Source organism: Arthrobacter sp. NPDC056691, assembly GCF_042791415.1.
Lineage (GTDB): Bacteria > Actinomycetota > Actinomycetes > Actinomycetales > Micrococcaceae > Arthrobacter.
In genome coordinates, this window is record NZ_JBHTXX010000005.1 from 112,156 (window position 1) to 209,282 (window position 97,127).

Annotated in this window: 87 protein-coding genes, 1 tRNA gene and 2 pseudogenes (1 of these 90 running past the window's edge); 63 read left to right on the forward strand and 27 right to left on the reverse strand. The window is 66.9% G+C overall.

The window, feature by feature from the left end; genetic code table 11:
- The 3 genes from treZ to ACFRAU_RS06615 form a co-directional block, all read left to right on the forward strand.
- On the forward strand, positions 1-366 hold the end of the coding sequence (gene treZ / locus ACFRAU_RS06605) for a malto-oligosyltrehalose trehalohydrolase (protein WP_377999247.1). It extends 1,443 nt beyond the left edge of the window; the window shows 366 of its 1,809 coding nt (coding positions 1,444-1,809); its start codon lies beyond the left edge, outside the window; it ends in the stop codon at positions 364-366.
- Positions 367-464: 98 nt separating this feature from the next.
- Positions 465-1,505, forward strand: a complete 1,041-nt coding sequence (mgrA, locus tag ACFRAU_RS06610) for an L-glyceraldehyde 3-phosphate reductase (protein ID WP_377999248.1) — start codon at positions 465-467, stop codon at positions 1,503-1,505.
- A gap of 178 nt (positions 1,506-1,683) precedes the next feature.
- Positions 1,684-2,769, forward strand: a complete 1,086-nt coding sequence (locus tag ACFRAU_RS06615) for an inositol-3-phosphate synthase (RefSeq protein WP_377999249.1) — start codon at positions 1,684-1,686, stop codon at positions 2,767-2,769.
- A 173-nt stretch (positions 2,770-2,942) separates the two neighbouring features.
- On the opposite strand, the gene ACFRAU_RS06620 is transcribed toward ACFRAU_RS06615, so the two are convergent.
- Positions 2,943-3,566, reverse strand: a complete 624-nt coding sequence (locus ACFRAU_RS06620) for a MerR family transcriptional regulator (protein ID WP_377999250.1) — start codon at positions 3,564-3,566, stop codon at positions 2,943-2,945.
- Positions 3,567-3,663: 97 nt separating this feature from the next.
- Here ACFRAU_RS06620 and ACFRAU_RS06625 point away from each other — a divergent pair, with 97 nt between their 5' ends.
- Positions 3,664-4,197 (forward strand): DUF2306 domain-containing protein, encoded by a 534-nt coding sequence (locus ACFRAU_RS06625; RefSeq protein WP_377999251.1) that lies wholly within the window; start codon positions 3,664-3,666, stop codon positions 4,195-4,197.
- A 567-nt stretch (positions 4,198-4,764) separates the two neighbouring features.
- Positions 4,765-5,313: a DUF559 domain-containing protein gene (locus tag ACFRAU_RS06630; protein WP_377999252.1), complete on the forward strand. Its 549-nt coding sequence runs from the start codon at positions 4,765-4,767 to the stop codon at positions 5,311-5,313.
- Positions 5,314-5,449: 136 nt separating this feature from the next.
- Here the strand turns inward: ACFRAU_RS06630 and ACFRAU_RS06635 are convergent, their stop codons facing one another.
- The 3 genes from ACFRAU_RS06635 to ACFRAU_RS06645 form a co-directional block, all read right to left on the reverse strand.
- Entirely contained in the window at positions 5,450-7,162 is a 1,713-nt protein-coding gene (locus ACFRAU_RS06635; RefSeq protein WP_377999253.1) for a formate--tetrahydrofolate ligase, read from the reverse strand.
- Positions 7,163-7,183: 21 nt separating this feature from the next.
- Complete coding sequence (gene mshA / locus ACFRAU_RS06640) at positions 7,184-8,461, reverse strand: D-inositol-3-phosphate glycosyltransferase (RefSeq protein WP_377999254.1); 1,278 nt, start codon at positions 8,459-8,461, stop codon at positions 7,184-7,186.
- Positions 8,462-8,676: 215 nt separating this feature from the next.
- Positions 8,677-10,137: a 6-phospho-beta-glucosidase gene (locus ACFRAU_RS06645; protein WP_377999255.1), complete on the reverse strand. Its 1,461-nt coding sequence runs from the start codon at positions 10,135-10,137 to the stop codon at positions 8,677-8,679.
- A gap of 125 nt (positions 10,138-10,262) precedes the next feature.
- Between ACFRAU_RS06645 and ACFRAU_RS06650 the strand changes: the two genes are divergently transcribed.
- The 6 genes and pseudogenes from ACFRAU_RS06650 (at position 10,263) to tsaD (ending at position 16,085) form a co-directional block, all read left to right on the forward strand.
- Positions 10,263-11,354, forward strand: a complete 1,092-nt coding sequence (locus tag ACFRAU_RS06650; protein WP_377994376.1) for a carbohydrate kinase family protein — start codon at positions 10,263-10,265, stop codon at positions 11,352-11,354.
- 256 nt (positions 11,355-11,610) lie between these two features.
- Complete coding sequence (gene alr, locus ACFRAU_RS06655; RefSeq protein WP_377999256.1) at positions 11,611-12,894, forward strand: alanine racemase; 1,284 nt, start codon at positions 11,611-11,613, stop codon at positions 12,892-12,894.
- The gene (gene tsaE, locus ACFRAU_RS06660; RefSeq protein ID WP_377999257.1) at positions 12,891-13,532 is read left to right on the forward strand and encodes a tRNA (adenosine(37)-N6)-threonylcarbamoyltransferase complex ATPase subunit type 1 TsaE; all 642 of its coding nucleotides are present in this window, start codon (positions 12,891-12,893) and stop codon (positions 13,530-13,532) included. Before alr ends, tsaE begins: the two co-directional genes overlap by 4 nt.
- Entirely contained in the window at positions 13,532-14,203 is a 672-nt protein-coding gene (tsaB, locus tag ACFRAU_RS06665) for a tRNA (adenosine(37)-N6)-threonylcarbamoyltransferase complex dimerization subunit type 1 TsaB (protein WP_377999258.1), read from the forward strand. The genes tsaE and tsaB overlap by 1 nt, the downstream gene beginning before the upstream one ends.
- 119 nt (positions 14,204-14,322) lie before the next feature.
- Positions 14,323-14,742, forward strand: a pseudogene (rimI, locus tag ACFRAU_RS06670) (ribosomal protein S18-alanine N-acetyltransferase); the annotation flags it as partial.
- A 158-nt stretch (positions 14,743-14,900) separates the two neighbouring features.
- A complete protein-coding gene (tsaD, locus tag ACFRAU_RS06675) occupies positions 14,901-16,085 on the forward strand; it encodes a tRNA (adenosine(37)-N6)-threonylcarbamoyltransferase complex transferase subunit TsaD (RefSeq protein WP_377994380.1) in 1,185 nt (394 codons plus the stop codon).
- Between the two features lie 17 nt (positions 16,086-16,102).
- Here the strand turns inward: tsaD and ACFRAU_RS06680 are convergent, their stop codons facing one another.
- On the reverse strand, positions 16,103-17,254 hold the full coding sequence (locus tag ACFRAU_RS06680; RefSeq protein ID WP_377999259.1) for a glutamate--cysteine ligase: 1,152 nt from the start codon (positions 17,252-17,254) through the stop codon (positions 16,103-16,105).
- A gap of 337 nt (positions 17,255-17,591) precedes the next feature.
- Between ACFRAU_RS06680 and ACFRAU_RS06685 the strand changes: the two genes are divergently transcribed.
- Together ACFRAU_RS06685 and ACFRAU_RS06690 are read left to right on the forward strand one after the other, a co-directional pair.
- The gene (locus ACFRAU_RS06685) at positions 17,592-19,157 is read left to right on the forward strand and encodes a glycoside hydrolase family 3 N-terminal domain-containing protein (RefSeq protein WP_377999260.1); all 1,566 of its coding nucleotides are present in this window, start codon (positions 17,592-17,594) and stop codon (positions 19,155-19,157) included.
- Between the two features lie 46 nt (positions 19,158-19,203).
- A complete protein-coding gene (locus ACFRAU_RS06690) occupies positions 19,204-20,031 on the forward strand; it encodes a shikimate 5-dehydrogenase (protein WP_377999261.1) in 828 nt (275 codons plus the stop codon).
- Between the two features lie 13 nt (positions 20,032-20,044).
- Here ACFRAU_RS06690 and ACFRAU_RS06695 read toward each other — a convergent pair whose 3' ends face one another.
- Positions 20,045-21,271 carry an SAM-dependent methyltransferase gene (locus ACFRAU_RS06695; RefSeq protein WP_377999262.1) on the reverse strand — a complete coding sequence of 409 codons (1,227 nt, stop codon included), beginning with the start codon at positions 21,269-21,271 and terminating at the stop codon, positions 20,045-20,047.
- 55 nt (positions 21,272-21,326) lie between these two features.
- Between ACFRAU_RS06695 and ACFRAU_RS06700 the strand changes: the two genes are divergently transcribed.
- The 6 genes from ACFRAU_RS06700 to ACFRAU_RS06725 all read left to right on the forward strand — a co-directional run bounded on the left by ACFRAU_RS06700 (position 21,327) and on the right by ACFRAU_RS06725 (position 29,914).
- Positions 21,327-21,743: a hypothetical protein gene (locus tag ACFRAU_RS06700; RefSeq protein ID WP_377999263.1), complete on the forward strand. Its 417-nt coding sequence runs from the start codon at positions 21,327-21,329 to the stop codon at positions 21,741-21,743.
- A 217-nt stretch (positions 21,744-21,960) separates the two neighbouring features.
- The gene (groES, locus tag ACFRAU_RS06705) at positions 21,961-22,254 is read left to right on the forward strand and encodes a co-chaperone GroES (RefSeq protein ID WP_003805290.1); all 294 of its coding nucleotides are present in this window, start codon (positions 21,961-21,963) and stop codon (positions 22,252-22,254) included.
- Positions 22,255-22,340: 86 nt separating this feature from the next.
- Positions 22,341-23,951: a chaperonin GroEL gene (groL, locus tag ACFRAU_RS06710; RefSeq protein ID WP_377994386.1), complete on the forward strand. Its 1,611-nt coding sequence runs from the start codon at positions 22,341-22,343 to the stop codon at positions 23,949-23,951.
- 220 nt (positions 23,952-24,171) lie between these two features.
- Positions 24,172-26,241 (forward strand): acyltransferase family protein, encoded by a 2,070-nt coding sequence (locus tag ACFRAU_RS06715; protein ID WP_377999294.1) that lies wholly within the window; start codon positions 24,172-24,174, stop codon positions 26,239-26,241.
- 216 nt (positions 26,242-26,457) lie between these two features.
- Positions 26,458-27,969, forward strand: coding sequence for an IMP dehydrogenase (gene guaB / locus ACFRAU_RS06720; protein ID WP_377994387.1), 1,512 nt, complete (start codon positions 26,458-26,460; stop codon positions 27,967-27,969).
- A gap of 85 nt (positions 27,970-28,054) precedes the next feature.
- Positions 28,055-29,914, forward strand: coding sequence for an ABC transporter ATP-binding protein (locus ACFRAU_RS06725; RefSeq protein ID WP_377999264.1), 1,860 nt, complete (start codon positions 28,055-28,057; stop codon positions 29,912-29,914).
- A 75-nt stretch (positions 29,915-29,989) separates the two neighbouring features.
- Here the strand turns inward: ACFRAU_RS06725 and ACFRAU_RS06730 are convergent, their stop codons facing one another.
- Complete coding sequence (locus tag ACFRAU_RS06730) at positions 29,990-30,262, reverse strand: hypothetical protein (protein WP_377999265.1); 273 nt, start codon at positions 30,260-30,262, stop codon at positions 29,990-29,992.
- A 91-nt stretch (positions 30,263-30,353) separates the two neighbouring features.
- Here ACFRAU_RS06730 and ACFRAU_RS06735 point away from each other — a divergent pair, with 91 nt between their 5' ends.
- The 8 genes from ACFRAU_RS06735 (at position 30,354) to ACFRAU_RS06770 (ending at position 41,610) form a co-directional block, all read left to right on the forward strand.
- On the forward strand, positions 30,354-31,490 hold the full coding sequence (locus ACFRAU_RS06735; RefSeq protein ID WP_377994390.1) for a GuaB3 family IMP dehydrogenase-related protein: 1,137 nt from the start codon (positions 30,354-30,356) through the stop codon (positions 31,488-31,490).
- A 96-nt stretch (positions 31,491-31,586) separates the two neighbouring features.
- The gene (locus ACFRAU_RS06740; RefSeq protein ID WP_377999266.1) at positions 31,587-33,338 is read left to right on the forward strand and encodes a glycerol-3-phosphate dehydrogenase/oxidase; all 1,752 of its coding nucleotides are present in this window, start codon (positions 31,587-31,589) and stop codon (positions 33,336-33,338) included.
- Positions 33,339-33,388: 50 nt separating this feature from the next.
- A complete protein-coding gene (locus tag ACFRAU_RS06745) occupies positions 33,389-33,877 on the forward strand; it encodes a PTS sugar transporter subunit IIA (protein WP_377994392.1) in 489 nt (162 codons plus the stop codon).
- Positions 33,878-34,008: 131 nt separating this feature from the next.
- On the forward strand, positions 34,009-34,842 hold the full coding sequence (locus ACFRAU_RS06750; RefSeq protein WP_377994393.1) for an SURF1 family protein: 834 nt from the start codon (positions 34,009-34,011) through the stop codon (positions 34,840-34,842).
- Positions 34,839-35,339 carry a DUF3817 domain-containing protein gene (locus tag ACFRAU_RS06755; RefSeq protein ID WP_377999267.1) on the forward strand — a complete coding sequence of 167 codons (501 nt, stop codon included), beginning with the start codon at positions 34,839-34,841 and terminating at the stop codon, positions 35,337-35,339. The genes ACFRAU_RS06750 and ACFRAU_RS06755 overlap by 4 nt, the downstream gene beginning before the upstream one ends.
- Before the next feature lie 71 nt (positions 35,340-35,410).
- Positions 35,411-37,000: a glutamine-hydrolyzing GMP synthase gene (gene guaA / locus ACFRAU_RS06760; RefSeq protein ID WP_377994394.1), complete on the forward strand. Its 1,590-nt coding sequence runs from the start codon at positions 35,411-35,413 to the stop codon at positions 36,998-37,000.
- Positions 37,001-37,159: 159 nt separating this feature from the next.
- Positions 37,160-41,362 carry an AAA family ATPase gene (locus ACFRAU_RS06765; RefSeq protein ID WP_377999268.1) on the forward strand — a complete coding sequence of 1,401 codons (4,203 nt, stop codon included), beginning with the start codon at positions 37,160-37,162 and terminating at the stop codon, positions 41,360-41,362.
- A complete protein-coding gene (locus tag ACFRAU_RS06770) occupies positions 41,359-41,610 on the forward strand; it encodes a hypothetical protein (RefSeq protein WP_377999269.1) in 252 nt (83 codons plus the stop codon). The genes ACFRAU_RS06765 and ACFRAU_RS06770 overlap by 4 nt, the downstream gene beginning before the upstream one ends.
- Positions 41,611-41,775: 165 nt before the next feature.
- On the opposite strand, the gene cpaB is transcribed toward ACFRAU_RS06770, so the two are convergent.
- From cpaB to ACFRAU_RS06785, 3 genes are all read right to left on the reverse strand, one after another.
- Positions 41,776-42,522 carry a Flp pilus assembly protein CpaB gene (gene cpaB / locus ACFRAU_RS06775; RefSeq protein ID WP_377999270.1) on the reverse strand — a complete coding sequence of 249 codons (747 nt, stop codon included), beginning with the start codon at positions 42,520-42,522 and terminating at the stop codon, positions 41,776-41,778.
- Positions 42,523-42,760: 238 nt separating this feature from the next.
- The gene (locus tag ACFRAU_RS06780) at positions 42,761-43,039 is read right to left on the reverse strand and encodes an FmdB family zinc ribbon protein (RefSeq protein ID WP_377999271.1); all 279 of its coding nucleotides are present in this window, start codon (positions 43,037-43,039) and stop codon (positions 42,761-42,763) included.
- Positions 43,040-43,187: 148 nt separating this feature from the next.
- Positions 43,188-43,799 carry a 5-formyltetrahydrofolate cyclo-ligase gene (locus ACFRAU_RS06785; RefSeq protein WP_377994399.1) on the reverse strand — a complete coding sequence of 204 codons (612 nt, stop codon included), beginning with the start codon at positions 43,797-43,799 and terminating at the stop codon, positions 43,188-43,190.
- Between the two features lie 88 nt (positions 43,800-43,887).
- Between ACFRAU_RS06785 and galU the strand changes: the two genes are divergently transcribed.
- The 6 genes and pseudogenes from galU (at position 43,888) to ACFRAU_RS06815 (ending at position 47,477) form a co-directional block, all read left to right on the forward strand.
- Positions 43,888-44,793, forward strand: a complete 906-nt coding sequence (galU, locus tag ACFRAU_RS06790; RefSeq protein WP_377994400.1) for a UTP--glucose-1-phosphate uridylyltransferase GalU — start codon at positions 43,888-43,890, stop codon at positions 44,791-44,793.
- 6 nt (positions 44,794-44,799) lie between these two features.
- On the forward strand, positions 44,800-45,420 hold the full coding sequence (locus tag ACFRAU_RS06795; protein ID WP_377994401.1) for a GNAT family N-acetyltransferase: 621 nt from the start codon (positions 44,800-44,802) through the stop codon (positions 45,418-45,420).
- Positions 45,421-45,547: 127 nt separating this feature from the next.
- Complete coding sequence (locus ACFRAU_RS06800; RefSeq protein WP_377999272.1) at positions 45,548-46,525, forward strand: hypothetical protein; 978 nt, start codon at positions 45,548-45,550, stop codon at positions 46,523-46,525.
- 84 nt (positions 46,526-46,609) lie between these two features.
- Positions 46,610-46,843: pseudogene (locus ACFRAU_RS06805) on the forward strand (NmrA family transcriptional regulator); the annotation flags it as partial.
- Positions 46,844-46,976: 133 nt separating this feature from the next.
- Positions 46,977-47,360, forward strand: coding sequence for a hypothetical protein (locus ACFRAU_RS06810; protein ID WP_377999296.1), 384 nt, complete (start codon positions 46,977-46,979; stop codon positions 47,358-47,360).
- A gap of 44 nt (positions 47,361-47,404) precedes the next feature.
- Positions 47,405-47,477: transfer RNA gene (locus ACFRAU_RS06815), tRNA-Ala, on the forward strand.
- A 70-nt stretch (positions 47,478-47,547) separates the two neighbouring features.
- On the opposite strand, the gene ACFRAU_RS06820 is transcribed toward ACFRAU_RS06815, so the two are convergent.
- From ACFRAU_RS06820 to ACFRAU_RS06845, 6 genes are all read right to left on the reverse strand, one after another.
- Entirely contained in the window at positions 47,548-47,949 is a 402-nt protein-coding gene (locus ACFRAU_RS06820) for an Hpt domain-containing protein (protein WP_377999273.1), read from the reverse strand.
- A gap of 540 nt (positions 47,950-48,489) precedes the next feature.
- A complete protein-coding gene (locus ACFRAU_RS06825) occupies positions 48,490-48,831 on the reverse strand; it encodes a hypothetical protein (protein WP_377994405.1) in 342 nt (113 codons plus the stop codon).
- 75 nt (positions 48,832-48,906) lie between these two features.
- Positions 48,907-49,413, reverse strand: coding sequence for an AFG1/ZapE family ATPase (gene zapE / locus ACFRAU_RS06830; RefSeq protein WP_377999274.1), 507 nt, complete (start codon positions 49,411-49,413; stop codon positions 48,907-48,909).
- The gene (gene corA, locus ACFRAU_RS06835; protein WP_377999275.1) at positions 49,413-50,408 is read right to left on the reverse strand and encodes a magnesium/cobalt transporter CorA; all 996 of its coding nucleotides are present in this window, start codon (positions 50,406-50,408) and stop codon (positions 49,413-49,415) included. The genes zapE and corA overlap by 1 nt, the downstream gene beginning before the upstream one ends.
- Before the next feature lie 42 nt (positions 50,409-50,450).
- Complete coding sequence (locus tag ACFRAU_RS06840) at positions 50,451-50,876, reverse strand: DUF1761 domain-containing protein (RefSeq protein ID WP_377999276.1); 426 nt, start codon at positions 50,874-50,876, stop codon at positions 50,451-50,453.
- Between the two features lie 9 nt (positions 50,877-50,885).
- Complete coding sequence (locus ACFRAU_RS06845; RefSeq protein ID WP_377999277.1) at positions 50,886-51,416, reverse strand: Lrp/AsnC family transcriptional regulator; 531 nt, start codon at positions 51,414-51,416, stop codon at positions 50,886-50,888.
- A 174-nt stretch (positions 51,417-51,590) separates the two neighbouring features.
- On the opposite strand from ACFRAU_RS06845, the gene ACFRAU_RS06850 reads away from it, so the two are divergent.
- The 3 genes from ACFRAU_RS06850 (at position 51,591) to ACFRAU_RS06860 (ending at position 53,895) form a co-directional block, all read left to right on the forward strand.
- Positions 51,591-52,826 carry an MFS transporter gene (locus ACFRAU_RS06850; RefSeq protein WP_377999278.1) on the forward strand — a complete coding sequence of 412 codons (1,236 nt, stop codon included), beginning with the start codon at positions 51,591-51,593 and terminating at the stop codon, positions 52,824-52,826.
- Between the two features lie 116 nt (positions 52,827-52,942).
- Positions 52,943-53,662 (forward strand): ArsR/SmtB family transcription factor, encoded by a 720-nt coding sequence (locus tag ACFRAU_RS06855; RefSeq protein WP_377999279.1) that lies wholly within the window; start codon positions 52,943-52,945, stop codon positions 53,660-53,662.
- Entirely contained in the window at positions 53,659-53,895 is a 237-nt protein-coding gene (locus ACFRAU_RS06860) for a 2-nitropropane dioxygenase (RefSeq protein ID WP_377999280.1), read from the forward strand. Before ACFRAU_RS06855 ends, ACFRAU_RS06860 begins: the two co-directional genes overlap by 4 nt.
- A 76-nt stretch (positions 53,896-53,971) precedes the next feature.
- Here the strand turns inward: ACFRAU_RS06860 and ACFRAU_RS06865 are convergent, their stop codons facing one another.
- Entirely contained in the window at positions 53,972-54,481 is a 510-nt protein-coding gene (locus ACFRAU_RS06865; RefSeq protein WP_377994413.1) for an Lrp/AsnC family transcriptional regulator, read from the reverse strand.
- A gap of 118 nt (positions 54,482-54,599) precedes the next feature.
- The gene (locus ACFRAU_RS06870) at positions 54,600-55,919 is read right to left on the reverse strand and encodes an MFS transporter (protein WP_377999281.1); all 1,320 of its coding nucleotides are present in this window, start codon (positions 55,917-55,919) and stop codon (positions 54,600-54,602) included.
- Positions 55,920-56,010: 91 nt separating this feature from the next.
- On the opposite strand from ACFRAU_RS06870, the gene ACFRAU_RS06875 reads away from it, so the two are divergent.
- Positions 56,011-56,997: a LysR family transcriptional regulator gene (locus ACFRAU_RS06875; RefSeq protein WP_377999282.1), complete on the forward strand. Its 987-nt coding sequence runs from the start codon at positions 56,011-56,013 to the stop codon at positions 56,995-56,997.
- Between the two features lie 111 nt (positions 56,998-57,108).
- Here ACFRAU_RS06875 and ACFRAU_RS06880 read toward each other — a convergent pair whose 3' ends face one another.
- The gene (locus tag ACFRAU_RS06880) at positions 57,109-58,140 is read right to left on the reverse strand and encodes a nitronate monooxygenase (RefSeq protein ID WP_377994416.1); all 1,032 of its coding nucleotides are present in this window, start codon (positions 58,138-58,140) and stop codon (positions 57,109-57,111) included.
- A 90-nt stretch (positions 58,141-58,230) separates the two neighbouring features.
- Here ACFRAU_RS06880 and ACFRAU_RS06885 point away from each other — a divergent pair, with 90 nt between their 5' ends.
- Positions 58,231-59,163: an N-acetylglucosamine kinase gene (locus ACFRAU_RS06885; protein WP_377994446.1), complete on the forward strand. Its 933-nt coding sequence runs from the start codon at positions 58,231-58,233 to the stop codon at positions 59,161-59,163.
- Between the two features lie 99 nt (positions 59,164-59,262).
- Here ACFRAU_RS06885 and ACFRAU_RS06890 read toward each other — a convergent pair whose 3' ends face one another.
- Positions 59,263-60,291 (reverse strand): pirin family protein, encoded by a 1,029-nt coding sequence (locus ACFRAU_RS06890; protein WP_377999283.1) that lies wholly within the window; start codon positions 60,289-60,291, stop codon positions 59,263-59,265.
- Between the two features lie 56 nt (positions 60,292-60,347).
- Between ACFRAU_RS06890 and ACFRAU_RS06895 the strand changes: the two genes are divergently transcribed.
- The 8 genes from ACFRAU_RS06895 to ACFRAU_RS06930 all read left to right on the forward strand — a co-directional run bounded on the left by ACFRAU_RS06895 (position 60,348) and on the right by ACFRAU_RS06930 (position 68,317).
- Entirely contained in the window at positions 60,348-60,800 is a 453-nt protein-coding gene (locus tag ACFRAU_RS06895) for an NUDIX hydrolase (RefSeq protein ID WP_377994418.1), read from the forward strand.
- A 414-nt stretch (positions 60,801-61,214) separates the two neighbouring features.
- On the forward strand, positions 61,215-62,276 hold the full coding sequence (gene rsgA, locus ACFRAU_RS06900) for a ribosome small subunit-dependent GTPase A (protein WP_377999284.1): 1,062 nt from the start codon (positions 61,215-61,217) through the stop codon (positions 62,274-62,276).
- Positions 62,277-62,544: 268 nt separating this feature from the next.
- A complete protein-coding gene (locus tag ACFRAU_RS06905) occupies positions 62,545-63,633 on the forward strand; it encodes an ABC transporter ATP-binding protein (protein WP_377994419.1) in 1,089 nt (362 codons plus the stop codon).
- On the forward strand, positions 63,633-64,346 hold the full coding sequence (locus tag ACFRAU_RS06910) for an ABC transporter permease (protein WP_377994420.1): 714 nt from the start codon (positions 63,633-63,635) through the stop codon (positions 64,344-64,346). Before ACFRAU_RS06905 ends, ACFRAU_RS06910 begins: the two co-directional genes overlap by 1 nt.
- A complete protein-coding gene (locus ACFRAU_RS06915) occupies positions 64,343-65,086 on the forward strand; it encodes an ABC transporter permease (protein ID WP_377999285.1) in 744 nt (247 codons plus the stop codon). Before ACFRAU_RS06910 ends, ACFRAU_RS06915 begins: the two co-directional genes overlap by 4 nt.
- Positions 65,083-66,042: an ABC transporter substrate-binding protein gene (locus ACFRAU_RS06920; RefSeq protein WP_377994422.1), complete on the forward strand. Its 960-nt coding sequence runs from the start codon at positions 65,083-65,085 to the stop codon at positions 66,040-66,042. Before ACFRAU_RS06915 ends, ACFRAU_RS06920 begins: the two co-directional genes overlap by 4 nt.
- A gap of 164 nt (positions 66,043-66,206) precedes the next feature.
- Positions 66,207-67,427: a pyridoxal phosphate-dependent aminotransferase gene (locus ACFRAU_RS06925; RefSeq protein ID WP_111905289.1), complete on the forward strand. Its 1,221-nt coding sequence runs from the start codon at positions 66,207-66,209 to the stop codon at positions 67,425-67,427.
- Positions 67,428-67,462: 35 nt separating this feature from the next.
- Positions 67,463-68,317, forward strand: coding sequence for a PPK2 family polyphosphate kinase (locus ACFRAU_RS06930; RefSeq protein ID WP_377994423.1), 855 nt, complete (start codon positions 67,463-67,465; stop codon positions 68,315-68,317).
- 34 nt (positions 68,318-68,351) lie between these two features.
- Here the strand turns inward: ACFRAU_RS06930 and ACFRAU_RS06935 are convergent, their stop codons facing one another.
- The gene (locus ACFRAU_RS06935) at positions 68,352-68,627 is read right to left on the reverse strand and encodes an exodeoxyribonuclease VII small subunit (protein ID WP_377994424.1); all 276 of its coding nucleotides are present in this window, start codon (positions 68,625-68,627) and stop codon (positions 68,352-68,354) included.
- A 68-nt stretch (positions 68,628-68,695) separates the two neighbouring features.
- Positions 68,696-69,979: an exodeoxyribonuclease VII large subunit gene (xseA, locus tag ACFRAU_RS06940; RefSeq protein ID WP_377994425.1), complete on the reverse strand. Its 1,284-nt coding sequence runs from the start codon at positions 69,977-69,979 to the stop codon at positions 68,696-68,698.
- A 225-nt stretch (positions 69,980-70,204) separates the two neighbouring features.
- Between xseA and ACFRAU_RS06945 the strand changes: the two genes are divergently transcribed.
- A complete protein-coding gene (locus tag ACFRAU_RS06945; RefSeq protein ID WP_377994426.1) occupies positions 70,205-71,053 on the forward strand; it encodes a hypothetical protein in 849 nt (282 codons plus the stop codon).
- Between the two features lie 40 nt (positions 71,054-71,093).
- A complete protein-coding gene (locus ACFRAU_RS06950; RefSeq protein ID WP_377994427.1) occupies positions 71,094-72,170 on the forward strand; it encodes a 4-hydroxy-3-methylbut-2-enyl diphosphate reductase in 1,077 nt (358 codons plus the stop codon).
- 273 nt (positions 72,171-72,443) lie between these two features.
- Here the strand turns inward: ACFRAU_RS06950 and ACFRAU_RS06955 are convergent, their stop codons facing one another.
- The gene (locus ACFRAU_RS06955) at positions 72,444-73,679 is read right to left on the reverse strand and encodes a DNA recombination protein RmuC (RefSeq protein WP_377994428.1); all 1,236 of its coding nucleotides are present in this window, start codon (positions 73,677-73,679) and stop codon (positions 72,444-72,446) included.
- Between the two features lie 143 nt (positions 73,680-73,822).
- Between ACFRAU_RS06955 and ychF the strand changes: the two genes are divergently transcribed.
- From ychF to ACFRAU_RS06975, 4 genes are all read left to right on the forward strand, one after another.
- Positions 73,823-74,908: a redox-regulated ATPase YchF gene (gene ychF / locus ACFRAU_RS06960; protein WP_377994429.1), complete on the forward strand. Its 1,086-nt coding sequence runs from the start codon at positions 73,823-73,825 to the stop codon at positions 74,906-74,908.
- A 326-nt stretch (positions 74,909-75,234) separates the two neighbouring features.
- Complete coding sequence (locus ACFRAU_RS06965) at positions 75,235-77,013, forward strand: ABC transporter family substrate-binding protein (protein WP_377994430.1); 1,779 nt, start codon at positions 75,235-75,237, stop codon at positions 77,011-77,013.
- Between the two features lie 178 nt (positions 77,014-77,191).
- Complete coding sequence (locus tag ACFRAU_RS06970; protein WP_377994431.1) at positions 77,192-78,733, forward strand: ABC transporter permease; 1,542 nt, start codon at positions 77,192-77,194, stop codon at positions 78,731-78,733.
- Entirely contained in the window at positions 78,730-79,863 is a 1,134-nt protein-coding gene (locus tag ACFRAU_RS06975; RefSeq protein ID WP_377999286.1) for an ABC transporter permease, read from the forward strand. The genes ACFRAU_RS06970 and ACFRAU_RS06975 overlap by 4 nt, the downstream gene beginning before the upstream one ends.
- A 43-nt stretch (positions 79,864-79,906) precedes the next feature.
- On the opposite strand, the gene ACFRAU_RS06980 is transcribed toward ACFRAU_RS06975, so the two are convergent.
- Positions 79,907-80,536, reverse strand: a complete 630-nt coding sequence (locus ACFRAU_RS06980) for a PH domain-containing protein (RefSeq protein ID WP_377994433.1) — start codon at positions 80,534-80,536, stop codon at positions 79,907-79,909.
- Positions 80,537-80,615: 79 nt separating this feature from the next.
- Between ACFRAU_RS06980 and ACFRAU_RS06985 the strand changes: the two genes are divergently transcribed.
- The 5 genes from ACFRAU_RS06985 (at position 80,616) to ACFRAU_RS07005 (ending at position 88,183) form a co-directional block, all read left to right on the forward strand.
- The gene (locus ACFRAU_RS06985) at positions 80,616-82,490 is read left to right on the forward strand and encodes an ABC transporter ATP-binding protein (RefSeq protein WP_377994434.1); all 1,875 of its coding nucleotides are present in this window, start codon (positions 80,616-80,618) and stop codon (positions 82,488-82,490) included.
- Positions 82,491-82,754: 264 nt separating this feature from the next.
- The gene (locus tag ACFRAU_RS06990; protein ID WP_377994435.1) at positions 82,755-84,440 is read left to right on the forward strand and encodes an ABC transporter substrate-binding protein; all 1,686 of its coding nucleotides are present in this window, start codon (positions 82,755-82,757) and stop codon (positions 84,438-84,440) included.
- A gap of 128 nt (positions 84,441-84,568) precedes the next feature.
- Positions 84,569-85,498: an ABC transporter permease gene (locus ACFRAU_RS06995; protein WP_377994436.1), complete on the forward strand. Its 930-nt coding sequence runs from the start codon at positions 84,569-84,571 to the stop codon at positions 85,496-85,498.
- Positions 85,488-86,438 carry an ABC transporter permease gene (locus ACFRAU_RS07000; protein WP_377994438.1) on the forward strand — a complete coding sequence of 317 codons (951 nt, stop codon included), beginning with the start codon at positions 85,488-85,490 and terminating at the stop codon, positions 86,436-86,438. The genes ACFRAU_RS06995 and ACFRAU_RS07000 overlap by 11 nt, the downstream gene beginning before the upstream one ends.
- An 11-nt stretch (positions 86,439-86,449) precedes the next feature.
- On the forward strand, positions 86,450-88,183 hold the full coding sequence (locus ACFRAU_RS07005) for a dipeptide ABC transporter ATP-binding protein (protein WP_377994440.1): 1,734 nt from the start codon (positions 86,450-86,452) through the stop codon (positions 88,181-88,183).
- An 85-nt stretch (positions 88,184-88,268) separates the two neighbouring features.
- On the opposite strand, the gene ACFRAU_RS07010 is transcribed toward ACFRAU_RS07005, so the two are convergent.
- Positions 88,269-89,117: an SGNH/GDSL hydrolase family protein gene (locus ACFRAU_RS07010; RefSeq protein ID WP_377999287.1), complete on the reverse strand. Its 849-nt coding sequence runs from the start codon at positions 89,115-89,117 to the stop codon at positions 88,269-88,271.
- A 273-nt stretch (positions 89,118-89,390) separates the two neighbouring features.
- Here ACFRAU_RS07010 and typA point away from each other — a divergent pair, with 273 nt between their 5' ends.
- Positions 89,391-91,319, forward strand: coding sequence for a translational GTPase TypA (gene typA / locus ACFRAU_RS07015; RefSeq protein ID WP_377994442.1), 1,929 nt, complete (start codon positions 89,391-89,393; stop codon positions 91,317-91,319).
- Between the two features lie 28 nt (positions 91,320-91,347).
- The gene (locus ACFRAU_RS07020; protein ID WP_377999288.1) at positions 91,348-91,716 is read left to right on the forward strand and encodes a hypothetical protein; all 369 of its coding nucleotides are present in this window, start codon (positions 91,348-91,350) and stop codon (positions 91,714-91,716) included.
- Between the two features lie 14 nt (positions 91,717-91,730).
- Here the strand turns inward: ACFRAU_RS07020 and ACFRAU_RS07025 are convergent, their stop codons facing one another.
- Positions 91,731-92,240, reverse strand: a complete 510-nt coding sequence (locus ACFRAU_RS07025; RefSeq protein WP_377998179.1) for a helix-turn-helix domain-containing protein — start codon at positions 92,238-92,240, stop codon at positions 91,731-91,733.
- Between the two features lie 62 nt (positions 92,241-92,302).
- On the opposite strand from ACFRAU_RS07025, the gene ACFRAU_RS07030 reads away from it, so the two are divergent.
- Entirely contained in the window at positions 92,303-93,616 is a 1,314-nt protein-coding gene (locus ACFRAU_RS07030; RefSeq protein ID WP_377999289.1) for an MFS transporter, read from the forward strand.
- Here the strand turns inward: ACFRAU_RS07030 and ACFRAU_RS07035 are convergent.
- Positions 93,602-93,844, reverse strand: a complete 243-nt coding sequence (locus ACFRAU_RS07035) for a hypothetical protein (protein WP_377999290.1) — start codon at positions 93,842-93,844, stop codon at positions 93,602-93,604. The genes ACFRAU_RS07030 and ACFRAU_RS07035 overlap by 15 nt on opposite strands.
- A 155-nt stretch (positions 93,845-93,999) precedes the next feature.
- Here ACFRAU_RS07035 and fdxA point away from each other — a divergent pair, with 155 nt between their 5' ends.
- The 3 genes from fdxA (at position 94,000) to ACFRAU_RS07050 (ending at position 97,089) form a co-directional block, all read left to right on the forward strand.
- Positions 94,000-94,326, forward strand: a complete 327-nt coding sequence (gene fdxA, locus ACFRAU_RS07040) for a ferredoxin (RefSeq protein WP_026265673.1) — start codon at positions 94,000-94,002, stop codon at positions 94,324-94,326.
- Positions 94,327-94,338: 12 nt separating this feature from the next.
- Positions 94,339-95,478, forward strand: a complete 1,140-nt coding sequence (gene dapC / locus ACFRAU_RS07045) for a succinyldiaminopimelate transaminase (RefSeq protein ID WP_377999291.1) — start codon at positions 94,339-94,341, stop codon at positions 95,476-95,478.
- 309 nt (positions 95,479-95,787) lie between these two features.
- Positions 95,788-97,089 carry a citrate synthase gene (locus ACFRAU_RS07050; RefSeq protein WP_377998183.1) on the forward strand — a complete coding sequence of 434 codons (1,302 nt, stop codon included), beginning with the start codon at positions 95,788-95,790 and terminating at the stop codon, positions 97,087-97,089.
- The last annotated feature ends 38 nt before the right edge of the window (positions 97,090-97,127 follow it).

The window sequence follows — 97,127 nt, forward strand, 5'->3', positions numbered from 1 at the left end:
CCCGCCGTCGTGCCTGATCCGCAGGATCCGGAGACGTTCCGGAGGTCCAAGCTGAACTGGGCGGAAGCCTCCGCCGGCCACCACGCGCGGCTGCTGGAGCTGTACCGTTCGCTCACCGCGCTGCGCCGCTCCACGCCGGACCTCACCAAGCTCGGCTTCGAGGACACGCACGTGGAGTTCGACGAGGACGCCCGCTGGCTGCGGTTCCGGCGCGGCGGCGTGCAGGTACTGCTCAACTTCTCCGGGCAGCCGGTGAGCCTGGCGGGTGCGGGGCCGGCCCTGCTGCTGGCCACCGACGACGCCGTGCGGCTGGAAGGGGAACGTGTGGAGCTCGGGCCGCTGAGTGCCGCCGTCGTCAGCGACTGACTGCCTTTCCCGACGCGTTCCGGGGCGGCGTCCACCATCGGTGACCGGATGGTGGACGCCCGCCCCGCTGCAGGGGCGCGGCTGGCAGGATGGAACGTATGACTTATGTGGCCTCGGACACCCGCTATGACACCATGCCGTACCGCCGCGTCGGACGCAGCGGCCTGAAACTGCCCGCCATCTCGCTGGGCCTGTGGCACAACTTCGGCGACGACAAGCGCTTCGACGAACAGCGCGCCATCCTGCGCCGCGCCTTTGACCTTGGCGTCAACCACTTCGACCTGGCCAACAACTACGGCCCGCCGGACGGCTCCGCGGAGACCAACTTCGGCCGGCACCTGCAGGACGACTTCAAGCCGTACCGCGACGAGCTGGTCATCTCCACCAAGGCCGGCTACTACATGTGGCCCGGCCCGTACGGCGAGTGGGGCTCCCGGAAGTACCTGATTTCCAGCCTGGACCAGTCGCTGCAGCGGATGGGCCTGGACTACGTGGACATCTTCTACAGCCACCGCCCGGACCCGGAGACGCCGCTGGAGGAGACCATGGGCGCGCTCGATTACGCGGTCCGCTCCGGCAAGGCCCTGTACGCGGGCATCTCCTCCTACACCCCGGAGCAGACACTCGAGGCAGCCCGCATCCTGAAGGAACTCGGCACGCCCCTGCTCATCCACCAGCCCAGTTACTCCATGCTGAACCGCTGGACCGAGAACGGCTCGCCCAACCTCTACGAGGCGCTGGAGCAGGTGGGCGCCGGCTCCATCGCGTTCTCCCCGCTGGCCCAGGGCATGCTGACTGACCGCTACCTCAACGGCGTCCCGGCGGATTCCCGCGCCGCCAAGGCGAGGTTCCTGTCCGAATCGGCCCTGACCGAGGACAAGCTGGACAGGGTCCGCGGGCTGAACGCCATCGCCGCTGGCCGCGGACAGTCGCTGGCACAGATGGCCATCGCCTGGATCCTCCGCGACCAGCCCAAGGGCTCCCCGGTGACCTCTGCGCTCGTCGGCGCGTCCAGCGTCAGGCAGCTCGAGGACACCCTTTCCGCCATCAACAACCTGGAGTTCAGCGCCGAGGAGCTGACGGCGATCGACGAGTTCGCCGTCGAATCCGACATCAACCTCTGGGCGCAGCGGGTCTGACACCCCGCTGCAAGACCGACACGCAATCAAGCGGCCGGGGACGGCGGGAACAAAGCAGGCCCCGGCAGCGTTTGGTTAGACTGATAAGCGCGCCGCGTGGCGCGGTGCCCGTCAGACGCCGTCGTACAGCAAGGTACAGACGCGCAGGGCACATGAAGTTTGTTCTCAAAGGAGTTCCGTGTCTTCAAATCCGATTCGTGTAGCTATCGTCGGCGTGGGTAACTGTGCCGCTTCGCTGGTTCAGGGTGTTCATTACTACCGGGATGCCGACCCCAAGGCCACGATTCCGGGTCTGATGCACGTCGAGTTCGGCAAGTACCACGTCAACGACGTCCAGTTCGTGGCCGCTTTCGATGTCGACGGCAAGAAGGTCGGCGTCGACCTCGCCGATGCGATCCTGGCCAGCGAGAACAACACGATCAAGCTCGCCGAGGTCCCGCCGACCGGTGTTACTGTCCAGCGCGGCCACACCCTGGACGGCCTGGGCCGGTACTACCTGGAGACCATCGAACAATCCACCGAGGAACCTGTCGACGTGGTCCAGGCCTTGAAGGACGCCCAGGTGGACGTTATGGTCTGCTACCTGCCGGTGGGGTCCCAGGAAGCCGCAGAGTTCTACGCCCAGGCCGCGATCGACGCGGGCGTGGCCTTCGTGAACGCGCTGCCGGTATTCATCGCCGGCACCAAGGAATGGGCCGACAAGTTCACCGCCGCCGGTGTGCCGATTGTGGGCGATGACATCAAGAGCCAGATCGGCGCCACCATTACCCACCGCGTGATGGCGAAGCTGTTCGAAGACCGCGGCGTCACGCTGGACCGCACGTACCAGCTGAACGTGGGCGGCAACATGGACTTCAAGAACATGCTGGAGCGCGACCGGCTTGAGTCGAAGAAGATCTCCAAAACCCAGGCCGTGACCTCCAACGTGGAGGCCGAGCTCGCCGCGAAGGACGTCCACATCGGCCCGTCCGACTACGTGCAGTGGCTTGACGACCGCAAGTGGGCCTTCGTCCGCCTGGAAGGCCGCAACTTCGGCGACGCGCCGGTGTCCCTCGAATACAAGCTCGAGGTCTGGGACTCGCCGAACTCCGCGGGTGTGATCATCGACGCGATCCGTGCGGCGAAGATCGGCCTGGACCGCGGCACCGGTGGCCCGCTGGTCTCCGCATCCAGCTACTTCATGAAGTCCCCGCCGGAGCAGTTCAACGACGACCTTGCCCGCGAAAAGGTTGAGGCCTTCATCCGCGGCGACCTCGACCGCTAACCCTTCCGGACGCGCTCTCACTTCCTGCGGGTTTGGACCGGACGCTTCCTCACCTCTTGCGGGTTTTAACGCGATCCTTCCTCAGATCCCGTCGGGTTTAGGCGGACGCTTCCTCACGTCTCGTCCGGACTGACGCGATGCTCCCTCACCTTCGAGTGGGGGAGCACCGCTGTTTAAGCGTCCTTTTCGTAGCGCCGAATCGCGTGGCTCGCCTGTGCGAGTGCCAGCAGCTTCAGGACCAGCTGGCTGTGCAGGTGCATGCCCACGGCCGCCGTCATGATCAGCTGGTTGACGTCCTCCGGTGCCGTCGTGGCCGAAATATTCACTGCGGCAATCGCGTCCACCGCCTGGCTGTAGGCGTCGAGCAGTTCGGCTGTGACGGGTACGCCGAGGCTTTCCATCAGGACCAGCTGGGCATTGAGGGCGTTCCTGGCGTCGCTCGGCACGTCCGGCCAGTTCCGGAAACGGACGACGGCGTCACCCGCCGGCGTCCGCAGGTCGCCGTGCGCCGTACTCACGTCGTCGAGGCCCAGGACTGTGCGCTGGACCGCGGCCAAAAGCTCAAGGCGGGGTGCGCCGCCGTCGGCCATTCTGAGCAGGGAACCGATTTGGGCGATTTGCAGGCCGACCACGCGCCGCAGCGCCTGGATCAGTGCCAGCCTGCTCACATGATGCTCGGAATACTCGGCCCGCGTGGCATGAACCGACTGGCCCGCGGGCAGCAACCCTTCGCGGAGGTAGAACTTGATGCTGGCGGGGGAGACTCCCGTCCGCTCGCTGAGCTCCTTCAGCTGCATGCCCGCTCCGTTCCTCGGCGGGGCAGCCCTTTGGATAGCTGCCGCCGCGCTGGCTATCTTGATGTACACGACTGGATAGTGCTCCTATCCTAGATGCATGGAGCCTTGGAATGTACTGCTTGCCAGCCACGTCATTGCCGCACTCTTTGTCCTCGCCATCGGCCCGGTCCAGATCCTTCGCCGCCGGCGGGACCGCACCCACCGCACTATGGGATACCTGTGGGTCGCTGCCATGTACTACGTGTGCTTCAGCAGCTTCTGGATCGTCAGCGACGGGCATTTCAGCTGGCTTCACGGGCTTTCGGCGTTCACGATCGTGACCGTCACGCTCGGGCTCATCAGCGCGGTCCGGCGGAACATCCCGGCGCACCGGGGGAATATGATCGGCAGCTACATTGGTATAGCCGTGGCGTTCGCTTTCGCAGTCTCGGCGCCGGGTCGTGCGATTCCGCGCCTCCTGGCCGCGGACGCTTCGACGGCCGTGTACGTGACCGCATTGGTGGCGCTCAGCGTCGCCGTCGTCTTCTTTTCGCTTCGACGCGGCGAGGGCCGGCGATCCGAGGACCCGAGGCGAAAGCAGGACCAGTCCGTGGCTGCAACTTCCGCAGGACCCGCCGCCGGCCCAAAGTAGAGGCTGACCAACGCTTCCTCACGTCTCGTCGCTTCACCGCTGACGCTTCCTCACGTCTCGTCGCCTCACCGCTGACGCTTCCTCACGTCTCGTCGCCGGATCTCGCTGCCTGTGGATAACTTCTGCGGGGTAGGTCGATTTCGAGCAAGAATGCCGTATGCATATACGAACAGATCTTCCTGCCAGCTTGGTCTCTGCCCCCTTCACGCTGGGGTCTGCGAAGGCTTCCGGAATTCCACCCGACAGGCTGCGACGGGCCGACGTCGCGCATGTAAGTCGTGAACTGTACCGCCCGGCCGGCTGGAGCTTCGAGCTTGAGGCGGCGTCCCGGGCACTGTCTGCGGCATCCCCCGGAGCATGGATATCGCACGTCACAGCCGCACGGATTCGGAGTCAAATCCTGCCGCCGTGGCTGGCGGATTCGACCGAGTTGCATTTGAGCAAACCCCATTCGCTGCCGGAGGTGCGGCGAAGAGGGGTGACCGGGCATTCGGTGTTGGCATTCGAGGATGAGATCGAAACCGTCGGCGCATCCGTGTCAGCACGAGGTCCCGCACCTGGCTCGACATGGCGAGGCGGCTGTCGGAGCGCGAACTGGTCTGCATGGGCGACCAGCTCATCCGCGTTCCCAGGGCAGTTTTCGAAGACCGCACGCTGCCGTTCGACACGCTTGACGGCCTGCGTGCCCTCGTGGGCCGCCATCCGAATCTTCAGGGTGTGGTCCGGGCGCGGGCCGCGATCGAGAGGATGCGGGTGGGAGCTGACTCGGCGCCGGAGTCGCTGCTGCGCCTCGCGATGGAGGACGCAGGCCTACCGGAGCCTCAGCTGCAGGTGCCCCTGAGAGAGCACGACGCCGTCGGGCCGTCTGCAGATCTCGGTTACAGGCAGCGTCGGATTGCCATACAGTACGACGGCGAACACCACCTTCACGAGGGCCAGATCCTCAGCGACAGGCGGCGGAACAAAGCATTCGAGGCTGCTGGATGGGCCGTGGTGGTGTTCGGCAAGAAGGACTTGGCTGACGGCTTCGATCGGGCCATCCGGCAGATCAAGCGGGCGATGCGCACGAACCCGCTGGACCATCCTCAAGCGTCCGGATTTGCCGATGCGGTGTGAGGAAGGGTCGGTGCAAACCCGGCGGGAGGTGAGGAAGGGTTTGGGGTGGGGCGGCGGGAGGTGAGGAAGGGTTTGGGTTGACGCGGCGGGAGGTGAGGAAGGGTCGGTGCAAACCCGGCGGGGGGTGGGGAAGGGGCTAGAAGAGGCCGACGGGATTGCCGTCGTCGTCCACGTCCATCCGCATTGCCGCCGGAACGGCCGGGAGGCCGGGCATGGTCATTACTGCTCCGGTCAGGGCCACGATGAAGCCCGCCCCGGTCTTGGGAATGAGGTCGCGCACATGGATGGTGAACCCCTTGGGCGCCCCCAGCCGCGAGGCGTCGTCCGTGAATGAGTACTGCGTTTTCGCCATACAGACCGGCAGCCCGGACCAGCCGTTCTTCTCGATGTCCGCCAGCCGGCGCAATGCAGGCACAGAAAAGTCCACGCCGTCGGCGCCGTAAATTTCCTGGACGATGGTGCGGATCTTGTCCTCCACCGACATGTCCAGCGGGTAGAGATGCCGGAACGACGACGGCCCGTTCACCACGGCGGCGACCTTGGCAGCCAGCTCATCCCCGCCGTCGCCGCCCCCGCCCCGTCCCCAGATGTCCGCCACCGAGGCCTGGATGCCCTCGCCTGCGCACCAGCCGATCAGCCAGTCGAGCTCCTCCTGGGTGTCGGAGGGAAACTTGTTGATCGCCACCACTGGCGTCACGCCGAACCGCTCCACATTCCGGACATGCCGGCGCAGGTTCACAACGCCCGCCGCCACAGCCTCCACGTTGGGCGCGTTCAGCCGGTCTTTGGGAATCCCGCCCTGCATCTTGAGTGCGCGAACGGTTGCCACCACCACGACGGCGGCCGGCGCCACATCAGCGATCCGCGCCTTAATATCCATGAACTTTTCCGCGCCGAGGTCGGCCCCGAATCCCGCCTCCGTCACCACGATGTCAGCGAGCCTCCGGGCGGTCTGCGTGGCGATTAGCGAGTTGCAGCCGTGGGCAATGTTCGCGAACGGCCCGCCATGGACCAATGCGGGGGTACCGGCGATGGTCTGGACGAGGTTCGGCTTGATCGCGTCCTTAAGCAGCATCGTCAGCGCGCCCTGCACGCCCAGGTCCGCAACGGTAACCGGCGCCCGGTCATAGGTGTAGCCGAAAGTGATCCGGCCCAGCCGGTCCCGCAGGTCGGCGATGTCAGTCGCGAGGCAAAAGACAGCCATGATTTCGGATGCGACGGTGATGTCGAAGCCGTCCTGGCGGGGGACGCCCTGCGTAGGCCCGCCCAGACCAATGACCACCTCGCGGAGGGAGCGGTCATTCATGTCCAGCACCCGCTTGAACGTCATGCGGCGCGGGTCGATGTTCAGTTCGTTGCCCTGGTAGATGTGGTTGTCCACGAGGGCCATCAGGGCATTATTGGCGGATGTCACTGCATGGAAGTCGCCGGTGAAATGCAGGTTGATTTCGTCCATGGGCAGCACCTGGGACAGCCCGCCGCCCGTGGCTCCGCCCTTCATGCCGAGGATGGGGCCGAGCGAGGGCTCGCGCAGCGCGACCATCACCTTATGGCCTGCCCGGGCCAGCGAGTCCGCCAGTCCCACCGTTGTGGTTGATTTTCCTTCCCCGGCCGGCGTTGGCGACATCGCCGAAACCAGGACCACTTTTCCGGCGGGTGCGGGCGCTGACAGCTTGGCGGGGTCGATCTTGGCCTTGTAGCGGCCGTAGAGCTCCACGGCCCCGGCATCGATGCCGGCAGCCGCGGCGATTTCCTCGATGGGCCGCAGCACCGCCCTGCGGGCAATGTCCAGGTCGCTCAGGGGAGTGCTGCTCTGGCCGGTACCGCTCAGGGGAGTGCTGTCAGACATCGGTGTCCTTTCCGGATGGGTTTAGCCCGTGAGCTGTGCCCCGTAGACGGCGGCCATGGGGTGGCTGGAGGCATATTCGTCGACGGCGGCGTGGTAGCTGTCGAGGGTGATGGCGGCCGTCCGTTGCCAGCCGGAGTTTGCTGCGTGGATGGCGGCGGCGGTGCCCATGTTGTGGCGGGTGTCGGGGTCATCGTGGAGTGCTTCGAGTGCGTCGGCCCAGTCGGCGGCGTGGTGTCCGTCCACGAGGAGGCCCGTGCGGCCATGGCTGACGGCACGGGTGAGTCCGCCGACGCGGGTGGCGAGGACGGGGGTGCCGCAGGCTTGGGCCTCAAGGGCGACCAGGCCGAAAGATTCGCTGAAGGAGGGCATGACGACGACGTCGGCGGCCCGGAACCAGCCGGCAAGTTCGGGTGCGCTGACTGGCGGGTGGTGGGTGACGACGTCGTCGAGTCCGGCGGCGCTGACGAGGGTATTGAGGTTGAAGTCCTTGGCGCCGCTCAGCGCTCCGAGGATGGTGAGTTTGAGGTCGATGTCGGGGCGGCGGCGACGAAGCAGGGCGGCGGCCTTGAGTAGGATCTGCGGGCCTTTGAGGCGCTGGATCCGGCCGGCAAAGAGCAGGTGAAAGGTGCCGGGGGCGATGCCGTGGCCGGCGCGGGACAGGGCGCGGAACGCGGGGGTGAAGACCGAGAGGTTCACGCCGGGGGGTGCGACGTCGATGTGGTCGAAGTCGGCGCCGTAGTGGGAGACAAGCTCGGCGGCTTCGGCGGTGGTGTTGGCAATGAGGCGGGTGGCGCCGTCGACGATGTGGTGTTCGCCGTCTTCGCGGCGGCGGGGTTCGGGCTGTTCGCCGGAGTGCAGGAGGAGGTTCTTGACTTTGGCCATGGTGTGCATGGTGTGCACCAGCGGGACGTTCCACAGTGCCGACAGGTCAAGGCCGGCGACGCCGGAGACCCAGTAGTGGGAGTGGATGAGGTCGTAACGGCCGTGGGGCTGCTGGGCGCGGATGCGCTCGATTTCGGCGACCATGCTGTGCAGCAGTTCGGGAAGTTCTTCTTTGGGGAGTCTGCGGGGCGGCCCGGCCATGACGTTGTGCACGCAGACGCCGGGGTCGGGATGTTCGACGGCGGGCTGGCCGGCGGCCGTGGAACGGGTGAAGATCTCCACTTCGATGCCGGTTTCGGCCAGGGCGGAGGCGAGGCCGCGGATGTAGACGTTCATGCCGCCGGCGTCCCCGGAACCGGGCTGTTCCATGGGGGAGGTATGCAGCGACAGGAAAGCCACTCGTTTGATCACGGACATGGCCCTCCCTCCTCTCCGGACTGCTAGAACTGCGTCGGGTAAAACACTACTCCTCAACGGTCAGCGGAACGGTGGTGCTGCAACTGCTGCCGACGTGGCGTCCCACACGCCAAGCGGGGCGTCCACCGGTTTTAGCACGCTCCTGCTAAAACCCGCACGGCCCTGCTAATACCAGCCCCGGCTTGCCTCGCGCCCACGCCCCCTCGCCAGCCTCGTCACCGCCGCCACAGCGCGGCCAGCTCCGGAAACGCGGCCTCGTAGCCCGTAAGCAACGCGCCAGCCAGCTCCGCGGAACCGACCAGCGGGTGTTCGGCGAAGGCCGCCAGTGCCGCATCGCGGTCCCCAGTGGACGCAGCACGGACGGTGAGCCGCTCCACCTTCTTGACCTGCTGCAGGAGGCCCAGCTGCGGTTCGGCGGGCCTGTCCTGCGGGATCGGCACCACCCCGTCAGGCGTGACCGTGCAGGGAACTTCGACGACGGCGTCCGCCGGCAGCCCGGGAATCGCGGCCTGGGAGCCGCCCGCCCCCGCGGGGGACTGGGCGGGGGACTGCCCGGTGGAGTTCGGTGTGTTGAGGATCAGCTCCGCCCCGGCGCCCACACCGTCGACGCCGGCCCCTCCGGCCAGCGCCCGCATCACCGCCAGCGCCACCTGCTCGTAGCCGCCGCCGGCAAGGTCCTCGGGGTTCCGCGCCTCGCCGCCGGCCCTGGCCTCGGCCAGATACCCCTCCTCGCGGGACCGCCGGGCGGCCTCCCACAAGCCGTACGCGTCCCCGCCGGCAGCCGCCAGCCGCGGATACAGCTCAGCCTGCTGGCCGTGGATCGACTCGCCGCGCGTCTTCACCATGGCGCGCATGCCGGCCGCCGCGCGCGCCATCTCGTAGTAGTAGAACAGGTATTCGTTCGGCAGCAGCCCGAGCTCGCGCAGGAAAGCCTGCGGAAACAGCCGGCCCTCCTCAAATCCGGCCAGGGCTCCGGCATCGGCCAGCAGCCCGGGAAGGACATCCCGCCCGCCGCTCTCCAGCCGGTACAGCCAACCGAGGTGGTTCAGCCCGTAGTAGCCCACGCCGTCGAGCTTTCCTCCCGGCAAGTGCACGCCGGCCGCCCTGGCGGCGCGGTGCACCAGGGCGCTCGCGGAGTCACAGATGCCGATCACCTTCCTGCCCAGCACGGGAACCAGCGCCTCGGTGACCATCCCCGCCGGGTTGGTGAAGTTGACCAGCCACGCGTCCGGGCAGTGCGTCCGCATGCTCTCTGCGAGCTCCAACATGGCCGGGATGGACCGCAGCGCGTAGGAGATGCCGCCCGCGCCGGTGGTTTCCTGCCCCAGCAGCCCGACCTCCCGGGCCACCCGTTCGTCGGCAACCCGGCCGGCCGTGCCGCCCGGGCGGATGGCGGCGAACACGACATCGGTGCCATTGAGTGCCTGGGGCAGGGACGTCGTGGACGTCACCGCTGGCGGACGCCCGGAAGAACGTACGACGGCGGAACTTCCGTCCGCCGCACCGCTCACCTCCGAGGACATGGACCGCAGCACGGCCTCGATGGCGGCCAGGCGGCCGCCGTCGACGTCGAACAGCACCACTTCGCTGACCATGCCTGAAGAGGGTCCGGAACACAAGGCACGGTAAACAAGGGGAACCCGGAATCCGCCGCCGCCGGCGATCATGAGCCGCATGGCAGGAGTCTATGCGCAGTAGCCCACGAAGCGGCCGGAATTGCGGCGAGGGAGCCACCCGGACGCGTCCTGACCCCCAGATCGCGGGGTTTCAACGCCAAGGTACAGAGCGTAATGTGCCGAACATGGAGGCGAATCCCGCACGCCGTTTCGACCCGCTCTCGGCCGTCCGCAGACAGTCGGCCGGAGAGTTCGATCTGCTGCTGGCCGGGACCGTTTTTCAGGACATCATCTTCACCGGGCTGCCGCACGCGCCCGAGCCCGGAACGGAAATCTGGAGCGAGGGAATGGGCAGCTGCCCGGGCGGCGTGGCCAACCAGGCCATCGCGGCAGCGCGCCTTGGCTTGCGGACGGGTTTGGCGGCTGCCTTCGGGGACGACGGCTACGGCGACTACAACTGGAAAATTCTGGACCGGCAGGAGCACGTGGACCTCTCCCTGTCCCGCCGGGTCCCGGGCTGGCACTCCCCGGTGACCGTATCCCTGAGCGTGAACCACGACCGCTCGATGGTCACACACGGGCACCCGGCGCCGGTAAGCGCCTCCGAGCTGATCGGGGAGCCGCCCTGCGCGCTGGCTGCCGTGGCGGACCTCGGCCATGAACTGGAGCCGTGGGCGCTCGCGGCGCACAGGGACGGGGTGAAGCTGTTCGGCGACGTCGGCTGGGATCCCACCGGTGAATGGGCGCACGCACGGCTCGCGAACCTGCAGTACTTCCACGCCTTCATGCCCAACCAGCGCGAGGCCATGGCCTTCACCGGCAAGGACGATCCGTGGGCTGCGCTGTACTCCCTGGCGGACCGGGTCCCGGTGGCGGTGGTGACCTTGGGGGCGCAGGGAGCAGTGGCCGTGGACTCGGAAACCGGCGAGGAGGAATGGGTGCCGTCGCTGCCGGTCGCCGCCTACGATCCGACCGGTGCCGGGGACTGCTTCGGGGCCGCATTCATCGTCGGGAGCCTGGCGGGGTGGCCCCTCAGCGACCGCCTTCGTTTCGCCAACCTCTGCGCCGCGCTGGCAGTGCAGGAAGTGGGCGGTTCCCTCGCGGCGCCCGGGTGGGGAGATATTGCCGACTGGTGGAAGCGCGCCAACGCCCGGCCCGAACGCCGCGGCAGCCAGTGGCTGCGCCGCTACTCCTTCCTCGCCGACATCGTCCGCGACGTTCCGCAGGAGGCCCAGCGGCGCGCTGCCGCCACCATCGCGCACCTCTCGGACGCCTGAGCAGGCCCCGGGAGGCAAGGCACCGGCCGCCCGGCCACTGCGACGCGCAATTGGCCCGGCGACGCGCAACCTGCCCTGCGACGCGCAACATGCTCTGCGACGCGTGGCCTGCCCTGCGACGCGCAATTGGCCCGGCGACGCGCACATTCCCGTGTCCTCCGGCCGCATGCGCATCGCCGGGAACTTTCCGCGTCGCCGGAGCGCCCGGGAACACGGCAATTATTCGGCCGGAGGCGCCAGCACTAGAATCAGTAGGGTGATTTATCCAGCAGCAACAGGTGACCGCCCGGCAGTAGCGGGCTCGGCCGGTACGTTCCACGGTTCCGCCCGGACGGCCCATGAGCGTTCCGCAGTGATCGACCTTGAGGCCATCCGGCACAACGTCCGCCGGATCGCCGCGGCCGCGGAGCCGGCCAAGGTCATGGCAGTCGTCAAGGCCGACGCCTACGGACACGGCGCAGTGCCGGTGGCCCGTGCGGCCCTCGAGGCAGGCGCCAGCTGGCTGGGCGTGGCGCACATCTCCGAGGCGCTGGCCCTGCGCGCCGCAGGCATCGAAGTCCCGCTGCTCGCCTGGCTGCACACCCCGGAAAGCAACTTCGGCGCGGCGGTGGCTGCCGGCGTCGATATCGGGTGCTCCGGCTGGGAGCTGGAACAGATCGTGGCCGCCGCCCGGGAACAGGAACGGCCGGCACGTGTTCATCTTAAAGTCGACACCGGACTTGGCCGCAACGGCGCCACCGTCGAGGTGTGGGACCGTCTGGTGGGTGAAGCCGTGGACTACCAGGACCAGGGGCTGCTGCGCGTAGTGGGCATCTTCTCCCACCTTGCCGTGGCCGACGAACCCGAGCGCCCCGAAACCGACGACCAGCTCGCCGCGTTCCGCGAAGTCCTGGCCATTGCCGAGGATGCCGGCGTGGACCCCGAGGTCCGCCATCTGGCCAACACCCCGGCCACGCTGTCCCGGCCCGACACGCACTTCGACCTGGTCCGCGCGGGGCTGGGAATCTACGGCCTCTCGCCCTTCGAGGGGCAGACTTCCGCGGAACTGGGCCTCCGCCCCGCGATGACCCTGCGAACTGTCGTGTCCCACTGCAAGGACGTACATTCCGGCCAGGGCGTTTCCTACGGCTTCAATTACCACACCTCCGGCGAGAGCACGCTGGGGCTTATTCCGCTGGGCTACGCCGACGGCGTTCCCCGCGTCGCCACCGGCGGCCCCGTCCGCGTGGAGGGCGTCACCTACCCCGTGGTGGGACGGATCGCGATGGACCAGATGGTGATCGACCTCGGCCCTCTCGATGTGAGCCGGGGTGGCCGCAGCGTCCTCGGAGCAGAGGCGGTCCTCTTCGGCGACGGAGCCGACGGCGGCCCCACGGCCGATGACTGGGCCCGCGCCGCCGGCACCAACAATTACGAGATCGTCACCCGCATCAGCCCCCGCGTGCCCCGCACCTACATCAACGAGTCGCCGGTCAACGAGTCGCCCGTCGGCGAAGTGCCGGCCAGCGGATCGCCCGTCGCCGAATCGCCGGCGCCGTGAGCGTCCCGGAGGCCGGCAGCGATCCGCTGTGGGTCCAGACCCTGACGGTTACGACGGCGGACCAGACCCACGCGCTCGGCGCGGCTCTGGCGGAGGTGCTCCGGGCGGGGGACCTCCTGGTGCTCACCGGCGAACTGGGCGCCGGCAAGACCACCTTCACCCAAGGCCTGGGCGAGGGCCTGGGTGTCCGCGAGGGCATCATTTCGCCGACCTTCGTGCTGGTGCGCATCCACCCGAACCTCCCCGACGGCCGGCGTCCCGGCGGGCCGGACCTGGTGCACGTGGACGCGTACCGGCTGGGATCGGCGTCGGAAATCGACGATATTGACCTGGAGAACACCCTGGACTCCGCCGTGACCGTGGTGGAGTGGGGCCGGGACCGCGTGGAGCACCTCACCGAGAGCCGGCTCGAGGTGGAACTGCACCGCCAGCTGGGCGGCGCCGGCGTCGTGCCCCATCACGCCGGTCACGGTTCAACCGAACCCGGCACGGCGCCCGGTCCGGCGGCGTCGGGCACTGAAGCGCCGGTCTTGGACTTCGAGTCGGAGGACGACGACGAGCCCCGTACCATCATCATCCGCGGCTTCGGGCCGCGCTGGGCCGAGCAGCCCGTTCTGGCCGCGGAAGGAATCTCCTGATGCTCATACTCGCCATCGACACCTCAGCCGTGGCCAGCGCCGCGCTGGTATCTGACGACGCTCTGGAAGGCGTGGTGGGCAGCTTTTCCACCGAGGACACGAGAAGCCACGCCGAAGTCCTGGCGCCCGGAATCGAGCGGCTGCTGGCAGACGCCGGAGTAACCGGAGCAGACATTGACGCGATCGTTGTGGGCGTTGGTCCCGGTCCGTTCACCGGGCTCCGGTCCGGCATTGCGACGGCGCGTACCCTGGCCTTCGTCTGGAACACGCCGCTGCACGGCATGATGAGCCTCGACGCCGTCGCCCTCGAGGTGGCCGAGTCCACCGAAGCGCCGGCCGAATTCCTTGTGGCCACGGACGCCCGGCGCAAAGAGGTCTACTGGGCGCGCTACACCCTGGCCGCGGGCCAGCTGCCGAAGCTCACGGACGGTCCGCACGTGAGCTTCGCCGCTAACCTTCCCGACCTGCCCGCCTACGGCGCGGGCGCAGGGCTGTACCCCGACGACGTGCGTGCGGATCCGGACTTCAGCACCGAGCAGCCGGACGCACTGTACCTGGGCCAGTTTGCGCTGGCGAGGCTGGCAGCCGGCGGGGAACTCCTTGACTCCACGCCGCTCTACCTCCGCGAATCCGACGCCCAGGTCCCCGGCCCCCGGAAGCGTGCCCTGTGAACCTGCTGCCCGAATCATCCGGCAACCCGGGACCCGGCAACCCCACTCCCGGGATTCAAACACCCGGTGAAGCGCCTGTCCTGCCCCGCCAATTAGCCTCGGGCGTGACCGTCCGTGACATGCTTCCCGGCGACATCCCGGCCGTCCACGAGCTGGAGGTCCGGCTGTTCCCGGTGGACGCGTGGCCGCTGCAGATGTTCCGGGACGAACTGCTTCAGCCGGAAACCCGCAGATACCTAGTGGCTGAAGCACCGGACGGCATCGTCGGCTATGCGGGGCTCATGTGCGTGGAACCGATCGCCGACGTCCAGACCATCGCCGTCGTTCCCGAGTTCGAGGGCAAGGGCATCGGCACGGCGCTCCTCACCGACCTGATCACCGAGGGGCGGCGCCGCGGTGCAGCGGACATCCTCCTCGAGGTCCGTGCCGACAACCCGCGCGCCCAGCAGCTGTACGTCCGCTTTGGCTTCGAGCAGATCCACGTGCGGAAGCGGTACTACCGCGACGGCGTCGACGCCCTGATCATGCGGCTTCAGCTGGAGGACGTGCTCGGTGTGCACACTGACGTCGTGCACAGTGACACCGTGCACGAGGCCTCAGTGCACCCGGACACCCTGCACGACGCCGGTCCCCAGCCCCTGCAGACTGACGAAGCCGGCAGCGCCGGCGAAACCGCGCCGACGGAGGCAGACCAGAAATGAACCGCTCGCAGCCGCTAGTTCTCGGCATTGAGTCATCGTGCGATGAAACGGGTGTCGGCATCGTCCGCGGCACCGACCTCCTGACCAACACGGTGTCCTCCTCCATGGAGGAGCACGTCCGGTTTGGCGGCGTCATCCCGGAAATCGCCTCGCGCGCCCACCTGGATGCCTTCGTTCCTGCCCTGCAGGCGGCCCTGGCTGAGGCGGATGTGACCCTGGACGAGATCGACGCCATTGCAGTGACGTCCGGTCCGGGGCTGGCCGGAGCACTGATGGTCGGCGTGTGCGCCGCGAAGGCGCTCGCCGTTGCCACGGGCAAACCGCTCTATGCCATCAACCACCTGGTGGCCCACGTGGGCGTCGGCCTGCTGAACTCCCGCCCCGGCGTCGGAACGGGCCCCGGCGGCGGCGCGGACAAGCCGGTCCTGCCAGAGAACCCCATCCTGCCCGAGAACCTCGGCGCCCTGCTGGTCTCCGGCGGCCACACCGAGATCCTGCGCATCCGGAGCATTACCGACGACGTCGAGCTGCTCGGCTCCACCATCGACGACGCCGCTGGCGAGGCCTATGACAAGGTCGCCAGGATCCTGGGCCTCGGCTACCCCGGCGGCCCGGCCATTGACCGGCTGGCGCGCGAAGGCAACGCCAAAGCCATCCGGTTCCCGCGCGGACTCACGCAGCCCAAATACATGGGTACCGCGGAGGAGCCCGGCCGGCACCGCTACGACTGGTCCTTCAGCGGACTGAAGACCGCGGTGGCGCGGTGCGTGGAGCAGTTCGAAGCCGCGGGCGAACCGGTGCCGGTGGCGGACATCGCGGCAGCCTTCCAGGAGGCTGTGGTGGATGTCATTACCTCCAAGGCCGTCCTGGCCTGCCGGGAGCGTGGCATCACCGACGTGCTGCTGGGCGGGGGAGTGGCCGCCAATTCGCGGCTGCGGCAACTGACCGAACAGCGCTGCTCAGCCGCCGGCATTACGTTGCACGTTCCGCCGCTGGACCTGTGCACGGACAACGGCGCGATGGTGGCGGCGCTCGGCGCGCAGCTGGTCATGGCGGGCATCGAACCCAGCGGCATAGACTTCGCGCCGGACTCGTCCATGCCGGTGACAACGGTGTCGGCGCCAAGTGGGTCGCAGATCAAGGCGTTCTCGGCGCTGGGAACGCCCTCAACTGCTACTTAGTTGGGCCACGCGCAAACTCAGGCGGTGGGGCCGTTCCGCATCTGCTTCACGAGGTCCAGGACCACGGCCTGCAGGTTGCCGTGGTTCTCGGCGGCCACGCGGCGCTGGCGCTGGTACCCCGCGCCGCGGCTGATGATCTTTTCGACGTCGGCCAGCTCATCCGGGCAGCCCAGCTTCGCGGCGATGGGTTCGAGCCGGTTGAGCGTTTCCAGCAGGTGGTCGGTGACGAGCTGCTCGTTGCCCTCGGCGTCGAGGATGATGATCGCGTCCATGCCGTAGCGGGCGGCCCGCCACTTGTTCTCCTGGACGTGCCACGGCGGCATGGTGGGGATGCTGCCGCCGGCGTCCAGAATGTCGGAGAATTCGTGCACCAGGCACTGCGTCAGGGCCGCCACGGCGCCCACTTCCTCGAGTGTGGCCAGGCCGTCGCAAATGCGCATCTCAATGGTTCCGAGGGCCGGAACCGGGCGGATGTCCCAGCGGATCTCCGAGATCGTGTCGATCACGCCGGTGGTAAACATGTCCTGGACGTAGGACTCGTATTCTTCCCAGCTGGCGAACTGGAAGGGAAGTCCCGCCGTCGGCAGCTGCTGGAACATGAGCGCCCGCTGCGAGGCGTAGCCGGTGTCCTCGCCGCCCCAGAACGGGCTGGACGCGGACAGGGCCTGGAAATGCGGGAAGTAGTTGACCAGGCCGTCCAGCACGGGGAGGACCTTGCTGCGCCGGTCCAGGCCAACGTGGACGTGCACCCCGTAGATCACCATCTGCCGGCCCCACCACTGCGTGCGGTCGATCAGCTTCGCGTAGCGTTCCTTGTCCGTGACCGGCTGCAGCTGCGGCGGGCTGAACGGGTGGCTCCCGGCGCAGAACACTTCAACGCCCATCGGGTCCGTGACTTCACGAACGGCGGCCAGCGAACGGGCGAGGTCTTCCTTGGCTTCCGCGGCGGTCTCGCAGATGCCGGTCACCAGCTCGACGGTATTGAGCAGCAGCTCCTGCTTGATGTGCGGGTGCTCGTCATCCTCGTTCAGCTCGGGATGCCGTGCCACGACCCCGCGCAGCACGTCGTTGGCTACCGACGACAGTTCGCCGGTCTGCGCATCCACCAGCGCGAGTTCCCATTCCACACCAAGAGTTGATTGCCTGGATGAAGCGAAATCAATCTTCATGTGTTCCTCGCTGTGTGCTGGCTGATGCCGAATGGACCGGGTGCCGTCCGTTCCTGACGAACGGCTGGCAGGGGGAACGGTCTTCCAAGTCTAGTGCAGGGGTAGCATCGAGGTGATGGCTTGGCTATACAGGGCGCGTGAGAGTCTTCACAAAACCAGCCGCCCCACTTCCCCGCAAAAACATTCCGGCATTGCGTCCGCGCGGACCGCACCTGTCGCATCTGCGGCAGCGCTTGCGGCGCTGTTCGCCATGGCGTCGTGCACGGTGCCGCCGTCACCTGGGCCGGAACAACGCACGACGACGGCGCCCGCGGCTTCCGCTTCCGGCTCACCGACGGTGCCCCAGACGGATGCATCCAGCCCGGCCCCGTCCGCGGCGAAGCCCGCGCCGAGGGAAACCGCGGCGCTGGGCTGGGGCCCGCAGCAGCGGGACGCCGACGCTGCCGCCGCGGCGGTGGCGAAGATGACCCTCGAGGAGAAGGCCGGGCAGGTGCTCCTGCCCTTCTACACCGGCCTCGACCACGAAGCCCAGGCAGCGACCATCGAACGACTTCACCTTGCCGGTTCGATGATCATGGCCGACAACGTGCCGGGAACCGCCACCGGCCTGGTGGACGTCCCGGGGCTGGCCGGCGTGACGCGCCGGCTGGACAAGGCCGCCCGCTCCGGTGGCCGCACCTGGCCCGGCCTGATCGGCGTCGACCAGGAAGGCGGGGCAGTGAGCCGCGTCGGCGCACCGCTGACGCGCTGGCCCACGCCGATGAGCTACGGCGCGGCCGGCAGCGTGCCCCTGGCCGCCGAGGCCGGCACAGGCCTCGCGGCAGAACTCGCGCCGCTGGGCTTCACCGTGGACTTCGCGCCCGCGGCCGACGTCACGATGGGACCGGCCGATCCCACCATCGGTGCCCGTTCCATGTCAGCTGACGCCCGTGCCGCGGCATCGCTGAGTGCCGGCTTCGCCAGGGGCATGCTGGCAGGCGGCGTGCTGCCCACCGTTAAGCACTTTCCCGGGCACGGCTCGGTGACCGCCGATTCCCACAAGGGCCTCCCGGTCCAGAACGCCAGCCTCGCGCAGCTGAAGGCGCGGGACTGGAAGCCGTTCCAGTCCGCGGTCAAGGCGGGTGCGCCCATGATCATGACCGGACACATCGCCGCGCGGGCACTGGATCCGGGCGTGCCCGCGTCCCTCTCGAAGGCAACCTACAGGGCGCTCCGCGGCCTGGGCTTCAAGGGCGTGGCCGTCACGGACGGGCTGAACATGGGCGCGGTGGCCGGCCGCTACCCCCTCGGTTCAGCGGCGCCCGCCGCGCTGGCGGCCGGCGCGGACCTGCTGCTGATGCCGGCGGACGCAGCCGCCGCCCATGCCGCCGTCGTCCGTGCGGTCACGGAGGGAAAGCTCCCGCCGGCGCGGCTCGAGGACGCGGCCCGCCGGGTGGTCACCATGATGATCTGGCGCGGAAGGACAGCCCAGCCTAAGCCCGCCGCGGCGCCGGGAAGCGGCGAAGCGCTGTCCGCCAGGATTTCGGCCCGCGCCATCACGGTGGTGGCCGGCCTGTGCAAGGGCGCTTCCGTGCGCGGCAGCGTGCGCGTGGAAGGGGGCACGCCCGTGGACCGGGCCCGTTTTGCCGCTGCGGCCAAGGAGGCGGGGATCACCCTGGGCACGACGGGGCCGCTGGTCAGCCTGATCAGCTACGGCGCCGGCCCCACGAAGGGCGACGTTGCGGTGGCCCTGGACGCGCCCTGGCCCCTGGCGCAGTCCGTCGCGCCCACGAAGATCGCCCTCTACGGCCGAACGCCCGGAGCATACAAGGCGCTGCTGGCCGTCCTGGCAGGCAAGGCCACCGCCCCCGGAAAGCTGCCGGCCGCCGTCGGACCCTACCGGCCCGGCACCGGCTGCCGATAGCAGCGGGCTGCACGTAACAAAGGCAGTGCCGCCGTTTAATGGAGGGGTGCCGATTCTGAATAAAGACATGACCCTGTGCATCTCCCTCTCGGCCCGGCCGAGCAACAACGGGACCCGCTTCCACAACCATCTGTACGACCAGCTGGGCCTGAACTGGATCTACAAGGCCTTCGCGCCCACCGACCTGGCCCAGGCGATCGCGGGCGTCCGCGGCCTGGGGATCCGGGGCTGCGCCGTCTCCATGCCCTACAAGGAGGACGTGATCGCCCTGGTGGACGCCATGGACCCGTCCGCCAAGGCGATCGACTCCGTCAACACCATCGTCAACGACGGCGGGCGCCTGACCGCGTACAACACGGACTACACCGCGATCGAGCAGCTGCTGCAGCGGAACGCCGTGCCTGTGGAGTCGTCGGTGCTGCTCAAGGGCGCCGGAGGCATGGCCAAGGCCACCGCCGCAGCCCTGCGCGACGCGGGCTTCAAGGACGTCACCGTCATCGCCCGCAACGAGGCAACCGGCCGGGCGCTCGCCGATCTCTACGGCTTTGCGTGGCGCGCGGAGCTCGGCACCGGCCCGGACGCCACCGCGGACATGATCATCAACGTCACCCCGGTGGGAATGGCCGGCGGACCGGAAGCCGACGCGCTGTCCTTCCCCGCCGAAACCATCGGGGCCGCCAAGATTGTGTTCGACGTCGTGGCGCTGCCCGCTGAAACGCCGCTCATCAAGGCGGGGCGGGACGCCGGCAAGCAGGTCATCACCGGCGCCGAGGTGGCCACCATCCAGGCATTGGAGCAGTTTGTGTTGTATACGGGCATCCGCCCCACGGACCAGCAGGTCCGGGACGCCGAGGCGTTCGTGCGGGCCCAGTAGTTACACGGGCCAGTTACACGGGCTCCACGGAGACAGCCACTCTTTCTTCCCCGATCCGGGTGAGGACCAGGGTGGCTGTCTTCTTGCCCGCCTTGCCTGCGCCCTTGCCCCCGGGGAGCAGCTGCTTGCGCAGCTCCTCCGGGGTGACGGACGTGCCGCGCTTCTTGATGTCCAGCACGCCGATGCCGTTTTCCCGGACCCAGGCTTTGAGGGCCTTGACGTTGTAGGGCATGACCTCCACTACCCGGTAAGCCCTCGCAAACGGAGTGTCCAGCAGCTCCGGGGCACATATGTAGGCGATGTGCTCGTCCACGAGGTGGCCGCCCAGGTCGAGGGCCAGATCGGCCACGAGCCCGGCCCGGATGACGGCGCCGTCCGGCTCGTACAGGAAACCTTCCACCGGGCCCACGGCGGCCACCGGTCCGGCGTCGAACTCCTCCCCGCTGGTGAGTTCCGCCGCGCCCTCCGGCCCGATCACCAAGGCCGCCCGGCGGATCCCGGGACGGGCCACGGCGTTGAACCACAGCGTGACTTCCGTGACGTCGCCGCCCACCGAGACCCATTGGGCCTCGCAGCCGGCGGGCACCGACTCGTGCGGCATGCCCGGCCCCATTTTGACGCCGACGGCGCGCCCCGCGGCAGCCAGCGACTCCACGAAGGACAGCGGGGGAGAGAACGCCTCGGGGTCCCAGATCCGCTTGGTGCCGGACGTGGTGGTGGTGCGCCGGGCAGGGTCCAGCCAGACGCCGGCCCCGTCCTCCAGCGCCACGGACGTCGCATCCGAATGGACCACCCTGGCGTGCGGAAAGGGAATGAGGTTGATCGTGGCGCAGGCGGCGGTGGTCTCGTCCACTTCCACGGCGGTCACGGCGATGTCCAGCGACGCGAGGGCCATGGCGTCCGCGCCGAGGCCGCAGCCCAGGTCGGCAACGTGGCGGACGCCCGCCTGGGCAAAGCGCTGGGCGTGCCGGGCCGCCACGTTGAGCCGGGTGGCCTGCTCCAGGCCGGCCTGGGTGAAGAGCATCTGCCGGGCAAATTCGCCGAACTTGGCCTCTGCCCTGGTCCGGAGCCGCGACTGCGTCAGGACGGCGGACACGAGTTCGGGGGAGTGGCCGGCCTTGCGGAGGCTTGAGCTGAGGGTGAAAGAATCATCCTCGCGGTAGGGTCCGAGCGAGGCCAGCAGCTCCCATCCTTCTTCTGTGAGGAGCGGGGCGATCTGGTCCTGCGGTGCTTCAGACATGGGATCAAGCCTAGTGGAGCGGCCGCCCCAAACTCTTCCCGATAGGGTGGTCTGAATGGAATCCAGCGAAACGCCCAGCTCAGGTCAGTCCGACTCCGGCCAGCCCGAAAGCACCAGCCCTGGTCCGGCGCAGCATAGCCGCCTGGTCCGGTGCGCACGCCCGGCGCTGATCGTCGGAGCGGTGGTCGCGGTCGTCTGCCTGGTCCTGCTGGTGATCATCTTCCTGCTGGACTCCTTCAATGCCACCGTCTACTCGGTGGGCGGCAAGAACATCAGCGACGCCACCGAGGAGGCCCGGCAGATCCGGGACCTCTACCTGGGCGCGCGTGTTGGCGGCGTTGTGGTGCTCATCGTCTCGGCAGTGGCCGCGGCGGCGGCCGCCGTCGTGCTTGTCCGCGAACAGCGGAAGGCGGGGGACGAGGACGCCGACGGCGGCGAGGACCTGGGGTTCGACGACCTCGCCGGGCGCTGAACGAAGGTCCGCGCGGGTTACGGCGGATGAAATTCTGGCACTCACCTTGACCGAGTGCTAACCCCTTACATAGAGTCATCATTAGCACTCTCCCTAGGAGGGTGCTAACACACGAAGAGCTGCCAGCCTGGCTGCTGCCGGCACCGCGACGACGGTCTGCCGCCACGGCGCAACAGTTTTTACTGTCCATGAATTTTGACGAAAAGGAGAGGTCCGAGTGTCGGTCTCTATTAAGCCTCTTGAGGATCGTATTGTTGTCCGCCCGCTCGAAGCCGAGCAGACCACGGCTTCCGGCCTGGTAATCCCGGACTCCGCCCAGGAGAAGCCGCAGGAAGGCGAAGTTGTTGCAGTAGGCCCCGGTCGCTTCGAAGACGGCAACCGCGTACCGGTCGACGTAGCTGTTGGCGACGTCGTCATCTACTCCAAGTACGGCGGAACCGAAGTCAAGACCGGCGGCACCGAGTACCTCGTGCTCTCCGCCCGCGACGTTCTGGCGATCGTCGTAAAGTAACTCTCTTGGACCCCCGTGCCGCTGTCCGCGTCTGAATTCATTCCGACCGGGCGGCTGCACGGGGTTCTGTCTTGAAAGGACAAACCATGGCAAAGCAGCTTGCGTTCAACGACGCTGCCCGCCGGTCGCTCGAAGCCGGCATTGACAAGCTCGCCAACACGGTCAAGGTGACGCTTGGTCCCCGCGGCCGCAACGTCGTGCTGGACAAGAAGTGGGGCGCACCCACCATCACCAACGACGGCGTGACCATCGCCCGGGAAGTCGAGCTCGACGACCCGTACGAGAACCTTGGCGCCCAGCTGGCCAAGGAAGTCGCCACCAAGACGAACGACGTCGCCGGTGACGGTACCACCACCGCAACCGTGCTCGCCCAGGCACTGGTCAAGGAAGGCCTGCGCAACGTTGCTGCCGGCGCCGCCCCGGGCCAGATCAAGCGCGGCATCGAGGTCTCTGTCGAGGCCATCGCAGCCCGCCTGCTGGAGAACGCCCGTCCCGTCGAGGGCAGCCAGGTGGCCAACGTTGCCGCCATCTCCGCCCAGAGCGACGAGGTGGGCGAGCTGCTCGCCGAGGCATTCGGCAAGGTGGGCAAGGATGGTGTGATCACCATCGAGGAATCCTCCACCACGCAGACCGAGTTGGCTCTGACCGAGGGCATGCAGTTCGACAAGGGCTACCTGTCCCCGTACTTCATCACCGACACCGAGCGCCAGGAAGCCGTCCTCGAGGACGCCCTCATCCTGATCAACCAGGGCAAGATCTCCTCGGTGCAGGAATTCCTGCCGCTGCTGGAGAAGGCGCTGCAGAGCTCCAAGCCGCTGTTCATCATCGCCGAGGACGTCGACGGCGAGGCCCTGTCCACGCTGATCGTCAACCGCATCCGCGGCACCCTGAACGTGGTTGCCGTCAAGGCTCCGGGCTTCGGCGACCGCCGCAAGGCCATGCTGCAGGACATCGCGACGCTGACCGGCGCCCAGGTTGTGTCCCCGGAACTGGGCCTGAGCCTGGACTCCGTGGGCCTCGAGGTGCTGGGTACCGCCCGCCGCATCACGGTGACCAAGGACAACACCACCATCGTCGACGGCGCAGGTTCGGCCGAGGACGTATCGGCACGTGTTGCCCAGCTGCGCGCCGAGCTGACCCGCACCGACTCCGACTGGGACAAGGAAAAGCTGCAGGAACGCCTGGCCAAGCTGGCCGGCGGCATCGGCGTGATCAAGGTCGGCGCAGCCACCGAGGTTGAGCTGAAGGAAAAGAAGCACCGCATCGAAGATGCAGTGTCCTCCACCCGCGCCGCCCTCGAAGAAGGCATCGTGGCCGGTGGCGGTTCCGCCCTGATCCACGCGCTGAAGGCACTCGATGAGGACCCGGCTGTCACGGCACTCGAAGGCGACGCGGCTGCTGCCGTCGGCATCGTCCGCCGTGCACTGGTCCAGCCGCTGCGCTGGATCGCCCAGAACGCCGGCCACGACGGCTACGTCGTAGCCGCCCGGGTTGCCGAGCAGGACAACAACCACGGCTTCAACGCCAAGTCCGGCGAATACGAGGACCTGATCGCGGCGGGCGTCATTGACCCCGTCAAGGTCACCCGTGCCGCCCTGCGCAACGCGGCTTCCATCGCCGCGCTGGTGCTCACCACCGAAACCCTCGTGGCTGAAAAGCCCGCCGAGGAAGACGAGCACGCAGGCCACAGCCACTAGGCTGCAGCCCGCCCTCGCGGTGTCACAAGGAGGCCCGTCCAGCTGCTGCTGGCCGGGCCTCCTTTTGCGCTTCCAGAAGCGTTTTCCCAGCTGAGACGCCGGTCACACCCCGTGCGTTGGATTCGTCTGGAATGTCACGAAACGGTAACATGGGTACTTTGTGTTGCCGTTTGAGGGGTTATCTGTGCCAGAAGCGAGATCGACGGACCCGCTGAAAAGCATGCCGCGCGAGGAGCCGGCGGGAAAAGAGAGCCATGAGCCGAGGGCTGCCCGCCTGAAGGCCAAGCCGGGCTACCGGCCCGAGGTCCAGGGCCTTCGCGCCCTGGCGGTGCTCATGGTGGTCACGTACCACGTGTGGCTTGGCCGGGTTTCCGGCGGCGTGGACATCTTCCTCCTCATTTCGGCGTTCCTGCTGACCATGTCCTTCGTCCGCAAGGTGGAGAAGGGCACGCCGCTGCGCCTCGTGAGCCATTGGCTGCACCTCTTCAAGCGGCTGATCCCGGCAGCCGTCGTCGTGATTCTGGGTGTGCTGGCCGGAACCTGGCTGGTGCTGCCGCAGAGCCGCTGGCCCGACGTCCTCAATGAGGCCTGGGCATCCCTCCTCTACGGGCAGAACTGGCTGCTGGCCAACACGGCCGTGGACTACTACGCACAGGACCACTCCGGAGCCAGCCCGCTCCAGCACTTCTGGTCGTTGTCCATCCAGGGGCAGGTCTTCATCCTCTGGCCCCTCATCTTCGCCGGCTCCGCCCTGGTGTGGCGGCTGCTGCGGCGCCGCCGGGAGGTCAGCTACCGGACTGTCCTGATGGTTGCCTTCGGCGGCATCTTCATCGCTTCCCTGGTGTTCTCGATCGACCAGACGTCCAGCAACCAGGCCTATGCCTACTTCGATACGCGGACCCGGCTGTGGGAGTTCGCACTGGGATCGCTGCTGGCACTGGCACTGCCCTACCTGAAACCGGGCAAGGCGCTGCGCGTTGTCCTGGGCTGGGCCGGTCTCGCCGCAATGATCTCCTGCGGCCTGGTGCTCACCGTGGACAGGTCCTTCCCGGGCTTCATCGCGCTGTGGCCCACCCTGGCCGCGGCCGCCATCATCGTCGCGGGGCAAAGCGGCAGCCGATTCGGCGTGGACCGGATCCTGTGCTCAAAGCCGCTGGTGGCCCTGGGCGACAACTCCTATGCCCTGTACCTCTGGCACTGGCCGGTCCTGGTCCTTTCTTTGGCCGCCACCGGTATCGCCAAGCCCAACCTCGTTCAGGGCCTCGTCATCGTGGGCTGCTCCGTGGTGCTGGCCGTCCTGACCACCCGCTTCGTCGAAAAGCCGCTGCGCGAATGGCACTGGCCGCAACTGCGGGCCTGGCGCACCGCCGTCGTGATTGTTGCCTGCGGCGCCCTGCTGGCCGGGCCGGTCGCGGTGTGGCAGACGCGGCTGAACGCCGAAGAGGCCGCAGCGGCGGCGCAGCCGCGCGAGCTGACTCCCGGTGCCGCCGCGCTGGCGCCGGAAAACGCCGGCAAGCCGACGCCGGAAGCCACCGTGATCCCGGCCCCGGCCGCCATGAAAAACGAGTGGGCGGACATCGACGGGCTGTGCACCGACGACAACGTCCCCAGCGACCCGCTGCTCAACGGCTGCCTGCAGAACAGCAAGCCGGACCAGGTCACCAAGCGGATCGTGGTGCTGGGTGACTCCCACGCGCAGCAGTACATGGCCGCGCTCGGCCCCATCGCCCGCGACCACGGCTGGGAGGTGATCACCCTCCTGAAGGGGAACTGCCGGTACGGGGCTGAATCCGCGGAGCGCGACGCCGACTGCAACGCCTTCAACAAGGCCAGCGCCGCATACGTGATGGAGCACAAACCGGACGCGGTGTTCACTGTGGCATCCCTCACGCACAAGGAAGCCCCGTTCGAAACCGAGGTGCCCGGCTACCTGGAGGGCATCAGGCAGTTCACCGACGCCGGGATCGACGTGGTGGGCGTCCGGGACAACCCCCGCTTCGCCATCAACATGCCCGAATGCGTCCAGAAGTACGGCACCGACGCGCCGGAGTGCAACCCGCCGCTGGGTGAAGCCCTCGCCGCCAAATCGCCGCTGGACGCGTACCGGGGCAAGGTGGACGGACTGCACCTGATGGACATGAGCGACTTCATCTGCGCGGGCGGCATCTGCCCGGCCGTGGTGGGCAACGTCTACGTCTACAAGGACGACAACCACCTCACCAAGACCTACGTCCAGTCCATGATTCCGATGTTCGAGAAACGGCTCCTGGCCGCCACGGGGTGGAAGTAACCAGCTCCTGGTAGTGCCCTTGCTCACAATGCCGGCGCGGAATATGGGGATCGCCGCCAAGGTTCTAGTATTAATTCAATTCCTCCAGAAGCACCCCCCGGCCCCGCTTTAACCAGCACAGGGCCAACCCTGCACAGGCCAGTCCCGTAATGACGGGCTGGTCATCGGCTGCAACCCCTACCCGTGAACCTGTAAACCAAGGTAAGAGGCGCACTCATGACCCAGCCCGAGCACGACCCCTTCGGCTTCATCGGCCTGACCTACGACGACGTCCTGCTGCTTCCCGGCCACACCGACGTGATCCCCTCCGAGGCCGACACGTCGTCCCGGATCTCCAAGCGCATCAGCGTGCAGACGCCGCTGCTTTCCGCGGCCATGGACACCGTCACCGAGTCCCGCATGGCCATCGCCATGGCACGCCAGGGCGGCCTAGGCGTCGTCCACCGCAACCTCGCGATCGACGACCAGGCGGACCAGGTGGACCGCGTCAAGCGCAGCGAGTCCGGCATGATCACCAACCCGCTCACCATCGGCCCCGAAGCCACGCTGCAGGAACTCGACGAGCTGTGCGCCCGCTACCGAGTGTCCGGCCTTCCCGTGGTCGACGACGGCAACCGCCTCCTCGGCATCGTCACCAACCGCGATACCCGCTTTGTGCCGGAATCGGACTTCCCGATCCGCCTGGTCAGTGACGTCATGACCAAGATGCCCCTGGTCACCGGCCACGTCGGCATCAGCCGCGAGGAAGCCTCGCACAAGCTGGCCACCAACAAGATCGAAAAGCTCCCGCTGGTGGATGACCAGGGCCGCCTGAAGGGCCTCATCACCACCAAGGACTTCACCAAGGCCGAGCAGTACCCCCTGGCCACCAAGGACGATGAGGGGCGGCTGCGCGTCGGCGCCGCCATCGGCTTCTTCGGTGACGGCTGGGAACGCGCCATGAAGCTGATCGACGCCGGCGTTGACGCCCTCTTCGTCGACACCGCCAACGGCCACTCGCAGGGTGTGCTGGACATGATCCGGCGCCTGAAGTCCGATCCCGTTGCGGCGCACGTGGACATCATCGGCGGCCAGGCCGCCACCCGCGAAGGCGCCCAGGCGCTGATCGACGCCGGTGCCGACGGCATCAAGGTGGGCGTCGGCCCGGGCTCCATCTGCACCACCCGCGTGGTGGCCGGCGTGGGCGTTCCACAGATCACCGCCATCTACGAGTCGGCCAAGGCGGCCATTCCCGCCGGCGTTCCGCTGATCGCCGACGGCGGCCTGCAGTACTCGGGCGACATCGGCAAGGCGCTGGTTGCCGGCGCCGACACCGTGATGCTCGGTTCCCTGCTGGCCGGCTGCGACGAGTCCCCGGGTGAGCTCATCTTCGTCAACGGCAAGCAGTTCAAGAGCTACCGCGGCATGGGCTCCCTCGGCGCCATGCAGTCGCGCGGCAAGAACACGTCCTACTCGAAGGACCGCTACTTCCAGGCCGACGTCTCCGGCGATGACAAGCTCATCCCCGAGGGCATCGAAGGCCGCGTGGCCTACCGCGGCCCGCTGGCATCGGTGGCTTACCAGCTGGTCGGCGGCCTCCGCCAGACCATGTTCTACACCGGTGCCCCGACCGTTGCTGAACTGAAGGCCCGCGGAAAGTTCGTCCGGATCACCCCGGCCGGCCTGAAGGAATCGCACCCGCACGACATCCAGATGACCGTCGAGGCACCGAACTACGGTTCACGCTAGAAGCGGGTCGCGCCGGCGGGCCGCTGGATTTTTCCCGGCGGCCCGCCGTCGTCTCCGGTCACACCTGCGGGATTAGGCTGGAGCCATGTCCCAACCACGCCATCCCGCTGAACTGAGCCCCAAAAGGGAACCCCAGCGGCGGCTGGCACTGAAGCCCTACGCCCGCGCCGTGGCCCAGGTCCTCCGCGTCAGTTTCCGCGCCTCGCCGGGTGCCGTGCTCATGAAGGTGGCCGGCTCCCTGATCTCCGCGGTGTTGCCGCTGGTCACCACCTACTTCGCCGGCCTGACCACCACTGCGCTGGCGGCCGCCTACAGCGGAAACTCCGACGCCGGGCAGAAGGCCATCGTCTACGTCGTCATCACCGCCGCGCTGGGCCTGTTCTGGGGCGCGTTCGGCAGCCTGGACCGCTACATCCAGCAGGTCATGAGCTTCAGGGTGGGGGCCATCGTGGGCGACCTGATGTACGAGCGGTTCCTTGCGCTGGACTTCTGGCGGTACGACGACAAGGAAACGGTAGACCTCTACGATCGCGCCAAGCGGTTCTCCGACTCTTATGCCAGGGTCCTGGACCGGATCGCGGCCATCTTCACGCAGCTGGTCTCGGTGATCCTGGCCATTGGCGCGCTGCTGCTGGTGAGCTGGTGGATCGCCGTGATCGTGCTGGTCGCGATCGTCCCCAGCGTCTACCTGCAGTTCAAGCTGTCCCGCGAGCAGATCGCGCACTGGAACACGCAGGTGGATTCGCGGCGGCAGCGGCGGATGATCGAGACCAACCTGCTCCGCCCGCAGCACATCGCCGAGATGCGCCTGTACGGGATCGTCCGGTACCTCATGGAACTGCGCTCCCGGCTCCGGGACGCCGACGAGAAGCGCCGGCTGGATTTCCAGAAGAGGTACATCCCCAAGCAGCTGGCCGCCGACGCGCTGCAGTATGCCGCCGAGGTTGTCTCGCTCATCTGGGTGGTGGGCCAGATCATCGCCCGCGCCCAGCCGGTTGGACAGTTCCTCTACGTCCAGCAGATCGTCAGCCGCGCATTGTCCACGGCGAACAACCTGGTCTCCTCGCTCAGCTCCATCGACGAGGACCTCGCCAACCTCAAGGACTACGAGCTGTTCATGGCGCTGCCCGTGCATTCCAACCACGCACCGCCGCTGCCCGAGGCCCCCAAGACGGTTGAGCTGCGCGACATCCGCTTCACCTACACAGGCAGTGACATCGAGGTGATCCGTGGCATCAGCATGACGATCCGAGAAGGCCAGCACATCGCCATCGTGGGGGAGAACGGCGCCGGAAAGTCCACGCTGATCCGCATCCTGGCAGGGCTGTACCGCCCGGATTCCGGCCAGGTGATGCTCGACGGCGTGGACCTCGCCGCCGTCGACGTCACCTCCTGGCACCGCCACCTGGCGGTGCTGAGCCAGGAGTTCCTCAAGTACGAGTTCGCCACGGCCGCTGAAAACATCCTGTTCGGCGACGTCGATTCACCCCGCGACGACGAACGGATCGGCCGTGCGGCCTCGGACGCCGAGGCGCTGGAATTCATCAACAAGCTGCCCAACGGCCTGGACAACCACGTCAGCAACTGGATGGAGGATCCGCGGGGCCGGAAGGGGAGCGGACTGAGCGGCGGGCAGTGGCAGCGTCTGGCCATGGCGCGGAACTTCTACCGGAACGCCGCCTTCATGGTCATGGACGAGCCCACCTCCGCCATCGACGCGCTGGCAGAGCACCGCATCTTCACCCGGCTGTTCGCCGAACGCAGCAGCACCATCATCGCCATCAGCCACCGGCTGGCCACGATCGAGAAGGCTGACATCGTGTACATGCTGGAGGACGGCCGCATCGTGGAGCAGGGCACGCACCGGGAACTGGTGGCACTTCGCGGCCGCTACTTCCGGATGTTCGAGTCGCAGCTCAGCGTCGAGGAGGCCGGCGGGATCTGAGCTCCCGTTCCCGGCAGTGCCGGACGTCCGGGCTCCCGGGCTGGCAACGGCGGCCGGCGGGCTGACGGCAGCCAGTCAACGGGTGTGCACGGCAAGCGGCCGGGGCACCGTCCGCAGGAGTGCGCCCAGGAGGGCCCTGCCGCCGGTGGCTGCCCGGATCACCAGTGGACCGGCGTCGACCGTCAACGATTTTCCTGCCGCCACGGCGGACACCTCCACGAAGCGGACCTCCTCGAAGCGGTAGGTGGTGGCAATGAACGACTCCTGCCAGATCCCCACCACGGCGCGCAGCCCGGAAGCGGTTCCGATGCCTGCGATGTGCCCGTCGAAGACCCAGCGTTTGCCCATCCGGCCACTGTAGTCAACGCCTCTGTCGCCGGGGCATGCCTCCCGGTGTCCCGGTCCTCAGACAGGTGTTCGGCTGGGATAACCTAGAGCAGTGACTTACGAGATTGAGATTGGCCGTGGCAAGCGTGGGCGTCGTGCCTACTCCCTGGATGACATTGCGATCGTCCCCAACCGTCGCACCCGTGACCCCAAGGACGTCTCCGTCTCGTGGCAGATCGATGCCTACAAGTTCGACATGCCGGTCATCGCGGCTCCCATGGACTCGGCCATGTCGCCGGCGACGGCCATCGCTCTCGGCAAGCTCGGAGGCCTGGGCGTCCTGGACCTCGAGGGACTCTGGACCCGGTACGAGGACCCGCAGCCCGTGCTGGACGAGATCGGCGCGCTTGCGGACGAAACCAACAGCCCGGCCGTCACGCGCAGGATGCAGGAGCTCTACCAGGCACCCATCCAGCCCGAGCTGATCACGTCCCGGTTGGCCGAAATCCGCGCCGCCGGCATCACCGTGGCCGGCTCGCTGACCCCGCAGCGCACCCAGGAACACTACAAGACCGTGGTGGCTGCCGGCGTCGATATCTTTGTGATCCGGGGAACCACGGTTTCTGCCGAGCACGTCTCGAAGGACCACGAACCGCTCAACCTCAAGCAGTTCATCTACGAGCTCGACGTTCCGGTCATCGTGGGCGGCGCCGCGGGCTACACGCCCGCCCTGCACCTGATGCGCACCGGCGCGGCCGGCGTCCTGGTCGGTTTCGGCGGCGGTGCCACCACCACCACGCGCCGGGCACTGGGCATCCATTCGCCCATGGCCTCCGCCATCTCCGACGTCGCCGCTGCCCGCCGCGACTACATGGACGAGTCCGGCGGACGCTACGTCCACGTGATCGCCGACGGCGGGATGGGCACCTCGGGTGACATCGTCAAGGCCATCGCCATGGGCGCGGACGCCGTCATGCTCGGCACCGCCCTCGCCCGGGCGGAGGAAGCCCCCGGAAAGGGCTGGCACTGGGGCCAGGAAGCCCACCACCTGGAGCTGCCCCGCGGCGACAGGGTGAACATCGGAACTGTTGGTCCGCTCGAAGAGGTGCTCTTCGGGCCGGGCCACCACACCAACGGGACCTCCAACCTGATCGGCGCACTCCGCCGCTCCATGGCCACCACCGGGTACTCGGACCTCAAGGAGTTCCAGCGCGTCGACGTCGTGGTTTCGCCCTACGCCGGAAACTGAGCTGCGGCGCCGGCAACGCAGTCCGCACCCTGCCCATCGGCAGACGATCGAAGTACTCTGGTGAACTACAACGTTCGATGAGGATGGAGGCCTGTCATGACCGGTTTCGGTGATCGTCCGGCGGCGACCAGGGGCGCGTTGGGGCCCGAGGCGAGGGAGGCCGCGCTTGCGGCGCTGAAGGCTTCGGCGGAGCCGGGCAAGGAACTGGACATCCTCATAGTCGGCGGCGGCATCGTCGGCACCGGCGTGGCCCTGGACGCGGTGACCCGCGGCCTGAGCGTCGGCATCGTGGAAGCCAGCGACTGGGCCGCCGGGACGTCGTCGAGGTCCTCCAAGCTCATCCACGGCGGCCTCCGTTACCTGGAAATGCTCGACTTCGCACTCGTGAAGGAAGCGCTCCAGGAACGGGGGCTGCTGCTTTCCGAGCTGGCGCCGCACCTTGCCCGGCCGGTGCCGTTCCTGTACCCGCTGAACAAACGCTTCGTCGAGCGGCCGTACATCGGCGCGGGCATCGCGCTGTATGACGTCATGTCCATTTCCGGCGGCCACAAGCGCGGCGTGCCGTTCCACAAGCACCTCTCGCGCCGGGGCACCCTGCGCGCCGCCCCGAGCCTAAAGGACGACGCCTTCGTCGGCTCGATCCGCTATTACGACGGCCAGGTGGACGACGCGAAGTATGTGGCCAACCTGGTCCGCACCGCCGCCTACTACGGTGCACACGCGGTCAACCAGACCGCCGTCGTCGACTTCCTGCGCGAGGGCGAGCGGGTGGTGGGCGCCAAAGTGGTCAACCGCGAGGACAACTCCAGCTTCAACATCCGCGCCAAGCAGGTCATCAACGCCACAGGGGTCTGGACCGACGAGACCCAGGCCATGGTCACCGAGCGCGGCCAGCTGAAGGTGCGCGCATCCAAGGGCATCCACCTGGTGGTGCCGCGGGACCGCTTCCAGTCAACAGTCGGGCTGATCCTGCGGACCGAGAAGTCCGTGCTGTTCGTCATCCCGTGGGGGCGGCACTGGATCATCGGCACCACGGACACCGACTGGCACCTGGACAAGGCACACCCCGCGGCGTCCAGCAAGGACATCGACTACCTCCTGGAACACGTCAACAAGGTCCTGAAACGGCCCCTTACCCGGGAAGACGTGGAGGGTGTGTATGCCGGGCTCCGGCCGCTGCTGGCCGGGGAAAGCGACTCCACAGCCAAGCTCTCCCGCGAGCACGTTGTGGCCCATCCGGTGCCCGGACTCGTTGTGGTGGCAGGCGGCAAGTGGACCACCTACCGCGTCATGGCCAAGGACGCCGTGGACGAGGCCGTCCGCAGCATGGACGAGCGGGTGCCGCCGAGCTGCACCGAGACCATCCCGCTGCTGGGGGCCAGCGGGTTCAAGGCTGCCTGGAACCGCCGCAACCGGACAGCCGAGGAATCCGGAGTGCACGTGGCGCGCGTGGAGCACCTGCTGAACCGCTACGGATCCATGACCTCGGAGGTGCTGGCAATCATCCAGGACCGGCCCGAACTGGCCGAGCCGCTGCCCGGCGCCGACGACTACCTGCAGGCCGAAGCGGTCTACGCCGCAACCCATGAGGGCGCCCGGCACGTGCACGACGTCCTGACCCGGCGCACCCGGATTTCCATCGAGGCGTGGGACCGCGGTGTGTCTGCCGTCCCGGTAGTCGCTAAGCTTATGGGAGAAATTCTTGGCTGGAGCGATGCGCAGCGGGAAAGCGAAATCAAGCATTACCTTGCGCGGGTGGAAGCCGAACGGCTGAGCCAGCAGCAGCCCGATGACGAGTCGGCGGATGCTGCCCGGCTGGGTGCGGAGGATATCGTCCCGCTGCGCTGAGCTCGCGACCTGCCGCCGGACAGGCCCCGGCACCACTGAAGGGACACCACTTGGCGGAACCACTGGACCGTTACGACGCGGAACTCACCACACCGGACATGGTGATCCTTGAAATGGATGCCGAGGACAAGGTGGACGCGGCCAGCCAGCTGGCCCGGACGCTGTTCGACGCCGGCCGCGTCTCAGACCTCGAGGGCTTCCTGGGGCACGTCAACGCCCGGGAACACCAGCTGGCCACCGGCCTGCCCGGGGGAGTGGGACTGCCGCACGCCCGCAGCGAATTCGTCTCCGAGACCTCAATCGCCGTCGGGATTACCAAGTACGGCAAGGCCCTCGACTTTGGCGCCGCCGACGGTCCTGCCACCGTGGTGCTGCTGATCGCCACGCCCGCGAGCTCGTTCTCCGACCACCTTGAAGTGCTTGCCACCCTGGCGCGGTCCCTGTCCAAGGAGTCCTTCCGGGAATCGCTGCGCCGGGCCTACGATGCCGAGGTCATCGCCGAGCTCATCAATTCCAGCCTGGTGTTCTTCGACCACTGAGCGCGAACGTACAGTTGAGGCCCTTCGAATCGCGCGAACGTACAGTTGAGCCCCGTCGCCGGGGGCCTCAACTGTACGTTCGCGCTACCCGCGGTTCGTTGTTCTACACGCGGACGAAGTAACGTTAAGGGGTGTGGAAAACAGCCCTCCAGCCCCGATGGATCGCAGGCCTGGTCTTTGCGATCGCCGTTTCGGGTGTCTTTGTGCTCCTGAGTCAATGGCAGTTCGGCCGTTCCACGCAGCCTGAAGTGCCCGTCAACCCCACCACGGAGCAGGTCCAGGCCCTGACGAAAACCCTGCAACCCGGAGACTTCTTCCGTGGCTCGGTGGCGGACCAGATGGTCACGGCGTCCGGCACCTACGATCCGGCCAGGCAGGTCCTGATCCCGGGCCGTCTCAAGGACGGCAAGAGCGGCTACTGGGTGGTCACGGCCTTCGCCGTGTCCGATGCCCCAGTGCTCCAAGGCGCGGCAGCCTCACCCAAAACCTACATACCGGTGGCCCGCGGCTGGATCGCTGCTCCCGCCGACGCCAGCGCCCCGCCGTCGGGCATCATCCGGCTGACCGGACGGCTGCTGCCGTCCGAGGCCCCAGTTCCCAACACGGCCCCCGAACCGGGACAGGCGACGGCCGTCTCGGTGGCCGAACTCATCAACGACTGGAACGTCAGCAGCTACCCGGCCTTCGTTTCCGCCACGGCGGAAAAATCAGGAACGGCCGACGTCGGTGCTGCCGCCGGCAGCGGACTCGAGCCGCTCAGCATTGCCGCGCAGCCGCCGGCCGCGAAGGTCAACTGGCTGAACCTGTTCTACTCCGTGGAGTGGATCGTTTTCGCCGGCTTCGCGCTCTTCATCTGGTGGCGGCTGGTCAAGGACGACTACCGCAGAAGCCTCGAGGACGCCGAGGATTACGACGGACCAGAACCTACCCAACCCAACGAGATCCAACAAAAGGTACAGCCATGATCGAACCCAAGCCGGCCATCCAGCCCTCCAACCCGACCGGGGCGGCAAAGAAGCGACGCTTTGGCGGCACCGAGGCGCAGATCCGCTCTGCCCTGAAGTTCTATAAGGTCATGGCTTACCTCACGGGTGCCATGCTGCTGCTGCTGTGCGCGGAGCTGGTTGCCCGCTACGGCTTCGGCCAGTACCTCTTCGCCGGCGGAACGGACGCCCTGACCGGCCAGCCGTTCGGCTTCGGATTCGCCCAGGCGGAACCGAAAGGTGTCCTCGGCGGGTTCAACGTGTCCGTCACCGTGCTCATCGTCCACGGCTGGATGTACGTGGTGTACCTGATGTCCAACTTCCGGCTGTGGACGCTGATGCGCTGGCCGTTCGCCAAGATGATCCTGCTGGCACTCGGCGGCGTGGTGCCGTTCCTGTCCTTCATTGTGGAGAAGAAGTTCCACGCCGAGGTGGAGTCCGAGCTTGCGGCCAACCCGCAGGCCGCCAGCCGCTACTGATTTGCGTTCCGTGCATCACAGCGGGGCCGCTCAAGATGCGTCGGGGCAAGCCTGCAAAGTAGGCTAGTACGGTGACTACTCCCACTGCATCCCAAACTTCCCAGAAGCCGGTGCTGGTTGTTGACTACGGTGCCCAGTACGCGCAGCTGATTGCCCGCCGCGTCCGGGAAGCGAATGTGTATTCGGAAGTGGTTCCGCATACCTACAGCACTGAGCAGCTCCTGGCCAAGAACCCTGCCGCCATCATCCTGTCCGGCGGACCCGCCAGCGTCTACGCCGACGGCGCCCCGAGCGTCGGTGCCGACCTTTTCGAGGCCGGCGTTCCGGTCTTCGGCATCTGCTACGGCTTCCAGGCCATGGCCAACGCCCTCGGCGGCAAGGTGGACAAGACCGGCCTGCGGGAGTACGGCTCCACGCAGACCACCATCCTCGGCGAAGGCCGCTCCGTCCTCGAGGGAATGCCGCAGCACCAGAACACCTGGATGAGCCACGGTGACTCCGTCCACGCGGCTCCCGAGGGCTTCGAGGTGCTGGCCACCACTGCCGGCGCTGAGGTTGCCGCGTTCGCCAACGAGGAGAAGAGCCTGTACGGCGTGCAGTGGCACCCCGAGGTGAAGCACTCGGCCTACGGCCAGCAGGTGCTGGAGAACTTCCTGTTCAAGGGCGCCAAGCTGGAACAGAACTGGACCACAGGCAACATCCTTGAAGAGCAGGTGGAGCGCATCCGCCAGCAGATCGGCGATGCCCGGGTCATCTGTGGCCTCTCCGGCGGCGTGGATTCGGCCGTTGCGGCAGCGCTCGTCCAGCGCGCCGTCGGCGACCAGCTGACCTGTGTCTTCGTCGACCACGGGCTGCTGCGCGAAGGCGAGGCCGAGCAGGTGGAGCGCGACTTCGTCGCCGCCACCGGCGTGAACCTTTACGTGGCCAACGAGCAGGAGCGCTTCCAGGCCGCGCTGACCGGCGTCAGCGATCCCGAAACCAAGCGCAAGATCATCGGCCGCGAATTCATCCGGGCCTTCGAGGAGGCCGAGCGCGCCATCATCGCCGACGCCGCCGCACACGGCGAAAAGATCAAGTTCCTCGTGCAGGGCACCCTGTACCCGGACGTCGTCGAATCCGGCGGCGGCGAGGGCGCAGCGAACATCAAGAGCCACCACAACGTGGGCGGCCTGCCGGAGGACCTGGAGTTCGAGCTCGTCGAACCCCTGCGCGCCCTGTTCAAGGACGAGGTGCGTGCCGTGGGCGCCCAGCTCGGCCTGCCCCAGGAGATCGTCGGCCGCCAGCCGTTCCCCGGCCCCGGCCTCGGAATCCGCATCGTCGGTGAAGTCACCAAGGAACGCCTGGACCTGCTGCGCAAGGCAGACGCCATCGCCCGCGCCGAACTGACCGCTGCCGGACTCGACAACGACGTCTGGCAGATGCCCGTGGTGCTGCTAGCGGACGTCCGGAGCGTCGGCGTCCAGGGCGACGGCCGCACCTACGGCCACCCGATTGTGCTGCGCCCCGTCTCCTCCGAGGACGCCATGACGGCCGACTGGTCACGGCTTCCCTACGACCTGCTGGCCCGGATTTCCAACCGGATCACCAACGAGGTCGACGGCGTCAACCGCGTGGTGCTCGACGTCACCAGCAAGCCGCCGGGAACCATCGAGTGGGAATAGCGTTGTAAGAATGGCCGGTCTCCGCAGGGAGGCCGGCCATTTTGCATTCCCGGGTATCGCATCCGGCATGGCGGGCAACGGTGCGAAATGCGCCGCAACTTGGGCCGACCCAGTGTTGCGGTCTCTCAACCGCGGCGGTTTCCGGCTACGCTCGAAACTATGCCCGTATGGTCCAAGGCGTCACGCGCAAGCGCAGAAAAGAAGGCAGTAGTGTCAGTAGGTCAGGTCGACTCCGAGGGTTCGGAGGAGCTCAGGAAGTGGCTGTCCGGGCTCAAGCCCGTTACAGGGGCAGACACCATGCTGCGCTTCACCAAGACGCCCGAGGGTTCCATCGACCTCACGCACGCGCACCCTTCGGGCCTGGCGCAGCTCATGGCCGGGCGCCGGACTCGGCTCTCCACGCTGATCCGTGACCAGCAGCAGTACGTCGTGGCCGCCCGGGCCTGCCGGAACCTGCGCTCGAAGATTTTCGAACTGGCCAATGACCGCGGCATCGAGGCCGGGTACTTTTCGGCCGGCACCGTGGTGTGGACCTCCGCCGTCGGCGGCAAACCGCAGCGCGTCTCGGCCCCGGTGATGCTGACTGCCATGTCGCTCACGATCCGCCCCGGCGAAGACGACTACGAACTCCAGCTCACGGAGCAGGCGCGCATCAACCCCGCCCTGATCCGTCACCTCAAGACCGTGCACGGGATCGTGTTCGACGTCAACGCGGTGACACGGATGGCGTACAGCACCGCGCGGTTCGACCCCCTGCCCGTGCTGGACCGGATCAGCACCCTGGTCAAGCCGATCCACGGCGCCGACGTGGAGCACAACCTGCTGGTCTCGAGCTTCGCGGACCTTTCCGGGAACCTCGACGATCCGTGGATTAATGGTCGGAACACACTGGTGGCCTCGCTGGCCAAGGCCGCATCGGGTGAAGTCATCGACGTGCCCGCGCTCGAGCCCGGACGTTTTCCCAGTGTTGACGAGCGGGACCCGGCCGAAGAGCTGCTCCTCCTCGACGCCGACGCCGACCAGCAGTATGTGGTCGACGCCGTCCGTGCCGGGGACTCGCTGGTGGTAAGCAGCCCGCCCGGCACGGGCCAGACACAGACGGCCATCAACACCATCGGTGCGCTCGTGGACGAAGGCAAGACCGTCCTGGTGGTGGGGGACCGGCGTGCCAGCCTCAACGAAGTGGCCGGACGCCTCGAAAACCTGGGCCTGGACTCCATCCTTTTCCAGCTGTCCGGAAACGCAACGCCACAGCAGCTCAAGGGCCAGCTGGTGCGCGCCATCGTGCGCAACGAGAAGGCCCAGGAACCGCAGCTCGGCAGCCTGCACAAGACCCTCACCGAGCACCGCCATGCGCTTCTGGACCACGTTGCGTCGCTGCACAACGTGCGGCAGCGGTGGGGCTGCTCGCCGTACCAGGCCATGCAGTCGCTCGCGGAGCTGACGTCCATCCAGCCCGCCCCGGCCACCACCGTCCGCCTGAAGCGCAGCGTCCTGGACAGCATCCGGGACCGCGAGGAACTCGCCGGCCGGCTGAAGCGCGCGGCCGAACTCGGTGCGTTCAGCAGGGCATCGACCACCAGCCCCTGGCACGGCGCGCGGCTGGTGACGCGCAAGGAAACCGAGGAAGCCCAGGAGCTGGCACGTGCGGTGGCGAAGAAGCTGCCGCTGCTGCAGGAGCGGATGAACGAGGTGGCCAGCCACGCCGAAATTCGCCTGGGCACCACGTTTGCCGAATGGGGCTCCCAGCTCAAGCTCCTGGTGGCCGTCCGCGAAAGCCTGGACAAGTTCACCCCGGACATTTTCGACCGGCCCGTGACTGACCTGATTTCCGCGACGGCGTCCTCGTCCTGGCGCAGGGAGCGCGGCATCGACATGGCCTCCATGCAGCGGTCCCGCCTGCGCCGGGTGGCCAAAGAGTACGTCCGTCCGGGCGTGCACATTGCCGATCTTCACAGTTCGCTGGTGCTGGTTCAGGAACAGCGTGCCCAGTGGGCCGGGTACGCCACCACACAGCGGCACCCGGCGGTGCCGTCCGGCCTGGCGGAGATCAGCATCATGCACCGCGGACTGACCCGCGAGATGAAGATGCTGGGCGAGGCACTGCGGCATACGGCTGCAGGCGGCTCGCTCGAAAACATTCCGTACCCGGAGCTCATGGAGCGCCTGGAACGGCTGGTCTCGGACACGCAGACGCTGCAGACCCTGCCCGAGCGCACGCTTCTCATCGAGAACATGCGCGAGCACGGGCTGGGGGAGCTGCTGGCGGACCTCTCGGAGCGCGAGGTCGGTGCCGGGTCCGTCGCCGCCGAGCTTGACCTGGCCTGGTGGCAGTCGGCGCTCGAAGCGATGATCAGCGGTGACGACTACCTGGCCATGTCCGACGGCGACGCGCTGCGCCAGCTGGAGGCGGAGTACCGGCTCGCCGACAACGCCCATATCGCCAGCGGCGGCGGGCGGCTGCGGTGGAAGCTGGCCGAGCGCTGGCGCGCGGGCATTGAGGAGCATGCCCGCCAGGCGGACCTGCTCCGGAGCCTGCTCAAGGACGGGCGGGTCACACTGGCCGCGCTGACGGCGCAGGCACCCGGGCTCGTCCCCATGCTGGTGCCTGTCTGGTCGGTCAGTCCGTACCTCATGACCGGACTCCTGCCTGCCGAGCAGAAGTTCGACGCCGTGGTGATCCTCGACGCGGAGGCGACGTCGCTGCAGGCGGTCCTCCCCGCCGTCGCCCGTGCCCGGCAGGTGATCGCCTTCGGCGACGACAAGATCGCCAGCCCGCGCACCTTTACCGTTGCGGTGGAGCGGCTCGCTGCCGGCGAGCAGTCGCACCAGAGCGTCGAAAGCGCGTTCACGGCACTTTCTGCGGTACTGCCGACAGCGCCGCTGCGCTCCGTTTACCGCGCGGTGGACGAGGACCTGGTGCTGCAGCTGAGCAAGAACTTCTACGACGGCGGCCTCCGCCGCCTCCCCGAGGGCCAGTCGGCCACGGGGCTGGATCGTGCGCTGACGGTGGAGTACCTGCCCGACGGCACGGGCCTGCCCAGCGCGGACCACGAGGGCGTCGAATCGGTGGTGGCCGAGGTGAACCGGGTGGTTGAACTCGTGTTCGAACACGCCCGGCTCCGGCCCCGGACCTCGCTGGCGGTGGTGACTGCCAGCCTCCGGCACGCGGCACGCATCGGCGAGTCCATCCGGCTGCAGCTGCCCAACCATCCGTCGCTCTCCGGATTCTTCACGGCAGGTGATGAATCCTTCCGGGTGGTGGACCTGGAGCGTGCCCAGGGGCTGGTCCGCGACCGCGTGATCTTCTCGCCGGGTTACGGGCGGACACCGCACGGCCGCGCCCTGCACAGCTTCGGCCCGCTGTCCGCCGAAGGCGGCCGGGCCAAGTTTGCCCTGGCCATGACCCGGGCCCGGCAGTCGCTGCATGTCCTGACGTGTTTCAAACCGGAGGACCTTGACCGGACGCGGCTGGCCCACGGTGCCGTCGACCTTTTCGAACTTCTGGACCGGGAGATCTCCGGCAACACCGACCTGGGGACCCCAGCTTCGCGGGCAGCGGCAAGCGAACAGGCGCTGGGAGCCGATCCGCTGGTGGCCGACCTCGGCGACCGGCTGCGTGCCCGCGGTGCCCGCGTCTGGCACCAGTACGACGGTGCCATCGACGTGGTGGCCGCAGCCGATCCGCTCAGCACCATGGGCCAGGACGAAGCCGACATTCCACGGCCGGTCGCCATTGAATCTGACGGCACCGAGCAATACCGCCAGATGACAGTCCGGGAACGCAGCCGGCTGCGCCCCCAGTTGCTTGAGCGGCTCGGCTGGCGGTACATGCCGCTGTGGACCATCGAGGTGTTCACCGATCCCTCGGCCTGCGCCGACAGGATTGGCGGATACCTGGGGCTTGAGAAGCCTGCTCCGCCGGGGCGCTCCGGTGGGTCGCCGGGATTCTTCCTGGATGACGACGTCAGCACCCTCGCGGTGGACGACTTCGAGTCCGAACCGGGGGACGAAGCCGGGTACGGGAACCTGGATGACCTCTTCGGTGACGACCCGGGCGTGGACGGCGCCGAGAGCGGCCGGGACGCATCTCGCCGGGACGCAGCGGAGGCGGTCCCGGAGCACCAGGTCTCGTTGGATGCGGACAAAACCGACATCCATCAGACAGAGGCTGGCCAGCGGGACACTGATCAGGCAGAGGCGGATCAGGAGGACACCGATCAGGGAGACACTGATCGGGCATACCCTGGCCGAACGGACCAGGGGGCCTCTGGTTCCGGCGCGCCCGACGCCGGCGGAGGCTTCGGATCTGAGGCTGGCGCGGACGGGCTGGCCACGGAACGGAAGGAGGGCCCGCTGTGACATCAGACGGCGGGGCCGAACGCGAAGACGGGGCCGAACGCGAAGCCGAGGCCGAACGCAAAAACGTGCAGGCAGCGGCACCGGGGAAGTCCGCAAAGGGCCGCCGCGCCAAAGCCGGCGGGCAGGAGCGGACAGGGGTGGTCCCCAAGACGGCGGCCGAGGACGACCCGCGCACCTGGGGCGACGCAGAATCCGGCAACGACCACGACGCGTGGCTGAAGGAGCAGAGGCCCCCGCACTGGGGCTGAGCAGCCCGGCAAACACGCCGAGGATCCGCAAAGGCCAGAGGATTGGCAAAGCCCCGAGGATTGGCAAAGCGCAGGGGATTCGCAGAGCCCCGAGGATTGGCAAAGCGCAGGGGATTCGCAGAGCCCCGAGGACTTGCCCGGGGCACGGAACCCGCACGGGCTCGCTCACCGGGCACCGGATCCCACCAGGACGAAAAACAGTTTTCCCTGGGTTGACGCGCCCGCCAAGGCACTGGCCTGCGCAGGAGTGGCGGCCACTACCAGCAGCCCGTCCGAGTCCCCGGCAGCAAGCCACTGGCCGCCCTGGCCTTCCTGGCCGGAGGTCCACAGGACAGGCACGGACTTGGCCAGTACCTTCGACGCTGACGCCTGCTCATAGCCGTTGCCGCTTGTCATGACCACGTTCACAAGTTGTCCGGGGGATACCAGTTGGATGGATGACGGATCCGCCATCCGCAGCGGCACCGCAGCGGATCCGGGCGGCGCTCCCGTCAGCAGGCCTGGCCCCACCAGTTGCGCATCGGTGAGGAGTTGGCCCTGGCGAAGCGGCCCTGCCAGTTGCTTGCCGTCCACTCCGCTGCTGTCGTCAAAACTCCCGTCCGGCACCATGGCGGGCGGGACGCTGACGGTCCTGACATCGCTGCCCGTCAGGTTCGCCCCGGCCGGAAGGTCCCGGGCAGCGGCCAGGACACCCACGGTCTGGGCGGGGGCAGGAGTCAGCTGGTGGACGGCGATCCCCGCGGCCGCGCAAAGGAGGAGTGCCACGGCAAGGCGGCGGTTACGGTTCAGCCACCCCGCGAAGCGCCGTCCGCGCGGGCGCGGACGGACGGCAGAACCGGGCAATGCGTTGCGGCGCCCGGGACGAGCGGCCGGGCGGGATGCCCTTGCGGGGAAGATTCCGGTAGCTGGCATGCCGCCACGCTACGGGCCGTCCGTTGGGCCGCGACAGGTGCGGGCAGCCGTATGTGGAAAAAGTAGCGCCTCCACAGCCCGCCGGGAGACTGGCCCGAGCGCGAACAGAGAGTTAGGCACCTGCACGCACGAAGGGACACGCAAGCCCCGGGTTACCCGACTAAAGCAAAGAGCCCGGCCCGGTAAACCCGGCCGGACTCTTTTGAGTTTGAAGGCGGCAGGTGCCGCGGGAACCCGATTAGCTCGCGGCTGCAGCTGCCGGGGCAGCGGATGAAGCAGAGGATGCGGGAGCGGCCGGGGCTGACGCAGCGGGGGAGGGCGAGACGGCGCTTCCCTTGGAATCGCGCGAATCCGTCCGGTAGAAACCGGAACCCTTGAAGACCACGCCCACGCTGTTGAACTTCTTGCGCAGCGTGCCCTGGCACTCGGGGCAGGACGTCAGAGTGCTGTCGGTGAACGACTGCACGATGTCAAAGGCATGGCTGCAATCCTTGCAGGCATAGGCATACGTGGGCACTGTAGATCCTCCTCTTGGACAAACGACAGGTCCCGTGCTGCCTGGCTTCGTTTCCCGGTTTCTCCTTGACGGATCACCGCGGCGGAAATGACTCCATTAGCAGTCGCAGGGCCTGAGTGCCAATTCTAGCACCCCGCCCCGGGCGAGGTCACGCGAAGGCTACCAGCCCGGAGGGCATGAGCACTGCCTCGACGGGGCGGTCGAAGTCTTCAGCCGGGATGGTCTGGGCTGGCAGGAGTTCGGTGTCGTAGATGATGGCTGCCTTCGGAAGGTGCAGGCCGCCGGCGTTGGCCGCGGCCAGGAACTTGTCGTAGTAGCCGCCGCCCTGTCCGATTCGGTTGCCGCTGCGGTCAACGGCCGTTGCCGGCATGAACATCCCGGCCGCAGTCCGCACCGCGTCCAGTCCGTGTCGCTCACCGTCCGGTTCCTGAATGGGCGCGTACCTGCTGCGGATGAACTCGCTCTCCGGGGTCCAGAAGACCCAGCTGAGCTCCCGGTCCGGTTCGCACACCGGGAGCAGGATGCTGTGACCCGCCTCATGCAGCGCGTGCAGCAGCGGGAGGGTTGGCGGTTCGAAGTCAACGCCGAGGTAAGCGGTGAACGTGGCCCGTTTGCCGGCAGCGATGGCCTCGGCCCAGGGCAGGCCATGGGTTGCGATGCCGTCGCCGGCATTTGCGAGGTCCGTTGCTGTCATCGTGGCCCGGATTTGCCGGTGCCGCGAACGGATCCCGTCCTTCGACGGCATGGTCCCTGTTGGCATGGATGTCATCCTTTGTCGCAGCGGCAGGCGGGCGGGCCGCTGCCGGAAGCATTTACCGTATGAATGTTCCCTCGGATAGATTAGACCAGTGACTTCCACTAATTGTTCAGTCCGCAAGGCCGTAATCCCCGCTGCTGGGCTCGGCACCAGGTTCCTGCCTGCCACCAAGGCCATGCCCAAGGAGATGCTGCCGGTGGTTGACAAGCCGGCCATCCAGTACGTCGTCGAGGAGGCCGTCAAGGTGGGCCTGAGCGACGTCCTGATGATCACCGGACGCAACAAGCGCGCGCTCGAGGACCACTTCGACCGCGTCCCGGCCCTGGAAGCGACGCTGGAGGCCAAGGGGGACACCGCCAAGCTGGAATCGATCCAGGCCGCGAGCAACCTGGGCGACATCCACTATGTCCGCCAGGGTGACCCCAAGGGCCTTGGCCACGCGGTGCTGCGCGCCCGCCAGCACGTGGGTTACGAGCCGTTCGCCGTCCTCCTCGGTGATGACCTCATCGATGCCCGCGACGAGCTCCTCAGCACCATGATCGACGTGCAGGCCAAAACCGGCGGTTCCGTGGTGGCCCTCATCGAGGTGGAGCCGTCCCAGATCAGCGCCTACGGCTGTGCTGATATCTCCGAGATTGAGGGCGAAGGCTTCGTCAGGATCAACAAGCTGGTGGAGAAGCCGGACGTGGACGAGGCGCCCTCCAACCTGGCTGTCATTGGCCGCTATGTGCTCCACCCTGACGTGTTCGATGTGCTGGAAAAGACCGAGCCCGGCCGTGGCGGCGAGATCCAGCTGACCGACGCCCTGCAGGAGCTGGCCAGCAGGGACGGTGAAGGCGGCGGCGTGTACGGCGTGGTTTTCCGCGGCCGCCGCTACGACACCGGGGACAAGCTCAGCTACCTCAAGGCCTGCGTGGAACTCGCCATCGACAGCGAAGACCTCGGACCTGGTCTGCGTGAGTGGCTGCCGGAAATTGCCGCCCGTCTGTCCAAGTAACCATTCATGAGGGTCAGCCACATCTGGCCGGTCACGCTGGAGTGCGGGGACCTTGTCCTGCGGCCCATCAGGTACAGGGACCGGAAGGAATGGACTGAGGTCCGTTCCCGCAACAGCGACTGGCTGGCGCCCTGGGAGGCCTCGAATCCGATCGCTGGCGGGGCTCTGCCCGATTACCGGCAGATGGTCCGGTCCCTGAACACCCAGGCTGCCCAGGCCACGGCACTGCCCTTCGTGATCGCCGAGTGGACACCCGGACACCGTGACCCCGTCATCGTGGGGCAGTTGACTGTCTCCTCCATTGTGTGGGGATCGGCCATGATGGCGACCCTCGGCTACTGGGTGGACCAGGACCGCGCCGGGCATGGGATTGCCCCGACAGCCGTGGCCATGGCAACCGACCACTGTTTCCGGACCCTTGGCCTGCACCGGATGGAAATCAACATCCGTCCCGAAAACGGTCCAAGCCTGCGCGTCGTGGAAAAGCTCGGCTTCAGGGACGAGGGCTACCGCCCGCGGTTCCTGCACATCAACGGGGAATGGGCGGACCACCGTTCCTTCGCACTGACTTCAGAGGAAATTCCGGAAGGCCTCCTGAGCCGCTGGCTGCGGGTCAGGCCCGCCTGACCCCTGACCGACAGAGCCGCTGGTCAGAGCCGGGTTTCCGCATATAAGTCCATTGAATTGAAGCTGGGCCGCGACACACCGAGACGAATGCCACAAGAGCCCCGACATTCCTCATACGGTTTTGTGTGTGGACTTCCCCCTTAGCAGCTCAGTCATCCTTGTGGCTGCAGTTGCGCTCTGGATCGTTTGGGTTGCCCCTTACATGCTCCGCAACGGCCGGCATCAGTTCCAGACTGCCGGTGACCTGACGCTGGACAGCGTCGACGCCGAAACTGCAAACCCGCAAGCCGGGACGGTCGTGTATATGGCCGCCCAGCAGGAGAATCGCATGGACACCAGGAAGAGCAGCGAACCAGCAACAGGCCTCACCCCGGCTTCGTCCGGCACCAGGCCTGCCGCCGATGGGACCGGTGCCTTTCGGATCCGCTACGGACGGACGGCCATCGCGTTCGTTGGGCTGTTGTCCGTCATGACGGCCATCGTGGCCGGAGTCCTGCGGCTCTTTGGGCTCGGCAACCCCTGGGTTCCGGCCGTGGCGTTCCTGACCGGCGCTGCCGCCGTCGTGGTTTTGCGACGGCTCGCCGTCCGTGACCGCCGCAGGAAAGTCAGCGCCGCCTTCAGGGCGGCCATGGGCGCACCCGCCGGCCGGGAGTCCGCCGCCGAGCGCCCCGCGGAGGCGGCACCCGCCGCGGAGCCGGTGAAGCCCCGCGAAATCGCGCTCTTCGATGCCGAGGCAGAAACCAAGAAGCCCAAGCCTCTAACGGCAGTCGAACTCCGCGAGGCGGCCCTGGCAGTCGCCCTTGCGGCCGGCGACGAAAGCGCCGCAGTCCCGGTACAGGGCCCGGCGGCCCAGCCCGAATCCAGCTGGGACCCGGTGGAAGTTCCCAAGCCCACCTACGTCGAAGCGGCCAAGGCCGAGCGTCCGGCACCCGAGCCGCTGGCGCTGCCCGAGGCTCCCAAGTCCGTGGGCAAGCCCTCACTCAAGCAGGGTCCGGCCGCCGCACCTCCCGCCGCCTCCCCGAATGCCGCGCCCGCCAAGCCGCTGACCAAGGCCCAGAGCGCGCTGAGCAACCTTGACGACGTCCTGCAGCGCCGCCGCGCGTAGCCGGACGCCGGTGCGGCACCAGGCGCCACAGTAGTGGCCCGGATCTGCGTTGCCGGCGGCACCGGCGAGGCGGGCCGCGAAGTGGTGCGCCAGGCACTTGACCAGGGGCACGCCGTCGCCGCTCTGAGCCGGAACCCGCCGCTCCCGGGTGCCCGGGAGTATTACGACGGCGCCGCTTACTTCCGCGCGGACGTCACCACCGGAAAAGGGGTGCCGGAAGCGCTGGCGGGCGCCGACGTCGTCGTCGATTGCCTCGAGGCGCGGACCGGCAAAGCACTGAGGCATTATGCGGCCGGCGGGGCAGTGCTGCTGGGCGAAGCCGCGGCGGCGGGTGTTGCCCGCGCCGTACAGCTGTCCATCGTCAACTGCGACCCAAAGCACCCTTGCCTATTACCGGTCAAAAGCGGACAAGGAGCGCGTGTAAGCACGAGCCGCGCTGGACACCCGCACTGTGCGGGCCACGCAGTTCCACAGCCTGTTGGCGGGGATTTTCGGCGCGGGGGCCCGCGTTGGCCTCGTGCCGGCGATCAAAGGGGCACGGTTCCAGACGATCTCGCCGGCGGATGCGGCGTCGGCCCTGCTGGAAGCCGCACTGGGAGCGCCGTCCGGCGGCCCCCACGCGCCACAGACAGTCGGAGGGCCGGAAGTCCTGGGCATGGGATCGCTGGCCGGCACCTGGAAGCGGATAACCGGCGCCAGGGGCATCGCGATCGAACTTCCGCTGCCCGGATCGACGGGCAGGTTCCTGCGTGAAGGAAAGAACCTGGCGCCTGAACAGCGCTACGGAGACACGACATTTGAGGCCTGGTTGGCAAACCGGCCAGAAAATTTGTAGCCTAGGGAAACCGGCGTTGGTGTTCCTCAGGGACACGGCGCCACGGGGTTATAGCTCAGTTGGTAGAGCGCTTCGTTCGCATCGAAGAGGTCAGGGGTTCGAATCCCCTTAGCTCCACAGTTTCACCCCGGTCTGCGGACCGGGGTGTTTCCTTTTTGGCTCGGAGAACAAACTACGCGGCTGCAGCTCATGTGCCCGAAGAACCGTGTCCCTTGGGCGGCAGGTGGCCGCGCCGGGACGCTTCGCGGACTACCAGCCGGATGTTGGCGAACAGCACTGCCTTCACTGCTGTCATGTCCGGGTGGTGCCCGTGCTTCAGCGCACTCTCAAGGCTGCTGCAATATGCCTCAAGGCGCTGCGCGCCGGCCATCCCCGAGCTGACTCTCAGGCTGATGATGGCCTCCAGGGTCGTCTCCATATCGCCTCGGGTGAGGCCCTTGAAGATCTTGGCCGCCCGCACGGGAAGCATCACCAGATACTCCTCCATGAACTTCTGCGCTGCGTCCTCCCCGGCTTCGTCCGTGAGGTCCTGCAGCGCACGGTCATCCAGTACCGGAAGGTTCTGGGCCGCGTCCGGGTCCTCCGCCATGCAGCCACCTCATCCAGTTGTCCACGCCATCCTGCGATTCTCAATGAAATGGTCCGGGACGCAGCTCAAGAACCTGACACTGTCGTCGCAGGTTCGGATCAAGAGTTGGCCAGCTTTCATCCGAGGAGCCGCAGCTGGGCGTCGCCGGGTCCCGGCTGCCAGCGGTCCTCCATGTCCGGCTGTGTCAGTTAGTTGTCCGCCGGGTCCGGAGTACATGGGGGGAATGCGTTCCGGACCCGGCAGTCTGAAGCTACGGTTCGCGGCTACCTTTGCTTCAGGGACAGGAACAGTCTGCGGCCTGCACGCTATGAAACGCCGGAGCTACCTGAGAGTCAGGCGTCGCTTTTACCCCCTGTTTGAGGGGTTTGATGCGGCATACCCAAGATTTTCCTAAGCCCGGGTCGCTGGCTTCCGTCTCAGGAAAGCGTGGCGGATTCGCCTCCGCGTCGGTGCGTGGGTGGCCGTGTTTTGCCAACGCGAAAGGCGTCCACGGGCGGGAAGGTACCCTGCCCGTGGACGCCAGGCGTGTAAAGGTGCGGGCTACTGGCCGCCGCAGAATTTGCTGTAGGTGCTGCCGGCCTGCTCATAGCCGGCCTTCAGCTCGGTGAGCTTCGCCTCGTCAGGGGTTTCCTTGGCGGACTCGTCCGTGTATTCCAGGATGGCATGCAGCGCGGGCTGCAGCTCGTCCGAGGACACTGCCTCGATGGGGCGGATCTGGTTGGCCAGGCGGGTCATGCCGGTCTTGCCCACGGAGTTCGTGGGGTTCGAGACAACCGTCCGGATCCGGTCGCAGGTTTGTGCGGTGGTGAGCTGCGGCGCAGCGCAGGCGGAAGCGGAGAGGATGAACCCGGCGGCAAGCAGGGCAGTGGTGAGTTTCTTCATGTTTCCCTCAATAGTTGATGTCAATCGATTGTAAGCAGACGCAACCGGCTCAGGTCGGCCGGGTTACGGCTGGTGCTAGCAGCCGCCGGACTGCTCATCCGCCAACTGTTCGTCCGATTCGATCCGGCGAAGCTTCGAGAGCCGCTCTTCTATTCGTGACATGACGGGGGCCAGTTCCTCAGGAGCGCGGCACTCCGGCCCGCCAAAGGGGCTGCCAAGAAGCCCCGGGGCGATGAGGAACGGAGTGATGTCCTGCCCGTGGAGGACGTCCAGCACAGCCAGGAACCGCTGCCAGTCAGCCGGGCCGGCCCCGCCTTCTGCTGAAGGTGCGGGTATGCCGTCCACCACCCAGGCGTTGAACCGCTCCGCCAGCAGAAGATAGTCCGACGTCGACCGTGCCCTGCCGCACAGCTCGGCAAAACTCGCCCACAGCATGTCCGGGCCGGCGCCTTTGACTGACAGCGGACCGGTGGGCAGGGCCAGGACGTCCCGCTGGGAAGGGGAAGGGCTGAAGAGCCCGCAGGCACCCAGCTGCCGTTCCGTGCCGGGCGTGATGACCAGTCCCCGGTGAAATCCTGCCACTAGAGCCAGCCCTTCCGCTTGAAGATGAGATACATCAGAGCGGCTGTGCCAATCATCAGCAGGATCGCCATGGGATAGCCGTAGGCCCAGTGGAGCTCCGGCATGTGGTCAAAGTTCATGCCGTACACGCCGGCCACGAAGGACGGTGCGAAGAAGATCGCAGCCCAGGACGAAATCTTCTTTACCTGTTCGTTCTGCTGCGCGCCGGCCTCGTTTTGCCGGTTGGCCGTGAGCGTGCCGTCCAGGGTCAGTGCGTTCTGCAGGAGGTCACGGAACGAATCGGCCCGCGAAATCACCCGCTCCACGTGGTCCTCCACATCGCGAAGATTGTGCTGGAGGTCGGCGCCGGCAGCGAAGTCGTCGAACCCCCGGTTGAGCTGCTGCATCATGGCCGGCAGGGGGTGGATAGCCCGCTGGAACTGGATGACCTCGCGGGCGAGTTCATAGATGCGGCGGGACACCGTCGAGTCCCCGGAGAACAGCTGGTCCTCGATTTCGTCGATGTCGTTCTCCAGCCCGGCCACCACCGGAGCGTAGTCGTCCACCACCTGGTCCAGCAGCCCGTACAGCACTGCCGGCGGTCCGTGGCGGAGGAGGTCCGGCCGGGACTCCAGGCGGCGGCGTACCTGTCCGACGCCGGACATCTCGGCATGCCGGACCGTCACCACGAAGTTCTTGCCAACGAAGATATGGAGCTCTCCGAATTCCACGGTTTCGGTGTCATCGCGGTACCGGGCCGGCCTCAGAACAGTGAACAGGCTGTCCCCGTAGCGCTCCAGCTTTGGCCGCTGATGGGCCGAGATGGCGTCCTCGACGGCGAGGTCGTGCAGGCCAAACTCCTCGGCGACGGCGGCCATCTCGGCTTTCGAGGGCCGGTACAGGCCGATCCAGGCCATCCCGCCGTGGCTGCCAAGCGTTTCAAACGTCTGTTCCAGGTTTTCGGGCTCCGCGGTGCGGACCCCGTCGACGTAGACGGCGTTATCGATGATGGTCACGTGTGCAGGTCTCCGTCTGTTGGGTCAGGACATCGCGTTGGGTCAGGACATTGCGCCGATGATGACTCCGGCGGCCGTCACAGCGAGGACATCGTGGCCGGAATCGATCAGCGTCACCGCGGCAGGACGTCCGGCGAAGCCGTTGTGGATCAAATGGCCACCCACGCGAAACACCACCGCCAGAACAAATGCGAACCATCCGCCGGCCAGCGCGGTGTCGAGCCCGAGCTTGCTGATCAGCACTGCAAGGAGGACGGCTGTCAGGACTGCGGCTGCCATCATGGGAACCCAGACTCCGGCGCCGCCCTCGGACTTCCTGAGGTCATCTTCCGTTTTGCCCACGGCTTCCATCCACCGCTTGCCGAGCACGGCGGGCAGGTACCAGACGAAGCCGATGGCCATGCTCGCGATGAAGGCAAGAAGCACCGCAAGCCAGTTGATCTGAAAGAAGTAAGAGAGCCAATCCATCCTCGCATCCTATTCCGGCCGGGCCGGCGCAGGCGCCGGAGCCGACTGAGCACCTGACGCTGAAACACCTGCCGACTGAACGAGCCGGCTGATCAGCGGCTCGGTCCGGTAAGGGATGTGCGTGTGGAGGGCAAGCACAGTCTCGGTGCGGATCACGCCCTTGATGCGCAGGATCGAACGCAGCGCACCCTGGAGATTTTGCGTATCGGTGGCCACTACCCGGCACCAGACGTCGCCCCTGCCGGAGATCTCGTGCACTTCGAGGACCTGGGGAATCAGCCGCAAAGCCGCGATCACGCCGTCGAGCTCCCGGTGGGTTACTTCAATCGTCACAAAGGCGACGACGTCGTAACCCACCGCTTCGAGGTCGATCTCGCGGCCGCCGTCGTGCAGGATGCCGGAGCGCAGCATCCGGCGCACGCGTGACTGGGCGGTGTTCCGCGCGATGCCGAGTTTGTCGCTCAGCTCGCCGATCTGGACGCGGGGGTCGCGGATCAGTTCGAGCAGGATCTTCAGATCCGTGGGGTCCAAGATGTTCAAATCGTCACTCCGGTTCATGAATCCGGCCAAAGATTGATGGTTTTGCTCAATATTCCCACAAAATGACGCACTGGGTACGCACTCTTGCCGCATTCTTTAGGTACCAAGATTCCATCCGCGCGTGCAGCCCCCATAAGGGGCAGGTTCCGCGGACACACAGGCAAGGGCACGGGCATGACCGTCTTTAGCGAACTTCGAATGCGTCCGGCGACGGCCACCCGCTGGGGCTGGGATGCGTCCACCACCTCACGGCTGGCCATGGCCGGCGTCGTCATTTTCACGCTCCTGGTGGGAGCCAACCTGGCGACTCCGCTGTATCCGCTGCTGCAGGTGCGGCTGGGCATCAGTTCCCTGGGCATCACCGTCGCGTTCGCTGCCTACGTCCTGGCGCTCGTGGCCACGCTCATGCTTGCCGGGCACTGGTCCGACCACATCGGGCGCCGTGCGGCGCTCCTCCTTGCCGTGCTGACGGGGCTCGCGGGCGGGCTGGTCTTTGCGGGGGCAGACAGTCTTGCCGGGCTGTGCGGCGGCCGGGCGCTCCAAGGCGTTGCCGTCGCCCTGGCAACGGGCGCAAGCTCGGCGGCACTGCGTGAGCTGCTGCCGGAACGCCCGGAGTGGGCCTCCCGTTTCACCCTGCTGGCCTCGGCCGGGGGCGTGGCAGCGGGCCCCGCGATCGGCGGGATCCTGTCCCTTCTGCCCGGGTCCACCACGACGCCGTACCTCGTCCATTCGCTCGTTCTGGCAGCCCTGCTGGTCCCGCTGTACCTGCTCCGCGCCCGGCCCGCCATCAAGCCTGCTGCCGGCCCCCGCCCGCTGAAGGCCTTGGCGCCGCGCCGGCCAACAGTGTCCCGCGAGGCCCGGGGCGCATTCTGGCTGGCGGCGGCCGTCGGCTTCCTCAGCTTTGCCGTATTCGGCTTCTGCCTTTCCCTCGCACCCGGCTACTTCGCGAAAGTCCTCAGCACCGACTCCCGGCCACTGATTGGCCTGCTGGCCGGGCTCACCCTGGGGTCGTCCGCCCTGAGCCAGTTGGTTGCCGTCCGGAGCAGGTTCGCTGTGCCGGCAGGGTTGGCTGTGCTCGGCGGCGCCGTGGCGCTCATTGGGGCCGCGGCTGCGGCCGGCAACCCGTGGCTGCTGGTGGCGGCGAGCGTTGCCGCAGGCGCCGGCCAGGGCATCGCCTTCCGGACCGTCTTCAATGACCTGGCCGGCAAGGTGGAGGCGTCCCGGCATGCACAGATCATCAGCACGGTCTACGTGATCACCTATCTCGGAAGCGCCGTCCCGGTGATGGGGCTGGGGCTCGCGACGGCGGCCTATGGGCTCGACGCGGCCGTCGCCGGATTCGTGACAGCCTGCGCCTGCGCGGCGGCGCTGCTGGCCGCGATTACCTGGCGCCGGAGCCTCCGCCGGTAGCAGCGGCTGGTGGCCTGCCGCCGTCGTAAATCAGGGTTCTTGCAAAGGAACGATTGCAAAGAACTGATTGCAAAATAATCGTTGCAAAGGAATCTTTGCAAGAGTAGCCTTGGCGTATGGCCATCAAGCCCAGCACCGAAGCCCCCGCCGTACAGGAACTGCCGTACCCCGTCCGTAAGGTGGATCCGGCCTCCCTCAAGGCCCTTGCGCACCCGTTGCGCGTCCAGATCCTGGAGATGCTGTCCCGGTACGGCGCGCAGACGGCATGCAGCCTCGGCGAGCTGCTGGGGGAGTCCAGCGGTTCCACGAGCTACCACCTGCGCCAGCTGGCCAAGCACGACTTCGTCCGGGAAGTAGAGGGCAAGGGCACGGCACGGGAGCGGTGGTGGGAACGGCCGCGCGGCGCCATCGAGGTATCGTCACCTGAACTTGCAAGTTCCCCCGCCACCCAGGAGGCATCCCGGCTGGTCAACCGCGAATTCGAACTGCGCAGGCAGGCCGTGCTCGCCGACTTCATGGCGCACGGGGCGGACACCCTGGACCGCGACTGGCTGGAAGCCGCCACCGTCAGTACCGCCAACGTGCGGATGAACGAGGAGCAGCTGGGCGCGTACACGCGGGCCATGGAGGCCTACTCCTACCGGCTGCTGGAGGAGATCCGCGGCGAGGGGGACCAGCAGGGCGCCCGGCCGGTCCAGATCCACTTCAACGCCTTCCCCATCCTCGGTGTCCCCGCATCAGCAGGCACCCGCGGCCAGCGCAAAGCGCAGGACACCGCCGATGCGGAGTCGATCAGTACAAAACAGTCAACGAGTCCCGAAAGGAAAGAGCCATGAGTGCTCTATCGGTCAACCAATCCGTCCTCGGCTACCGCCGTGCCTCTCTCTTGGAAGCTGTGGCCGTCCGAGTCGGTGCCGGCCTGGTGGAATGGGCGGAGCGGCGGCGGGTTATTCCGGAGGAAACCGTGCGGCAACAGCGGAACGCCGCACGGCGCCGCGACGAGCTAGCCCTTCTCCGCGGCGACCTTCTAGGTGCAGCCCACTCGGGCCTGCTGCTTCCCCGCCGTTAAGTAGGCCGGAGGGTCGTCCCGGTGCCACCCCAGTCCTCTCGCCGGGTCAGTCCTTTGGCCGGATCCTCTTGCCGGGTCAGTCCTGGTCGGGCAGCGGCCCGTGGTTGCCCGGCATGTGCTCGAACACCAGTGTGGTCTCTGTGTGGCCCACCACGGGGTCAGTGGCGAGGTTGTCCAGAACCCAGTCCCGAAGGTCCTCGGTGGTGGCGACGGCGATGTGCAACAGATAGTCGACCGAGCCCGACGTGTGGAACGTCGACAGCACGGCGGGCAGCTTGGGGACGCGGGAGGTGAAGCGGTCGATCTGCTCCCGGTCGTGGGCGCGCAGCCGGACAGCGATCAGGGCCTGCACCGACCGCCCGATCGCGGAAAGGCTCAGCTTCGCCTCAAATCCCTGGATGATGCCCCGGTCTGAGAGTGCGCGGGTCCGCATGAGGGCGGTGGAGGGGGCGATGCCCACCAGTTCCGCCAGTTGCTTGTTGGATATCCGGGCATCGTCCACCAGGGCCGCCAGCAGCCGCTCATCGATGGCGTCGAGCGGCTCGTGCCCCGCCGCCGGCCGAATATTCTTCGGGTTGCTGCTCACGAATCCTCCTGAAGTGTTCTCCGTTCATCTTAGCGGCGCGAATCTGGCCAAGACATTCACGGGCAGGCTTCACTTCCGAACATCTGCAGGTTTCCCGCGCCGTTCGGCGGCGAATAATTCAGGAATGCTGCAGGCTCGCCTCGTCCTGCGGGCGCTGCCGCCGTTGGCGCCCGGAGGCGGGATGCACGACGGCGGTGATCACCGCCGTCGCACACCCCAGGATGATGACGGCGGTGGCCAGCGCCGGCCAGCCGAGCGACTGGAACACCAGCCCACCTGCCCAGCCCAGGATGCTGGAACCCAGGTAATACGCGAGGTTGTACAGCGATGCCGCCTGTGCCCGGCCGGTCTGGGCGATGGCTCCCGTCCAGCCCGCGCCGACGCTGTGGGCGGCGAAGAAGCCGCCGGTGAAAATGATGAGGCCGGCCAGTATCAGCGCCAGCACCTGGGTAAGGGTGAGGGCCAGGCCTGCCGCCATCACCGCAATTCCGGCAAGCAGCACTGTCCGCCGGCCGAAGCGCTGCGTCAGGGCTCCGGCCCAGCGTGAGGTCGCCGTGCCTGACAGATAGGCCAGGAAGATGAGGCTGATGAGCGTGGCGGGAAGGCTGAACGGTTCGCCGGAAAGCCGGAACCCGAGATAGTTGTAGACAGCTACGAAGCCGCCCATCAGCAGGAAGGCCTGCACGTACAGTGCCAGCAGCCGCGGATTGGCCAGATGCCCTGACAGTGTCCTGGCCGCGCCGCGCAGGCCTATGCCGCGGGCCGGGCTGAAGCCCCGGGCCTTGGGAATGAGGACCAGGAAGAGCACGGCGGCCACCGTGGCCAGGACGGAGACGGCGAGCGCGGCGGCGCGCCATCCCCACAGTTCCCCTGCCGGTCCGGCCACGAGCCTGCCGGCCAGGCCGCCCAGGGTGGTGCCGGCGACGTAGCTGCCCGCGGCCACGGCAGCATGCGCCCGGTCGATCTCCTCGTTGAGGTAGGCAATGGCGATGGCAGGGATGCCGCCGAGGGCCATGCCCTCCAGCATCCGGAGGCCCAGCAGGACGGGGAAGGACGTGGCCAGCGGCACCAGCAGCCCCAAGGCCGTGGCCAGGCAGATTCCCCAGGTCATCGCTTTCACCCTCCCGATCCGGTCTGCGAGGAACGACCAGGGGATGACGGTGACGGCGAGGCCCACGGTGGCCAGCGAAATGGTGAGCGCGGCTTCCGCGGCGCTCACCCGAAGCTCGGCGGCCATGACGGGGAGCACTGCCTGGGTGGAATAGAGCTGCGCGAAGGTGGCCACGCCGGCGAACGCAAGGCCAGCCAGGATCCTCCCGTAGGCCTGGGAGCCCTTCCGGTGCCCGTTCCACTCGGCCCCCGCCTTGGCAGCGGCACCGGCCGGTAGCCGGGACTGGCGCGGCGGGGTTCCGGGGGCGTGCTTGCGCGGCGTTGGCATGCCTTCAGCGTAGATCTAGGCTGTTCTAGTATCCAATGCATGATTCATCGACTATTCATGCTGTATCGGATTGATTGACGGAGGAAAAACCGTGGATATCCAGCACAGGCAGCTCGTGCAGCTGCTGCCGATCCTGCCCCTGCTGGCAGAGCTCGGGCGGACCCAACACATCACCGAAACCGCAGAGCTGCTGGGCGTTCCGCAGTCGACCGTTAGCCGAGCGCTGGCGCGTGCCAGCGCCGTGGTGGGGACCGATCTGCTGGTCCGGGACGGCAGGGGAGTGCGGCTCACTCCAGCCGCCACGACGCTGCTGCCTTATGTGGAGTCGGCGCTCGCCGAGTTCCGCGCCGGCCTGGACCTTGTACGGCACCAATCGGAGGTGGTGCGCGGCCGGATCGCCGTCACCTTTCAGCACACGTTTGGGGAGGCGACGCTGCCCTTGCTCATCAGTGCGTTCAGGAGCCGCTATCCGCAGGCGGAGTTCGACCTCAGCCAGGGCTCCCGCGACAGCTGCCTCGCGGAACTGTCCTCCGGCGTCGCCGATCTCGCACTGACCGCCCCCGTGGCACCCGCCAGTAGGACCATTGGCTCCGTTGCCCTGTACCGGGAACCGCTGCGGCTCGTGGTGCACCACCGGCACCCGTTTGCCGACCGGACGTCGGTGGCCGTGGCCCAGATCCGGAAAGACCCGTTCGTTGCGCTCGGATCCGGCTACGGGCTGCGCTCCCTGACGGATGCGCTGTTCCGGGAGGCCGGCTTTAGGCCGCGGATAGCCTTCGAAAGCCAGGATTCCCACACCGCGCGTGGCCTGGTTTCCGCAGGCCTGGGTGTCAGCATCCTTCCGCCGGAGGGCGGCAGCAGCCCGGGCCGCGGTGTCACGGAAGCCACCGGCGACCTGGGCTGGGTGGAAGTTGCGCTGGAGTCGGAACTGGCATACCGCGAGATCGGCCTGGCCTGGCGGGAACGCCGCAGCGTGCGGGACAGTGAACCGGACGCCGTGCGCCTCTTCCGCGAGCTCGTGTTGGACGAGGGACCCGGGCTGCTGGCGGGGCTGGTCCGGGCCCGGTCGGGCGCTTGACCGGCACTCGGCGCCGGCCCTCGGAGCCGTGCCACCCGGAGCCGTGCCACCCGGAGCCGTGCCCCCTGGAGCCGCGCCTCCTGCCGTCGGGCTCCTTAACCGCCCTGGAGCTTAACCGTCCAGCAGTGCGCCGATCGCCTCGGCCACGGGTCCCGTCCTGGCCGAGCGCCAGCCCTTCCCCGCCCAAAGGTTCAGCCGCTCCCGGTCACCGGCGGCGGCAGCCGCCGCGCGGATGGGGGCGGTCAGATGGTGGATGGCGGGGTAGCCCTCCGGTGCGTCCCCGTGGTCGCGGACAAAGTCATTGACGAGTGCCCGTGCGTAGCGGCCCGTGAACGCCCGGGTGGGTGTTGTTTCCGTGAAGCGGTCATCGCCAAGGGCGTCCTTGTGCAGCGGCCGCGCGCCGCTTTCCTCCGTCCGCAGCAGCGCCGTTCCCACTTGGGCGGCGGCCGCCCCGGCGGCAATCACCGACCTGACAGCGGCGGCGTCGGATACCGCGCCGGCTGCGATCAGCGGCAGGCCGACGGCGGCCCTTACCTCCCGGATCAAGTCAGCGGTCGACGGCGGCATCCCGACACGTGCCGCCGCGGGCAGGAAAGCACCGGAATGGGCGCCCGCGCTGCTGTGCTGGACGACGAGGGCATCGAAGCCGCGGTCCGCTGCCAACTCGGCCTCGGCGCGGCTGGTGACCGTGGCCAGGACGGTGGACCCGGCCTTCCGGAGCGCCTGGACAATGGGGGAACCGGGCAGCCCGAACGCGAAACTGACCAGTTCAACGGGCTCTTGCAGGAGGAGGTCGATCTTCGCCTGCCAGGCATCGTCGTCGTCAAGCACCAGGGGTGGCACGGTCACGCCATAGCGCCCGGCGTCCCGGTCGAGGCTGCTCCGGTAGTCTTCCAGCCTGGCCACAGCGTCGGGGGCGGGGTTCAGCTGTGCATGGTCGGGCACAAAAACGTTGAGTCCGAACCGGACGCCGGCGTCCCGGCAGGCACGGATTTCGGCGCTGACCGCGTCCGCACTCTTGTAGCCCGCGGCCAGGAAGCCCAGCCCTCCGGCGCGGTGCACGGCCGTCACGAAGCCCGGCGTCGACGTCCCGCCCGCCATGGGCGCGGCAATGATGCGGGTATCGATCTCGGCGAGGGACATGGCCTGCTCCTTGGGGCTAATCAGTACTCTGTTCAGGTGACTAACTCTGACAACCTATCCGGTGCGGCCCCTGATGCGTCCACTCCGGTCGTGTCCCATGCTGTCCCGTCCGGTTCTGCCCGGTCGGGCACTGCCCAGCCCGACGACGTCGTGATCGGCCTCGACATCGGCGGCACCAAGACGAGGGGCGTCCGCTTCGAACACGGGGAACCGGTGGCTGACGAGAGCGTGGGAAGCGCCAACGTCCAGAATGTCAGCCGGGCGGAAGCCGCTGCGCATCTCGAGGAGCTTTTCGCAAAAATCGGCCGTGGCCCGGTGGCACAGGTCTATGCCGGTGCGGGCGGAATCGACACCGATGAGGACGCCGCCGCCCTGGCAGCACTCATCGCGCCGCACGCCCCGGGGGCCCGGATCACGGTGGTCCACGACTCCCGGCTCCTGCTCGCGGCCGGCGGCGCCAACACCGGCGTCGCAGTCATTGCGGGCACCGGCTCGGCGGCCTGGGGCACGAACGGGAACGGCGACGAGGCGAGGGCCGGCGGCTGGGGCTACCTCCTGGGCGATGAAGGCAGCGGCTACTGGCTGGGCCGGGAGGCAGTGCGCCACAGCCTGCGGCGCATGAACCAGGGGCAGGAACCGGACGCGCTGACCCGGGCGCTGCTGGACTCCTGCAGCACAGATGACCCGAACAAGCTGATCGCGCTCTTTCACTCCCCGGACACGGGACGCCGCTTCTGGGCGCAGCAGGCCCGGCTGGTGGTGGAGGCGGCAGACGCCGGCCACAGCGTCAGCCGCGACCTGATCGACCAGGCGGGCAAGGACCTGGCGGACATGGCGGCCCAGGTCCTCCGGCAGCTGGGGCTGGACGGACCGGTCATCCTGGGCAGCGGCCTGGGCATGAACGTTGTCCGGCTCCAGGACTCGTTCCGGAAGCACCTGGCGGCAGCCGGAGTCAGCGATGTGCGGATTCTGGAGCAGGACCCTGTCTTCGGTGTTCCGCTGCTGGTCCGTGGCCAGGGCTGACACTGGTGTAACCGGGCGCGAACGGACACTTGAGCCCCGCGTTGAGGGCCCCAGGTGTCCGTTCGCGCTTGGAGAGAGCCAGCCCGGGGCGGCCGTGACTCAGGACCGGGTCCGTGGCCTGAGCTTCACCCCGGGCAAGGGCGGTGCGGGGATCCTGCCTGCCTCGCGGCCCGCGTCAGGACCGTGGCCGTGGACCAGCCCGAACCGCGAGGCTTCGGCAGCCGCGTCGGACAGTTCGGCCTGGGCCTCCCAGTCCGCCCGTGCCTGGGCCACCTCCTCATGCGTCCTGCCCACGAAGTTCCACCACATCAGCAGCTCCTCCTGGAGCGGCTCGCCGCCGATCAGCACGAACCGGGTCTCCGGCAGGGCGTCCACGGCCAGGACCTCGCGCCCGGCCCCCAGGTAGCCCAGCGGCCCCGGCCCGACGTCCTGCCCGTCCACCGTCAGGCCGCCGTCGAGCACCAGGACGGCGTGTTCGAACGCCGGGTCAAGCGGAAAAGCGGCGGCGCCGCCGCAGCTGACGTCCGCTCCGACGATGGGCGTGTACATCGTGGCCGGCGAGGAAGCGCCGGCGAAGGTCCCCACCATCACCGTGGCCGTATAGCCCGGGCCACGGACCGTCGGAAGGTTGCGGTGCTGCTCGAAGGCCGGAGGCCTGTCCCGTTCCCCGTCCGGCAACGCGACCCACAGCTGCAGCCCCCGCTGCAGCGGAAGCCCTGCACCGGCGTCGTCCGTTGCCGGCAGCATGGCAAACTCGGAGTGCGAGACGCCGTGCCCGGCTGTCATGATGTTCAGCTCGCCCGGGCGGACAATGACGTCGCTGCCCACGCTGTCCCGGTGCCTGATCTGCCCGGCGAGGGGCCACGTCACGGTCTGCAGGCCGGTATGTGGGTGCGGCAGCACGGACATCGCCGTCCGGTCGGGGCCGAAGCTGTCCAGGAAGCACCAGGCGCCCACAGTGGGCAGGCTGCGCTGGGGCAGGGTGCGGAGCACCGACATCGCGCGGACTCCGCCGAGCGGCACTTCACGGGCCGGCCACAGCTGCAGGCATGGCCCGGTTCCCGTCCCTGTGTCCGGGCCGGCGGGCGGGCAGGTTTCCTCCTGCGGGAGAAGCTCCAGATTCGTCACAGTCCCACTCTAGGACGGCCGCCTGCACGCGGATAGCGCGGGGCTACGCTGGAGCCATGACCGTTCTCTTCGACACCCGCCCCGCCGCCTACGCGGTGATCATCCGCGACCGCGCCATCCTCCTCGCGTACTGGAAGCAGGACGGCAAGGAAGGCTGGACGCTGCCCGGCGGCGGGCTGGACCTTGCCGAGCATCCCGTGGACGGCTGCATCCGGGAGGTCTTCGAGGAGACGGGCTACCACGCCGAAATCGGCGCGATGCTGGGGATCGACGTCGGGCACTGGCCGGCGGGTTCGCGGCTGGACGGGGCGGACCGCGACTTTCAGGCCCTCCGCCTGGTGTATGAGGCGAGGGTGACGGGCGGGGAGCTCACCCACGAAGAGAATGGCACCACCACGCACGCCGCGTGGATACAGCTGCACGACGTCGGTTCGCTCAACAGGGTGTCCCTGGTCGATGCCGCGCTGCGGTTGTTCCGGGAACGGCCGGTCAACGGCAAGCTGGACTGAATTCCTGTTTCCCTAGCCAGGCGGCGCCCGGCTGGCTATTCTGGGGGAGGCCGCGGACATTCTGTCCGGCGGCGGCCAGGCTGACATGAACACAATCCGGCTGAACACAATCCGGCTGAACACAATCCGGCTGAACACAATCCGGTTGAACACAGTGCGGTTGAACACAGTGCGGGGGAGGTGGACCTGATGATTGCAGAATTCGTGTGCGCTCCGCGCCCAGTCGAAAACACCTTCATTACTCCTGCCCCTGCTGCTGCCCGCTCGTAGCCAGTCCAGCACACTCGGTGCACAGCGCACTGTCTGGACGGCCGGCGGCACTTCGGGGCCAACCCGAGGTTCACAGTGAAAAATCCTTCCGGCCTTCGTGCCAACCAGCTTCAAAACCAAATCCCTCCCATACAACCTGACCCCATGACTGGCCCGGTCCCGTACGGCTTCACGGCGGCAGCGGCGCAGCACTTCGCGGCCCATCCGGCCGCCGGCGGCGAGGCAGCCGCCCGCGTCGTCCGGGTGGACCGCAACCGGATTGTGGCCGCCACGGCCGACGGACTGATGCATCTGCCCTACCCGGCCGGTGCCGTGCCGGCCACCGGCGACTGGATCTGGCTCGGCCGCAACCGGGCGGCGGAACCGGCCGTCGTCGGGGTGCTTCCCCGCACGTCCGAGCTGAGCCGCAAACGTGCCTTCGATCCGTCCACGGAGGCACAGGTCCTCGCCGCGAACATCGACATGGTGGGCGTGGTTGTTCCGGTGGACCGTCCGCTGAGCCACAACAGGCTCGAACGGACGCTTGTTGCCGTCTGGGATTCCGGTGCCACACCCCTGGTGATCATCACGAAGGCGGACCTGGCGGACATCGCCGATGACGTCGTCGGGAAGGTCATCCTGCAGGCAGCCGGAGTGGACGTGGTGACCACCTCTGCCGAGCAGGGGGACGGCATCGACGAATTGCTCTCCCGGGTGCAGCCGGGGCGGACAATCGCCCTGCTTGGACCCTCCGGCGCAGGAAAGTCCACGCTCATCAACGCGCTCGCGGGCCACCACGTCCAGTCAACAGGCGACGTCAGGGCCACCGACGGCAGGGGGCGGCACACCACCACGGCGCGGGAGCTGGTGCCGCTGCCCAACGGCGCCGTTCTGATGGACACCCCGGGTGTCCGCGGCTTCGGGCTGTTCGACGCCGACGACGGGATGGAGGAGATGTTCGGCGACCTGCACATGCTCTTCGAACAGTGCCGCTTCTCGGACTGCGCCCATGACAGGGAACCAGGGTGCGCGGTCCGTGAGGCGCTCGACGACGGGTCCCTCGAGGAGCGGCGCTGGGCAAGTTACGTCAAGCTGCAGCGGGAGCTCGCCGCCCTGGAGCGCCGCCACGACGCTGCGGCGAGAAGGGCGTACCAGCGGGAATGGCACCAGAAAGTGGTGGTGGCCGGCCGGAGCCAGCGGGCCGCCGAGCGATACCGCCATTCCTGAGGCTGGAGTTTTTGTCCAGATAATGGCCGCTCCGGGGTCTTTTGGACCCATTATCTGGACAAAAACTCCGCCACCCATCCGGGCGGGGGACGGCACCGAATCATTGGTGTTTGTCTCCGAATGATTAAGGTATCCGCGCCTGCGGCGGTTTTGCCTGAGGCAGTGGTTACGCTGTGTCAAGACGCGCTTTACAGCCAAAAAACAGCATGCATATGATCAATTCGCTTTACCGTCCGATGTTGCCGCCCAACAGTTAGGTAAGCCGGGTATGGCCGAAGCCATGATTGAGTTCCAGAGCGTCACCAAGCAGTACCAGAGCGGGCAACCGGCGGTGGACCAGTTGAGCATGTCCATTGACCGCGGCTCCATCACGGTGTTCGTGGGACCATCAGGCTGCGGCAAGACCACCTCCCTGCGCATGATCAACCGGATGGTGGAGCCCACGTCCGGGACCATCACCGTGGGAGGACGGGACGTCACCTCCGTGCCGGCGGCAGAACTCCGGCGCTCCATGGGCTATGTGATGCAGTCGTCGGGCCTGATGCCGCACCGCTCCGTGGTGGACAACATCGCCACGGTGCCCCGGCTGAACGGCGTGGCGAAAGCTGACGCCCGCAGGCGCGCGGAAGAACTGCTCGACGTCGTGGGGCTGGCCCCGTCGCTGGGCAAGCGGTACCCGTCGCAGCTCTCCGGCGGCCAGCAGCAGCGCGTCGGCGTTGCCCGGGCGCTCGCCGCCGACCCGCCGGTCCTGCTGATGGATGAGCCCTTTAGCGCCGTGGATCCCGTGGTCCGCGACGAACTTCAGCAGGAGCTCCTGCGCCTGCAGCGTGACCTGGCCAAGACCATCGTCTTCGTCACCCACGACATCGACGAGGCCACCGTGCTGGGGGACAAGGTGGCGGTCTTCGCCGTCGGCGGCAAGCTGGCGCAGTACGCCACCCCCGAGGAGATCCTCCGGGCGCCGGCGAACGAGTTCGTGGCTTCCTTTGTGGGCCGGGACCGCGGGTTTCGGCACCTCGCCTTCACCACGGCCGACGGCGTCGCGGTTCATCCCGTGGACACGGTCACCCGGGGCGGGGACGCCAAAGCGCATGAGAACAGCTGGCGCCTCGTGGTGGATGACCAGCAGCGCCCGCTGGGTTGGGAAGGCCCCGGCCTTGACTCCCAGCTCATCCCCGGCGGCTCACTGTTCCGGCCGGGCGACACCCTCCGGCGCGCCCTCGATGCCGCCCTGTCGTCACCCTCGGGTCTCGGCGTCGCGGTCGACGGCGACGGCAAGGTTGCCGGCGTCGTCAAGGGCGCGGAGGTGCTTTCCGTCATCGAGTCCGCGCGCCGGACCCGGCAGGGCGCACTCTGATGCAGTGGTTCCTGGCGAACAGCCCCATGGTCTTCGAAAGGGCGGGCCAGCACCTGGCCCTGGCCCTGGTTCCGATGGTCCTGGGCCTGCTGATCTCCATCCCGCTGGCACAGTTGTCGCGGCGGCACAGCGCACTTCGGCAGCTCGTGGCCACCGTGAGTTCCCTGCTTTACACCATCCCCTCGCTGGCGCTGTTCATCATTCTCCCGCCGCTGCTGGGAACCCGGATCCTTGACCCGCTGAACGTCGTCATCGCCCTGACCATCTACGCCGTGGCGCTGCTGGTCCGGGCGGCCATGGACGCCTTCGATTCCGTGGACGACGACCTCCGGCAGGCGGCCGTGGCCATGGGCTACAAGCCCGCCGCCCGGTTCCTGCAGATCGACCTGCCGCTGTCCCTGCCAGTGATGTTCGCGGGTCTCCGCGTGGTGTCGGTGAGCAACATTTCGCTGGTGAGCGTGGCCGCCCTGCTGGGCGTCGGAAACCTGGGGATGCTGTTCACGGACGGGCTGCAGCGGAACTTCGTCACCGAGGTGGTGGTGGGGATTGTCGCCATCCTGCTGCTGGCCGTGGTGATGGACGCGCTGCTGGTCCTCCTTGAACGGGTCCTCACACCCTGGACCAGGGCAGGTTCCGTCAAGTCTGGCGCGAACGCCAAGTCCGGCGCCGAATTCACCGCCGACGCCAGGGTGCACGCGGGGGCGGGCTCATGAACATCTTCACGCAAACATTCGCCTGGCTCGCGGATCCAGCCCACTGGTCCGGCCCGGGCGGGATACCCGTCCGCCTGCTCGAGCACCTGCAGTACAGCTTCCTGGTCCTGATCATCGCCGCCGCCATCGCCGTCCCGGTGGGGCTCTACATCGGCCACACGGGCAGGGGCCGGGTGGTGGCCGTGGCCGTGGCCGGCGCCCTCCGCGCGCTGCCCACGCTGGGGCTCCTGGTGCTGTTCGCCCTCGTCGCCGGAAGCGGCCTCATGCCGCCGGTGTGGGCGCTGGTCATCCTCACGGTCCCGCCGCTGCTGGCCGGCACGTATGCCGGCATTTCCAGTGTGGACTCCAATGTGGTGGATGCCGCCCGCGCCATGGGCATGAAAGAGCTGCAGGTCCTGTTCGGCGTGGAGGTTCCGAATGGTCTCCTGGTGATGTTCGGCGGCATCCGCACGGCCGTGCTGCAGGTGATCGCCACAGTGTCGGTGGTGGCCTACCTTCCGCTCGGCGGCCTGGGGCGCTACCTGTTCGATGGACTGGTGCTCCAGGACTTCCCGCGGATGCTGGCAGGTTCGCTGCTCATCGCGGCGCTGGCGATCGTCGTCGACCTCGTCCTGGCGGCCGTGCAGCGGCTGGTCGTTTCACCGGGGCTGTCAGCACGTTCCAAGGGCGGCCGCACGGCCGCCACCGATCTCTCGGCTGCCGCGCCCGCGGCGGCCGCTGTTCAAGGAGGCACCGCATGAAGTACCCCGTCCGCACGACTCTCACCCGCCGTGGCCTGGGCGGCCTCGCCGCCGGTGTCGGCGTCGCCCTTGCCCTGTCCGCCTGCAGCGGCGGCAATCCGCTGTCTTCCCCCTCCACGAGTGCAGCCGGCGGCGCCACCTCCGGCGGTTCACTCGTGGTCGGCTCGGCGGATTTCCCGGAAAGCCAGATCATCGCCGAGATCTATGCCGGTGCTTTGAACGCGGCCGGCGTCACCGCCACCACCAAGCCAAACATCGGCTCCCGGGAGATCTATTTCAAGGCCGTCCAGGACGGGTCGGTGGACGTCGTGCCGGACTACTCCGGCAACCTTCTGTCATTCGTCGACACCGAGGCAGCACAGGTGACCGCGGACGACGTGTACAAGGCGCTTCCGGGCAAGCTGCCGCAGGGACTCGCCGTGCTTGAGCCGTCCAAGGCCGAGGACAAGGACGCCATGGTGGTCACCAAAGCCACGGCGGAAAAGTACCAGCTGAAGACCATCGAGGACCTGGCCAAGGTCTGCAAGGACCTGACCATGGCCGCGCCCGCCACCTTCGAGACCCGGTCCTACGGGTTCCCGGGGCTCAAGAAGAACTACAACTGTGAACTCAAGGCGCTCAAGCCCTTCAGCGACGGCGGCGGCAACCTCACGCTGCAGGCGCTCCTGAGCGACGAGGTCCAGGTTGCCGACATTTTCACCACCACGCCGTCCATCGCGGACAATGACCTCGTTGTGCTGGAGGACCCGAAGAACAACTTCAAGGCCCAGCAGGTACTCCCGCTCTACAACGGCGCCAAGGTGACGGACAAGGCCAAGGAAGCGCTCAACAACGTCTCCAAGACCCTCACCACGGACGACCTGATCAACCTCAACCGTGCGGTGAGCGGAAGCCAGAAGCAGAACGCCAAGGACGCCGCTGCCGCGTGGCTCAAGGACAAGGGCATCGTCAAGTAGCCCGAACCCAACTGACTCGCAGTTGTTGTCGTTTTGAACCCCCAAAACGACAACAACTGCGAGCTACTTGGGCGGCGCCGCCCCGCCGGCCCGTTACGTCCCGGGTCGCCGCGTGTGGGGCACCTCTCCCCGGAAGTACATCCCGCTTGTGGCATATTTGATGAATGGCAGAATTCAAGCAGTCCACCAAGCTTCATAATGTCCTTTACGACATCCGTGGACCGATTCTTCAGGCCGCCCAGCAGATGGAGGCAGAGGGTCACCGGATCCTCAAACTGAACATCGGCAACCCCGCACCTTTCGGTTTTGAAGCGCCGGACGCGATCTTGGTGGACATGATCCGCCACCTGCCCCACGCCCAGGGATACAGCGATTCCCGCGGCATCTTCTCTGCCCGCACGGCCGTCTCGCAGTACTACCAGACCCGCGGCATCCAGAGCATTCATGTGGACGACATCTACCTGGGCAACGGCGTCAGCGAGCTCATCACCATGTCGCTGATGGCCCTGCTCGAAGAGGGCGACGAGATCCTGATCCCCACCCCGGACTATCCGCTGTGGACCGCCTCGGTGGCACTGGCCGGTGGCCGTCCGGTCCACTACCTCTGTGATGAGGAGTCCGGCTGGCAGCCCGATCTGGAGGACCTTGAGGCCAAGATCACCCCCCGCACCAAGGGCATCGTGGTCATCAACCCGAACAACCCCACCGGCGCCGTCTATCCGGAAAGCACGCTGCGCAAGATCGTGGCGCTGGCCGAAAAGCACGGGCTGGTGATTTTCGCCGACGAGATCTACGAGAAGATCCTCTACGAGGACGCCGTGCACGTGAACATGGCAGGCCTCACTGGCGACGACGTGCTGTGCCTGACCTTCAGCGGGCTCTCCAAGGCCTACCGCGTCTGTGGCTACCGGGCCGGGTGGATGGCCATCTCCGGCCCCAAGAAGGAAGCCGCGGACTACCTTGAAGGCATCAATCTGCTGGCCAACATGCGGCTCTGCGCCAACGTCCCGGCCCAGCACGCCATCCAAACTGCCCTGGGCGGATACCAGAGCATCAACGACCTCATCCTGCCCGGCGGCCGCCTGCTGGAACAGCGCAACAAGGCCTACGACATGCTCAACGCCATCCCGGGCGTCAGCACCCAGCAGGCGCGGGGAGCGCTTTACCTGTTCCCCAAGCTGGACCCTGAGGTCTACAGCATCCGGGACGACGAAAAGTTTGTCCTGGACCTGCTGAAGGAACAGAAGATCCTGGTTTCCCACGGCCGGGCGTTCAACTGGGTCCGGCCCGACCACTTCCGGATGGTGACGCTGCCCAACGTCAAGGACATCGAGGAAGCAATTGGCCGGATGGGAGACTTCCTCAGCAGGTATCAGGGGAACTAGCCTTTACCCACAGTCAACCGTGGAAAGAGGACCCGATGGCAGGCCTTGTGGAATTCACGAAGTTACCGTCCGAATCTTTGAAAGTCGGCAAGGGCTTCAAGCTGGCGGATGTTGATCCGGACGCGACCCTGGGCTATCCAGGGAACAAGGCCGACGGCGAGGTGCTCCTTGAGGAGCTGGACGCGAAGCTCGCGCAGCTCCAGGAGCAGCTGTTCGCCGAGTCCAGGTTTGGCGGTACCAAGCGTGTCCTGTTGATCCTGCAGGGCATGGACACTGCCGGCAAGGGCGGAATCACGAAGCACGTTCTGGGCGCCATGGATCCGCAGGGCGTCCAGTTCAAATCCTTCAAGGCCCCTACGCCCGAGGAAAAGGCCTACGACTTTCTCTGGCGGATCGAAAGGGAGGTCCCGGCCGCCGGGATGCTGGGGGTCTTTGACCGGTCCCATTACGAGGATGTCCTGATCCACCGGGTTCACCGCTGGGCGGACCCGAAGGAGCTTGAGCGCCGCTACCGGGCGATCAACGAGTTCGAAGCAAGGCAGGCGGCGGTGGGCACCAAGATCGTCAAGGTCATGCTGCACATCAGCAATGACGAGCAGAGAGCACGGCTCGTGGCCCGGCTGGACAATCCGGCCAAGCACTGGAAGTACAACACCGAGGACCTGAAACAGCGCGCCTTCTGGGACGATTACATGGCCGCCTACCAGGCAGCCTTCGATGCCACCACCACGGACTACGCGCCCTGGTACGTCGTGCCCGCCAGCAAGAAATGGTATGCGCGCATCGCGGTGCAGCAGCTATTGCTGGAGGGGCTCGGCGAGCTTGATCTGGAATGGCCCAAGGCCGAGTTCGATGTTGAAGCCGAGCGACGCCTCGTCGAGCGGTCCTGAACCGGACCTGGTCTCCGGCTAGATTCGCTGCCGCTCAGCTGTCCTTGCGGGCAGCAGCGAGCCGCTTTCTGGCGCCCTCCAGCCAATCCTCACAACGCCGGGCCAAAGCCTCGCCCCGTTCCCAGAGGGCCAAGGAATCCTCAAGGCTGGTACCGCCGGCCTCGAGCTTGGAGACCACGGCCACCAGCTGTTCCCGTGCTTCCTCGTAGCTGAGGGCATCGATGTCCGTAGGCAGTGCGGGGCCCGGCTGGGTTGCGCTGTCCGGCTCTGCGTTGCCTGACTGGTCTGTGCTGATGCTCGGGTCTGTCATGTTTCCTGGCCTGTCGTGTCGGTGGTGATGTCGTTGGGTGCTGGCGCCGGCGTGATTTAGGAGCCGGGTTACGGTGCGCCGGTGGATTCGGCGCCAAACCGCCCACCGGCCACCCGGACCGAGAGTGAGGTTCCCGCGGGGGCCTCGGACGGCTGGCGGACGACTGCGCCGCCGGACCCGGAAAGCTGCACCACGGCGTAACCGCGGTCCAGGGTCTGCTGCGGTGACAGGGCCCGGACCTGCGCCTGGAGGTGAACCAGCTGGTCGGAAGCCCTCGTGACGGCGGCGCTGATTGCCGCGGTGGACCGGCTGGCCAGCCGGTGCACATCTTCCGCGCGCGCCGTGATCATGCTCTCCGGTGCCGCGAGGACTGGACGGGACCGGACTGCCGCCAGCCGGTCCGTTTCCCGGGCCACCAGCATTGTCACGGAGCGGCGCAGCTGGGCTTCGGCCTGCCGGACCCGTGCGAGTTCTTCCGAGACCTCCGGAACGATGCGCTTGGCCGCATCCGTGGGCGTGGAGGCCCGGAGATCGGCGACGTCGTCCAGGATGGGCCGGTCCGCCTCGTGCCCGATCGCGCTGACCACCGGAGTCACCGCAGCCGCCACGGCGCGGATGAGTTCCTCGCTGCTGAACGGCAGCAGGTCCTCCAGTGCGCCGCCGCCACGGGCGATGACGATGACGTCAACCTCGGGACGGGCATCGAGTTCGCGCAGCGCCTTGACCATCTGCGACACGGCGGTGTTGCCCTGCACGGCGACCTCACGGATCTCGAATTCGACTGCCGGCCAGCGCAGGGCCGCGTTGCGCAGCACGTCCTTCTTGGCATCGGAATCGCGCCCGGTGATAAGCCCGATCCGGTGGGGGAGCAGCGGCAGGCGCTTTTTCCGCGACTCGGCAAACAGGCCTTCCCCGGCGAGGGCATGGCGCAGCCGTTCTATCCGTGCGAGGAGGTCGCCCAGTCCGACTGGGCGGATGTCCTTCACTGACATGTTGAGGCGCCCGGTCTTCAGCCAGAACTCAGCCTTGAGCAGGGCCACCACCCGGCTTCCGCGTTCAAGCGGCGTCTCCTGCCGGTCGAGCAATTTGGACCAGATGGAAGCCGGCAGGGAGATCTCGGCGTCGACATCCCGGAGGGTGAGGAACGCGCTGCCCCCACGCCTGTTCAGTTCGATGACCTGACCTTCAACCCATGCGGCCGGTGCGCGCTCGATGTGGGTCTTAAGCTTCTGGGAGAGCAAGTGCAGCGGCCAGGGGTTGTCCGGGCTGGTCTCGGCGGCCGTGGCCGGCACCGTGGTGGGCTCGCCCGCAGGCGCCGTGCCGGGTGCCGGGACGGTGGCGTTTTCAGCCATGTGCAGCCCCGGTGGCGGCGAATGCCAGTTGCATGGTCGCGGTCCTTTGCCTGTGGATGGTGCGTGCCGGTGGGTCAATCAACTCTATCCATAGCTCTATCACCGGGCTCCGACATTGCTAGTACCCGGCAACGTGATAAACGGCATTTTTCGAACGCCCTGCTTTTTCGATCGCGGGATGGCGCGCCTAGGATGGCAGTGTCCTCCCGACCAGCTAGGAATCCCTTGCGCTCATTTCTTGCGGCCTTGGCCGTCATCCTTGGTCTTCTCCTCTCCGCAGCCGCCGTTCCGGCCATCTGGGTGGAGCGCAACATCGTGCAGGAGGACGGCTTCGTTGCCCTGGCGGCACCACTCGGTAAGGATCCGGACTTCCAGAAGCGCCTCGCGACGGCCGCCGTCAACAGCATTGATACCGGCGGCGCCATCCCGGCGCAGGTGGCCGCGCTGGTCCGGCCGGTGCTGGAAAAGGCGGCAGCCTCCCTCACCGGCCTGCCTGAGTATCCGGCTGCCTGGGAAGAGACGCTGCGGAAGAGCCACCGCCTTAACTTCGCCGATCCGGCATCCCTGCCGCCCGAAGCGGATTCCAGCACCTCGCTGACCCTGGATGTGGCCCCCCTCGTCGCCCTCGCCGCCAAACAGATTTCCGCCCAGGTGGGTGTTCCGCTTGAAGCCCCGGGCCAGACGTTGGTCAACATTGGCCAGGCCAACCAGCGCCAGCTCGTTGAACGGGTTTCCGCTTACGCGCCGCTGGGATACAGCCTGGCCGTCGGTGCCGGGGTGGCATTCCTCCTGGCGCTCGTGACCGCCCGCCGGCGGTGGAAAGTCCTGGCCGGCACCGGAGTGGGCGCGCTGGCGCTTTCCGGGCTGTGGACGCTGGCGTCCCGTTGGGCCGCCGACGCCGTCATGGGCACCGCGAGCGGAAATGAAATGGCAGACCTGTTCAAGCAGGAGTTCGTGGCGGCTTCCGCTGCCGGGTTCGCATCCTGGACGCTGGCTGCGGCGATCGCCGGTGCAGCACTGATCGCGGCCGGCGTGCTGCTGAGGGTGGTCGGCGGTCCTGCCCGCAGGCGATGAGCCGCCCGGAGGGTTGCCGCCCAGCCGGTAGCATGGAGCAATGACTTCCTCCGCAGTTTCGCTTTCGATGCCAACCGTCCCGCGCCGGCGGCGCTCGCCGGAGGAAGTGCTCGCGGCGGCACCAGTCCCGGGCCCCAAGAAGGTTCTGCTGGCAGCCCCGCGCGGATACTGTGCAGGCGTGGACCGTGCCGTCATCGCCGTCGAAAAGGCCCTGCAGCACTACGGACCGCCCGTCTATGTCCGGAAACAGATCGTCCACAACGTCCACGTCGTCAGCTCCCTTGAGGAGCAGGGCGCCATCTTCGTGGACGAGACGGACGAAGTGCCCGAGGGTGCCCTGGTCATTTTCTCGGCCCACGGCGTGTCGCCGGCCGTGGTCCAGTCCGCGGAGGACCGCGGGCTGCGCACGATCGACGCAACCTGCCCCCTCGTGACCAAAGTCCACAAGGAGGCCGTCCGGTTCGCCAAGGACGATTTCGACATCCTCCTGATCGGCCACGACGGCCACGAAGAGGTTGAAGGAACGTCCGGCGAGGCCCCCGACCACATCCAGATCATCAACGGCCCCCACGAAGTGGACAAGGTGACCGTCCGGGACCCCGAAAAGGTCATCTGGCTTTCCCAGACCACCCTCAGCGTGGACGAGACCATGGAAACTGTCCGGCTGCTCAAGGAACGGTTCCCCACGCTGCAGGATCCGCCCAGCGACGACATTTGCTACGCCACGACCAACCGGCAGGTGGCCATCAAGAAGATCGCGCCCCAGGCGGATCTGGTGATAGTGGTGGGTTCGGCGAACTCCTCCAACTCCGTCCGCCTCGTGGAGGTGGCACTCGAGTACGGTGCCAAGGCGTCGTACCGTGTTGACTTCGCCAACGAGGTGGACGAGTCCTGGTTCGAGGGAGTTGCCACTGTGGGCGTCACCTCGGGCGCGTCCGTTCCGGAGGTCCTGGTCAAGGACGTGCTCCGCCTCCTGTCCGACTACGGTTACGACGCCGTCGAGGAGATTGTGACCGCAGAGGAAGACCTCCTCTTCTCCCTGCCCAAGGAACTCCGTGCCACGCTCAAGGAAGCCGGGGACGTGTCCCGCGCCCTCGGCGGACGCCGGTCGCGCTAGCAGCGCCAACCTGATCCCAACGCTTCCTCACGTCCTGCAGGTTTTTGGGCGACCCTTCCTCACGTCCTGCAGGCTTTTGGGCGACCCTTCCTCACCCGGCGTCGGCAGGTCTGGCCCGGCCCGGCTTCAGGTGCGGAAGCGTCGGGCCGGAAGCGACGGGATCTGCGGGAGCGTCGGGCCGGAAGCGACAGGATCTGAGGAAGCGTTTGAGTGGCCCGGAAAAGAACGACGCCGGAACTCACCTGGAGTTCCGGCGTCGTGCGTTTTGGTGCTTTAAGCGGCGTCCTCTTCCTCCACAGCCGCCCGCAGCTCGCCAGTTTGCAGTTCCGGGGCTGCGAGGGACCGGGGTGTGACCTGGACGGCCGGGGGCGTGACCAGCCCGCTGGTGTCCAGGGCATTGAGTTTCCGCGCGGTTGGGAGCACGCGTGCCTCCAGCGTCCCGACCATCGCGTTGTAGCGGTCCACCGAGCTTTTCAGGGAGGACCCCAGCTTGCCCACGTTGTCCCCGAGCGTGCCCATCCGCTCGTACAGCTGCCGGGCGAGTTCGAAGAGTTCCCGCGCACTGTCCGTGAGAACGTCCTGGCGCCACGTGAACGCCACGGACTTGAGCACCGCGAGCAGCGTGCCGGGGGAGGCCAGCACAACGTTCCTGGACAGTGCGTGGTCCAGGAGCGCAGGGTCGGCGGAGAGCGCGGCGGCGAGGATGGATTCGGCCGGGACAAAGCAGATCACCAGTTCCGGCGAGTTCCCGGAAATGTCCCAGTACTTCTTGGTGCTGAGGGCGTCCACATGGGTCTTCAGTGCTTTGGCGTGCGCCGCCAGGAGGTTTTGCCGCGCTGCCTGGCTGAGCCCGGGCTTGTCACTGGCAGACTGTCCCAGCTCCTGCGCCTCCAGGTAGGCGGACAGCGGGACCTTGGCGTCGACAACGAGCTGCTTGTCGCCCGGCAGCTGGACCACAAGGTCCGGGCGGACGGCGGCCTCGGCGCCAGATGTGCCGTGGTGCTGCTCATGGAAGTCGACGTGCCGCATCATGCCGGCCGCCTCCACAACACGGCGCAGCTGCACTTCGCCCCACTGGCCGCGGGCGCTGTTTGAGCGGAGCGCCGACTCAAGCGCATGCGTGGACCGCATCAGCTGCTCGTCCGTGAGGCGGGCTTCCTGCAGCTGCTGGGCCAGCTGCCCGTACTGTTCAAGCCGGTCCCGTTCCAGCAGGGATACCTGCTGCTGGACCGCCGTCAGTTTCTCAGCCACCGGCGCCAGTGCCCGCAGGACACTGGCGTCCTGATCGCGCGTCATTCCCAGGTCCCGGTTCTGGGCGGACAGGAGCTTCCGCTCGGCATCCGCGGCAGCATACTGGGCGCTCACCTCTGAAAGCCGCGCCGAAACGCCGTCGAAATCCGCCTCCAGGGCGGTGCTCCGGCGGCGCAACACCACGTACACCGCGCCGGCGCCGGACACGGCGCCCAGCAACAGCATTAAAAGGGCCAGAATGACTGCAAAAGGTTCCATGCCTTCACTGTGGCACGGGGCTGTGACATTTATTGGAAAGGCAACACCCGCCGGCTGAGTGGCCGGCGGCGTGGGCGCCGGCAGTGGGCGCCGGCAGGGGATGGCCGCACGGCATGGGGGCCGAACGGGTAGAATCAATGTCCGTGGCTCTTACTATTGGCATCGTCGGACTGCCCAACGTCGGCAAATCAACACTTTTCAACGCACTGACCCGCAACCAGGTCCTGGCCGCGAACTATCCGTTCGCCACCATCGAACCCAATGTCGGCGTCGTGAACCTGCCGGATCCCCGGCTGGCGAAGCTGGCGGCCATTTTCGGATCCCAGCGGCTGCTTCCCGCCCCCGTGTCCTTCGTGGACATTGCCGGGATCGTGAAGGGCGCGTCGGAAGGCGAAGGCCTGGGCAACAAGTTCCTTGCCAACATCCGCGAGGCCGAGGCCATCGCGCAGGTTGTCCGTGTGTTCGATGACCCCGACGTTATTCACGTCGACGGCAAGGTGGACCCCCGCTCCGACATGGAGACCATCAACACCGAGCTGATCCTGGCCGACCTTCAGACCATTGAAAATGCCATTCCCCGGATCGAAAAAGAAGTAAAGATCAAGAAGCGTGAGGCCGCCGAGCTGGCGGCCATCAAGGCGGCCCAGGCCGTCCTGGAGCGTGGCGACACCATCTTCTCCTCGATCAAGAGCGACAAACTGGAGATGGGGCACCTCAAGGAACTCGGCCTCCTGACCGCCAAGCCGTTCATCTATGTCTTCAACGCCGACGAAGCGATCCTGGGCAGCCCGGAGAAACAGGAGGAGCTGCGTGCCCTCGTCGCTCCCGCGGATGCCGTCTTCCTTGACGCCAAGCTCGAGTCCGACCTCGTCGAGCTGGATGAGGAAGAAGCGCGCGAGATGCTGGAGATGAACGGGCAGGACGAATCCGGGCTGGACCAGCTGGCCCGCGTCGGCTTCCACACCCTCGGGCTGCAGACCTACCTGACGGCAGGACCCAAGGAAACACGAGCCTGGACCATCCACCAGGGCGACACCGCGCCTCAGGCCGCCGGCGTCATCCACTCGGACTTCCAGCGCGGCTTCATCAAGGCTGAGGTTGTCTCCTTCAATGACCTCATCGACGCCGGTTCCATGGCGGAGGCCAAATCGCGCGGCAAGGTCCGCATCGAAGGCAAGGAATACGTGATGGCCGACGGCGATGTGGTGGAGTTCCGCTTCAACGTGTGAGTTTCCGCTGAGCTACTCAGTGATTGAGTATTAACGGCAAAAAGCCCCGATCCCTTGGATCGGGGCTTTTTCTGTGATTGGTGCTTCTACCCTCCGGGCAACACGGCGTCAAGGAAAAGCACAGTTGATCTTTCGCCCGGCAACAGCTTGGTTGCATCTCGATAACAACCTTTACTGAGGGACAACTTTCGGACCGCAGGCGGCGGGTTCGGGTCTAGGCTTCTTGTCATGTGAGACTCGCCACATCTCACTGGGGGGATGTAGCGGGTCTGGCCGGCGCCCACAGCGCAGGTCTTTTCCACACTCACAGAAACATAGGAGGCGGAATGCGATTCAGTCGTATTTCCAAAGCAGTAGGCGTTGCAGCCGCGGCTGCACTGGCGCTCAGCGCCTGCGCGAGCACCAACGGCGGGACAACCCCGTCCAGTAATGCGGCCGGCAAGCAGGGGGGAACAGCCACTGTAGTTGAGGTCAACGCGTTCAACACCTTCAACCCCAACACGGCCGACGGCAACACTGACATCAACTCGAAGGTCAGTTACGCCACACACTCCGGGTTCTACTACATCGATAACCAGCTGAACGTCGTCCACAATGACAAGTTCGGCAAGATGGAAAAGACGTCTGACAGTCCGCTGACCGTCAAGTACACCATCAACGAAGGTGTGAAGTGGTCCGACGGCACACCCGTCACCGCAGCGGACCTGCTCCTGCAGTGGGCGGCCTTCTCCGGGTACTACAACGACGCCGACGCCGACGGCAAGACGGGAACGTCCTACTTCTCCTACGCCGGCGACCCCACGGGTCTCGCGCTCACCGATTTCCCCGAAATCGGCGACAACAACCGCTCCATGACCATCAAGTACTCCAAGCCGTTCGCTGACTGGGAGATCGCGCTGGGCGGACCGGGCATTGACATCCCGGCCCACGTCCTGGCCAAGAAGGCCGGCCTGGCAGACACGCAGGCGTTCATTGACCACCTCAAGGCACTGCCTCGCGGCGACGCCAAGTCGCCCAAGACCGCCGATGCCAAGCTCAAGGCCATGTCCGACCTGTGGAACACCGGCTTCGACTCCAAGACCCTGCCGAGTGACCCGAGCCTGTTCCTCTCCAACGGCCCGTTCGTTGTCCAGAGCATCAACCAGGATCAGTCCCTGACCATGGTCCGCAACAAGGACTACAACTGGGGCCCCGAGGCCAAGCTGGACGAAATCACCGTCCGCTACATCGGTTCCTCCCCGGCCCAGGTCCAGGCGCTGAAGAACGGCGAAGCCGACATCATCGCCCCGCAAGCTTCGGCTGACACCCTCGACCAGCTCAAGGCACTCGAGAGCCAGGGCGTTACGGTGGACCAGGGCAACCAGCTCTCCTACGACCACATCGACCTGAACTACTCGGGTCCGCTCGCGGACAAGAACGTCCGTGAGGCGTTCATGAAGACGGTTCCGCGCAAGGACATCGTGGACAAGATCATCAAGAAGCTCGACGCGCAGGCCAAGCCCCTGGACTCGCAGCTGTTCGTTCCCGCGCAGCCCGCCTATGACGCTTCGGTGCAGGGCAACGGCTCCTCGGCCTACCAGGACGCGGACGTTGACGGTGCCAAGAAGCTCCTGAACGGCGCCACCCCTGAGATCCGCATCATGTACAACAAGGACAACCCCAACCGTGTGGACGCGTTCTCGCTCATCCGCGAGTCCGCAACCAAGGCCGGCTTCAAGATCGTCGACGGCGGACTTGGTGCCTCTGACTGGGGCAAGGCGCTCGGCAAGGGCGGCTACGACGCCACGATCTTCGGCTGGATCAACCCGGGCGTCGGAGTCTCCGGCGTGCCGCAGATCTTCCGCACCGGCAACGGGTCCAACTTCAACAAGTTCAGCGATCCGGAAGCCGACAAGCTGATGGACGAACTCATTGTCACGACCGACCGCAGCAAGCAGGACGACCTCATCAAGCAGATCGACAAGAAGATCTGGGACTCTGCCTACGGCCTCCCGCTGTTCCAGTCCGTTGGTGTTGACGCCTACAGTGACCGCATCACCGGTGTGAAGTTCATGCCGAACCAGACGGGCGTCTGGTGGAACTTCTGGGAGTGGGCCGAGAAGTAAGCCCGTGCCCCGAAGTGCAGCAAGCTAGGTGAGGCGCCGGGACCATGCACCACGGTCCCGGCGCCTTGCAGCGCCATCTCCCGGCAGTGCCTGTGTTGGCAGCACAAGCAGTAAGGCGCCGCCAAACCTGCGACCGGTCCGGGCAATCCCTGGGCCCGAATCCTGAGGTTCTATCACAATGGTGACCTACATAGTCCGGCGCCTAGTCACCGCCGCACTCATCCTTTTGGGCGCATCGTTCCTGGTGTATCTGCTGACCGCCGCATCAGGCGATCCACTCGCAGAGTTCCGCGCCAGCAGCGCGCCGAACAAGCAGCAGCTCATGGACTCGAGGTCCGCGCTGCTGGACCTCGATACGCCGGCCCCGGTGAGGTATTTCAAGTGGCTCGGCGGCGCAGCCCAGTGCATCGTGCCCTTCGCCGGTTCCTGCAACCTCGGCAAGAACATCGCCGGGCAGCCCATTACGGACGCGCTGGGCCACGCTCTCATCCAAACACTCACGCTCGTGACAGGGGCCGCCGTCCTGGCCATCCTCGTGGGCATCACGTTGGGCATCATCACCGCCCTGCGCCAATACAGCACCCTGGATTACGGCGTCACCTTCATGGCGTTCCTGTTCTTCTCCCTGCCGATCTTCTGGGTCGCCGTCCTGCTCAAGGAATTCGGCGCCATCGGCTTCAACAACTTCCTCCGGAATCCGGAGATTCCGCTGCCTGTCTCCCTCGGCGTCGGGGCGGTATTCGGCGTCGTGGCAGTGATCGTGGCAGGCGGGGACGCCCGGCGCAGGGCACTGACCGGCGGCATCGTTTTTGCGGTCGTCGCCGCCGTCCTCGTCTACTTCTCCGTGACCCAGTGGTTCAAGACCCCAGGCCTGGGCCCGGTGGTCATCGCCATCGCGGGGGTGGGCATCGCCTTTGCCGTGACCCTGCTGACCGCAGGCCTGCGGAACCGCAAAGCACTGCAGTCCGCACTGATTGCCGTGGGCGTGGGAGTGGTTCTCTATTTCGTGATCCAGCCGCTGCTGAACCAGGCAACGTTCCTCATGGTGGTGCTGCTGGCCATCGCTGCGGTCCTGGTCGGGGTGGCCATCGGCTACTTCATGGGCGGCTACGACCGCGGACAGTCCATGCGTGCCGCCGCCCTTACGTCCTTCCTCGTGGGCTTCCTCGTCTTCCTGGACCGCTTCATGCAGGCCTGGCCCGCGTACTTCAACAACAGCAGGGTCCGGGGACGGCCCATCGCCACCATCGGCGCCGGCACACCGAACATCGAGGGTGATTTCTGGATCCTGGGGATTGACTCCTTCACCCACCTCATCCTTCCCACCACCGCGCTCATTCTCATCTCCCTTGCTGGCTACACACGGTTTACCCGGGCCTCCATGCTGGAAATCATGAACATGGACTACATCCGGACGGCGCGTGCCAAAGGACTTTCGGAACGGACCGTGGTGATGCGCCACGCCTTCCGCAACGCCCTGATTCCGGTGGCCACCATCGTCGCGTTCGACATTGGCGGCCTTATTGGCGGCGCGGTCATCACCGAGACGGTCTTCTCCGTGCGGGGCATGGGGTTCCTGTTTCTCGACGGCATTCAGCACGTTGACCCGAACCCCGTCATGGGCGTCTTCGTTTGCGTCGCCATCACGGCCATGGCGTTCAACCTCATCGCGGACCTCGCCTACTCCGCACTGGATCCACGAGTAAGGGTGAAAGCATGAGCCAGCCCAGCCAGCAGGATGAAATCATGGCCGAGCAGGCCGGCCTGCGGCAGGAAGCCGCCGGTATCGAGCCTGTTTCCGAAGCCCGGGGCCTGAGCCAGGGCCAGATTGTCCGCAAGCGCTTCCTTGGCCACTCCGGCGCCATCGTCGGCCTTGCCGTCTTCGCCATCATTTTCGTCATGGCCTTCACGTCCGTCGGCTACGCCGGAATCCCCGGCTGGTGGAAGTACACGCACGAAGACGTCTCGCCGCTGCTCAACGACGGCACTCCCACGGCTTCACTGTGGCCCCTGGCCTGGGGGGAGCATCCCTTCGGGCAGGACCGGATCGGGCGCGACCTGTTCGCCATGACCATGCGCGGTGCCCAGCAGTCCATCACGATCATGGTGGTCATCGGCCTCATCGCCGGCCTCATCGGTGTGGTGGTCGGCGCACTGTCCGGCTACTTCCGGGGCTGGATGGAAGCCGTCCTGATGAGGCTCACAGACGTCATCATCATCGTCCCGGCGCTGCTGCTCGCCGCGGTCATGGCGCAGCTGGCAGGACGCCGGGATGAAGGCAGTTGGTTTGCGGCCTTCGCCAGCAGCAACGGTGTCCTCGCACTCGGCATCTTCCTCGGGCTGATCAGCTGGGTGGGCCTGGCGCGGCTCATGCGCGGCGAGTTCCTCACCCTGCGGGAGCGCGAGTTCGTCGACGCAGCGCGGATTTCCGGTGCCAGCAACGCCCGGATCATCTTCAAGCACATCCTGCCCAACGCTGTGGGCGTGCTGATCGTCAACGTCACCCTCACCATGTCGGCGGCGATCCTGACCGAAACGGCCCTCAGCTACCTGGGCGTGGGCGTCAAATCCCCGGACACCTCGCTGGGCCTGCTCATCTCGCAGAACCAGGAAGCCTTTGCCACCCGCCCCTGGCTGTTCTGGTTCCCCGGCCTGTTCATCGTCCTCATCTGCCTGAGCATCAACTTCATTGGTGACGGCCTGCGTGACGCCTTCGACCCGCGGCAAAAGAAGTTCAACGCCAAGAAGGCCAGGGACGCCGGGGCAACAGTTCCGGAAGCCACGCCGGTGACTGCCCTGGACAGCAAGGCTGATGACGGCCGGACCGCCGGCGGGGACAGGGGAGCCTGAGGTGCTGCTGCGACGCCGCGGGCGGGTGCAGCGCGCTGCCTGCCTACAGGACGGCCACGCTCCAGTAGCTAAGCCCGACGAGGACCAGGGCTGCCGCAGTTTCCCGCCAGCGGAATCTCACGCTGACCGGAGTGGTCTCGGCTGCCCCGGCATCGAGGAGCCCGGATTCGACCAGCTGCTGCCAGCGTCCGCGGACCAGCTGCGCGGCCTGCCCCGAGTCGGTGCTCTTCAGATCGCCCGGGCGGACGGAATTTCCGGGCCCGTACGTGCTGTCCGGCAGTCCCCGGAGGTCCTCCGGGCGGGCGTTGCGTCCGCCCCAGATGCCGGGGGCGGGAGCCGCCCAGGCCCCGTAGCTTCGGCCGGGCGTGATGAGGGTCAGCGCGTAGCGTGTGTCCACCTGCACCAGCGCCGCCCACGGCACCGTGATGGAGCGGAACGGATTTTCAATGGTGACGCCGTCATCGTGGACAACCACCGCCGGACGCCAAAACAGCAGCCAGCCCAGGTAGGCGATGAGCAGCAGCGGCCCGGCACCGGCCAGGGCGGGGACTCCGCCCGCCGTGACCAGGCCGGCCAGCCCGGCGGCCGCCACGAACCACGAAAATCCGGCAAACCATTTGTTGGTGCGCGCTTTGAAGATTGCGGCGTTTCCGGCATGCGGCACAGTGCTCATGCCCCCAATAATTCAGTATTCCCGGCCGCAGCACTAATCTCAGCTGCCTTGCTGGCCGGGGTGGAAGGAAAACCCCAACATGTCTGACTACATCAGCCCTGACCGCCCGTCGTCGGACCCGCTGGAGCCGGACTCCATCGAGCCCGGCGCCGGAAGGCGGAGGGCGGACGGGAAGGGTTCCGTCGTCCTGGAAGTGCGCGACCTCAGCGTCGACTTCGGGGTGGAAAAGAAGTGGGTTCCGGCCGCCGTCGGACTTAACTATGAGGTCCGGGCCGGCGAGGTCCTGGCCATCGTGGGCGAGTCCGGCTCAGGCAAGAGCGCCAGTTCCATGGCATTGCTCGGCCTGCTGCCCGGCAACAGCAGGGTGTCCGGGAGCGTCAGGCTCTCCGGCAAGGAGCTGCTGGGCGCGGATGCGGGCAACATCCGCAGCGTCCGCGGCAAGGATGTTGCCGTCATCTTCCAGGAGCCCATGACGGCGCTGAACCCGGTCTACACGGTGGGTGCGCAGATCGTCGAGACGGTGCGGCTTCATAACGAGGTCTCACCGGACCAGGCCAAGGAGCGCGCGCTGCGGATGCTGGAGCTGGTGGAGCTTCCCGATCCGGTGAAGGCGTTCAAGTCCTATCCGCACCAGCTCTCCGGCGGCCAGAGGCAGCGTGCCATGATTGCCCAGTCGCTGTCCTGCGATCCCAAACTGCTGATCGCTGACGAGCCCACCACCGCCCTGGACGTCACGGTGCAGGCGGAAATCCTGGACCTGATGAGGAACCTGCGCAACAAGCTGGACAGCGCCATCGTCCTGATCACCCATGACATGGGCGTCGTGGCGGACCTGGCTGACCGGATCGCCGTTATGCGCAAGGGGCTGATCGTGGAGACCGGCACCGCCGAGCAGATCTTCCACAACCCGCAGCACCCGTACACGCAGGCGCTGCTGGCGGCAGTGCCGCACCTCGGGCAGGGCGGAACCGACGCCGCGCCGGACGTGGACGTGACAGCAGCGCTGGCAGCGGCCACCCACGCCGAGCTTGAGTCCGTGGACCACGACGAACTGGTCCGCCGCGAGCGGGAGAACGCTGCAGCCCTGGCGGCTGCCGAATCAAGGGGACCCGTGGGGGAGCCGGTCCTGGAGCTTACCGACGTCGCCATCGAGTACCCGAAGCAGGGCCGTGTGCCCGCCTTCCGCGCCGTCGAGGGTGCCAACCTGACCATCCATCCCGGCCAGGTGGTGGGACTCGTGGGGGAGTCCGGGTCGGGCAAGACCACCATCGGGCGCGCCGCCGTCGGACTGCTGCCCGTGGCTGCCGGAACGATGCGCGTGGTGGGGCAGGACATCTCCGCAGCGAAGAAAAACGGCAAACAGCTGCACCAGGTCCGGCGCCACATCGGCATGGTGTTCCAGGACCCGTCCTCGTCCCTGAACCCGCGCCTGCCCATCGGTGAAAGCATCGGCGAGCCGATGTTCCTTGCCGGCGTCGCGAAGGGCGCCGACCTGCAGAAGCGCATCGAGGCGCTGCTGGACCAGGTGGAGCTGCCGCGGAACTACCGGAACAGGTACCCGCACGAGCTGTCCGGCGGGCAGAAACAGCGCGTCGGCATCGCCCGGGCACTGTCGCTCAAGCCGAAGCTGATGGTGGCGGACGAGCCAACATCGGCACTGGACGTGTCCGTGCAGGCCAAGGTCCTGGAGCTGTTCCAGAACCTCCAGCGCGAGCTCGGCTTCGCCTGCCTTTTCGTTACCCACGACCTCGCCGTCGTGGACGTGCTGGCAGACCGCATCTGCGTCATGCAGCGCGGCCGGATCGTGGAGCAGGGCACCCGCGACCAGATCCTGCGCAACCCGCAGGAGGCCTACACGCAGAGGCTGCTTGCCGCCGTGCCGCTGCCGGATCCGGAAAAGCAGCGCGAGCGCCGGGAACTGCGGGCGCAGCTGCTGGCCACCGGAACGGAGTAGCCGGAGGAGTTGTGGGAGAGTCCGGTCCAGGAGTGAGTTGCATCATAATCGGGGCATGATACCAGCGGGTAACTTGTGCCGTTAAATCGTCCGGCGTGTCCAACACCATTCGGTCACGGTTTGGCAACGGCGTATCACTATTTGGACGGTTTGCGGTTAGGCTACATGCTTGTGTTGCCCACGTCACAGATCACCTCTGTGTCCTGGGCTTCGGGGATATACACAGTCCCCACCAATCTCTCCCACAAACTCCTAGGAGGCGGAATGCGTTTTGCGCGCACTTCCAAAGCATTGGGCATGGTGGCCATCGCTGCCCTGGCCCTGTCCGCTTGCGGTGCCGGAGGCGGCACCAGCAACGGTTCCGGCAACGCTGCCGGAGATCCCAACAAAGTCATCACGGCCTACAGCAACGAGCCGCAGAACGCGCTGCTGCCGGCCAACACCAACGAGGTCTACGGCGGCCGCGTCGTGGAACTGCTGTACGAAGGCCTCCGCGCCTACGACCCCAACGGCAAGCCAATCAACGCCTTGGCTGAATCCATCGAATCCCCGGACGGCCAGAACTACACCATCAAGGTCAAGAAGGGCACCAAGTTCACCAACGGCGAGGAAGTTACTGCAAAGAGCTTCGTAGACGCCTGGAACTTCGCTGCATTGAGCACCAACCTGCAGAACAACGGCACATTCTTCGAATCGGTCGAAGGGTACGCCGACGTCAGTGCCGTCAAGACCGAAAAGGGCGCCGACGGCAAGGACAAGGATGTTCCTGCGCCCACCGCCAAGACCATGTCCGGCCTGGTCCTGAAGGATGATTCCACCATCCAGGTCAAGCTCAGCCAGCCCGAGGCTGACTGGCCCCTCCGCCTCGGCTACTCGGCGTTCTACCCGCTTCCCTCCGAGGCCATCAAGGACCCCAAGAAGTTCGGTGAGGACCCCGTCGGCAACGGCCCGTACAAGCTCGCCAAGGAGGGTGCCTGGGTCCATGACCAGTCCATCTCCCTGGTCAAGAACGGGGATTACAGCGGCCCCCGCGCGGCCAAGAACGGCGGCGTGACCTTCAAGTTCTACACCGACCCGGGCCCCGCCTACACGGACATCCAGGCCAACAACCTTGACGTGACGGACGTGCTCCCCACCAACGCGCTGCGGACGTACGAGACCGACTTCCCGGAAAACCACCTGAACAAGGCCTACGCCGGCAACGCCACGCTGAACATTCCGGTCTACAACCCCAACTTCCAGGGCGAGGCCGGCAAGCTGCGTCGCCAGGCACTGTCCATGGCGATCAACCGCGACGAGATCACCAAGGTGATCTTTAACGGCACCCGCATCCCGGCCAAGGACTTCACCGCTCCGGTCATCGACGGCTACAACGAGAATGTCACCGGCTCCGAGGTCCTGAAGTTCGACGCCGCCAAGGCCAAGGAAGTCTGGGCCAAGGCTGAGGCCATCAAGCCCTACGACGCCTCCAAGCCCCTTCAGCTCGCCTACAACACCGACGGCGGCAACAAGGAATGGATCGACGCGGTCGCCAACAACATCAAGAACAACCTCGGCATCCAGGCCGAGGGCCAGCCGTTCGCGAAGTTCGCCGAGATCCTCAACCTGCGCAAGGGCAAGACCCTCCCGGGGCTGACCCGTGCCGGATGGCAGGCAGACTACCCGTCGCTGTACAACTTCCTCGGCCCGCTCCTGAAGACCGGCTCCAGCTCGAACTACGAGGGCTACTCGAACCCTGAGTTCGACAAGCTCCTCACGGAAGGCCTGGGCGCGAAGTCCACGGATGACGCCAACAAGAAGTTCACCCAGGCGCAGGAGGTCCTCTTCAAGGACCTGCCCAACCTGCCGCTTTGGTACCAGGCCCGCCAGGCCGTGTGGAGCCAGAACGTCACCAACGTGGACAGCGGCTGGAACGGCGTGCTCCAGTACTACAACATCACCGCCAAGTAGTTCCTGGAAACACCCACATCAGTCGGTTCATGGGGGTCCGGCCACACACGCCGGGCCCCCATGGCCGTGAACCAGCATGAAAGCTGTCCCATGAATCCCCAATTTCAATTCCCCGGGGAGGAACTGCTGTGATCCAGTACGTCCTCCGCCGGCTGGTGCAGGTTATTCCCGTATTTGTCGGGACCACCCTGCTCGTCTACTACATGGTGTTCGCCCTTCCCGGCGACCCCATCGCCGCCCTCTTCGGCGACAGGCAGCCCAACCCTGCCGTCATCGCTGCCCTGCGGCAGCAGTACAACCTTGATGAACCGTTCTGGGTCCAATACGGTTTGTTCCTGAAGAACCTGTTTACCTTCAATCTCGGCAACGACTTCACCGGGCAGCCCATCGCTGCCACGCTGGCACGGGTCTTCCCCGTGACAGCGATGCTGGCCGTCGAAGCCCTCGTCATCCAGGGCGTCTTCGGCGTAGCCGCGGGCCTCTTCGCCGGCCTGCGCAAGGGCAAGCTCTTCGATTCCACGGTGCTCATTGCCTCCCTGGTGGTTATCGCTGTCCCGACGTTCGTGCTCGGCTTCGTGCTGCAGCTGGTGGTCGGTGTGCAGCTGGGATGGGCCAAACCCACTGTGGGATCAGACGTCTCCTGGGGGACGCTGCTGCTCCCGGCATTTGTCCTCGGCCTGGTGTCCTTTGCCTACGTTCTCCGGCTCACCCGGGCGTCCGTCATCGAGAACATGAACGCCGACTACGTCCGGACGGCCACGGCCAAGGGCCTCTCGAGGCCCCGCGTCGTCCTGGCGCACATCCTGCGGAACTCGATGATACCCGTGGCCACATACCTCGGCGCCAACCTGGGCGCGCTGATGGGCGGCGCCATCGTCACCGAAGGCATCTTCAACGTGCCCGGCGTCGGGCAGAAGCTGTACCAGGCCATTTTGCGCAGCGAAGGCCCCACCATCGTCGCGATCGTCAGCGTGTTTGTGCTCATCTTCGTGGTGGCGAACCTGCTGGTGGACCTGCTCTATGCCTGGCTCGACCCGAGGATCCGCTATGACAAGTAACTACAAGGCAGAGCACTACGTCGCACCCATCGACGAAACGCCGCTGCTCGCCACCGACTCCGTCAAGACGGACCAGGCCCCCCTGAGCCTGTGGGCCGAGGCATGGCGAAAGCTGCGCCGACGCCCGCTGTTCATCGTGTCATCACTGCTGATCGTGCTGCTGGTGGTCATTGCGCTCTTCCCGGGTCTTTTCACCCAGGTTGCGCCCAACGACAACTGCGACCTGCAGTTCTCCGACGGGGCGCCGCAGGCCGGCCATCCGTTCGGCTACACCTTCCAGGGCTGCGATGTCTTCTCGCGCGTTGTCCACGGAACGCAGGCGTCACTGTCGGTAGGCGTGCTGTCAGTCATTTTCGTGCTGATCATCGGCGTGACGCTCGGTGCGCTGGCCGGCTTCTTTGGCGGTTGGCTCGACGCCGTCATTGCCCGCCTCGGCGACATTTTCTTCGCGCTGCCGCTGGTCCTGGGCGCGCTCGTGATCACGCAGCTGCCTTTCTTCAAGGACAACAAGAGCGTCTGGACCGTGGTCATGGTGATCGTGCTCCTGGCCTGGCCCCAAATGGCCCGCATCACCCGCGGCGCCGTCATTGAGGTCCGGAACGCCGACTTCGTGACCGCCGCGCGTTCCCTCGGCGTTTCCAGGATGGGGTCGCTGCTCCGGCACGTGCTGCCGAACGCCCTTGCCCCCATCATTGTGCTCGCCACCATGGAACTCGGTGTGTTCATCGTGGCCGAGGCCACTCTGTCCTTCCTGGGCATCGGCCTGCCCGGCAGCGTCATGTCCTGGGGCAATGACATCGCCGCGGCCCAGTCCTCACTGCGGACCAATCCTGCCGTCCTGCTGTACCCCGCAACGGCGCTGTCCATCACCGTGTTGAGCTTCATCATGCTGGGCGATGCCCTCCGCGATGCGCTCGACCCGAAGAGCCGTCAACGATGAAGGTGCCACTCATGACAACTTCCAAGATCAGCGTCAGCGAAGCGGGCGCAGCGGATGTGAAGCCCCTGCTGGAAATCAGGGACCTCGCCATTTCCTTCGCCACCAGCGGCGGCGAGGTGCAGGCGGTGCGCAACGCGCACCTGACCATCATGCCCGGGGAGACGGTCGCCATCGTGGGCGAGTCCGGTTCCGGAAAGTCGACGACGGCGCTCGCCGCCATCGGCCTGCTGCCCGCGAACGGCCGGGTCTCCGGTGGCCAGATCCTGCTCGACGGAGAGGACATCGCCCACGCGCCGGAGAAGCGAATGATCGAGCTCCGGGGCAACACCATCGGCATGGTTCCGCAGGACCCGATGTCCAACCTGAACCCGGTATGGAAAATCGGCTACCAGGTCCGCGAAACGCTGCGGGCGAACGGCCGCCCCGCCGGGCCCGACGACGTCGCCAAGGTCCTTGCCGAGGCGGGACTTCCGGACGCGCACCGGAGGGCAAAGCAGTACCCGCACGAGTTCTCCGGCGGCATGCGCCAGCGGGCGCTTATCGCCATCGGCCTGTCCTGCCAGCCGCGGCTGCTCATTGCCGATGAACCGACCTCCGCCCTGGACGTCACGGTCCAGCGGCAGATCCTGGATCACCTGGAGAAGATGACCACCGAGCTTGGCACATCCGTGCTGCTCATCACCCACGACCTTGGCCTCGCCGCGGAACGCGCCGACAAGGTGGTGGTGATGTACCGGGGCAACGTGGTGGAGGCCGGGCCATCCCTGGAACTCCTCCGAAACCCGCAGCACCCGTATACGCAGCGACTGGTGGCCTCGGCGCCGTCGCTGGCGTCGCGCCGCATCCAGGTGGCCAAGGAACTGGGCGTGGACTCCGATGAGCTCCTTGCCCCGGCTGAGGCCCCATCCGGGGTCCCGGCACAGCAGGACAAGCCGGCGGAAGTCCTGCGCGTCGAGAATCTCAGCAAGGTCTTCAAGCTGCGGTCCGGCATCGGGCGCTCCACTGACTTCACGGCGGTGGATTCCGTGTCCTTCGGCGTAAAGCGGGGCACCACGACGGCGATCGTGGGCGAGTCCGGTTCCGGCAAATCCACGGTGGCCCAGATGGTGCTGAACCTCCTGCCGCCGACGTCCGGCAGGATCGTGTTCGACGGCGTGGATACCGCCACGCTGAACAGCAGGGAGATCTTTGCGTTCCGCCGGCGCGTGCAGCCGATCTTCCAGGACCCCTACGGTTCCCTCGACCCGATGTACAACATCTTCAGGACCATCGAAGAGCCTCTGCGGACCCACAAGGTGGGCAACAGGGCAAGCCGCGAAAAGAAGGTCCGCGAGCTGCTGGACCAGGTGGCACTGCCGCAGTCCACCATGCAGCGGTACCCGAACGAGCTCTCCGGCGGCCAGCGCCAGCGCGTGGCAATTGCCCGCGCCCTCGCATTGGATCCGGAGGTCATCATCTGTGACGAAGCGGTGTCCGCGCTGGATGTGCTGGTGCAGGCGCAGGTACTGAACCTGCTCGCGGACCTGCAGGCCAACCTGGGGCTGACGTACCTGTTCATCACGCACGACCTCGCCGTGGTCCGGCAGATCGCCGACCACGTCTGCGTGATGGAAAAGGGCAGGCTGGTGGAGACGGGGGCGACCGACGACGTTTTCGACGCCCCGCAGCAGGAATACACCAAGGCGCTGCTCAACGCCATCCCCGGGGCCAGCCTGATGCTTCCCCCGGAAGTCGCCACGGCGTAGCCCAGGGCAGCTAAGAACAGGAGCCGGTTTCCACCCGCGGTGGATACCGGCTCCTGTTCTTTTAACGGAAATGCCCAAATGACAGCTAGGACAGGGCAAGCCCCAGCGCGGCGAGCCTGTCACCCAGCAGCGCGCCCAGGGCGCGGTGCCCCTCGCCGTTCATGTGGACGCTGTCCTTGAGCTGCGACTCCAGCCCGTAGCGGGTGAGCCAGTCCCCGACACTGACGAACGGAATGCCATGGTCCGCGGCGACGGTTCCCAGCAGTGCGTCAACCTCGGCGCGCCGGACGCCGCCGTGCTCCGCTCCTTTGCCCAGGGTTCCCACCATGGCCAGCTTCGCGCCAGGGTAGCGCTGCTTGATCGTGGTGATCAGCCGGTCTGCGTTGGCCGAGATCTGCTCGTTGCTGGCCCCTTGCTTCGCATCGTTTCCGCCGCCTTCGATGAGCACCAGCGGGGGAAACCCGTAGGGCAGGTGCCAGTCGCCGCGCTGCAGGGCATCGACGTAGTTTCCGGTGGTGCCGTTGGAGGCGACGAAGCCGCTGCCGCCCTTGCCGCAGAAAAAGACGTCGTAGCCCAGCCCTGCGAGGGCGCGCCGCGGCCAGCTGGCCTGCGGCTCCGACTGCGAGTCACCGATCAGCAGCGCAGTGTGGGCGATGTTGCCCACAATGACCTCGTCCCGCCCGTTGGCCGGATTGCGGTACAAGGCTCCGGCCGGAAGGCGGGCGGGGTCGACGGCGGCCCTCAGGTCGCTCACGACCGCCGAACCGGCGGCCACGGCCTCACCCGGGGCCGCCACCGGGGCGACGGCGCGCGGGGCCGCCGTCGCAGTTCCGGCGCCGGACGCCGGTTCCGTTGCGGCGCCGCAGCCCGCCAAAAATACGCTGGCGGCGATGACCGGGCCAATCAGGAGGGCCCGTGTCGAGGCTTGTAACATCCGTGGACTCCTGGCCTGTTCGAAAAGTGGTCTAGCCAATAGTGGTGGATCACTTTCGGAAAAGCCAGTGATTTTGCTCACATGACGCCCCGTGGGATTCACGATTTGGTAACGGGCCCGGGGCAGGGGATGGTGCCTGTTTTAGGCCAATAAATGGCTGAGCGTTTAGACTGGCAGTAGGTGCCCTGTGTTAAGGGTCTGATCCGTCGTGCGTTCCGGTTGGAAATGTCGCGATACAACAGCTGACTTCACCACTGAATCGAGCAATAACGCATGTCTGAAACCACCACCAACACCGCGGTAGCAACTGCAGTTCGCAGTGACCTGCGCAACGTCGCGATTGTGGCCCACGTTGACCACGGCAAGACCACCCTTGTGGACGCCATGCTCAAGCAGACCAACTCCTTTGCCGAGCACAACCACCTCGAAGACCGCGTCATGGACTCCGGTGACCTGGAGCGCGAAAAGGGCATCACCATCCTGGCCAAGAACACCACGGTGGCCTACAACGGACCGTCCTCCGGCGGCGAAACCATCACCATCAACGTCATCGACACCCCCGGCCACGCCGACTTCGGCGGCGAAGTGGAGCGCGGGCTGTCCATGGTGGATGGCGTCGTTCTCCTCGTCGATGCCTCTGAGGGCCCGCTGCCCCAGACCCGTTTCGTCCTCCGCAAGGCCCTCGCCGCGCACCTGCCGGTGATCCTCCTGGTCAACAAGACCGACCGCCCCGACGCCCGCATCGAAGAGGTCGTCCACGAGTCCATGGATCTGCTCCTGGGCCTGGCCTCCGACCTCGCCGACGAGGTTCCCGACCTTGACCTGGACAAGATCCTCAACGTCCCGGTCGTTTACGCCGCCGCAAAGGTAGGCCGCGCGTCCCTTGAGCAGCCGGCCGACGGTACTGCCCCGGAGAACGAGGACCTCGAGCCGCTCTTCAGCGCCATCATCGAGCACATCCCCGCCCCGACCTACAACCCCGAGGGTGTCCTGCAGGCTCACGTCACCAACCTGGACGCCTCCCCGTTCCTGGGCCGCCTCGCCCTGCTGCGCATCTACAACGGCACCCTTCGCAAGGGCCAGCAGGTTGCCTGGGCCCGTGCCAACGGTGAGCTCAAGACCGTCAAGATCACCGAACTCCTCGCCACCAAGGCCCTCGAGCGCGTTCCGGCCGAGTCCGCCGGCCCGGGCGAGATCGTCGCCGTCGCCGGCATCGAGGAAATCACCATCGGTGAGACCCTGACCGACGTCGAGAACCCCCAGCCGCTGCCCCTGATCACCGTTGACGATCCCGCGATCTCGATGACCATCGGTATCAACACCTCCCCGCTGGCCGGCAAGGTCAAGGGCGCCAAGGTCACCGCCCGCCAGGTGAAGGACCGCCTGGACAAGGAACTGATCGGTAACGTCTCCATCAAGGTTCTCCCCACCGAGCGTCCGGATGCCTGGGAAGTCCAGGGCCGTGGCGAGCTGGCCCTGGCCATCCTGGTCGAGCAGATGCGCCGCGAGGGCTTCGAGCTGACCGTGGGCAAGCCGCAGGTGGTCACCAGGACCGTCGATGGCAAGATCCACGAGCCGATGGAGCACATGACCATCGACGTGCCGGAAGAATACCTCGGCGCTGTCACCCAGCTCATGGCAGCCCGCAAGGGCCGCATGACCAACATGGCCAACCACGGCACCGGCTGGTGCCGCATGGAGTTCATCGTTCCGGCCCGTGGCCTGATCGGTTTCCGCACCAAGTTCCTCACGGACACCCGTGGCGCCGGCATCGCCGCCTCGATCTCCGAAGGCTACGAGCCGTGGGCCGGCCCCATCGAATACCGCACCAACGGTTCCATGGTTGCGGACCGCGCCGGTGTGGTGACCCCGTTCGCCATGATCAACCTGCAGGAACGCGGCTCCTTCTTCGTCAAGCCCACCTCCGAGGTTTACGAAGGCATGATCGTGGGCGAGAACTCCCGCGCCGACGACATGGACGTCAACATCACGAAGGAAAAGAAGCTCACCAACATGCGTGCAGCTTCCTCGGACACCTTCGAGAACCTGACCCCGCCGCGCGACCTGACCCTCGAAGAGTCCCTCGAATTCGCCCGCGAGGACGAGTGCGTTGAGGTTACCCCGGACGCCATCCGCATCCGCAAGGTCATCCTGGACACCAACGAGCGTGCCAAGGCCAACCGCGCCCGCGCGAAGGCATAACGGCACCCTCCCGCAGGGAACTGAAACCGTGAAAAGTAGAGCTGCCGGCATGGCAGGCGGCCTGGCCGCCGCCGTGCCGGCAGCTCTTTTTGCTGCCTTCGCCGGGACCGCGCTGCACCGCCAGGAGGTCGCGGCCGTCGGTGCTGCGCTGCCGCTGGGTGCTGTCGCGGCCCTGCTGCTGCTGGCGTCGCTCCAGCTGTTTCTCGGGGCGGCGTTCCGGACGATTATTCCGACGGCGGTGTGCGGCGTGTTCTGTTACGCCCTGGCCGGGTGGTGGTCCGGAATGGAGTCCGGCAAGCGGCTGATCGCGGGGGACCTGGCCGGGAGCATCTGGGTCTACGGGATTGTGGTGGTTACCGTCGGAATGCTGGCCTGGTGCCGGCGGTACCGCCGGTAGCGGACGTGCCGCCGCTAGTCCGCCGTCGGGTCCCGGTGGTGGGCAATCATGAGTGAGGTGGCCTCGCCGTCGTCGTCTGCGGGTAATGCCATATATTCCTCGACGACGGCGCGGAGCTTGCCGAGCATTTCCTCCCGCCGTGTGGCGTTAAACTTCACGCCAAGCCGCCACACCTCGATGTCCTCAGGCGGAAGGTCCCGGATCTCCTGAAGGAACGTCTCGATGAGGATCGGCGAGACGTTGTCCAGCGGCGTGGTCCACGACTTGCGGCTGGCGATGTACGGCACCTCCGTAGCGCCCCGCCGGCCCTTACGGCGATCCTCCGCCAGTAGGAACCCGGTCCGCACCAGGGTCCGGACGTGGTGGAGGCTGGAGGCGGGATTGAGGCCGAGCAGCTCTGCGATTTCCTTGTTGGTCCGCGACTGGTGCAGGCACAGCCGAAGAATCCTCAGCCGCAGCGGTGAACTCAGCGCGCGCCCCTTGGCCACCAGGTCTGCTTCGTCGCCCTCCGGTGGGTGGTTCATAGACGCATTCTAACGAGCAATAAGTGATTGACATATGCCAATTGCTCACCGAAACTAAAGCCGTGACTGCCGAACCCACTGCCGCGGAGCCAGCGGCAGGCCCGCTCTGGCGGGACCGCAACTTCGCGACTTTTTGGACCGGGCAGGCCCTGGGGCAGTTCGGCGCGCAGCTGGGCCAGCTGGCGTTCCCGGTGCTGGCCGTGACCTTGCTTCACGCCTCGGAATTCGAGGTGGGGGTGCTGAACGCCGCAGGCCTTGCGGCGTTCCTGGCGGTCGGTCTGCCGGCCGGGGCCTGGGTGGACCGCTGGCTGAAGCGGAGGACCATGATCTCCGCCGACCTGCTGCGGATGGGCGCCATGGCCGCGGTGCCGATCCTCTGGTGGAGCGGCGGCCTGGAAATGTGGCATCTCTACGTGGTCGCGGGGATCGTGGGGACGGCCACGGTGTTCTTCGACGTCGCCTACCAGAGCTACGTGCCGGTGCTCGTGGCGTACCCGCGGGTGCGGGAGGCCAACTCAAAGCTTGAAGCGACGGCCCAGTTGGCGCGCATCGGCGGACCCGCCGCCGGCGGTGCGCTGCTGGCGGTCGTGTCGGCTCCGATGCTTTTCGTGGGCGAAGCCGCGGGTTACCTGCTCTCCGCGGTGTTCCTTGCCCGGACCCGCGACTCGGAGGCGCGTGTTTCGGCGGCCGCACGGCGCCCCCTTCCCGTCGAAATACGGGAAGGGCTCACCTTTGTTGTCCGGCATCCGCTCATCAGCCGCATCGCGGCCTGCACCGGCGGAATGAACTTCTCGGGCATGCTGATCTTTACGATGATGCCGCTGCTGGTGCTGCGAGGCCTCGGGCTGGGACCGCAGGGCATGGGCCTGATCATGACGGTGGGTGCCGCAGGCGGGCTGCTGGGCGCAGTCGCAGCCCCGCGGCTCGCCGCCTGGATCGGCGAGGGCACGGTGATTCCCGTGTGCGCGGTGATCAGTTCGGTCTTTTTGCTGCTGGTGCCGTTCGCAGCGGTCATTTCCGAACCAGGGGTCTCGCTGGCCCTGCTATTGGTCTCGGAGGTCGGGTTTGGCTTCAGTGTCCTGGTGTACAACATCATGCAGCTCACCATGCGCCAGCGGGTCTGCCCGCCGCGGCTGCTCGGCCGCATGAACGCATCCATCCGGTTTGCCGTGTGGGGCGTGATGCCACTGGCTGCCCTGGCCTCCGGATACCTGGGCGAGCACCTTGGCCTGGTCCCCACCATGCTGATCGGAGCGGCCGGCAGCCTCCTGGCCACCGCCCCGGTCCTGTTCTCTCCGCTGCGAAGGATGCGCACGCTTCCGGACGAGGTGCAGGCGGACGAGGTGTTCGAGGACAGGGCGTTAGGGTCGCCGTGAACCGCGCCGCGGAGGTGCCGGCGGCACCTGTTTGGCGGCCACCACCAGGTCAAGGGGAATGCCGACGTCGGAACTCCGCGTCCGTACGGTGCACTCACTTTCGCCGCACTCAAGGAGGTCTCCCAGCGCGTCCGTAAAACCGCCGTCGATCCTGTAGCGCACCACCACGCGTGTTCCGGCCGGGGCCGTGGCCAGGAACTCCCGGGGCGTTGGTGTTGTCAAACTCACCGGTCCATCGTAAGACCTGTCCGGAGTGTGACGCGCCCCGCTTCGTTCGCGGGACCGGCCTGGGAGATAATAGGCTCTGAAGTGGACAGCCCGGCATGCAGGCCGGATGCAGCAACCGGCCAGTCGCCGGGAACCAACGTGGAGAGGCAAGGGACGTGACGTACGTAATCGCGCAGCCGTGTGTAGATGTTAAGGACAAGGCATGCATTGAGGAGTGCCCCGTCGATTGCATCTACGAAGGCGAACGCTCCCTCTATATCCATCCCGATGAGTGCGTCGACTGCGGTGCCTGCGAGCCCGTCTGCCCGGTGGAGGCCATTTACTACGAGGACGACACCCCCGAGGAATGGGCCGACTACTACAAGGCGAATGTCGAGTTCTTTGACGACCTCGGCTCCCCGGGCGGCGCCGCCAAGGTGGGCAACACCGGCAAGGACCACCCGATGATTGCAGCGCTCCCGCCGCAGAACCAGGACCACTAGGCGGACCCCTTCGTGACTACAGCTGTGCGCAGTTTCGGCCTAAGCCTGCCCGACTACCCGTGGGAAGCGATGGCGCCGTACCTCGCCAAAGCGGCTGAACACCCGGGCGGCGCGGTCAACCTTTCCATCGGCACCCCCGTGGACCCCACACCGCCGGTCATCCAGGATGCGCTGAAGGCGGCCGCGGATGCCCCCGGTTACCCCACCGTCCATGGCACGCCCGCGCTCCGGGAAGCCATTGCCGGGTGGTTTGCCCGCCGCCGCGGTGTGGAGGGGCTCGATCCCCTCGCTGTGATGCCGACGGTGGGTTCCAAGGAACTCGTGGCGTGGCTGCCTTTCCTGCTGGGCCTCAAGCCGGGCGACGTCGTCGTCCGCCCCAGGGTCGCATACCCCACCTATGACATCGGGGCCACGTTCGCCGGGGCCACGGCGGTGGCGGCCGATGACCTGGGCGAACTGGACCCGGCCACCCGGGCCAAGGTCCGCCTGGTTTGGGTCAACTCCCCGGGCAACCCCACCGGCAGCGTCCGGGACGCAGCCTCGCTGAAGAAGATCGTTGACCAGGCCCGCGAAATTGGCGCGCTCGTGGCCTCCGACGAGTGCTACGCCGAACTTGGCTGGGGGGAGTGGGACCTGCAGCGCGGCGGGCAAGCTGTTCCGAGCATCCTCGATCCGCGCGTCGCTGGCGCCTCCCACGACGGACTCCTCGCCGTGTACTCGCTGAGCAAGCAGTCCAACCTGGCCGGCTACCGGGCGGCCTTCGTCGCCGGGGATGCGGCCCTGATGGCCAACCTCGTCAACAGCCGCAAGCACGCCGGCATGATCGTGCCGTACCCGGTGCAGGAAGCCATGCGCGTTGCCCTGGGCGACGACGCGCACGTTCTGGCGCAGAAGGACCTGTACCGCGGACGCCGGGAGCGGCTCCTGCCGGCGCTGGAGTCCTTCGGCCTGACGCTGCACGAGTCCGCCGCCGGCCTCTATCTGTGGTGCACTGCGGGCGAAGCCACCTGGGACACCGTGGCACGCCTCGCGGAGCGGGGGATCGTGGTGGGCCCTGGCGTGTTCTATGGCGACGCGGGGCACGGCTATGTGCGCGTGGCCCTCACCGGAACCGATGAACGGATCGACGCCGCGGTGGCCCGCCTGGCTTAGGCGGGTTACCGGCGCCCGGGCCGGCGCCGTCTTTGGAGCCGAGACCCCGGGTGGGCGACTTTTGACGGTCCGGACGCCGTAACAATGGTGTGACTCGCGCCACAACCGGCCCGTTTTTGGGATCATTCGGCGCTCCCGGATTAGTGGCAGCCCGCAACTGGCGGTAGTTTTTAACTGACTATCAATGGTGGCTTTCTACAAGAAGGCGGCACGGCCGTTGGACGTCCCGCCGTGCGGGATCCCGCGCGGCTCACCTGATGTTGGATCAAGCTTTCTAGGGAGGCCAAGAGGCCTCATGAAGGGGACTCCATGACTGAGACCACCAGCGCAACTGAGACCACCAGTGCGATCCTGCGCCATGCGGGCGGGGAGCTCGAGCTCCCGCGCATCAAGGTTGTTGAGGGAAACGAAGGCTACGACGTTTCCAAGCTACTGAAGCAGACCGGCGCCGTTACCTTCGACCCCGGCTTCATGAACACCGCCGCAACGACGTCGGCCATCACCTACATCGACGGCGACGCAGGTATCCTGCGGTACCGCGGTTACCCGATCGAGCAGCTTGCCCAGCACTCCAGCTTCCTGGAGGTCTCGTACCTGCTGATCTACGGCAACCTCCCCACCCCGGCCGAACTGGACGAATTCGACCAGAAGATCCGCCGCCACACCCTGCTGCACGAAGAGCTCAAGGGCTTCTTCGGCGGTTTCCCCCGCGACGCGCACCCGATGCCCGTGCTGTCCTCGGCGGTATCCGCGCTGTCTACCTTCTACCAGGACTCGCTGGACCCGTTCAACGACGAGCAGGTGGAAGTTTCCACCATCCGCCTGATGGCAAAGCTGCCGGTCATCGCGGCCTACGCGCACAAGAAGTCGATCGGTCAGCCGATGCTGTACCCGGACAACTCCATGAACCTCGTGGAGAACTTCCTGCGCCTGAGCTTCGGCCTGCCGGCCGAGCAGTACGAGCTGGACCCGGTAGTGGTCAAGGCACTGGACCTGCTCCTCATCCTGCACGCGGACCACGAACAGAACTGCTCCACCTCCACGGTGCGCCTGGTGGGCTCCTCCAACGCCAACCTCTTCGCATCCGTGTCCGCAGGCATCAACGCCCTGTTCGGCCCCGCCCACGGCGGCGCCAACGAGGCCGTCCTGAAGATGCTCCGCCAGATCCAGGCCGACGGCATCAAGCCCGAGGACTACATGGAGAAGGTCAAGAACAAGGAAGACGGCGTCCGCCTGATGGGCTTCGGCCACCGGGTTTACAAGAACTACGACCCCCGCGCCAAGATCATCAAGGCAACGGCACACGAGGTCCTCAGCAAACTCGGCGGCCACGACGAACTCCTGGACATCGCCATGCGGCTGGAGGAGAAGGCCCTCGGCGACGACTACTTCATCCAGCGCAAGCTGTACCCGAACGTGGACTTCTACACCGGCCTGATCTACAAGGCCATGGGCTTCCCGGAGAAGATGTTCACCGTGCTGTTCGCCATCGGCCGCCTGCCGGGCTGGATTGCCCAGTGGCGCGAAATGATCAGCGATCCCAACACCAAGATCGGCCGTCCGCGGCAGCTGTACATCGGCGAGCCCGAGCGGCAGTACCCCGCCCGCTGAAATTAGCGGAGTACGACGGCGGCCGCCCACCATTCCGG

Coding starts and splice junctions, on each gene's coding strand:
- mgrA (WP_377999248.1), top strand. CDS start 465: ATGACTTATGTGGCCTCGGACACCCGCTATGACACCATGCCGTACCGC.
- ACFRAU_RS06620 (WP_377999250.1), bottom strand. CDS start 3,566: ATGCAGCTGAAGGAGCTCAGCGAGCGGACGGGAGTCTCCCCCGCCAGC.
- ACFRAU_RS06625 (WP_377999251.1), top strand. CDS start 3,664: ATGGAGCCTTGGAATGTACTGCTTGCCAGCCACGTCATTGCCGCACTC.
- ACFRAU_RS06630 (WP_377999252.1), top strand. CDS start 4,765: ATGGCGAGGCGGCTGTCGGAGCGCGAACTGGTCTGCATGGGCGACCAG.
- ACFRAU_RS06635 (WP_377999253.1), bottom strand. CDS start 7,162: ATGTCTGACAGCACTCCCCTGAGCGGTACCGGCCAGAGCAGCACTCCC.
- mshA (WP_377999254.1), bottom strand. CDS start 8,461: ATGTCCGTGATCAAACGAGTGGCTTTCCTGTCGCTGCATACCTCCCCC.
- ACFRAU_RS06645 (WP_377999255.1), bottom strand. CDS start 10,137: ATGCGGCTCATGATCGCCGGCGGCGGCGGATTCCGGGTTCCCCTTGTT.
- ACFRAU_RS06650 (WP_377994376.1), top strand. CDS start 10,263: ATGGAGGCGAATCCCGCACGCCGTTTCGACCCGCTCTCGGCCGTCCGC.
- tsaB (WP_377999258.1), top strand. CDS start 13,532: ATGCTCATACTCGCCATCGACACCTCAGCCGTGGCCAGCGCCGCGCTG.
- tsaD (WP_377994380.1), top strand. CDS start 14,901: ATGAACCGCTCGCAGCCGCTAGTTCTCGGCATTGAGTCATCGTGCGAT.
- ACFRAU_RS06680 (WP_377999259.1), bottom strand. CDS start 17,254: ATGAAGATTGATTTCGCTTCATCCAGGCAATCAACTCTTGGTGTGGAA.
- ACFRAU_RS06695 (WP_377999262.1), bottom strand. CDS start 21,271: ATGTCTGAAGCACCGCAGGACCAGATCGCCCCGCTCCTCACAGAAGAA.
- ACFRAU_RS06700 (WP_377999263.1), top strand. CDS start 21,327: ATGGAATCCAGCGAAACGCCCAGCTCAGGTCAGTCCGACTCCGGCCAG.
- groL (WP_377994386.1), top strand. CDS start 22,341: ATGGCAAAGCAGCTTGCGTTCAACGACGCTGCCCGCCGGTCGCTCGAA.
- ACFRAU_RS06715 (WP_377999294.1), top strand. CDS start 24,172: ATGCCGCGCGAGGAGCCGGCGGGAAAAGAGAGCCATGAGCCGAGGGCT.
- guaB (WP_377994387.1), top strand. CDS start 26,458: ATGACCCAGCCCGAGCACGACCCCTTCGGCTTCATCGGCCTGACCTAC.
- ACFRAU_RS06725 (WP_377999264.1), top strand. CDS start 28,055: ATGTCCCAACCACGCCATCCCGCTGAACTGAGCCCCAAAAGGGAACCC.
- ACFRAU_RS06730 (WP_377999265.1), bottom strand. CDS start 30,262: ATGGGCAAACGCTGGGTCTTCGACGGGCACATCGCAGGCATCGGAACC.
- ACFRAU_RS06740 (WP_377999266.1), top strand. CDS start 31,587: ATGACCGGTTTCGGTGATCGTCCGGCGGCGACCAGGGGCGCGTTGGGG.
- ACFRAU_RS06755 (WP_377999267.1), top strand. CDS start 34,839: ATGATCGAACCCAAGCCGGCCATCCAGCCCTCCAACCCGACCGGGGCG.
- ACFRAU_RS06765 (WP_377999268.1), top strand. CDS start 37,160: ATGCCCGTATGGTCCAAGGCGTCACGCGCAAGCGCAGAAAAGAAGGCA.
- cpaB (WP_377999270.1), bottom strand. CDS start 42,522: ATGCCAGCTACCGGAATCTTCCCCGCAAGGGCATCCCGCCCGGCCGCT.
- ACFRAU_RS06785 (WP_377994399.1), bottom strand. CDS start 43,799: ATGCCAACAGGGACCATGCCGTCGAAGGACGGGATCCGTTCGCGGCAC.
- ACFRAU_RS06795 (WP_377994401.1), top strand. CDS start 44,800: ATGAGGGTCAGCCACATCTGGCCGGTCACGCTGGAGTGCGGGGACCTT.
- ACFRAU_RS06820 (WP_377999273.1), bottom strand. CDS start 47,949: ATGGCGGAGGACCCGGACGCGGCCCAGAACCTTCCGGTACTGGATGAC.
- ACFRAU_RS06825 (WP_377994405.1), bottom strand. CDS start 48,831: ATGAAGAAACTCACCACTGCCCTGCTTGCCGCCGGGTTCATCCTCTCC.
- ACFRAU_RS06840 (WP_377999276.1), bottom strand. CDS start 50,876: ATGGATTGGCTCTCTTACTTCTTTCAGATCAACTGGCTTGCGGTGCTT.
- ACFRAU_RS06850 (WP_377999278.1), top strand. CDS start 51,591: ATGACCGTCTTTAGCGAACTTCGAATGCGTCCGGCGACGGCCACCCGC.
- ACFRAU_RS06855 (WP_377999279.1), top strand. CDS start 52,943: ATGGCCATCAAGCCCAGCACCGAAGCCCCCGCCGTACAGGAACTGCCG.
- ACFRAU_RS06860 (WP_377999280.1), top strand. CDS start 53,659: ATGAGTGCTCTATCGGTCAACCAATCCGTCCTCGGCTACCGCCGTGCC.
- ACFRAU_RS06870 (WP_377999281.1), bottom strand. CDS start 55,919: ATGCCAACGCCGCGCAAGCACGCCCCCGGAACCCCGCCGCGCCAGTCC.
- ACFRAU_RS06880 (WP_377994416.1), bottom strand. CDS start 58,140: ATGTCCCTCGCCGAGATCGATACCCGCATCATTGCCGCGCCCATGGCG.
- ACFRAU_RS06895 (WP_377994418.1), top strand. CDS start 60,348: ATGACCGTTCTCTTCGACACCCGCCCCGCCGCCTACGCGGTGATCATC.
- rsgA (WP_377999284.1), top strand. CDS start 61,215: ATGACTGGCCCGGTCCCGTACGGCTTCACGGCGGCAGCGGCGCAGCAC.
- ACFRAU_RS06905 (WP_377994419.1), top strand. CDS start 62,545: ATGGCCGAAGCCATGATTGAGTTCCAGAGCGTCACCAAGCAGTACCAG.
- ACFRAU_RS06910 (WP_377994420.1), top strand. CDS start 63,633: ATGCAGTGGTTCCTGGCGAACAGCCCCATGGTCTTCGAAAGGGCGGGC.
- ACFRAU_RS06915 (WP_377999285.1), top strand. CDS start 64,343: ATGAACATCTTCACGCAAACATTCGCCTGGCTCGCGGATCCAGCCCAC.
- ACFRAU_RS06920 (WP_377994422.1), top strand. CDS start 65,083: ATGAAGTACCCCGTCCGCACGACTCTCACCCGCCGTGGCCTGGGCGGC.
- ACFRAU_RS06925 (WP_111905289.1), top strand. CDS start 66,207: ATGGCAGAATTCAAGCAGTCCACCAAGCTTCATAATGTCCTTTACGAC.
- ACFRAU_RS06930 (WP_377994423.1), top strand. CDS start 67,463: ATGGCAGGCCTTGTGGAATTCACGAAGTTACCGTCCGAATCTTTGAAA.
- ACFRAU_RS06935 (WP_377994424.1), bottom strand. CDS start 68,627: ATGACAGACCCGAGCATCAGCACAGACCAGTCAGGCAACGCAGAGCCG.
- xseA (WP_377994425.1), bottom strand. CDS start 69,979: ATGGCTGAAAACGCCACCGTCCCGGCACCCGGCACGGCGCCTGCGGGC.
- ACFRAU_RS06950 (WP_377994427.1), top strand. CDS start 71,094: ATGACTTCCTCCGCAGTTTCGCTTTCGATGCCAACCGTCCCGCGCCGG.
- ACFRAU_RS06955 (WP_377994428.1), bottom strand. CDS start 73,679: ATGGAACCTTTTGCAGTCATTCTGGCCCTTTTAATGCTGTTGCTGGGC.
- ACFRAU_RS06965 (WP_377994430.1), top strand. CDS start 75,235: ATGCGATTCAGTCGTATTTCCAAAGCAGTAGGCGTTGCAGCCGCGGCT.
- ACFRAU_RS06970 (WP_377994431.1), top strand. CDS start 77,192: ATGGTGACCTACATAGTCCGGCGCCTAGTCACCGCCGCACTCATCCTT.
- ACFRAU_RS06975 (WP_377999286.1), top strand. CDS start 78,730: ATGAGCCAGCCCAGCCAGCAGGATGAAATCATGGCCGAGCAGGCCGGC.
- ACFRAU_RS06980 (WP_377994433.1), bottom strand. CDS start 80,536: ATGAGCACTGTGCCGCATGCCGGAAACGCCGCAATCTTCAAAGCGCGC.
- ACFRAU_RS06985 (WP_377994434.1), top strand. CDS start 80,616: ATGTCTGACTACATCAGCCCTGACCGCCCGTCGTCGGACCCGCTGGAG.
- ACFRAU_RS06990 (WP_377994435.1), top strand. CDS start 82,755: ATGCGTTTTGCGCGCACTTCCAAAGCATTGGGCATGGTGGCCATCGCT.
- ACFRAU_RS07000 (WP_377994438.1), top strand. CDS start 85,488: ATGACAAGTAACTACAAGGCAGAGCACTACGTCGCACCCATCGACGAA.
- ACFRAU_RS07005 (WP_377994440.1), top strand. CDS start 86,450: ATGACAACTTCCAAGATCAGCGTCAGCGAAGCGGGCGCAGCGGATGTG.
- ACFRAU_RS07010 (WP_377999287.1), bottom strand. CDS start 89,117: ATGTTACAAGCCTCGACACGGGCCCTCCTGATTGGCCCGGTCATCGCC.
- typA (WP_377994442.1), top strand. CDS start 89,391: ATGTCTGAAACCACCACCAACACCGCGGTAGCAACTGCAGTTCGCAGT.
- ACFRAU_RS07025 (WP_377998179.1), bottom strand. CDS start 92,240: ATGAACCACCCACCGGAGGGCGACGAAGCAGACCTGGTGGCCAAGGGG.
- ACFRAU_RS07050 (WP_377998183.1), top strand. CDS start 95,788: ATGACTGAGACCACCAGCGCAACTGAGACCACCAGTGCGATCCTGCGC.